We start from the raw sequence: 115,343 nt of genomic DNA on the forward strand, positions 1-115,343 counted from the left end.
ATTACCGTTAAAATTGCTGAGTTTATTGCCGCCGGCATCTGTTACCTCTCCTTTGATGATCATACGATCCAGCGCTTTCAATGTATCTGCTGTTGGCACTTGATTATTAATTGCTGTTGTGCGCACATTTAATGTTGGAAAAGCCAGGCGCACAGCAGGATCGCCCAACAGTGTAAACTTGCGGTTATTTATAATATCACCAAAGGTTTGGTACGTAAAGTTTTTGGTACGCCTAACTGCATCACCCAGCGACGGGTACAACCCATTGGCATCTTTCTGCAATGCCTGCTGAAAATAATTGTTGTTGATGATGCGGTTACTAAAGGCAAACACCACCCTCGTGGTTGTCATCAAGGCAATCGCACCTGTGCGTTCCCGCAAAAGAATGTTTTCGCCAATGGAATTAACGGAAGGATTATCGTAGGGCGCAAAATCGCAGGTAGCTGTAATAAATAAAGGCAACTTATTACTGTTGCTCCAGCTGTTTACCATATCCTGTTCAAGAATTGCTTCTTCTGCCAATCTTCTTGAGCCGCCATGTCCGCTGTAATTCCAGATCAATGTACCTGAAAAGATTTTATTGTTGATAGCCTGGTTGGCTTCGGGGTAACGGCTACCACCACTTCCACTTTGTTGCCGAAAAGCATCCAGATAAATTTTTGAAATATTAAACCGGTTATTCTGTTGCACAACACTGCTGTGAAATTCGGCATCGTCCAGATGAATATTATTGTCTTCATCATCTGCGACCATGGTCACTTCATTCCGCCACGGACCAAAACTTTCTTTTGCATAATAGCTGATGATTTTATCAACCACCGCCTTTGCTTCCTGCGCTGTTTTAGCAGGTATGCGGCCAATACCAATATCGAGCAAGTTGACTGGGAAAGAACGGTTGATGTTTTCATTATCATCTAAAAAACCGAAGAAATCATCAGAAGTGTAGGTCGATAGCGGATCAAGCGAAACATCGCTTTCATAACATGGAACAAAATTGGTATTGCCACTAATTCTGTTCAGGTAATCGTACGATGCATCGCCAAACAACAATAAATAGCGTGGCCGTTTGGTAGTATCGCTACCTGCACGGTCGTAAAACATTTTTACAAAATTGCGGATGGCTGATGGATCGGGTGAGCCGGAAGCAAATTCGTTGTACACCTGTTCGGTAGTTACGGCTAATGTAGTCAGTCCGTTATTTTGCCGGTGCCAGTTTGCCAAACGTTGTGCTTCACTTAACCAGGTTGCCGGAGCCACAATAATATAGTTAGGGAAGGATGCTGCATGCAGATCCTGACTGGCAACTTTTCCAACAGCTGTTGGCTGTAAAAAATTCTGTTGTTGAAAAGCGATGTATTCCCGTAGGCGATCGGCCGTATTTATAAAACGAAATTCAGCGCCATTTAAAGTGCCGGTTATGTTTTGCGGACGCAAAGGATCGGTAATATCCCAAACAAGGGTTGCACTTACGGCTCCCTGTAGCCGAAATTCTGCAATATTGCCGGGACCAACAGTTTCCCAATCGCTGAAGTGAAGCTGATCAACACCAACTATGCTTAACTGCCGTTGAGGAAAAACTTCGAACCAGTTGAGCCACCCCTGCGCATTTACGCTGCCGGGTTGGTAACTGTATTGCAGACTTAACGGCGATTGTGTAAGATTAAAAACGGTAGTCAATTCGTGAGCTGCAGCCACAGGATCGTACGTACCGGTGCCAACTGCGGTTACACTATGCTGCGCAATGTTGTTGTTGTTTGCTCTTATTTGAAACGAACTGCCGATGCCGTTACTTCTTGAGGCTACTGAAGAAATGAAAACAGTGTTTCCGGGCTGCAGATTTGGAATTGTAAGGTTGAAGGTTCTGTTTAAAGCACTGCCCGGTGTATTGCTGAATTGCTCGCCATACCATTCTTTACCGCTTCGCAGAAAATTGATGGTATCCAGCTCGTAAAAAAAACGGTCTCTGAAAGCTGTTACAACCTGGTTAGGAGAACCGACGATCGACCTGTTCTGTATTCGCAATCCGTTTGTACCGATATTCAAAAAGTAATACGATTCATTGCTGAATAAGTTCTTACGGTGCCGAAAGCGTTTGTTTGTAGAATCTTTCACCCACTGCTGCGGACCTGCAGCATAGAAAAGAATATAATCGCTTCCGTTAATAACACCATCGCCGCCATCAACCACTTGTATTGCATTTTCGGTTAGATCATCGACTGTAAAAGCAGCATTATCCTCCGGCAGCATTTGTCCGCCATTGCCGAACAAGCGCACACTGCCGCTGGCTAAATTGCTAACATTCACCCCCAACGATTGCAGAAAAGCCACATTGATGCGGTAAACACCCGGCTGCTTTACGGAAAGCTTATACCATTCCCCATTTGCCAATATGGAGTTGCTGCGCCAGGTCTTTTGAGACTTAGCCGAACCAACCAGAAATGCAAACAAAAACAGGAAAGCGTAACGCATAAACAGTAAACTCAAAGATACCGGATACAAGTTTGAAATATAAACGAAGAACAAACCCGCCGAATATCTTCATTGTATGAACGTAATTTCACTGTTTCCTAAGCAGAAATACTGAAATTAATTCTGTTAACTGCCTATTCCTTCAGATTTCGGAAAGATTGCTTTAAGTTTGTCACCTGTCCAATAAAAATTTTGGACTGTGAAATCCAGTACAATATTTTTGAACATTACTCGTTAACTATCAAAACGAAGGAGATGAAAAACCTTTTCTGCATTAAAAATCTGTGTATCCTGTTTGTTGGGGCTACCATTTTTACATCGTGTAACTTATTTAAGAAGAAGCCGGAGAAATCGTCTTCTACCGGTTGGACGTATAACGACAAAAACGGTAGTGGTTTCCGTGTTTCAAAAGAAAAAGAACAAAAAACAGGTCCCGGCCTTGTGTTTGTTGAGGGTGGTACCTTTACAATGGGCGCCGTGGAAGAAGACGTAATGCGTGACTGGAACAATGTTCCCCGCCGTGTTACCGTTGCTTCTTTTTATATGGATGAAACAGAAGTTGCCAACGTACATTACCGTGAATACCTCTATTGGTTAGACCGTGTGTTCATGGATACTGCTATTACCAACCGTGCTTTACCCGATACATTGGTATGGAGAAGTGAGTTAGCTTATAACGAACCCTACGTTGAATATTATTTCCGTCATCCTTCGTACAACCTCTACCCTGTAGTAGGTGTTAGCTGGAAACAAGCTTACGACTATTGCTTATGGCGTAGCGATCGTGTAAACGAAAATATCCTTTACGAAAAAGGTATTACCAATAAAAAAGCTGAACTGCAAAAACAAATGCAGGGCGGTGGTCAAGATAACTTTAACACAAAAGCTTACCTCTTGGGCGAATACCAGGCAACTCCTGGTAAGAGTCTGAAAAACTACAAAGATCCTTTAACCAAACAGGTGCCTACCAGCATCAGCTTTGAAGAAGGTATCATTCTCCCCGATTATCGTCTGCCTACAGAAGCTGAATGGGAATATGCAGCTTACGGTTTAATTGCACAAAACCCTAACCCACGCCGCAGTGAAAAACGTCGTGGTGAGGAATTAACTGCAAATAAGCAGGTTTATCCTTGGGCACAAAACGTAAATGGTTTGCGTGATGCAAAACGTAGCAGCTGGCAAGGTCAGTTCCTCGCTAACTTTAAGCGTGGATCGGGTGATAACATGGGTGTTGCCGGTGGTTTGAACGACCGTGCAGTAATTCCTGGTCCAATCAAAGCATTCTATCCAAACGGTTTCGGCTTGTATAACATGGCAGGTAACGTAAGTGAGTGGGTTGCCGATGTTTACAGACCAATGACACAAACAGATGGTGAAGACTTCAATATTTATCGTGGTAACAAGTTCCAGCGTATCGATCTCAGCACAGGAAAAGCTGAAAGAGATTCAATGGGTCGTATAAAATACCGTGATGAAACAGAAGAAGAAGTAAAAAACCGACGTAACTACCAAAAAGGTTATGTTATCGATTACCTCGATGGCGACTCTTTAAGTAATGTACAGTACGGCTATGGCCAAACAACTCTGGTTAGCGATAAGAGCCGTGTATATAAAGGTGGAAGCTGGAACGATCGTGCATACTGGCTCAGCCCTGGCACCCGCCGCTTCCTGGAAGAAGATCAAAGCAGTTCAATGATTGGTTTCCGTTGTGCAATGACACGTTATGGCAGCCAGGAAGGTAATGGCCGTAAAACGGGTAACTGGTTTGGTTCCAGAAAACAAAACAACAGAAAGCGTAATTAATCTCTTCGTTTTTATCTATAAAAGAAAGCCCTCTGTAAATGGAGGGCTTTCTTTTTATACCAGGCATTTAGATTTTTTATACAGTACAAAAGCGCAAGCGCCTATCTTTGATTTATGCATATCGAAGAGCTTTACAGGATATTTTTAGCACACCCTTCTGTACAAACCGATACCAGAAAATTAAAAGAAGGTGATCTTTTTTTTGCATTAAAAGGCGATAACTTCAACGGTAATCTTTTTGCCAAACAAGCACTGGAAAAAGGAGCTGCATACGCAATTATTGACGAGCCAATTGATCCTGCTGATTCCAGAATGATTGTTGTAGATGATGTTTTAACCACCTTACAACAACTGGCAAAGCATCATCGCCAGCAGTTCAATATTCCTTTTCTGGCAATTACCGGCAGTAATGGTAAAACAACAACCAAAGAGTTGATCCACGCTGTTTTGTCAACTACATTTAAGACCTATACAACCGAAGGCAATCTGAATAACCACATTGGTATTCCGCTTACTCTGCTTAAGGTGAAGCAAGATGCCCAAATGGCCATTGTAGAAATGGGCGCTAACCATCAAAAAGAAATTGAAGGTTATTGTAAATATGCCCTGCCAAACTACGGCCTCATCAACAACGTAGGCAAAGCCCATCTAGAAGGATTTGGGGGAATTGAAGGTGTTAAAAAAGGTAAAGGCGAGTTGTATGATTTTATCCGAGCAAGCGGAGGAACAATCTTTATCAATACCGATTTTGATTATCTGGAAGAAATGAGTGCCGGTATTTTAAACAAAATAACCTACGGTACACAGCATGCAGCCGTAACCGGAGTACTTATTAAAAGTGAACCTTTCCTTGAAGTTGAACTGACCAGCGAGCCGGAAATAGGCATTATTAAGACGCATTTAGTTGGCGATTACAATTTACCCAATGTTCTGGCTGCTGTTTGTGTTGGTCTGCATTTTGGTGTAGACCCAAAATCAATTAAAACAGCCATTGAACAATACCAACCTACCAACAGCCGCTCGCAATTGCTTGAAAAAGATACCAATAAAATTATCCTTGACGCTTATAATGCCAACCCCAGCAGTATGAAACTGGCTATTGAAAACTTCGCAAAACTCCAGGCAGATAAAAAAGTACTGATGTTGGGCGGTATGGCCGAAATGGGAGAAGCAAGCCTGGCCGAACATCAAGCCATTGTTGATTTAATTGGCCAGACCAACTGGACCAATGTTGTACTTGTTGGTGGCGATTTCGGCAAAATCAATCATCCCTATATTTATTTTAACAGCTCCCTTGAAGCAAAAGAATGGTTTAAGAATCAATCATTTAGTAATACCCATCTGCTGATTAAAGGTTCCCGGAGCATGAAAATGGAAGAAATTCTTAATTAAAATACTTGCAGAAGTCAAAACGATCCGTATTTTTACGGACTTTCATCCAATACTTATAAGAAGAATCACTTAATAATCTAACCTGTCACTCCTCCAGATTAAGTGATCCAACCCGCTGAAACGAACCGTTAACTTATTTCCGTATAAGCTTATTAATTGGGTTCGTTTATGAAAATTTTTTACTCTTTTATTATCTTTTCGTTTATTGGTCTTCAAGCAATTGCCCAACAGTATTGGCCCCATGGATCAAACCCATATCCAAGATGCTCTACAATGACTGCACCTACCTGCACAAAGGTCGCAGTTGGTGGTGATTGGGATAATGCAAACTCATGGAGTCCAGTTGGGGTTCCAACACAGGATCAGGTAGTTTGTATACCTGCTGGCGTAACGATTAATGTAAAAGGACCAATCTATACAGCCAGCACCGCTTGCCCTCCAGCAAGCACCACGGCCTCTCCCAGGTTGCAAATTTTTCTTTGTGGTACGTTAAGTTTTCAACCATCAGGAAAACTTTATCTCGCTTGCTTTAGTTTTATTCAAACATATTCTGGAGGTAAAATTACTGCAGCTAATGGCAGTAGCGATTTAATTCAAATTGGAGTAAATATCGTTTGGGGTGGACCCGGCAGTGGCACTCAACCAGATATCAATGGCCCATGGATACTTTCGTATCCTTTTACGGGTGCAGGTGTATTAACTATTGGTTTTGATTATTTTAAAGTGAAGCAACCGCAGCCCTATCAGGTACAGCTCGATTGGGCTACTACATATGAAGTAAACAGCGATGTGTTTATTGTTGAACGCAGCACTGACCAAAAAACATGGAGCAGTATTGGAACTATAAAATCTGCAGGCAATAGTTCGCAAAAACAAACATACTCTTTTACGGATAAAGCTCCTGTTGCAGGTACTGCTTATTACCGCCTCAAACAAGTAGATTTAAAGGGAGAAGTAGCTTACTCTGATGTAGTTCGCTTTAATACAACAATCACTAAAAAGTTCAGCTTATACCCTAACCCGGCAACAACTGTAACCCGTTTATTTTCAAAAGAAGGATTTACAGCCGGACAAACAATTATCATTCTGGATGCAAAAGGGACTGTAGTAAGAAAAATAAACGCTTCCGGCACAAACAGCCTTCAGCTTGATTTATCCAATCTTGCAAATGGCCTTTATCTTGTTCAGATTACAGAACGTAACCAATTAATTGAAAAGATACCTTTTGTTAAACAGTAAAACTTACAATCCACATATAAAAATAGCTGCTGCAAAGCGGCTATTTTTTTTCCTGGCACAACTCTACCAATAAGCCATTTGTTGATTTAGGATGAAGAAAACAAACGAGTTTATCATCGGCCCCATTCTTTGGAGTTTCATTTAGCAGTACAAAGCCCTCGTTTTGTAACCGCTTCATCTCTGCATAAATATCTGCTACTTCAAAGGCAATATGATGCATACCCTCACCCTTCTTTTCAATAAATTTTGCAATAACACTATCTGCCGAGGTGCTTTCCAAAAGTTCAACCTTCGTTTCACCCTGCTTAAAAAAAGCCGTTTTCACCGCCTCTGATGCTACCGCTTCGGTTTTGTAACAGGTAGTGTTCAATAGTTTTTCAAAAAGCGGAACAGATATATCCAGACTTTTTACTGCAATTCCAATGTGTTCAATATTCAGCATAACAATCAATTTTCAGCAATTTACTATCTCAACAGCACGCAAAAAAGTGAGACAGGCATGACATGCATTTTAGTTAATTTTACAGCCAATACGGCAGCTACCGGTTTACTGGCCTGTGTATTGATCATTGATTTAAAACCTGTGTTATGATTTTTGTTACAGAAAAAGCAAAAGAGAAAGTTGCCGAGCTGATGCAGAAGGCAAATGTTGGTGAAGATGCTTCCTATTTTCTCCGTGTAAGTGTTGTTGGTGGTGGATGCAGCGGATTAAGTTATAAACTCGATTTCGACAATGAAAGCAAGCCGAACGACCAGGTATTTGAAGATAAAGGCGTAAAGGTGGTTACCGATATGAAGAGCTTTCTGTATCTCTATAACACCACGCTCGACTTTAGCGATGGTTTAAACGGAAAGGGTTTCCACTTTAACAACCCCAATGCCAGTCGTACCTGCGGCTGCGGTGAAAGTTTTGCAGTTTAACCCTTTACTTTATTTACGGAATTTGATTAAAACAAAACCCCCTCTTTTGGAGGGGATTTTTTCAGCAGTTGGTTTCGGGTCTTTATTGTTTAATAAAACTAGTTGTGGTAAGCCCGTTCTTACCCATTATTTGAACATAATACATTCCCGCTTGCAAGTGAGAAATATTAACCTCGTTATTAAACTGAATAGCCGGTATGCGTTGCAACACCTGACCGGATATATTGACAATAGCAATTTCGGTTATGCTGCTTGGCTGTGAAAAAAATATGACAATTTTTTCCGTGGCCGGATTTGGACTGATCTTCACTTGCTGATTTGACCCAAACCATACTTTTATGACTGGCGATAGGGTTACCCCTCCCTGCTTATCAACAGTACGCAATCGATAGTAATTCCAGCCGTTAAACGGCTGGCCGTCAAATTCAGTATACAACTTCGTAAAGCTTCCAGATTGAGGAATTACTTTTTTAAAGAGTTGAAATGAAAAACCATTTTTACCTTTTTCAAGTTCGAAATAGGAGGGTTCAGTAGGGCTATTCATGCTCCAGTTCAAAAGAATGTCGGTTGAACGGGACCTGGCTTGAAAGTCTGACACACCTACTGGCAGTAAGTTTTCCAAAAAATCGGTACTGGCCAATGAAAACGGACTGAACGCTGAAACATTATTCCAGGTTACGGTTCCGGCCGTTACATCTCCGGTCCAACTGTCTGCACCAAATGCATCCCAGCTATTACTTGATGTATTAAAGTGCGCAATAGCCAAATCGGGCAGGCTCGACACATACGACACATTGCAATTGCTTCGGGCATTCCAGGATAAAGTAACATTTACCGATGAACTACCCGCTGTACGATCCAACTTCCAATACTCACAGCGGCTCACCCTTGTTAAACCGGCAGAAGCAGCCGCCGCACTGATAGGGCCTAATGCAGTAGCGCTTCCCACAATAAACTCAGCAGTAAATGCATCAGTTATTTGCACTGGTGCTGAAATACCCATTAACCGAAATCCTCCTCCTGCCGATCCGCTCAACTCAGGCTTGCCAACCGGAAAAACAAATGCACTGTTTCCTATTTTGGTCATGGGTCCGTTTACGAAGGAAAGTGAATTACCTCCTTCTGGACAAGTAGCGGTTGCAGATAATGTAAGCAGGTTCGCTGAAGTAGTCGTAACAAGTCCACTTGTTAACGTTAAGATTCCATTGATCATTGACGGGCCATTCAACGTTTTCTCACCACCCCCACTGATAATTACATTTTTGTAATCGGACCTCGCAGAAAAAACCTGGGCTGAAGTTCTTGCATACTCAATCGTACTACCCAGTGCAAGATGAATATTTTCAACATCAGAACGAATAGACGTGGAAGTTGTTCCTGAGCCACCACTAAACCCATCTGCATCGCCACATACAAACCGGGCACCTGTTTCTATCGTTACTGTTTGCATGCCCGTTGAACCGGTAATCGATTCGTCGTTAATTGTAAAAACAGCGCCGCTTTTTATTACAAACGAACCGCCTGCTGCGAGGTTAATGTTTCCATTTGAATTGGCAACATAAGCACTGTTTATTTCAATATTGTAATAATAAATAGACGCAGAACCACGAATAGTTTGACTGGTTGCCGGAGTACCTCCGAAAAATTCAATTACACCACCGGTTAAACTATACGTTCCCTGTATATCCGGTTTCGTTCCTGTTCCTGCCAATCGAAAACGACCTCCATCCATTGCAAGGTTCGTCGTCATATCGCCAAATGTAAAATTGAGCGTTTCCAAAATGGCATCACCTGTTATAAAAACAGTTCCTGTTGGTATACATCCGCTGCTCAACGTTTTCCTTCCGCTGCCAGAAAAAACAAGATTTTTATAATCGGAACGTGCATTAAAAACCTGGTTGCCCAACAACCCGTATTCAATAGTACAACCGGTATTAAGCACTGGCGTAATGCCGGGTATGGCTGCACCTGTGCCGGTAAAACCCTCTGCATCACGGGTAATAAATCGTCCGTCAATGACAATACTGCCGCCTGTATTTTGCAGTAGCTGACTCTCTCCTCCATTATCAACTATTGCAGTTGAACCGATTGAAAAAACACCGCTCAGGTTAATGGCGTTAATTCCATTTAACAGAACTGTTCTTGTTCCGCCAATAGTTACATTGCGTAATGCAATGTTCCCCGACTGCGGAATTGAAACCACACCTCCTGCTGTTCCGGTAACAGTAAAATCACTTGTATTTGTGCCGCTTAAAAAGCCGGCTGTGCGTACCAATGCAGCCCCATCTAATGTTAGCGAACCAGCTGCACCGATATTGAAAGTGCCGGAAGTTAACGTAAGCGTACCACTAATTGACCGGCTTAATCCTGCCATGGAAACGCCCGAAGCATTATTGATGACCACGTTATAAAAACCAGAATTCCATTCATTAGCAGTAGCTGTTTGTGCAGCAGCGGAAGCGTAAATTAAAGTAGTAGCATCGGATGAAACAGCAAGCGTATTTCCGCCAAGCGCCAAAGTAGGTGAAGGAGCAACTCCGCTCATTTCGAGTATCCCATTTGCAGGAATAGACGTTGTTCCTGCTCCTAAAGTCTTTACGCCTGAACCGCTAATTCTTAAATACGTATAGGCTGCTGCGGGAATTGTTTGTGCACCTGTATGATTATAATTTACTACCCCGCTAAAATTAACAGAAGCAGGCAATATGAAATTTGGTAACGCAATGTTCAATGTACTGGCAGCATCAACACCTAAAGAATTAGTGATTGAAATATTTCCGTTGAAATTATTCAGGTTGAGTGTGCCGTTGTTTGTTACTGCAATAGAAGAAAAATTAAATCCACCTGTTGTGTTTGATGTAGCCAAAGTCATCGAACCTCCATTAATAACTAAAGGACCAATAGGTGAACCTGCAACACCTGCAACATTAATTCTTGTAGTTCCTGCAACCTGAGTCCACGATCCGCCATTGATAGTAATAGCAGAAGTTGAAGAAACTCCCTGCATTTCGTTACCCGTTCCTACAATAAAGTCGCCTGCAGTAAGTGTAAAATTTTCAAAACGGAAATTTGTACTTGTTGTAACAGCTCCCGACGGCTTATTAATTTCAACCTGAACAAATACGCTGCCAGCCGTTAACCCGATAATCCCCTGGCTACCCGATCCCGAAAAAATCAATTTACCTCCCGCAGCCCATGGCGAAAAATAATTCGATCCGGAACTATTAAGCGTAATTGTACCTTTAACGTTTAAAGTACCCGTTGCAGCAAAGGCCAGCCTACCTGTAGTTCCTCCGTTGGAAATAGAGAGATCATTGCAAACGGCTGATGTATTGTCAACGGTAACGGTATGCCCCACCTGTACGTAAACGGCCGTTACAGCAGTTGGCAATTGTCCTGCTGTTGCAGGTTGCCAGCCTGAACCGTTATATACATTCCACGAGTTGAAATCGCTCCAATTACCAGAAGTGTTCTTGCTTTGAAAATCGCCTGCAACCTGTGCATGCGCATTAAAGACAATTATAAACGAAAGCAGTGTCGGTGTTAGGATGTTTTTCGTCATATACCTTGGTTATTTATGGTTAGCTTCTTACAGGTAGGTAATGACGGCTTTTCAAAGGAGTTACGAAAGATAATATTTCAAATCAGATCGTCATAGCAATTCCTACTTTTTTTGTCAGGTCCAAACCAACTATTGCAGGTAAAGAAATGCTGCTAAACCTGTGTATCTAAAAGGAAAGCCAAAAGCCCGGGATCTGCTCTGCTTCGTCTGCTTTATTCCGTTATTTTTGCAACTCTATGTGGGCCATTTGCAAAAAAGAATTCCGCCAGTTTTTCAGCAATCTTACGGGGTACATCACCATCATTCTGTTTTTACTGTTGAACGGTTTGTTCCTCTTTGTCTTTTCGAGCTTTAACATACTCGACTATGGTTATGCCACGCTGGAAAACTTTTTTAGCCTTGCACCTTACATCTTGCTGTTACTCATTCCTGCTGTAACCATGCGCCTGTTCCCCGACGAAAAACGGGCTGGCACCTTAGAAATACTCTTTACCAGGCCGCTTACTGCAAGACAAATTGTAATGGGCAAATTCATTGCTTCGTTGATCGTTGTACTGATTGCGTTACTGCCCACACTCACCTATCTCTTTACCATTAAAGCCATGAGTGCCGAAGGAACAGTGCTGGACATGGGCGGCATTACCGGCTCCTACATTGGTTTACTTTTTTTATCGGCAGCGTTTACAGCTATTGGTTTGTGCAGCAGCAGTTTTACCGACAACCCGGTTGTAGCCTTTTTGCTGAGTGCGTTTTTATGCTTTGCATTGTACAGCGGCTTTGGTGCATTGAGTAAGCTGGTTGGCACCGGCGCAGATTATATTGTTGAAACGATTGGTATGGAATTTCATTACCGCAGTTTATCGAAAGGTGTAATCGACAGTCGTGATTTGATTTATTTCCTCAGCATCATTTGCTTTACTTTATTCATCACCATTCAACGCATCGGCCGAAAAAACTAAGCAGTAATGAACAGACTTTTATCTTCGAAATACAGTTGGGCAATTGTACTGTTGGCGTTAATTGTTACCAACTTACTTGCTTCTTCGCTGCGTACACGTTGGGATCTTACTGCCGAACAGCGCTATTCACTTTCGCCACAAACAAAAGCGCTGCTTAAGAATATTGATACCACTATAGAAGTGGATGTTTTTCTGAAAGGCGATTTTCGTTCTTCGTTCCGTAAGCTGCGCAACAGCACCAACGATTTGCTGAATGAAATGAAAGAATTCAGTCGTGGTAAACTGCAGATCAACTATAAGTCGGTTGATGAGATGTTTAATGATGAGGCAAAGAACTTCATGTTTACAGAGGTAGTAAAAGAATTGCAGATGAACGGGGTGAATGTAGACAGTCTTATGCAAACGAAAGCAAATTTTCGTGAAGAAGTAATTCAGCAGATGATGGCCGATTCCTTGAAAGCGTTGGGTATTTTACCCTACACACTGGAAGTGCAGGAAAAAGAAGAAGCCAAAACACAACGTGTTATTTATCCATCGGCGTTGGTGCGTAAAGGAGGTCGAGTTATTTCAATAGATCTGTTGAGTGGCAAAACAGAATACAGCCGTGATCCGTTAACGGGAAGTTTGGTTACCGACGAAGCCAAAAGCATCAGCAATGCAGAAGCCTTACTGGAGTTTAAGTTTGCCGATGCCATTGAAAAAATTCAGCGTAAGCAAAAACCGTTTATCGGCTACCTTACCGGCAATGGCGAACCAATGGGCCCCGAAACATTTGACCTTGTCCAAACACTGGATGCCGATTATCAGTTCCGCATTGTTGATCCTTCTAAAACAACGGTTATACCCAAAGAATTATCTGCAATTCTTATTGTAAAACCTTCCATTGGTTTTTCTGATTCTGTAAAGATGAAGATCGATCAATACGTTATGCAGGGTGGTAAAGTATTGTGGTTTCTAGATATGTTGCATGCAGAAAAAGACAGCCTTGCATTTGTGGCACAAACCCTCGCATACGACCGTGGATTAAACCTGGATGATCTGTTATTCAAATACGGCGTACGCATTAACCGTGATCTGTTACAGGATATGCAATGCGATCTAAGCAAACTGGTGGTAGGTAACGCCGGTGGTCAGCCGCAGTTGGCCGATGTGCCGTTTAACTATTATCCGTTGCTTACCGCAACCGGCAATCATCCTATTACCAAAAACCTCGAGCCGGTATTAACACAGTTTACGAATACACTCGATACGGTTAAAGCAGATGGCATCACCAAAAGTATTTTACTAACCTCCAGCGAAAATGCAAAGTTTGTAAGTACACCCGCTATTGTAAGTTTACAGGAATTACAAACCATCGAAGATCCCAAACTGTATACAAAAAAGAATTTACCTGCAGCTGTTTTACTCGAAGGCCGTTTCAACAGCTTGTATGGCAACAGGGCATCAGCCGAAATGCGCCAGTACTTTACAACAGCTTATGGTTCGTTTAAAACACAAAGTGATGAGCCAACACAACAACTTGTTATTGGCGATGGCGATGCTGTACTAAACAGCTTTACCAAACAGGAGCCTTTTACAATGGGTTACAGCCGTGTACAGGAACGTAGTTTTGCAAACAAAGCTTTTTTACAAAACACACTGGAATACATGACAGGCAATGCGGGCATTGTTGCTTTGCGCAATAAAGATGTAGCATTGCGTTTGCTGAACCCGCAAAAAGTAAGCGAGCAACGTACAATGTGGCAACTCATAAATATTGCTGTACCTGTTTTGTTAGTTATTATCAGTGGCATTTTGTACATGCAATGGCGTAAAAAAACATACAGCAAAAAAGCATAGCAACTCTTTACATCAGAATTATATAAGAATGACTCCAACTCAAATTACGTATCTCGTTTTCGGCATTGTACTGTTGCTGGCTATTGTATTCGATCTTGGTTTATTAAGCAAAAAATCAGCAACACTTACAACAGGCCAGGCCTTAAAACAAACTATCTTCTGGGTTATTCTTGCCCTTGGCTTTGGTGCCTTTATGTGGTACGAAGACGGAAAGCAGGCCGCATTGGAATATGTGAGCGCCTACTTAATGGAGTGGAGCCTCAGTATCGATAACATTTTTGTATTCGTACTCATCTTCAGCTTCTTTAAAGTAAAAGAACAATACATCCCACGTGTACTGCTTATAGGTGTATTGATGGCTATTCTATTCCGTGTGGTGTTTATTACACTGGGTGTTGAACTGGTGAATCGTTTCCATTGGATTCTCTACATCTTTGGTGCATTCCTCGTTTATACCGGTTTTAAAATGTTTACAACCAACCAGGAAGAGGAGTTTGATCCGAAAGAGAGCAGCGTATATCTCTTCCTGAAAAAATTTCTGCCTATTACCATGGAGGATGGACATGGCAAATACCGTATTAAGCAACACGGCAAACCGGTATACACCGCTCTGTTTGTTGTAGTAGTAATGTTGGCAACAACTGATATCGTTTTTGCACTCGATTCTATACCGGCAGTAATGGGTATTGTTGATCGTAAGAGCGATCATGCTGCATTGGTAATCTATACATCCAATGTATTTGCGGTGCTGGGTTTACGTTCCTTGTTCTTCCTGTTGCGTGGTGCAGTAAGCAAATTCGATTTTCTGCAACAAGGCATTGCCATTGTACTGGTGTTCATCGGTATTAAAATGCTGGGCGAAGAATTGATTGGTACTGTTATCGACAAACCCAGCCAGGTAATTCTGTCGTTAGTAGTTATTGTTGCTTGTATCGGCGGATCAATTTTGTATTCCATCTATCATAAAAAGAAAGGTACACCGCCTAACAGACCATAACATTTATTGTGTATGCTTCATTATAACATTCAACTTGTTGCCGAAATTATGCAGGCCCGCATTGTACAGCAGGCTGCGGGTAACAGTTATGTTGAGCATTTACTCATCGATAGCCGTCGTGTTATTCATCCTACTGCTGCATTGTTCTTTGCAATAACAACCAACCGGAGAGATGGACATGATTTTATTAAAGAAGCTTACAACAAAGGTGTTCGTTGTTTTGCTATACAAAAAGAAATCGACACCAGGCTTTTTCCTGAAGCATCATTTTTACTTGTTACAGATACATTAAAAGCACTACAGCAACTGGCGGCCTATCATCGCAGAAGGTTTGCTATTCCTGTAATTGGCATTACCGGCAGTAACGGAAAAACAATTGTGAAAGAATGGCTGTATCAATTGCTGAACGAGCACTACAGCATTGTACGTAGTCCCAAAAGCTATAACTCGCAGGTAGGTGTGCCTTTAAGTGTATGGCAAATGCAACCTCAACATACATTGGCCATTTTTGAAGCGGGTATTTCGCAGAAGCATGAAATGGAAGCGCTGCAACAAATCATTGCTCCAACAATCGGCATACTAACCAATATTGGCGAAGCGCACGCAGAAGGGTTTGCTGATGCTGCAGAAAAACTCAATGAAAAACAAAAGCTTTTTTCGTCTGCAGAAACAGTTATCTTTTCAACAGAAAAACTGCAACCGCTTTCTCTTAATAATATTGCAGTTTACAGCTGGGGGTTTGCTGCAGGTAACCCGCTTGTTATACAAACAATCAACAAGCACTTATCAGAAACTACCATTACGTTCAGTGCCGGTGTAACTACAAATAGCATTACCATTCCTTTTGTTGATGATGCGTCTATTGAAAATGCGATTACCTGTTTGGCTGTTTGCATGTACTTACAAGTGCCTTTGCAACGTGTTCAGGAAAAATTTTTACAGCTGCGCCCTGTAAGTCTTCGATTGGAATTAAAAAGCGGCATTCACAATACAACCATCATCAACGACAGTTACAGTGCCGATTTGAGTTCACTCACCATTGCACTCAACATGCTGCAACAGCAAGGGCAGCACGTACAACGCACGGTCATTTTATCCGACTTTCAGTTAACAGCTGAGCAGGAAGTTGCTACTTATCGCTCCATTGCAGAGTTATTACAGCAACATCATGTACAACGTTTGCTTACAGTTGGGCCACGTACTAAAGCATTACTCGTTCCGCAACTGAGTGCTGCCATCAGCAGCATGAGTTTCGATAGCACTGCTGCGTTGGAGCAACAGATCGACAGTATTCCTTTTCAAAATGAAACCATTTTACTCAAAGGCGCACGTGTATTTGAACTGGACAGTATTGCACAACTGCTCGAACAAAAAACACATCAGACTGTACTCGAAATAAACCTGAGCGCCATTACTCGCAACATCCGTGCACACCAGCAATTGTTGAAGCCATCAACGAAAATCATGGCAATGGTGAAAGCTTTTTCCTACGGCAGCGGCAGTTACGAAATTGCGAATCTGCTGCAGTTTATGAAAGCAGACTACCTGGCTGTAGCGTTTACAGATGAAGGTGTGGCCTTGCGTAAAGCGGGCATCAGCTTACCAATTATGGTAATGAATCCAGAACCGGTTACGTTTGATGCGTTGATTGATTACAATCTTGAACCAGAATTATTTTCGTTTTCTATACTCCATGCGTTCGAAAGCTTTCTCGAAAAAGAAGGCATCAACAGCTATCCGGTACACATTAAAATCGATACCGGTATGCATCGGCTTGGCTTTATGCCGTCGGAGTTGCAAGAACTGGTTGCTGTACTAACCCGTCAACCCATTTTCAGTGTACAATCGGTGTTCAGCCATTTAGCTGCGAGTGAAGATCCTTCAGAAGATGCGTTTACTTTACAACAAGCCAGCTTGTTTGATGATGCCTGCCGTTATCTTGAAACATCGCTGGGTTATTCATTCCTGAAACATCTCGATAATTCAAGTGGCACTATCCGTCACCCGCAATTACAATACGATATGGTACGGCTGGGCATTGGCATGTATGGTATCAGTCCTGCAGCAGTTAAATTACAGCTGGAAGAAGCACTCACGCTTAAAACAACCATCGCACAAATTAAACAGCTGCAACCTGGCGAAACAGTTGGTTATAATCGTCGTGGTATTATTACAAAGCCATCTGTTATTGCAACCGTCCGCATTGGTTATGCCGACGGCTATCCACGCAACTTAGGTAACGGTATTGGGCACATGCTGGTACACGGACAAAAAGCACCTGTTATTGGAACTGTATGTATGGATATGACGATGTTGGATATAACTGACCTTACTGATGTGAAAGAAGGTGATGAAGTAATTGTGTTTGGTCCGCAGCTATCGGTTACAACGGTAGCTAAACAAAGCGGCACCATCGCTTATGAGGTGATGACGGGTATTAACCAACGGGTAAAGAGGGTTTATTTTGAAGAATAAGCCAGCTTCAGCTCCTTGTTTTCAACTCCCTATCTTTGTCAACTAAAAAATTCAAATTCGTGAGACTTCGCTACGTAATTTTTATCATTCTGATTATTCTTTTTGCAGATCAAGGTTTAAAAATCTGGATCAAAACAAACATGCTCTACCAGGATGAGAAGTTCATTCTTGGCCGCTGGTTCCGTTTATACTTTATCGAAAATGCAGGCATGGCTTATGGCTGGAAGCTGGGCAATAGCGAGTGGGCAAAAATGGCATTAACGCTTTTCCGCCTGGGTGCTGTTATTTTCGGCAGTTGGTATCTGGTAAAAATTGTAAAGCAGAACTACCACAAAGGGTTTATAATCTGTGCAGCTTTAATTTATGCAGGCGCATTGGGCAACCTCATCGACAGTTTGTTTTATGGAATGATCTTCGATAAAGGCATGGTGTATAATGCAGCGACAGACAGTTATTTTGGTTATGATGGTTTAGCCAAAGCAACAGGTAAAGGTTATTCATCTTTTCTGCACGGGCATGTAGTTGATATGCTTTATTTCCCTATCATTGAAAATAAAATTTTACCTGATTGGATTCCTGTTTGGGGCGGCAAGCCGTTTACTTTCTTTCAGGCTATTTTTAATATTGCCGATGCATCAATTTCAACCGGTGTTATTACAATCCTGTTATTTCAAAAACGTTTTTTCAAACATCGTAACGAAGAAGAAACAACTACTACCGTTGAAACTGATTCGGAAACAGGAGACGATGCACAGGTGATGTAATAATCAGCATAGCCATTAAGCTATTACCCTTTTTTTACTTGCTTATTGATTACTCCTAAACTTGTTTGCAGTCGAAGAATATAAATTCCGCTTTGCAAAACAGGCAAATTATTTAACTGTAACCGGTTTATACCTGTTGCAACGTTTTCATTTTTTGCATACACTACTTTGCCCACAGCATCAATCAACTGTATTGTTACAATTTCTTTGCCTGGCGATTGCAAATCAAACCGAAGTTGTTCTGCAAATGGATTCACCAAAGAAGTGAGCATAAATTCTTCCTGGCCTTTTTCTGTAAGTGTAACAGTGGCGCTTATTTTTTCTGCACCTGCTTCCGGTATCATTCTTATGCGGTAGTAGTTCTTGCCATTTACCGGATTGGGATCAACAAACCGATATATTTGCCAGGAACCTGCTGTACCGTTTAGCTGACCAATTGCCGTAAAATGCCTCCCATCTGTACTATGTTCAATTGTAAACTTGTAGCTCCCTCTTTCTGCAAATGCATTCCACTGCAGTACAGCTTTGTTTTGCACAAGCTGAACCTGTTCGTTTTTCATTTGCATATTCAAAATATCACAAGAGGTATTTACATCAATCGTAATAATATCTACTGCATTATAAACAGCACAACTGCCCGATGTTAAATTGGAAGAAGTGGTTGCCACACGAATTCTGTATTTATATCCATCATAAGCAGGTGTTGATATAAAAGATGGCAAGAATGCTGTATCTCTGAATTCTCCTCCGAAATTGGTAAAGCTGAATGTTTGCATGCCGGGTAACTCGGGTGCCGATGCCCAAGTGGTACCACCATTTGTACTGCGTTCCCATTGGTAGTAAAGATAATTGTCGAAGTAAGTTGATACTGCAACCGAAATATCTACCTGGTTATTGATGCAATAGGTAGGTGTATTGGTCGGACGCATGGTTAACGCTGGCAAACAGGTTGCAAATGCAATATCATCCATTGCCCAATCGTTGCCACCACCACCGGGCGCATTGTTTTTAATAGAAATGGTGAGCGATGTTTGTCCCGCTGCTGTTTTAAACACAAAACCTTTTTTTACCCACTCACCCCAAGGCGATGCATAATCGATATTACCTGTTGTATAATAATCTACTCCGTTGATCTGAAACGTAAGATTCGGTTTTACTCCTGAAGAATCACCTGCAGCTGTGGGAATATAACCGGCAGGCACGCTCGTACCTGAAGCGTTATTTCCGAGGCTGTCACTGCCGCAACGTTTGCAAACGTTTCTGAACCAAGCCGAAAATTCGTAGTAAGTCTCTTCGCATAAACCCGAAATTGTTTGGTTATTGGCAACACTTAACTGCAAGGCAGAATTTACAACCAACATGTAACCACCGGTTGCTCCTGAAGCAGCAGGTGGATTTCCGGTAACAGGATTTGCTGCATTGGTATGATCACCAATAATATCCCAAACACCAAAAACACGATTGCCGGAAGTTGTATTGGGCCTGGCCACATAAGGATCTGTCAATTGATTCGGACTTAAGTTTTTAATAACACTATAACTGCCATCGCCGGGAAAACTGGCTGTAATATTTCCAAACACATACCCCGGCACTGCAGCCCCGGGATTAGCCCCATTTTGATTAGTGCCTGAACTGAAATCGCCATTACCTGCAGAAATGGTATTAGAACCGGTAGCATTGCTGCACAACCCATAATTGGGGTACACAATAAACATTAAATTATTCGGTACTGCTGTCAATTGATCGGACCCAGCACCTGCACCAATTACTCTTCGGTATCTTACATTACCTGGGCCATAAGTAATGATTGTATTGTATGGAGTTGAGATATCAACGGTTACTCTGTACGAGATAATCAATAGCATACCATTACCGAAAGTTCCTCCGCCCGCTCTTGGCCGGTGCGTACTACGGTTAAAATATCCACCACCTTCAGTTGTATCTGTAGATGTACTATTTACATTGCCAACTGCAAAAGAATAACCACTATTTACTGTATCTCTTCCAAGATTAAAACGAATTGTTTTATTGGCGCTGTTGTACATTGCCGGATCGTCACCTGCAGCATCGGTATAAGCTTTGTATTGCTTGCCCTCGTTGGTAAGTAACTTTAATGAATTACTTACATAAGTAAGATTAGAGGGGATAGTATCGTTGTATCTTGTTCGGTAGATGTAACTGCTGCTGCCACTATAAACAAAAAAGGACAAGCGTATTTCAAGTACATCACCGGGTACAACTGTACCACCTGATGGTCTTGTAATGTTTACAAAGCTCTTTCCAACAAGAACGTTGGCTTGAGCATTTACGAATTGATTACTAAAACAGCACAGGAAGAAAAAGCTTGCCAGTAAAGGACATCTTCTCTTCATAAGAATTGGATTACGTACAGTTTACAGTTATGTGTAAACCGAAAAGCAAATTAGCAATTGCATCCAGAAAGAAGTAGTAAACCAAACTGTTTTGACGAATACTAAGTAGTAACATTTATCCCAACCAAAAACAACCCTTGTATAATAAACTAGTGAATACCTTAAATGCAAACGGGCAAGCCTGCCTTTAGCAGAATTGCCCGTTTATTAGCAACCGTTTAAAATTATTGTTTTTGAATAATTTTGTTAATTGAACCCGAAGCAGATACAATACGCAGCAAATATGATCCTTTTGCTAAGTACTGCGGTACATTAAGCGAAATAGCATTCACTCCTTTATTAACTGTTACTTTTTTGTGTGCAACCGGTTTGCCCAGCGCATCCATCAACATCAATTCTACTTCCTCGTTTCGATAAGCACTTAGCTGAAAGTTTACCTGGCTGGAAAAAGGATTAACAAGATTGCTTATCTCCAACTGGTTTGTGCGTAACAACGTAACAGAAAGTGTATTACTGTATTTATTATTGCCACTTACTTTGCCCTCCATTTTTAAACGGTAGTACATTTTACCTGAAACAGGCGTAGGGTCCATGAAAGTGTAGTTTGTTTCGTCTCCTGTAAGTGCTTTTGCCTTGACAAACCCAATCGTAGTAAAGTGTATACCATCCTTACTGCTTTCAATTTCATAACCATTGAGGTTTTCGTTCTTTACAGACCATGAGAGAAACGCAGTTTCATTTTGCAACTGCACATTAAACTTCAATAAATCGGCAGGCAACACACTACAGCTTAACGGATTTGCTACGTTAATAACGATCACATCATCACTATTAAATACTGCACAAGAATTAGACAAACCGCTTTGCGTTGTTGCAACACGAATACGGTAACGATAGCCGTTTGTTGCAGATGAGGCAATAATAGGCGGATATGCGACTGTATCTCTGTAACCATTCCCCATATTGGTGTAACTAAATGTTTGCGGACCGGTTACTTCCGGCGCTGCCCCCCAAGTATTTCCACCATCCGTACTTCGTTCCCATTCGTAATACTGGTACATGTTATAATACGATTCTACATACACACGCATATCAACCTGGTTGTTTGCACAAAATGTCTGGCTGGCATTTGGTGTCATTTGTAACGTTGGCGAACAGGTTTTAAATGAGATATCATCGATCGCCCAATCATTACCTCCACCACCCGGTGCGTTGTTACGAAGTGTGAGTGTAAAGTTTGTAGTTACAGAATCTGTTTTATAAACAAAGGCTCTGCGAACCCATCTGTTCGCTGAATCAGCCGTTGTTGAAAGTCGGGCAACGCCTGCACTTTGATAGGTTATATCTCCTGTGTTGTAATAATCGAGATTGTTTACCTTAATAGCAATATTTGGCTTTACACCCGATGTATCATTTGCAGCAGTTGGAATATAACTTGTTCCGCTCCATTGCCCCCGTCCCATCGAATCCTGACCACATTTGTAACAAACATTTTTAAACCAGGCAGCCACTTCATAATAGGTATTAGGGCAGGCATTCGCCACATTAAACTGAAATGCAGTATCGGTTTTATACGCTGCATTAAACACCATCATATAACCACAAGGATTTGTTGGACTAACCGGCTGCGATGCATCGCACGGAGGATTACCTCGTGCTTCATCTGTTGCACCGGTATGATCACCACTGATATCCCATACGCCAAACACACGACTTGTATTTGCAGTTGGAATTGGCAACTGTCTGTTTATTTCAGTTCCAACAGATGCAGTATTATTTGTTATACCATAATAGTTATCGTTAGGTGTACCCGATGTAAATGTTTTAAAAACATAATTGGTATTGGCAGAAGGTGTTCTGTTTTGCTGGTTGGTTCCTGTTGCAGTACCAAATGTACCATTATACTCATCGCCAATAACATTTGTTGCGGACACAGCGTTTGGACAAACATCCGGACTGGCATAAACAACAAGACTGTCTTTGGGAAGAGAAATAACGTTGAATGCGCCTGTTGTACGGTCCCGATAGCGGAATGAGCCTCCTCCAAAATTAATTTTGGTACCTTCTGCTCTGTTAACGACCACCCTGTAAGTAGCCATAACCAAATAATTATGGGCAGCAGTCTTAGGATATGTAGGTACAGGCGATAAATCTTGTGAAAGCGTCACTGATCCACCACTGGTAGCACTGGCACCCGTTCCAAAATTCAACCGAATAATTGTATCCGTTCCGGCACCCGCACTCACAGCAAAACCAGCATCATCGCCGGCCGCTTCAGTTCTAACTGAGCCATGTATCTTCCCTTCGTTCGTACGCATGGCTAGTGTACCTGTTTGATAAGCAAACCCGGCTCCCGCTTTTAATGTATCATGAAAACTTAAGCTGTCAACAGGGGTTGTTGCATCCGTACCAGTTATAGAAATAGTTGCCCTGATTTCAAGCACATCTCCTACGGTTATACTTCCACCTCCATTTTGCTTGCTAATGTTTACATAACTTTTGGCAGTTTCAATAGCATAGTTTGATGCAGCATCGGTAACACACAATGAAAATGTCCAGGCACTTGTTGGAGTAGTTGTTTGGTTTGAAAAAACTCGAACGTAATAAGTTGTTCCAATGGTTAATGCGGATGTAGAAATAGTAATCGTTCCTGTACCCGTACTGCAATATAAACTTGTTAAACCCGCACATGTCCCGGAAAGAACCTGTACTGCAGCTACTTTTGCACCAGGATTCCCAGTAGGGATTCCCCCGTTTGTGAATGAAACTGTGGGGTTAGTAGATTGTGCCACAAAACTGTACCAAACATCAGCTGCACCTGCTACTCCGCAACTTCCACCAAATAATGATCCGGATGATGTTGCCCCATTTAATGTGCCGGCAACAGAAGTACATGTTGTACTGCTTATCAACTGTATTGCGTTAGCACAAGCATCATTCCCCCCACTTTGCTGTACGCAAATATTAAATGCATACGCAGCTGAAGAAATACCAATTGGATTACTTGAAACAAATACACGAACATAATAGGTAGTACCCACTGTTAGTGAGCTTACAGATAAAGGCGAACTTGCTGCACTGCAACCTAACGAAGTAAGCGTGCCGCCGCATAAGCCTGTTGAGCTGCTAAACATCTGTACATAAGTACTCGCACTCGTAAGTGATGAACCAAGACTACTAAGTGTTACTCGCTGAGTCGTAGCTGTTGCAACAAATCTGAACCAAACTTCGTACACTGTTCCACTTACGCTACAGCCTGTTGGGATTGTACCTGTGCTGCTTGTAGCATAGTATAATGTCGAGGACGTATTTGTACATGCAGTTGACGATGTTAATAAGGTGGATCCGCTGCAATCATCATTTGCAGGAGGAGCAACAGGATGTGTAATACAAATATCTGCCTTGTAGTTTCCTGCACCTCCAAATGCACCATATTGTGAAATTCGTACATAGTAAGTTGCGCCAACTGTTAAACCTGTTTGTGTTAACGAAGTATGGGGTGATGATGAGCAAGCTACAGATGTTAAGGACCCGCAGCTGCCGCTATACAATTGAATTCGTGGTGCCGTAATGCGTGTGCCGAGATTACTAAGCGTAATTGTATGCGTAGTGCTTTGTGCAGTAAACGTGAACCAATAATCATTGTACGTTCCTGCTGCTGCACATCCTAAAGGAATGCCTGAGCTGGCCGTTGCACTGCTTAAATTAATATTAGTGTTATTACAGGCTGTTGATGATGTAAGAGCTATTGCAGTTGCACATTCATTTTGAGCAAATGTTTTTGCAAACGGGAGCAAAAAAAACAGCCCAAAGAGAAATACGGAGCGATACAGATTAAATAATAGCTTCATAGTGATTGTTACTTAGGATAATGGAAAACCATTACAAAGCTGCACAATTAATCTTAAAAAAAATATAGCAAATCCTCTAAACTATACCGTAAAAACACGCATCGTAAAAGTCCATATTTACATTTATTTTTTGAGCACAGGATTCATATGGCTAATAGGCTGCCTCAAACCCTTGTAAATTTTAAGGAATGAGGCAGCAAGCCAAACCATGTAGCGTTTATTTTTAACGAGACTGTTTTTTCAAGCTTATGTAATGCAATTAAATACTTGCTTCCAATGGCAAAAACATATTACGCACCATACACAGGCTTTCTTTGTTAGGTATATTTAGTAATAGATATACCCGTAAACAACAAAACATATTTACTTTTTGCAACGTGCAACATTTACTGCTTACTGATTTTTTATTACTATTTTTTGCACGGCTTTTTCGCCTACGATTACTTTAAGAACAAACACACGCCCCTGCAAATGTTCGGGCTGGCGAATAGAAATGATATTAGTTCCTGCTATTACTTGTTGCTGCTGCTCTTTTACCACTCTTCCCGCCATATCAATCAACTGCAATTGCGCCTTTTCGTTCTTGTTACTGTTTACTTCAAGCGTAATCTGGTCGTTAAAGGGGTTTGTCAGCAATCTTACCTCGAACCCGCTTTCAATTGCTTTTACAATTATTACAGCACTATATTTTATACCAACTGCTGTTTCCATTTTAATGCGGTAAAAGTATCGGCTTTGTGTCGGCACATCATCTGTCCAGCTATATTGCTGCTTCAAAGAACCATCCACACTACCCGCTTCAGAAAAAGAAAAACCATTATCACTTCTTTCTATTACATAAACAGTGTTAGGTAATTCTCCAAACACCTCCCACGAAAGCTGCGCATATCTATTACTCAGCTTGCCATTAAAGTTTTTAAATCCGGATGGCAAAACATCGCAGGTAGGATGAACTCCTACAGTAATAACATCGGTAGTATTGTAAGCAGCACAACTGTTGTTTGCCAGATTTGTAATTGTTGTACCTACTCTTATGCGGAATTTATGCCCGCTATTGGATGGATTTGCTATAAAACTTGGATATGCAACCGTATCAACATAATAAGGTGCATTATACGTGTAGCTGAATGATTGTGGATTTGGAGATTGGGGTGCATTGTTCCACGACGATCCATTATCAATACTCCGTTCCCAGCGGTAATATTGATAGTTATTGTAAAAAGATTGTACCACAACCGACATATCCACTTGTCCATTTTTACAATAAACGGGATTATTAGATGGTCGCATATCTAAACCCGGCAAACAGGTTGCAAACGATATATCGTCCATTACCCAATCGTTTCCGCCACCACCAGGTGCGTTATTTTTAATAGAGATGGTTAATGATGTTTGACCGGGAGCGGTGAGAAATACAAACCCTTTTTTAACCCATTGGCCGTAATTACCAATGTAATCCATGTCTCCCGAAGTGTAATAATCCACTCCATCGATCATAAACGTCAGGTTTGGTTTTACACCCGACGAGTCGCCTGGCGCTGTAGGTATATAACCTGCAGGTACAGATAAATTCGAAGCACCTCTTCCCAAACTATCACTTCCACAACGCTTACACACATTTCTGAACCATGCCGAAAACTCGTAGTATGTATTTTCACAAAGACCTGTAATGGTTTGGTTATTGGCAATACTTAATTGATACGCTGCATTTACAGCCAGCATGTAACCGCTGTTGACACCATTACCAGGCGGCGGATTTCCTGCCAGCGGATCTGCAGCACCTGTATGATCACCGATAATATCCCACACTCTAAAGACCCTGTCAACATTAGGGTTTTCAGGTCGTGCAACATAAGGATTGGTACTTTGGCTTGGGCTAAGATTTTTTACCACACTATACATACCATCGTTTGGCGCTCCAGTTGTTATAGAAAGGTATGTATACCCCGGAACTGCAGCTCCCGGATTGGGTCCATTATGAGCAGTTCCCGATCCAAAATCACCATTTCCTGCGCCTACATTGTTTGCACCGGTAGCATTACCGCACAACCCATAATTGGGATATATGATAAATGAGAGACTATTAGGCGCCAGCGTATAATCGATTGCACCACCTGCATTCAGCATATTACGATAACGCAATGCACCTGGTCCATAATTAATAATTGTATTGTATGGTGTAGATGCATCTACAATTACACGATAGGTTACCAATACAAGCATACCGTTACCACGAGGTGCATGTGTGTTTGAACGAACATATCCGCCACTCGTACTGTCTGTTGCCGTAGAGCTAACAATACCTCTCGGCATATTTGTAGTATCACGACCCAGATTAAAACGAATCGTTCGATCGACACCATTATACATTGCTGCATCATCGCCCCCAGCATCTGTATAAGCCGCATATTGCTTTCCTTCATTTGTCAACAACTTCAATGAGCCTGGTACGTATGTAAGATTTGTTGGCAGTGTATCATTATATCGCAAACGAAAGATATTATTTGTGCCGGCATTGGATACGTTAACAGACACTCTGATTTCGAGTTCATCGCCGGGCACAATTGTTCCCCCGCCGGGACGTGTTATATTGATAAAACTTTTACCCGTTGCCACACTTGCAGGTATTTCGTCTGCTGGAGTAGCAACACAGGTTGTGAAATTTCCCTGCCCGGAACCATTTGCATTGCTATAAACCCGATAATAATAGGTAGCCCCTACAGTAAGCTCATATAATGTGAATGACTCTGTTGCTCCTGTTGTAGTATTTGAGCAAACAATACTTGAGCCACCACATGCAGAAAAAACTTCAATAACAGGATTTGAAAGTGCCGGACTTCCAGTACCTGTGGCGGATATGGTATGAAAATTATTAGTAGCTATAAAGCTAAACCATACATCATCATCGGCGGCGCCGTTACACCCTGCAATTGACTGAGTGGCACCTGTTGTTGTTGCAGTAGTTATTGATGAACAAGTTGCCCCAGTGTTAACTGTTACAGGAGTTGCATAACTACAATTATCGTTAGATAATTCATACCAGCTTATTATACTTTTAACTGTATTTGCAGAAGATGAAGGTGATTGCTGTACATTACCAGTGGCGCCGGCAGAAGACATTATTTTGTATGCTGCTGTATGTGAAATATCAGATCCGGTTGTGTTTCTAACCTGTGTGGCGGAAGATGGAAATGTTGGTTTCGCCCAACCTGCTCCGGTTAAACTTCCCCAAGTGTGCGCCGCATCACTGCTCCAAAAAGCCATCGTAACTGTATTGGGTAAAGATGTTGTAACTCCAGCGATAGACTGCGTTGCAGAATTAGCAGTTGAATTAACCTGAGTTACATTTACACCCCATCTGCTGTTTGAAGTTGAAGGTCTGTACACATACATAACCGCAGTTAAAGGCACACCACTATTGTTTCCACTGTGTGCAACTGCCGGGTTGCCAGACCAAGTGCCATTAAAAACACACCATGCAATAAAATATGTTTGATTGGCTCCATTATTTGTTGTTCCAGCATTCCATGTTTGGCCTGCAGAAGAATTAATCGAAAAAGTACCGCTGTTATTTCTGTAATGCGCATACACAACTACAAGATCACCTGCCTGCATGGAGGCAGGCGGCACTATTGAAACTGCACCATTTCCTCCCTGCGATCCGTTATCGACGGTTGGAGCCGATGAGATTCCAATAAAAGTTTGTGCTTGTGTTTGTAGGTAAGTAGTGCATGTAAATAAGAAAAACAGAATTTTCCTTAGATTAAGATAGTTTGTCATTTGATACGGTTACTGAAAAAATGATAATGGTATACCATTACAAAGGTGGGCTATAAACATTGAGCAAACAATAGTAAATGCTCTATAAAAAACAGTAATCCTACGGTTTTTTTACTCTCATCTATTAATTAAGTGCTCAAACTATCTACTGACGTATTTATTTTTATGAGGATACTATTAAGCAGCTCTCTAACTAAATAGTTATAAACAAATCAGATCTACCGTTTTAACCGTATTCTGACTTATAGCCTCTACGTATTTTCACTTAATATTAGAGTGTAACTCCTATAGGCGGCAACATGTATCTATTCTATTTTTGTCGCATCCAAATAATCCTTTGTAAATATCATGAAACTTGTATTCGCTTTCACAATCAGTCTGTTCTTATCTTTTAGTGTATTTTCTCAAGTAGGCACTAACAATGCGTGCGCAAGTGCACTCAACATTGTGCCTGTTACCGGCTCTTGCCCTACTACAACTTATAGTTTACAAAACGCAACTGCTACAACAGGTCTGGGTACAACAAAATATGACGCTTGGTATAAATTTACAACGCCTGCCAATATTCGAAATGTGACAGTGTCAATACCAACTTCACCCGGATCAAATTTATCGTCAGCAAATTTGTTTATTGAAGCATTTCCATCAAACACATGCCCTTCCGACCTTACCAGTTCGCTAGGTCTTGCTACAGAAGGTGCTGCAGGCCTGTCACTCTCGAATCTAAGCCCAAATACTGAATATTTGTTTCGTGTATATAGTACAACTAATCCCACAGGTGGCGCAGCAAACAGTTGGAATTATACCGTTTGTGTTTCTTACACAGCTGTTCCTGCGAACGACAATTGCTCGGGGGCTATTACTTTAACCGCCGGAACAACAAATAGTGCCGGCAACTTGTCAAACGCCACAGCAAGTGGAACAGCAGTTGGTTGCGCAACAGGCACACCGGATGATGATGTGTGGTATAAGTTTACAACCGGTACCACTCAGAGATATGCCAGCATTACTGTAACTCCCGGAGCTACATTAAATGCAAATGGAGCAATGATTCAATTGTATTCAGGCAATTGTACCAGTTTAACAAGCATTGCATGTGGCCAGAATCAATTAACAATAAGTGATGGTTTATTACCTTCAACTGAATATTTTATCAGAGTATATTCTTCAGCTGCATATTCAACCGCTCCTACTGCAGGAGCTGCGAGTAATAACTTTAGCATCCTTGTTTCTTCACCCGGCAGCACAAACATCACTGCAGGAAAGATGAATGAAGTGTACAGACAAACGATCTTATCTGGAGCAAGTCTGCTAGCTGATCCATGGGAAATAACATACGGCCCTGATAATTACTTGTGGGTTACTGAAGCAAAAGGTTATAAGCTCAACAGAATCCATCCTGTTACTGGTGCAAAACAAGTTGTGTTAGATATTTCACAAAACAGCACCTTCTTTTCTTCACCAGCCGATCAGGCATTCAACTGCCAATTTAATAATGGCGCAGGTGCACAGGGAGGTTTTGCCGGCATGGCCTTACATCCAAAGTTTTTGGATCCAAGCTCTCCACAGAATTATGTGTATATATCTTATGTCCACAGCAATCCTTCTACGGCAGTATTTGTGAATCGTATTGTACGATTCTTCTATAATACTTCCACGAACAAACTGGAATCGCCTGTTTCAATATGCGATACCATTCCGGGCAGTCAGGATCATAATTCGCAACGAATGATCATTACTCCAATGACAAAAGGAGGCAATGATTACTATTTATTCTATGCTGCAGGTGATATGGGTGCAGGACAACAATACCCAACATTGAATATTGTAAGACCAATGAAGGCACAACACCTAAACGCTTATGAAGGAAAAATTTTACGTTTTGCCTTATCGGATTCCTGTTCGGGAACTGGTAATCAAAAATGGATACCCGATAGTAACCCTTACAATAATGTTGCCCCGATTGTTGGCAAAAGTGCAGTTTGGAGTATAGGTATGCGAAACAACCAAGGATTTGCATACAATCCTGAATTAAATATTTTATATGGTTCTTCTCATGGCCCATTCAGTGATGATGAAATAAATATTATTGAAGGTTTTAAAAACTATGGGCATCCATTGGTTGTGGGCTACGCAGCAGATGGTAATTATAATGGCACAACAACACCCGGCTTAAGTACCAGTATCACTGTTGGTGTTCCTTATGGCTGGACGGACGGAACATATCCCACAAAAGGCCAAGCATCCGCTGCATCAAGCGCTCCCCCTATCGGGAATGAAATGGCGAATGCAAATGCTATCAATGCCAATGCAAGTTTGTACGGCGCATACAAAGACCCAATTTTTTCGGCTTATCCCGGAACGGGTACTGGAACTGTGTCTTCAATATGGAGTGCAGCTACAACATCAAATAATGCAACTTGGCACTCAGAAGGATGGTCAGGCTTAGACCTTTACACACATACATACATTCCGGGTTGGAAAAACTCATTACTGGCTGCAGGTTTAAAATGGGGTCGTACGATACGTTTGAAACTAAATGATGCGGGTACTGCAGTTATTCCAGTTGCGGGAGCTGATACCGTTACTTATTTCCAAAGTGGCAACCGATACAGAGACATTGCATTTGCACCAAACGGAAGGGAGATTTTCCTTGCAATGGACCGTTCCCCTGCAAGCTCTGCGGCAACAGTTGGCAGTCCACCTGCCACAGTAGGAAGCTGTCTCGGTTGTGTAATTAGATATGAGTTCCTCGGATATAATCCAGCAAGTACAGCACCTTTCACAAGTACAATTCCCACCAGTATTCCTATTGATGCAGGTAACTTAAACAACTGTGCTACAGGAACTGCTGTTACAATTAATGCAGAAAATGGAAATAATAATTTATGGGTGCCTATTACAGGACCTGATGGAAATGTTGTGGCAGAAATTGATGCTAACGGGAATAACCTTGGAAATGTTACTTCTTCGTTTTATACGAAAGCAGGTGCAGCACGCCAAATAGCTGGCGGAGTAAAATACATGAACCGGAATATTACCATCAATGTACAAAACCAACCATCATCGAATGTAAGTGTGCGTTTATACATTACTGAAAACGAGTTGCAGGATATGATCACATCAACCGGTGGCAGTGTAAGTGGCATCAATGATATTGGTATTTTCAAAAACAACGATGGTTGTGGAAATGCTTTATCAGCTACCCCAACCTCACAAACAATTACCGGTCGCTATACACATGGCACTTATGGCTACGCCATTCAGTCTGATATCAGCTCTTTTTCTACTTTCTACTTTATGTCTACTTCTGCAACATTACCTGCCAATGTTATTACATTTAAAGCAACTGCAGTTGGTAATAATGCAAAACTGTTGTGGACTGTTGAAGATCAGCAAAATGTTGAACGTTATGTTATTGAAAGAAGCAGTAACAATATTAGTTTTTCAGCATTTGGATCAGTAGACGCAAGAGGTACTGCAAATGAAAAAATTGAATACCAGTTTACCGATATCAATGCTGCAGCATTTGCAAGTACTGTTTACTATCGTATTAAAATTACAGACAAAGATGGCAGTGCGAAGTACACAAATGTGGTGCCTGTATCGTTTGAAAACTTTACCAAAGCTTTTGTCACCATACAACCGAATCCTGTTGTTAATAATGCAACTGTAATGGTTTTGAGTACAACCGAAGAAATGGCTCAGTTACGAATTTCTGATAACACCGGACGTGTCGTGATGAGTAAAAACATTCGGTTAATAAAAGGCAGAAACACCCTTGAATTGAATGTAAACAGTTTGCCATCTGGCTTATACTACCTGGATGTTACAGGTAAAAATATTAACCAGAAAACAAAACTTGTAAAACAATAAACTACTGTTAAAACAAAATCCCGGGCGAACCTGCACCGGGATTTTTTCGTTTTTAACTTGAAATTTGTCTTTATGCAAAAGTTGTTTATTCCGGCTTCCTTTCTTGCAGATGTATTTTCTCCGAAAAGAAACCTGCTGCCCTGCGATAATGGATTGTATTTGTTACGGGAAGAAGTTGCAGCTAATTCATCCAGGCTGTACCAATTGTTTTTTGGCGAACAAACTTTTAATTTGAAAAAGGTAGTTACAGCTGAAGAAATCAGTTCGGAACCTGACTACTATTGCAACTACGAATAAATAAAAAAGGAGAAGCAAGCTTCTCCTTTTTTATGTTATGTACTTACAGATTAAATTTTACCTACCATGTTTGCCGGAACTACCCACTCATCAAATTGCTCTGGAGTAACATAACCAAGTTTCACTGCCATTTCTTTCAATGTAGTTCCTTGTTTATGCGCTTTCTGTGCAATTTCTGCTGCTTTGTAATAACCAATCTTCGTGTTAAGTGAAGTAACCAGCATCAAACTGTTCTCCACATGTTTTTTAATATTTGCTTCAATTGGTTCAATACCTACAGCGCATTTATCATTAAAGCTTACGCAACCGTCTCCAATTAATCTTGCACTGTGGAGGAAGTTGTAAATCATTACAGGCTTAAACACATTCAATTCAAAATGCCCCATCGATCCGCCAATGTTAATTGAAACATCGTTACCCATCACCTGCGCAGCAATCATGGTCAACGCTTCGCACTGTGTTGGGTTTACTTTACCCGGCATAATGGATGACCCCGGTTCGTTGTCAGGAATAAAAATTTCGCCGATACCGCTGCGTGGACCACTGCTCAACATACGGATATCGTTAGCGATCTTCATTAAACTTACTGCAACAGTTTTCAATGCACCATGCGCTTCCACAATAGCATCGTGTGCTGCTAATGCTTCAAATTTGTTATCTGCTGTTTTGAACGGAAGCTTGGTGAGTTTTGCTATATGCTTCGCTACATTTACATCGTAGTTGGGCGGTGTATTAATACCAGTACCAACAGCAGTACCACCTAATGCCAGTTCGCTCAGGTGAGCCAATGTATTTTTAATCGCTTTCAAGCCGTGATCGAGCTGTGAAACATAACCACTGAATTCTTGTCCCAAAGTGAGCGGAGTTGCATCCATAAAATGTGTACGGCCGATCTTCACGACTTTTTTAAATGCTTTCGCTTTTTTATCGAGCGTGTTGCGGAGCTTTTCAATACCTGGAATGGTTGTTTCAACCAGTATTTTATATGCTGCAATGTGCATGGCAGTTGGGAACGTATCATTACTGCTCTGGCTCTTGTTTACATCATCGTTCGGATGCAGGTATTTTTCTTTATCCTCCAGTTTACCGCCATTTAACACATGACCACGATACGCAATTACTTCGTTTACGTTCATGTTACTTTGTGTGCCACTTCCCGTTTGCCAAACAACCAACGGAAAAAACTCATCGAGTTTACCATCTAAAATTTCTTTACACACCTTACCAATGAGTACAGCTTTTTTCTTTGGTAACACACCAGCCTCGTTATTGGTTATAGCTGCAGCATGTTTCAGATAAGCAAATGCACGGATAATTTCTTTTGGCATGCGGTTAATGTCCTGTGCAATTTTGAAATTGTCGATACTGCGTTGGGTTTGTGCCCCGTAATAAGCGTTAACGGGAACCTTCACTTCTCCCATTGTATCCTTTTCAATTCTGAAGCTCATAGTAAATGATTTTTGTAAGTTCGGAAAGTGCGGCAAAGGTAGGTGTTAACTGAGTTGGTTTCCGTAATTTGGGTATTCAATTCATATGATAAAAATCATTTTTTCCGCAGTCGTTTGCGTTGGCCTTGCTGCCAGCAGTTTTGGTCAAAAAGCAACCCCGGTGCCCACTCCGCAACAACTGAAGTGGCATAACTCAGAATATTATCTTTTCGCACACTTTGGTCCGAATACGTTTACCGATAAGGAATGGGGACATGGTGATGAACCGGAGGATATTTTTAATCCTGCTGAACTGGATTGCCGCCAGTGGTGCCGCATCGCCAAGCAAGCGGGAGCAACCGGCATTATTATTACAGCGAAGCATCATGATGGATTTTGTTTGTGGCCCAGCAAATATTCCAAACATACCGTTCGTGAAAGCAAATGGAAAAACGGCAGGGGCGATGTGCTGAAAGAACTCTCACAGGCCTGCAAAGAATTTGGATTGAATTTCGGCGTGTACATTTCACCGTGGGATCGTAACCACCCCGACTATGGCACTGAAAAGTACAATGATGTGTTTGTAAACATGATGAAAGAACTGTTTACCAATTACGGACCGATTACCGAACTGTGGTGGGATGGTGCGAATGGCGAAGGCCCAAATGGCAAAAAACAGCTGTACGACTGGAAACGTTTCAAAGAAACAGTTCGCAAACTATCGCCCACAACGGTTGTGTTCAGCGATGTTGGTCCGGATGTTCGCTGGGTAGGAAATGAAAAAGGAATTGCAGGGATAACAAACTGGAATCTGTTAAACATTGATGGATTTACACCCGGTATTGGAGCACCACCAACTGATACACTGAACAGCGGTAACAAATATGGCACACATTGGATACCTGCAGAATGCGATGTAAGTATTCGGCCAGGTTGGTTTTATCATGCAGAAGAAGATAACAAGGTAAAATCAGCTGAAGAATTATTTCAACTGTATGTAAAATCAGTTGGACGTGGAGCCACTTTATTGTTGAATATACCGCCCGACAGAAGAGGGAAATTTCACGCAAATGATTCGGCTGCACTGGTTGGCTTTCGCAAGCTGCGTCAGCAATCGTTCAAAACTAATTTGTTGCAAAACGCAGCAACCTATTATCTACATTCCGGTATTTTGAAAAAAACTCCTGCATTAAGCGATGGTAAGTCGGCCACAACTGTTACAATGGAAGCGACCGAAATACATTCGGCCGGCGTTGAATTAAAAGAAAACAAAAAAATAAATTGTATTGTACTGAAAGAAGATTTGCGCAACGGTCAGCAATGTGCAGTCTTTAAACTGTTATTATTTGACAAAGATGACAAGTTGATAAAAGAGATAACCGGTACTACCATTGGCAGAAAACGCATCCTCACTTTTCCTGCCGTTAATATTAACACAGTTGAGTTAACCATATTGGAACAAAAAGGAACAACGAAGATTGCGGAAATAGAAGCATATTACATCAACGAACAAGACGTAGAACAGTAAATAAAAACGGGGAGCAAATGCTCCCCGTTTTATTACATTAAAATTTCGCTTTCCTCTTTTCCAAAAATGCCCCAACGCCCTCTTTCATTTCATCAGTACCAAAACATTCGCCAAATAATTTTATCTCAGCATCAAATCCATTTTGTGCAACATCATAATATGCATTCACGGCACTAATTACTTTTGCAATGGCATTGGGCCCTTTACTCATGATCGTTGCCAGCAGTTCCTTGGTTTTGGGCAATAACTCTTCAGCTGTTGTAACATAATTTACCAGGCCCAGCTGTTTTGCTTCGTTGGCGTCTATCATCGCAGCCGTCATCATTAATTCAAGACCTTTTCCTTTACCAATTAGCTGCACGAGTCGTTGTGTACCACCATAACCGGGTATTAATCCCAGATTCACTTCCGGCTGACCAAACTTAGCATTTTCACTCGCCAAACGGAAATGGCAGCTCATCGCCAATTCGCAACCACCTCCTAAAGCAAAGCCGTTAACTGCAGCCACAATTGGTTTGGGCGATTGCTCAATTTTATTGAACACCAGCTCCTGCCCTTTTCTTGCCAACGCTTCACCGGCACTTGCATCCAACGAAAGAAACTCCGAAATATCTGCTCCTGCAACAAATGCTTTTGGTCCGGCACCGGTAATGATGGCAGTTTTAATTGCAGCATTAGTATACACTTCATCAACAGCAACACTCAACTCTTCGATTACTGTTTTATTGAGTGCATTTAATTTATCGGGACGGTTGATGGTAATAATAAAAACACCATCTTCTAACGACGTCAATAATGTTTCAAAATTCATATAACAAGTTTAAAAGAGTAATCAGAAATTACGGTGTTGTGCAACCCATTGTTTAATGTAGGCTGCAATATCCTGTGTGCTGGTGCCGGGCAGAAATAATTTACCCACGCCCATACCTGTTAATGCATGTACATCTTCATCGGGAATAATGCCGCCACCTGTAAGTAACACATCATTCATTTCTTTTTCTTTCATTAGTTGTAACAGGCGAGGAAAAACAGTCATGTGGGCACCGCTTAAAATACTTACGCCAATTGCATCCACATCTTCCTGCAGGGCAGCATTCACCACCATTTCAGGCGTTTGGCGAAGCCCTGTATAAATCACTTCCATTCCTGCATCACGCAAGGCAGTGGCAATTACTTTAGCACCACGATCGTGGCCATCTAATCCAACTTTTGCAACGAGAACTCGTACGGGTCTGTTCATACAGCAATGTTATGCTGCGAATTTAGGCAATATCGACTAACGACTGTAATTATAACTTCTTCCTGCTGAACTCCTGTTTCATTTGGTTCAATCCTTCGGCTGCAAGTTTTGACGCCAGCGAATCTGCATTCTCAAAAAAGATCACCTTATCGCCCAGCTGACGGGAATGTTTGTAGGTAACCGAATCGATGATCGTTGCTTTTTGAAAATGCTGAAACACTTCATCATCTGCATCGGGCATTCGCCGGCCAACAAAGAGCAGATGTTTAAATGCAATATCGTTCGGTATCCAATGCAGGAACGAACCATTATCGCTGATCACTTTCAATTTGAATTGTTCATCTTTTCCATAATATTTCAATGCTCCGGCCAATCCGTAATGGCGGCAATAAATAATTGTACTGTCCTTTTCTTTTTGTGGTAGCGATTCATAAAATCTCTCCGTCTTTTCTGTTATTTCTTTCCAGCCCAAATAATCGGCAAAGTCCTGTGGCAGTGAGTGGTTATGTTGATCTTCCCATTTCAACATCCCCGTTCCTTCCACATCACGCTCGTTATAATATGCAGCCAGTTTATCCGGCTCCCACAAAGGCATGGCCATGGGCAAAGTAAAGCCTGCAAGAAAAAGAATAACAGCAACAGCAGCCCATCGTAGCCATTTTAATTTTACAGTCGTCCATTGCTGCAATGCCACTGATCCGGCAGCAAACAGCATGGGATACAACCCCATGGAATAATAATTTTTACCGCTGGAGATAACCAGTAAAACAATCACCGTTAAATATATCCAAGCGAGTATACGGTATTGCTTTCCTGCTGTTGTAAACAACCACAACAACCCTATTACCCAAATAAAAAATGCGGTGAAGTACATGAATATTTGTCCTGTTAAAAAATCAACCGGACTTAAAAATTGCAGCTGCGTTTCCCGCAACTCTTTCATGTGATGCAGCAATGGCCAGTTATGATTGTACTGCCACAGCAAATTGGGTAATGCAACTACAAAAGCCAACAATCCTGCGCCGTATAAATGTTTGTTCAACAGCAACGAGCGGTATTGCGTCAGTAACAACCCAACGGCAAAACCAAGAATGAAGAATGAAACTGAATTTTTACTTAGCCACGCACAGCCAAAAGCGAAACCGATCCAGTAAAGAAATTTCACTTGTTTGCTGTTTATATACCGAATAATGAAATACGCACTTACTGCCCACCAGAAGACTTCCAGAAAATTTGCCTGGAATAAAAAGTGTAAACGCAGATATGCTGTAAACAGGATGCACAAACCGGCTACAAAAACTGCAAACGATTTCCCTCCCATTTCTACCACCATGTAACAGGTTACAATAAGAGTAAACGCACCAAACAACGATGGCCAGAATTTTACCCAAAAGAAACTGCCACCAAACAAATGCGTTAAGTAAGATAACCACGACAGCATCGGCGGTACTTCCATATAACCCCACGCAAGGTGATGACCTTGTTCGAGGTACAGAAACTCATCACGGTGTAATTCGTAAACAGGATGTTGCAGAAAAAAAGGCAATGCAAATTTGATGATTGCAAGCAAGCAAATAAATGGCCAAGGCGATTTGTTTAGGTTCATACAGTTAAGATAACCGCTAATGCGTAAATTACAATATGGACTTTCGAAAACCTGACAACAAGATTAAAGAATAAATAAAACCGATTGTACAGAACAAAAACGGCTGACACAAATGTGTCAGCCGTTTTAAAATCGATGAACGTGTCATAGTAAACTCAAGGCGTACTCTACACGCTTCACGGTTTCTTCTTTACCAATGACCTCTGCTATTTGAAACACAGCCGGGCCAAACTTTCCACCCACCAACATAATGCGCATCGGCAACTGCAATTCACCGGGCTTTATATTTTTAGCTGTTGCCAGTTCTTTAAATACATTTTCAATTACGGTAAACTCCCATGTGCCAACAGTTTTTAACACATCTACATACTCATTAAAAAACAGTTTCTTTTCATCGCTCCACTTAGGCTTTACAGCATCAAGCTCCAGTATTTCGGGGGCTTTAAAGAAGAAACCACCCTGTTGTACAAAATCGGGCAACAACGTACAACGATCTTTTACCAATTCAATTACTTTATCCAGCTTTTCAATATCATCAACCGCAATACCTGCACTTAAAAAATAACCTGCTACCTGTACATGTAATTTTTCCGCCGGCATGCGTTTGATCCATTCCTGGTTAAACCATTTTGCTTTTTCGTAATCGAATTTTGCACCTGCACTGTGTACACGTTTCATATCAAAGCTAGCTATCAGTTCATCCATACTGTACAGTTCCTTTTCAGTACCATCGTTCCAGCCAAGTACTGCAAGCAGATTTACAAATGCTTCTGGTAAAAATCCCCTTTCAAAAAACCCCTCGGTTAATTCATTTGTTTTAGGGTCGGTCCAGTTCATGGCAAAAACAGGAAAGCCATATTTAGCCCCATCACGTTTGCTCAGCTTTCCACTTGGTCCAAGTATCAATGGCAAGTGCGCCCATTGCGGCATATAAGCATCCCATCCCAAATATTTCCACAACAATAAATGCACCGGTGCACTGGGCAACCACTCTTCACCACGAAAGGCGTGGGTGATCTTCATTAAATAATCATCTACCACCACTGCTAAATGATAGGTCGGCATACCATCGGCTTTCAGCAACACTTTATCATCTACCAATCCGGTTTGAAAATTCACCTCACCACGAATCATATCGGTAAAGCTTACAACATCATTCTGCGGCATTTTAATGCGGATCACATGTGGTGCGTTTGCATCGAGCAATGCTTTTACTTCAGGTTCAGTTAAGGTTAAACTGTTGCGCATTTTCATACGCACCCGATGATCGTATTGCGGCGAAGGGTTTTCTTCTGTTTTATTTTCTTCCCGCATCTGCTCCAGCTCTTCTTTGGTGTCGAAGGCATAATACGCATACCCATCTGCCACCAGCTTTTCTGCGTACTGCCGGTACATTTCTTTGCGCTCACTCTGGCGGTATGGACCATAAGGGCCGCCATGCGCAGGACTTTCATCGGGCTGCAGGCCGCACCATTTTAAACAGTTGAAAATATACTCTTCGGCACCAGGTACAAAACGTGTCTGGTCGGTATCTTCAATACGCAACACAAACTCGCCGCCATGATGCTTCGCAAATAAATAGTTATACAACACGGTGCGTACACCGCCTAAATGCAAACCGCCCGTAGGACTCGGGGCAAAACGTACTCGTACACTCATGCGGCAAAGATAAAGTGTAAAACAGCAAACCTCGAAAGCTGCTCATTTCTTTATCTTCATATTCTTAAATGATCAAACAACTAATTTTTCTTTTCTTCCTGTGCATTACAACATCGGCGCATGCACAAACCGAATTTCAGATACCACAGCTTGTTGTTGAGTACGATAGTGCGGTTATATACCGCAACTTAAAACTCATTCCCATCAAGCGATTTGAGCCTGCAACCGACAGTTTGTATAACACATCTGTTACCATAAGTCTTAAATCCGGAATGGCCAATGGTTCTGTTAAACTGAAAGAGCGTGGCGATTACATGATTGAGAACATCAATGTTCTTTTGATTGAAAATAAAAGCGGTAAAGACCTAATTATTAAAAGTGGTGAAATTGTAATGGGCGGAAGACAGGATCGTGTATTTGCAAGAGATACGGTGCTTGCTGCGGGCAAAGAACATCTTGTGCCTGTATTCTGTATTGAAGAAAGCCGCTGGAGCGAAAAAGAAAAGAAATTCATTTACCGGGGAACAACAGGCAGTGGTTTACAGGCGATTATTGATACAGCACATAACCAAACAAAAGTATGGGATGAAATTCGTCGCTTGCTGAAACAAAATAATCAAACAGCTTCTTCATCGTACGCAACATTGCTTAAGAATAAAAAGATTGCCGATACTTCAAATTACTACAGCCGCTATTTTTTACAGGAACTTCGCCGAAAAGACAGCAGCATCGTGGGTATCATTGCATCGACAGGAAATAAAATTCTTGGTGCCGATGTATTCATCAGTACATCCTTGTTCTATCAAACACTACCCGGCCTGTTAGAAAAGTATGGTACAGAAGCAATTCTTACTGGCGCTGCAGCTGCAACCAATCATAACAAAGAAGCTGCCTATGCCAACGAAATGCTGCAGTCCGAAACGCAGCCTGCTTTTCTGGCGAAGAAAGGAAAACGCTTTTTTTATAAGGGCGTTTTAATACAGGTTACAGGTTTCTCTATTGTACACTAACTTCAACCTATGCTATACATTGCAACAACTCCCTGGTGGTTACGCATGTTGTTTCCATCGAAACTTACCTGGCGTATACCAACAAAGGAAAAAATCCTTTACCTCACGTTCGATGATGGGCCTAATGCACTTGCAACGCCATTTGTTTTGGATGAATTGAAAAAGTATAACGCCAAAGCCACTTTCTTTTGCATCGGCAATAATGTACAACAGGAACCGGAGTTGTATAAAAGGATTTTCCTAGAGGGACATCGTATAGGCAATCATACACACGATCACCTCAACGGCTTTCATACTAAGGATGAAGTATGGCTTAACAATGTAAAAGAAGCGGCCAAGTGGATCGATTCGGATTTGTTCCGTCCGCCCTATGGAAAAATCAAACCCTTCCAGGCGAAAGTATTGCAAGCAGCAAATCCTCCGTTTAAAATCATTATGTGGAGTGTTTTAAGTGCCGACTTTGATACACAGATCAGCCCGCAAAAATGTTTCCGGTTTGTAAGAAAGAATGCAAAACAAGGAAGTATCGTGGTGTTTCATGATAGTGAGAAGGCTTTCCCGAATCTTCGTTATGCGTTGCCCGAAACGTTGAAATACTTTGCAGAGAGAGGCTATCGGTTTGAAGTAATTCCTTGAGAATGAGTTAAAAAAGGAGGGCCGGGGTGGAAACCCTGGCCCGTTTTTAATCCGTACCCTATGAAAACTTTTGCTAAGGTACAATTTCTTTTATCAGATGCAAGTGTTTTTTCTTACGGGAGCGTAATGATTCTCACATTTCCATTAATGGTAAGCTCCGCTTTATTGTCGCAACGGCCATCACCGAAGTTGAGTACTCCATTGATATCGTTATATCTGATGCGGAGAACGCCCTTCGAAATCCAGTTACAGGTGAATTTTTTAATGAGTGGTTCCAATGTTTCATGACTCCAGGTTTTGCCACGGCTGTTTTCGCCACGGCCACCGCCTGTGATAGAGAAAATATCATCCAAAGGCCATAATGGTGTACCGTTACCTTCAATTTGTGCTACTGTACGTACGCTGGCCCATTTAACCCAGCGACCACTGTCCCACGTGAGCTTACCCTCAATTACTTTGGTGGTAAAGATGCGGTTATTGCTGGTACTGTTATTGGTTACTTCGTGCACCCCCTGCACTTTTACACTGTCAATTTTGTGGTTTTCGAAAGTGGTTGTGGCTTTGCTGCCGGGGATGCCCATTGGGCCTGTAAACACTGTAATTATTTTTCCTCTGCGAACCCTGCCATCCTTTCCTTTACAGCCATCGCCAAAACTAATAGTTACGGTTTTAGGGAATACACCGGGCGTTAAGGGACTAACAGTTACGGTAAAACAACGTGTACTGTCTACACGACCGGAATAGCTTCCTCCTTCTATGCGGCCAAATACGCCTACGCCACCGGTAATACCTAAACTTTCACCGTTTGCTTCAGCACCAATACCCATTGTATTATTAAACACATCGTCATAAACTGCATCGGCTTCACTGTTATTTTCGGTGCTTTCTACAGTTGCCTGCTCTTCTTCGGCAGATTTACTGGCTTCCTTTTTACAGGCAGTAAACGTAAACGCACCTAACAGCAAAACTGCCAATGTGCTTTTTGTGATAAGACTTGTTTTCATGATATACGCTTTTGTTTTATTGGTTAATGTCTAAAAACTGAACACTACAAAGACCTTCCAGCGGTTCGTTGGTTTAAAGGCTGTTAAAATAATTTCAAAATGCTCTTGCTTTAACGCCTCAAAGAACAGGAAAGTACCTGAGCCGAAGGGCTTATTTTTGCATTTTATGACAATAGTTGATACCCATACCCATCTTTATCTCGAAGAGTTTAAAGTTGATATTGACGAAGTGCTGCAGAAAGCAGCGGCAGAAGGCGTAGAACAGTTTTATTTACCCAATGTTGATAGTACTTCCATCGACGATTTACTGAACCTGGCTGACCGATACCCCGGCAAATGCATACCCATGATGGGGCTTCACCCCTGCTATGTAAAAGAAAATGCAGCTGATGAGCTAAAGCTTGTGCAGGATTGGTTGCAGAAACGCTCTTTTGCCGCTGTGGGTGAAATTGGCCTGGATTATTACTGGGACAAAACATTTGTACCGCAGCAAAAAGATGCTTTTCGCCAACAGATAAGCTGGGCATTGGAGTTAAACCTGCCCATTGTTATTCACAGCCGGGATTCCATGCAGGATTGTATTGACATTGTAAAAGAATACCAGAATGGAAAGCTCCGGGGCATTTTCCATTGTTTTGGCGGGTCTGTTGAAGAAGCAAAACAAATTATAGACCTTGGTTTTTTAATGGGCATTGGCGGCGTTGTTACCTATAAAAAATCAGGACTTGCAGAAGTATTGCCTTCGATTCCATTAGAATATCTTGTTTTAGAAACCGATGCACCTTACCTATCGCCGGTACCGTTTAGAGGTAAACGTAACGAACCTTCTTATCTAAAATATGTGGTGGAGAAGATGGCCGAAATAATGCAAAGGCCGGTAGAAGAAATAGCCGCACAAACAACAATGAACGCTGAAAAATTATTCGGCAGCTCAAAGTGATAACTGTATTTTTGCTGCCCCAATAAAGAGAGGTGTCCGAGTGGTTGAAGGAGCACGCCTGGAAAGTGTGTATGCGGGAAACTGCATCGAGGGTTCGAATCCCTTCCTCTCTGCGACTAAAAAGCTCAACAAAATTTGTTGAGCTTTTTTAATCTTCCTGTTATTGATATAATCAGGCAATACCGAGTTTTTCTACGGCTGCCTGTGCTGCTATCTGGCTGGCATCTTTTTTATTAAAGGCTTTGCCTTCTGCAATTACTTCGCCATCGACTACTGCACCAATCGTAAACAAACGCCGGCCGTTTTCAAGGCGTTCATCAATGGTGTCAAACTCCAGGTTTTTACCGTTTTTATTGGCCCAGCCATAGAGTTTGTTTTTATGATTGATCTCTAACGCTTCCAGGTCTTCCATAAACAGGTATGGAACGATTACGTTCTTTACAATCCAGCGTTGTGTTTTTTTATAACCTAAATCTAGATAAATGGCACCCAGTAAAGCTTCTAATGTATTACCGAAAATCTGCGATACTTTCAATGAATTATCGCCCTTGTTGTAAAGTGTAATTTTTTTCAGTCCCATACGCACAGCAATATCGTTGAGCGTGGCACGGTTCACCATCTTGCTGCGCATTTCCGTTAAAAAACCTTCGCCTTTGTAGGGGTATTTTTTAAAAAGATAATCGGCTACTACTGCACTCAAAACAGCATCGCCTAAAAATTCAAGACGCTCGTTATTCTGATCGCTGCCTTCTTTAATGGAACGATGGCTGAGGGCGGTTTTGTAAAGCTTAACGTCGCCGGGACTGTAACCTAAAATATTGCGCAGGTTACTTTCAAACTTATTCTTAGCTGGTAATATTTGCCGGACAAAATTCCGCACCATAGACTGAAAAGTACATCATTATCCTATAACAAAACTGTTTTATGGCTGATGTTCTGACAAATCTAAGGAAATCAGGAATATTTCTTTACAATCACAGAGGCATTGTGGCCGCCAAAACCAAATGTATTACTCAACGCAGCACGAACGGTACGCTTTTGTGCTTTGTTAAACGTAAAATTAAGTTTAGGGTCCAGCTCCGGATCATCGGTAAAGTGGTTGATTGTTGGCGGAACAATATCGTGTACCACACTCATTACACAAGCAATAGCTTCCAATGCACCGGCCGCACCTAAGCAGTGGCCTGTCATTGATTTAGTAGAGCTGATGTTGAGGTTGTAAGCATGTTCGCCAAAAACACTCAGAATGGCTTTTGTTTCTGCGATATCGCCTAACGGTGTTGAAGTTCCGTGTACATTAATATAATCGATATCAGATGCCTGTAATCCTGCATCTTTCAATGCAGCTGTCATTACATTTTTAGCACCTAAACCTTCCGGGTGTGGAGCAGTGATATGATGCGCATCGGCAGTAGCACCGCCACCTGCAATTTCGCAATAGATCTTGGCGCCACGCTTCAATGCATGCTCCAGGCTCTCGAGTACCAGCATACCGGCACCTTCGCCCATTACAAAACCATCACGATCTTTATCGAACGGACGGCTTGCAGTAGCAGGATCATCATTGCGTTCGCTCAATGCTTTCATGGCATTAAAACCGCCCACACCTGCAGCACTTACAACTGCTTCACTACCGCCTGTTAGAATAATATCAGCCTTACCAAGGCGAATATTATCGTAGGCATCAATGATAGCGTTTGTTGATGAAGCGCATGCAGAAACAACAGCGAAGTTGGGACCACGGAATCCATGACGCATGGATATTTGCCCGGCGGCAATATCTAGGATCATTTTCGGAATGAAGAAAGGGTTGAAACGTGGTGTACCATCGCCGTTGGCAAAGTTCACTACTTCTTCCTGGAATGTAATAAGACCGCCGATACCGCTGGCGAAGATGACGCCAACACGATCAACATCAACATTTTCTTTGCTGATGCCTGCATCTTTTACAGCCTGATCACTTACCACCAGTGCAAACTGAGTAAAACGATCGATCTTTCTTGCTTCTTTTTTATCGAGGTAGGTTGTTGCGTCGAAATCTTTTACCTCGCAGGCAAACCTTGTTTTGAATTTAGAACAATCGAACTGCTTAATGAAATCAGCACCAGAAACACCATTAGTCAATCCCTCCCAATATTCATCAAGAGTTTTGCCTAATGGTGTAAGGGCGCCAATTCCGGTAACTACTACTCTTTTAAGATCCATAAGTAAGTTGCCTGGGGAAAAAATGAATTACACTGAAATGGTTCAGTGATGAATTACTTAGCGTGTTCTTCTAAATAAGCTACTGCCTGACCAACAGTTGTGATGGTTTCAGCTTGTTCATCGGGGATAGAGATGTTGAACTCTTTTTCAAATTCCATGATCAGCTCAACTGTGTCTAATGAATCAGCTCCGAGATCATTGGTAAAAGAAGCTTCAGGATTTACTTCTGATTCTTCAACACCTAACTTGTCAACGATGATTTTTTTTACTCTTGCTGCGATGTCTGACATTGTCGTAATAATTTGGTTACAGGTTGCAAAAATAGAGTTTTTAACCAATTCACAAGCGTTCCTTCAAAAATGTGTTAACGAAATAATAATCAACAGGTTACAAGGCTTTTTTATATTCAGGTCAAAAACGGCCATTTGAAATTGGTTCTGTTTATTTGATTCGAGTACAACTGTTTGTTTTTAGATAAAAAAATGTAACTTGTTTTCCCTGCTTAAACTTACTTATGGCATTAAAACAAATTGACTACGGAACAGCGGAACACAGGCAAATGGTGAACCTGCGGTACGAGATACTGCGGAAACCGCTTGGGCTCAATTTTACAGAGGAGGAACTGGAAAAAGAAAAGAATGATATTTTAATTGCAGCCTTTGAAGAAGAGAAAATGCTGGGCTGTTGTTTTCTTACCCATATTGATAATAATGTTGTTCGTTTACGCCAAATGGCCGTACAGAATAATTTGCAGGGTAAAGGTATTGGAGCTTCGCTCATGAATTTTGCCGAGAATATTGCACGTGACCGTGGTTATAAAACCATGATGATGCATTCAAGAAAAACAACCTGCCATTTTTTTGAAAAACAGGGTTACAAAATAGAAGGCGAAGAATTTTTGCAACTTACTATACCGCATTATAAAATGGTAAAGAAGTTGCGGTAATTCAACTCATCTGCTCTTCTTTTATATAAACAGTTACAAGCATGTTATCTTGCTTGTAACTTTTCGAGTACGGTTTGTTTGTATAGCCGGCCTATGGGAATTTCTTTTTCGGCTAACTGAACAGACAGGCCGTTGTACCCGGCTATTTTACTTAATGAAACAATGTACGAGCGGTGCACCCGCATAAATTTATGTTCCGATAACAAATTCTCCATCGCTGTAATGGATTGCTTCACCAGGAAATGCTTGCCTCCGGCAAGGAAAACCATCACATAATCTTTCCAGCTCTCGATAAACTCAATCTCGTTTACAAAAATCTTCTTCATATCCTTATCCACTTTCAGGTAAACAAAAGCAGCCGGGTTCATTGTTTCGCCGGTTACCGTTGTGGTCTCCTGCCCCGTTAAACGATTCAACTTTGTGATAGCTTTAAAAAAACGTTCGAACGAAACCGGCTTAACAAGGTAATCAACAGCATCCAGCTCAAAACCATCAACTGCATATTCACGATAGGCTGTAACAAATATTACTTTCGGCGGGTGCGCCAGATTGCGTAAAAACTCTGTACCAATGATGCGGGGCATTTTAATATCAAGAAAAATAACATCTACTGTTTTGTGTTTCAATACATCCAATGCCTCAATAGCATTTCTGCATTGCCCAACTATTTCAAGTCCGCTGATGGAGGCAATATAATTGGCTAATACTTTTAATGCAGGTGGCTCATCATCGATAAGCAGGCAACGAAGTTTCATGCTGTATTGATTGAGGGATATACAATTCAGCAGACGGTTGTACTGCCACTTCCATTTCATCCGTTAAAACCAGCATCATTGACACTACAAAAAAACTACCCTCATCGTTAATCTTTAACTCATGTTTTCCGGGATAAATCAACGACAGGCGTTTTTTCACATTATCAATTCCAATACCCTGTTTGCTTTGGGGTACATGCTCGTTTTTGCTGTTCGCAATTTTGCAACGCAGTGTTCCATGCTTTACAGATATATCTACTCCCAGCCACGGTTTTTCCAGTTGTTCCGAAACACCATGCTTAAACGCATTTTCCAAAAAGGGTAACAACAGCAAAGGAGCTATCAGTTTATCTTTTATTTCGCCTTCCACACTCCACGATATTTCAATTTTATTTCCATACCGCTCTCTTTCAAGATCAATGTAGTTTTTCATGATGTCGATTTCTTTTTCAAGACGTACTTCATCCGTTTTACAATCGTACAACATGTAACTGAGCAACGATGATAACTTTAAAATAAGACCGGGCGTCTTAGGTGAGTTATCAAGTGAAAAGGAATAAATATTATTGAGTGTGTTGAATAGAAAATGCGGATGCACCTGCGCCTTCAACAACTGCAACTCGGCTGTTGCTTTTTCCTGTTGAGCACGCACCCAATCTCTTTGTTTAGTCGTCCATAATTTGAAAAACTTGATGATCATCGGGCTTGCTGCAGAAGTAGTCATACACAAGTAGCAGAAAGCAAGTGGTCCTCTCGGCAAAATATTATCTAAGCCCATTGCCTCCTGCGCCGGAATTAATACATAGCCTCTGTACCCCGCATCAATATATAACCCAACAACTCCCCAAAACAAAACAAACAGCAAGAACTGCCACACTCTTCCTTTTAATAAAAGATGCGGAATAGCTCCATACACCAATGGATAACCAAACAAGATAAATGCAGGCACCCACATCACCATATTGATCAGCTGTCGTCCATACGAAAGCGGAACGCCCATCACTACCCAAAATGCAGCCCATATTGAAACATGAAATGTCCAATACAATAAATGCCGCCATAACCGATAGCGGGAAGAGAAAATAAAATCGTTGTAAAGGAAGTCGTTCATTTTTTGCATTACCAAGTTAAACAATTGCCTTGGTTCATAATAGTGCGTTGCCATCAATTAGACAAACAGCAGGTATTTACGACAAACAACCTATTCTTTAGCCAAAAACCATCAGCCTCATCTTTACTGCAGTATTTCTGTGTATGCGTTCGTTTAGCGATTGCAGTTTTTTTTCATGTTGGCCCAACTCTACCTTGTTTGCGTAAAAAACAGTTCTGAAAATAGCCGCATAAACAGGAAGCCGAAGAATTGACTAAAAGGAAAATTGCAGATGCAGCATCTGCCTCTGCAGCATACTTAGGTTTTACAACAATTCCAGGCTTCCTTTTAGCATTACTTACAAAGGATAAACAGTAACTAACCAAAGCACTAACATATACTCATCAACAAAACACTTCATTATGAAAAAGAACTTTGCTTTTCTCTCTGCTTTTGTTTCGCTCGCTTTTCTTTTTATTGGCTGTCAGAAAGAAATTTCTGCTACAAATGATGCATCAGCCTTAGCAATTGCTGCAAAAAACGTGCAGCTCAAGGGTCACCTTCAACAAACCAAAACCTTCTCTTCGGATGTTGCTATTCATTGGATGGATATGCAAGTAAAACAGATGCGGGCTTACCCCGGCATCATTGGTAATGTCGCTTACTCACGCCACTATGCATACAGCGGCATTGCTTTGTACGAAGCAGTTGTTCCGGGCATGCCGGCTTACCAATCCATTGCATCGCAGTTAAACGGATTGAGCGGTTTACCAAAAACAAAACCAGGCCTTGCGTATCATTGGGCGGCAAGTGCCAACGCCGCATTAGCTTTTATGAACAAAAAGCTCTTCCCTAATGCAACTGCAGAAAAAAAAGCAGAAATGGACAACCTTGAAGCAACGCTTCTTGTACACTATTCTGCTGAAGCAGATGCCGCAATCATTGAACGCTCAGTGGCATTTGGCAAAGCGGTTGCAGAAGCTGTATTTAACTGGTCGGAAACAGACGGGTATCAAAATGTAAACAACGCCTACACTTCGCCTGTTGGAAAATCGGGTGGCATTTACTGGACAGCGCCCAACCCAATGCCTGTGCACAGCCTGCCTTACATTGGAAACTTACGTCGCATGGTTGCCACAAGTGGAGAAGATGCCGCACTTCCCCCACCTCCATACGAAGAACTTGCAAGCATGACGCTCGAAGTAATTCATGCAAAACCGGCACCCGGAACAAATGAGTACAACATGGCTTTTTGGTGGAGAGATTTTCCAGGCACCAGTACACCGGGTCATTATGTAAGTATTTTAAAACAGGTTTTACAAAAAGAACAACCGAGTCTTGATGTGGCAGCACTTGCGTATGCATTAGGTGGTATTATTGATGTTGATATCACCATCAGTACATGGCAAGACAAATACAAATACTTGCTTGCACGTCCGTTCAATTATGATGATGTGATCGGTCAACCATTTACTTCTTTGCTGGGAGCTCCTCATCCTGAATATCCTGCAGGACATGCTACTTTATCTGCAGCCAATGCAGAAGCTATGACTGCTATTTTTGGCGATAATCATGCATTCACCGACAGTACATTTTACAATATGGTTCTGCCTGATGGTTCCAAGCTTCAGCCACGTCAGTTCAACTCTTTTCGTGAAGCAGGTGAAGAAGCAGGATGGTCAAGATTATATGGCGGCATTCACTACCGCATCTCCATTGAAAGAGGTTTTTGGCAGGGCAGAAAAGTTGCCAACAACATCATCTCGACTTTGAAATTTTTAAAAGACTAAACTGGCTGTTGCTAACAAACATATTCATTGTAAAACGCTGGTCCATGAAAAGTAAAAGGGAGCCAATAGGCTCCCTTTCAGTTTTATAAAGCGTTTTATTAAGCTTTGTATTGAGGAATTAATGTGTTGGCAAGTTCCACCATTTTCTTAATTCCATCTTCAGGTAAACCACCTTTCTTAAACTCAGCCAGTACTTCCGGTAGTTTGTTTTCCATTTCCAGTAAGAAATGTTCTTCAAATTCTTTCACCTTACGTACAGGAACAGTGTTCAACAAACCGTTTGTACCGAGGTAGATGATTGCAATTTGCTTTTCTACTGTATACGGAGTGTACTGCGGTTGTTTCAGAATTTCCACGTTACGTGCACCTTTATCAATTACCGCTTTAGTAGCAGCATCCATATCACCACCAAACTTAGAGAATGCTTCCAACTCACGGTAAAGAGCCTGGTCAAGTTTCAATGTACCGGCAACTTTCTTCATTGATTTGATCTGTGCGTTACCACCCACACGGCTTACAGAAATACCCACGTTAATCGCCGGACGGATACCTGCGTTGAACAAGTTTGATTCAAGGAAGATCTGACCGTCTGTGATAGAGATTACGTTTGTAGGAATGTATGCAGATACGTCACCAGCCTGAGTTTCGATGATTGGCAATGCAGTTAACGAACCACCACCTTTCACCAAATGCTTGATGCTGTCTGGTACGTCGTTCATGTTCTTCGCTACATTATCATCGTTGATCACTTTCGCAGCACGCTCGAGCAAACGGCTGTGGAGATAGAATACGTCACCAGGATAAGCTTCACGACCAGGAGGACGTTTCAACAGAAGAGATACCTCACGGTAAGCTACCGCCTGTTTTGAAAGATCATCATAAATGATCAATGCAGGACGTCCGGTATCACGGAAGTACTCACCCAATGCAGCACCCGCATAAGGAGCGTAGAACTGCTGAGGAGCAGGATCACTTGCAGAAGCTGCAACGATGGTAGTGTACTTCATAGCACCATTATCTTCCAATGTTTTCATTACACCGGCAATGGTAGAAGCTTTCTGACCGATCGCTACATAAATACAGTATACTGGTTTTCCAGCATCAAAGAATTCTTTCTGGTTAATAATGGTATCGATCGCAATAGCAGTTTTACCTGTCTGGCGGTCGCCGATGATCAACTCACGCTGACCACGACCGATAGGAATCATGGCGTCGATGGCTTTGATACCGGTTTGTAATGGTTCCTTTACCGGCTCACGGAAAATTACACCAGGAGCTTTACGCTCTAAAGGCATTTCGTACAAATCGCCGGTGATTGGACCTTTACCATCGATTGGTTCGCCCAATACGTTGATAACACGGCCGCTCATACCTTCGCCCACTTTAATAGAAGCGATTTGTGAAGTACGACGCACTTTTGAACCTTCTTTGATGTCTTTGCCTTCACCCATCAATACCACACCTACGTTGTCTTCTTCAAGGTTAAGGGCAATGGCACGTACGCCGTTTTCAAATTCAACAAGCTCACCGTAGCGAACGTTGTTCAATCCATAAACACGGGCAATACCGTCGCCCGCCTGTAATACTGTGCCTACTTCTTCCAGGTCAGCACCTATGTTGAAGTTGCTTAACTGCTGGCGAAGTATCGCCGAAATTTCATCTGGTTTAATATCTGCCATGACGCTTTATTTTAAAAAGTTTTATTATCGGATGTTTTGTACGTAAATGTTTTTTTGAAACTGCTTCTGAATATCACGCAGATCACGAGCAATACTTGCATCAATAAGGTTGCCTTTGTATTCGAGCTGGAAACCGCCGATGATACCATCGTTAACTACAGTTTCCAATTCAACATTCTGCAAGGCAGCATCTGCTTTTACTTTGCTGATGATGGCTTGCTTTAACTCTTCACTTGCAGCGGTTGCAGTTGTGAGTTTTACAAGGTGAATGTTTTTGATTTCGTTGTACTGCTCAATTACTGCAGCAGCAATTTCAGGCAGGTTGCTTTCACGTCCTTTCTGAATAAGCAGGTTGATGAATGCAGCCGATAAAGCACATACTTTATCACCCACTACTTCTTTCACAATACTGCTCTTCTTATCGCTTTTAATAACAGGGCTGCGCAACAAATTCGTTAACTCACGGCTTTGTTTGCATGCATCCTTCAGGAACTTCATGTCTGCATGTACAGCATCGAGCTGGTTTTGCTCCTGTGCGAGCACTACCAGTGACTTTGCATAGCGGGTTGCGAGACGGGGATTCTGCATAATTAATATGGTTGAAGCTATAAGGAGAAAGGTGTAAGGTCGTAAACCCTAAACCCTCTGCCTTTTACCTTTTTTCTTAGTTTAACTTAATTTCTTTTGCCAGGTTGTTGATGTATGCTTCCTGATCGCCCTTGTTGGCTAACTCACGACGCAACACCTTTTCACTTACTTCAATTACAAGGTTACCTACCTGGTTCTTCACCTCTGTAATAGCAGCCATCTTCTGTTGTGTAATCGCCAACTGTGCATCAGTAATGATTTTATTGGCTTCTACTTTCGCCTGCTCTTTCGCTTCGTTGATGATCTTATCTTTTGTTTCACGGGCTTCTTTCAGCAACTGTGCTCTTTCTTCACGGGCTTTCGCCAGTAACACTTCGTTTTCGTTTTTCAGCTGCGCCATTTCAGATTTTACTTTTTCGGCCATTGCCAGCGATTCATCAATAGAATCTTCCCTTTCACGAATTGATTTCATGATCGGTTTCCAGGCGAATTTGCTCAGAACAAATAATACAATTGAAAATGCCAATGTGCTCCATACAACAAGCCCGATATCGGGTAACACCAGCGGATTTACTTCGAGAAAAAACATATTGTGAAACGATTTAGTCAATTTAAAAATTTACAGGTCTCTCGCCCTGTGCTCAAGACCTGTAATGAATTTTGCAATTACTGAGGATTGTTACCCAGCAGAGCAACCACCACCGCAAACAGCGCTACCGCTTCTACGAACGCAGCAGCAACGATCATGTTTGCACGGATGTCGTTAGCAGCTTCTGGCTGACGAGCGATACCCTCAACAGCACCTTTACCAATTTGACCGATACCGATACCAGCACCGATAGCCGCTAAACCTGCACCAATTGCAGCAATACTTCCTACCATAGTTTGTATTTTAATTGTTACAAAAAACGTTGATTAATGATGCGCTTCGTGATGATGTTCTTCTGTAGCCATACCAATGTACAAAGCACTGAGCATGGTAAAGATGAACGCCTGTAAAAACGCTACCAGCAGTTCAATAACGTTAATAAATACCGCAAAAGGAACAGCCATTGCCGATGCCCAAACAGATTTAAAAATGAATATTAAACAGATTAAGCTGAGTACAAGAATGTGGCCCGCTGTGATGTTTGCAAACAAACGAATCATCAGTGAAATGGGCTTGGTAAATACGCCGAGTAATTCAATGGGCATCAGGAAGATTTTCATTGGAACCGGTACGCCGGGCATCCAGAAAATGTGCTTCCAGTAATCTTTGTTGCCTTTAAAGTTCACCAGAACAAACGTAAACAACGCCAATGTCATGGTAAACGCAATGTTACCGCTGAGGTTGGCACCGAAGGGGAAGAAAGGAATCAGTCCCATCATGTTGTTGATCCAGATAAAGAAAAACACCGTTAACAGGAAAGGCATGTACTTCGCATAGTGCTTGCCAATGTTTGGCTTTGCTACTTCGTCACGCACAAACAGAATCAATGGTTCAAGAAAACTCTGTAAACCTTTAGGGGCTGTTTTAACACCACGCTTTTTGTACGATGCGGCCACACTTAAGAAGATAACGAGGATCAATGTTACGCTGAGGAACATGGAAGCTACGTTCTTGGTAATGGAGAAATCCCAAACTTTAGCAGTTGCCTCTTCATTGATTGCGCCAGCCTCATCTACCACTTTAATCTTTCCTTCGAAGGTTTTGTAAGCGTAGTTGCCGTTGTAAACTGCAGGTTCGTGGTGTTCATCTACCAGGTTGGTTGATGAAAATACTTCCAACCCTTTATCAGAATAAAGAATAACAGGTAAAGGAATAGAGGTGTGGCCCCACAGGTGCCAGCTATGATCGTCACGGATATGTTCCAGGATAACCTTGGTAACATCTACGTTGGCCTCTTTGCCTTCCTCGCCATGGCCGGGTTCGCCCGCCACAACCGAAGTTGCCGTTAAAAGAAAAAATCCGCTGAAAACCGCTACCAGTAAGGATTTGAAGCTCATAAGACGCATAGCCTATCTAAAATTTGGCGCAAAGATAAGGAGTGGCGGGTGAAATTGGGGGTTCTGGTGAAAGGAATACAGAAAAAAGTTATTCAGGCTGGTCGAGGCCCATTTTGATGCGTTCAGCCTTGATTTTTTCGAGTTCCGGAATATCCAGCCTGTCTTTTGGACGAGAGACTGTTTTTTTGTTTGCTAACAATTGGTTGAGCTGTAAAAAAGGGCCCAAGATTCCATATCAGCGTCCTTTGATGTCCGAATATGTCTTTGGCTGTCCAAGACATAAGGAACTGCCATTGCAAATGAATTCGGTACCAATTGAGCGATGGTCTAAAATGGCTGGCATCCGTTTTTAACTCGCTTATCGGCCGAAAATTCCTGTTCAGTACATTTCGGTTGTTCCCTGCTCAGCAGGCATCTAGTTTTACCCTGTTCTTTCATTCATCATTCAAAAAAAATCAACGATCATGAAACAGCTCCTGCTTGCAATTCTTGTATTTCTAACCGTCAGCTCCTGTACACAAGTAAACGATCTAGTGCCTTCTACCGACGACTCTCTTTCAGCAAAAGGCGCCACAATTTCTGCAGCGAGTGTGCCTGCAACGGTAATGAATGCTTTTACAACAAAATACCCGACTGCCGGCGGCGAAATTGAGTGGCAAAAGGAAGATGGGAATACCTATAAGGTAAAATTTTGGTTGGGTGCAGAACGCTGGCAGGCTATTTTCTCCAGCACAGGCAGCTTCCTCTCAGAAAAAAGATTGAAATAAAGCACCCTTGCTCATAAGCGTTCAACCGCCGGTTCTCCGGCGGTTATTTTATACAATTGCTTTTGAGAACTGCATTTCGTGCAGTTTGGCGTAGTACCCGCCCATTTTCAACAACTCTTCATGCGTACCCATTTCTTTTATTTCACCTTTATCGAGTACGATAATTTTATCGGCCTTGCGGATGGTTGAAAGACGGTGGGCAATAACAATGGAAGTGCGTCCTTCAATAAGTTTATCAATCGCATGCTGGATCATCTGTTCGGTTTCGGTATCTACAGCCGAAGTGGCTTCATCCAAAATCAAAACAGAAGGATTGAACAAGATCGCCCTGATGAAACTGAGCAACTGCCGTTGCCCCTGGCTCATGGTCGCACCACGTTCCATTACATTAAAATCGTAATTGCCGGGCAAGCGCATAATAAAATCGTGCAGACCAATGAGCTTTGCGGCTTCCACTACTTTTTCTCTGCTGATGTTTTCGTTACGGAGCGTTACATTTTCGGTAATGGTTCCGGCAAACAAAAACACATCCTGCAACACCACGCCAATTTTGCTCCGCAAAGCATCCAGATCGTAAGTTTCAATTTCAACATCATCGAGCTGAATACTTCCTTTCTGTATATGGTAAAGTCTGTTTAATAAACTGATGATGGATGTTTTGCCACTGCCCGTATGCCCAACAATAGCAACCGTTTCGCCGGGGTTTACGTTGAAGGAAATATCTTTCAATACCCAGTTCTCATCGTTATACGCAAACCAAACGTTATCGAAGCTGAGTTTACCGGGTACGGCTCCAGCCGGTTTAAACGCATCGGGAGCAGAAGGCGCAATTTCATCGGTATTATCCAGCACTTTAAATACCCGATCGCTTGCCACCATGCCCATTTGCAGCACGTTAAACTTATCGGCAATAAAACGCAGCGGACGAAACAACATGTTCAATAGAATAATAAACGCCATGATCTCTCCCGCCATTTTCGCCGCTTGTGCACTGTCGGCCGATACTGCCTGTCTTGCGCCAAACCACACCAACAGTCCCAACGAAACTGCAAGAATAATCTCTACCACAGGAAAGAATACTGAGTATGCAAAGATGGCTTTGATGTTAGCGTTGCGGTGTTCTGTATTGATCTTATTAAACTTTTTAAACTCCTTTTGTTCTACGGCAAAGGCCTGCACCACCTGCATACCCTGAATATGTTCCTGCACAAATGCATTTAATGCAGCAATGGCATTACGCACACGATGAAAACTTTTGTTTACACTTTCTTTAAAATAAAAGGTTGCCAGTATTAAAAACGGGAAAGGAATTAAACAAACCAATGTTAACTGCCAGTTGATGTAAAACATGGTGAACAACACGGCAATGATGGTGAGGAAGTCGGCGAGGATAGGAATAAACCCTTCTGCAAAAATATCGCTGATGGTTTCAATATCGTTGATGCTGCGGGTTGTGAGTGTACCAATGGGTGTTTTATCGAACTGACGCAGGTTAAGGCCGATGATCTTTTTAAACACGTTCACCCGCAGATCACGCACCACTGTTTGCCCGAGCCATGCCGTATAGTACGAAAAGAAAAAACGCAGAACAGTTTCAATAACAATGAGCGCAACCTGGAACAACGTGATACGTATAACCATCTCTGCCATGTTGTGCTGGATATAATCGTTCACCGTTTTATTAATGAGCCATGGCCTCACCGGACCCATCACAGCCAGAACAAGTGCTAAAACAATAGAGGCGTTTAAGCGGCTTCTGTAAGGCGAGGCGTAGCGAATAACTCTTCCCAGCAATTTAAAATCGAATAACTTCTTTTTCCCTGCGTTCTGTTCCAATCCCTAAAAAATTTACGGGCAAAGTTAAACGGTTTCAATCCGTACCAAACAATGCAAAATAAAAACAGCTGCTAAAAAGGATGAATGGCAGACCTCAACGGCCTTTGTACTTGTTTGTGAAATAGCTGAAAGAAAAGTAACTGGCCGCAATGCCAATAACGGCAAACACAATGACCAATAAGGAATAAAACGAAACCCAGTTGAGTTGCAGTTTGAATAACTCTTTCGACAGCATTACCGAAATACTGCCGAGGTAGCCCCAGGCATCGGCCAGGTAAATTAAAAAGCCCACATTACCTGCAATGCTGAATGTTGCCAGCAAGCGTTCAAAAAACACACTGTTGAATAATACATAAGCAATGTATAAACCAAGCCCGGTAAACTGCATCCACAAAGCACCATCGAGCATGTTAAAATGAAACAGCAGCGAAGCTACTCCTGCCAGCAAAAAGCCCAGCATCAACAACCAATGAATAATGCGAAAGGCTTTCATATTCTTTCGTACAAACACTAAGGTGCCGATCAATGCCAGCACCGCAAGCGATGTAATGGTTTCTGTTTTTGCAAACACAGCAGCATTTTTTGCATAGCCCAGTTCGTTCCACATATTGGCCATGTAATTATCACGCAGGTCTCGCATAATGGTTAACAACAGATAGATGATTACAAAAGCAACAACTCCCCATTTGTATTTTTGTACAAACAAACGTCGTTCTTCGCTGTTCATAGGTTTGCGAACAGTGCGTTCGTTTTCATCGTCTGCATCGGGTGGTGCCGCTTTTTCCAACAGTACATAAAACACAAACAATGGAATTGCAAAAACAGTTGCAGTTGCAAATGGCATCCAGTATTCACTCATATTCCAATCAAGCAGCAGCCATTTACCCACGCTCCTGCTGAAACCTCCCGCAAAAATGAAACTCACCGCCAACACCACACCAATAAAATCGGTTGCTCTTCTTCCTTCAACATAACTAAATACCACGCCCCACATAAAGCCGAGTGTAAACCCATTCAGCAAAAAACACAACATACCAAACGGTGCAGGTACAACCGCAAACAGCAACAGGCTTATCCAGGCAGTACCAACCATCAACAAACTTGTTCGCCAGCGGCCACGCCGTTGCAATTCCGAAATAAAACGGATGCCGTATAACTTGCTGAGCATATAACCGATTACCTGGCTGATGATGAGCAATGTTTGATACGAGACTCCCCAAAACTGCAAGCCGTTAAATGTGGCAACTGTAAATGGTTTGCGGAAGGCAAAAATGGAAGCGTAGGTGCAAAAAACAACAACAGCTAAGTAAACTGCTGTTGCAATCTGCTTAGCTGAAAAAGTTGCTGTAGTATGTTGTTGCTTATTCAATGCAACTGGAAGATAACGGAATTTCCCGGGTGAACCACGAGACTCCGGTTACATCTCTCCTGTTGCTTTGCGATAAGCTTTAATAAAAATAGCGCCGAGGTTTTTGTGCGGTGGCACATAATCTTTCAACAGCTCACTTGCACGGCCATCGCTTTTAACCGAATTGGCAATCTGTTGCCACAACGGAATCCATTCAATGTTTCTTCCGTTACGGATGTCTTCATTCAGTGCACGAAGAATTGGTTCGTTCACCGAATAACTACCCACCTGCTTGGTAGAAATGATGTGTGCATCTTCGTTTACGTTGAGGATCTTCGCCAGGTTTTGATAACCACCGCAAGAGCCCAACATAACGATGCGTGATGAAGGCAGCATTTGTTGCAACGTATATTTCAAGTGATAGCTGTGTCCACGATGTACCACAAACGAAGGATTGATATTGTTTTTATTGAGGTATTCAATCAGATGTGCCTGTGCCTGAGCATCTAAATCCTGTTTGTAATCGAGCGGCAGGTTGGCATAGATTGTATAAGGCTTTCCTTTGGTGGATGTAATGGTGACCCATTCTTTACCGGTAACCACTTTCCATTCGGGTTTACCATTGAACATGCCCATGAAGTTGCGGAAAGAAGTTACACCATCCTCATCGCCATAAAAGAATACATGTTGTACAACACGGCCACTATCATCGGTAATGCTGTTGTAATCTACTTTGTACACAGGAGGAATGCCAAGTAATGCAGACAAGTTCATGGATGTATCGGCAGCCGATTTAAACAAGGTGAGCAGAATATTATAGATCACCTCTCCCCTTCTGTCTTTTACCTGCAAACTCTTTTCATAGTTTTCTTTCACCTGAAGTTTTAAGAAATTCTGCAGATCAACATTGGTAATGCTGCCATAACTGTCGGCCACATCCACCGCATCTTCTAACGATGATGTTTTTTGCAACCCCTGTACAAATGCATACATCAGTTGGTTGCTTCTGATCTCGGGCATCGACTTCAGAAAGTCATCGAGTCTGTTATAGTTCGCTGCCATTTTGATAAACTTTTTAAACTTATCAAAATGCACCGACATCAGTAACGAATCGCTTCTGCGGCCGGGGAAACGGGTCATCATACGATCGTACAGTTTTGTGTATGTACTCGTATAAATTACTTCTTCGGTTGTAACAAGCAGGTAATAAATTTCTTCCGATGTTAAGGGATCACTTACACGCATACGCACCGCATCAGGTGAATCATGCAGATCGTTCATCACATTCACAAACACATCGGTTGCTTTACGTTCCAGCATTTGAAACAACACAGGTGCAAGCACGGGTGTATCGCCTTGTGAAATACGATTATAATATTTGATCTGTGTTTTTACAATGAGCTTGTAATACGCCAGTTCATTTTCCACCACTGCTTTTATATCATCAATTGCAAGCTGGTTATTCAGCAACTCATCAAGGAACGGCAGGTACAAGGTGCCATTCATGATACTGCTGAGCTTTGCAATGGTTTGTACTTTTGGATTCTTATTTCGGCGGATAACCTGTGCAGCCGGTGTTTTAATGGCCTGCGCATACGTATACACTTCCAAAGGAATTTTATCAGCAGCTACTTCAATTAAACTATCTGCAAATGGCTGATCGGCAAATGCGGCAATGCCTGATAAAATATTTGAAGGATTGGTTTGTACCTTTTTCAAAAAGGCCATGTTTTTGATCTGCTGCGCTTCCTTTAATTGCGTAAAAATGCCCGAAAGAATTTCTGTTCCCTGGTAAGGCAGTTTTTCAAACACTGATAATACTGACTGACCACTTCCCTGTCGTTTCATCACTTCTTCATAGCTCGTAAACAACAAAGGAATCATCGGAGGAATTTCTTTTTCTTTTGCACGACCTGCAATTGCTTGCAACAGTTCACGCAACGAACGCAGCTGACCGATCTTGAAATTATTATCGCCCTCCCCTTTTTCAATGCGGATCTGCATTTCATCCACTTCACGCAAAATCACATCGGTAATTTGTATGTTCAGATCTTCATTGCTTGTCAGCTTCAGAAAATTATCAACCTTACCATCTACCTTGTCGGTACGCTTTTGTTCTTTGTCAATATTCTCGTGCCATATCACACGGCTCATCGGAATCTCCACCTTCGAAGTATCGAACGTAATACGGTTTTGGGTCTGTGCCATCAGCACAACCGTACCGTAAATCTGAAACAGAATTAAAAGGGCGTATTTTCTCATTGTATGCAAAATTAACCTCAAAATCTTAAACCTATTCAAGCACAGTTTATGCCAAGACGGAGATTTGTGCGAATAATCACATAAAACTCGTTAACAATTATATAATATTACCTTAGCTGATGCATGGATGGAGCCTTCTAAATTTGCAGCACAGTCATGGAGCCCAAAGGAAAAAAAATTCTCATTGCCGACGACGAACCGGATATTCTTGAAATACTGGAGTATAACCTTACCGTAGAAGGTTTTACTGTTATCAAGGCAAAAGATGGCGATGAAGCACTTCATTTAGCCAAGCAACAACAACCCGATTTAATTATTCTGGATGTAATGATGCCCCGTAAAACGGGCATGGAAGTTTGCCAGATCTTACGTTCGCAGCCCGATTTCGCCAATACACTCATCATCATACTTACTGCATTAAACGATGAAGCCAGTCACCTGAAAGGTTTCGAAATGGGTGCAGATGATTATGTAAGCAAACCCATCAGCCCCAAGGTGCTCATCAGCCGTGTAAATGCATTATTGCGCCGCAGTTTCCGCAGCGATGATTCCATTATCAAGATTGGCGATCTGCAGATTGATAAAGAACAGTTTTTGGTGAAGTATCACGGACAGGACATTATTCTTGCCAAAAAAGAATTTGAGCTGTTGGCCTTATTGGCCTCGAAGCCGGGCCGTGTGTTTCTGCGCCACGAAATTTTAAACCAGGTGTGGGGTGCCGATGTAATTGTGGGCGACCGTACCATTGATGTACACATCCGCAAAATCCGCCAGAAACTCAACATCGATTGTATTACCACTGTTAAAGGTGTGGGTTATAAATTTGAACTTGGCACAACTTAAGTAATGTACATTTGTTTGTGCCGCAACAAGCACAAATAACATGATCAATTCCCGACAGCTTACTCCTGTTCAGCTTTCTGCTTTTACAGCCTTTACCATTTCATTACTGGTAGGCCTGGCCAATTATTTTTTCATCCGCAGCTGGTGGATTGCCCTGCTGAGCTTTGCAGTGCTGTTCATCATCAGTTACCTGCTGATCCGTTATTTTACCGAGCGGTTTATTTATCGCCACATTAAACTCATTTACAAATTCATTTCGCAAACCAAGGCTACCAAACGGGAGGAGTTTTACAACAAATCGCTGTTACCCGAAAAAAGTTTGCAGGAGGTGAGTGCCGAAGTAGAAGCATGGGCCGAACAAAAACGGGAAGAAATTGAAGTACTGAAACAAAACGAGCAATACCGCAAAGAGTTTCTGCAAAACCTGAGCCATGAATTGAAGACACCCATTTTTGCAGTGCAGGGTTATATTGATACATTGCTCAGTGGTGCCATGCACAAAGAAGACGTTGCCAAAAAATTTTTACTCAATACTTCCCGTAACATCGATCGTTTAGTAAACCTTGTTGATGATCTGGATGAAATTTCGAAACTCGAAAGCGGACAGCAGCAATTGTACAAACAAAATTTTGTTATACAGGAACTGGTACAGGATGTGTACGAAAGCCTTTTACTGAAAGCGGCAGAGAAAAACATTAAATGCTCCATTAAAAAGAACAGCGAACTGCCGATTACAGTTTATGCCGATAAAGAAAAGATACGCATGGTGCTGATTAACCTGGTGAGTAATGCCATTAAGTACGGCAAACAAAACGGCAGTATAGTTTTCAGTGTATATAAAACACACGGCAACCTGGTGCTTGCAGAAATCAGTGATGATGGCTATGGTATTGCCGAAGAACATCTCACCCGTATTTTTGAACGCTTCTACCGTACCGATATGGCCCGCAGTCGTAAAGAAGGCGGCAGTGGTTTAGGTCTTTCTATCTGCAAACATATTATCGAAGCACATGGCCAAACCATGCATGTACGCAGCCGTCTTGATGTGGGCAGTACATTCGGCTTTACATTGGAAGGTCGCCGTACCGATGAAGATGAATAAACTCCCTTTCACAGAAATAAAAAGACCGCTCTGAAGAATCGGAGCGGTGTAGTTCCCAGTCAAGTCATGAGAAAAATGAACCCTTGATTGCCACTTGATTGCTGCTGCAAATTTGTACGTTGTGTTTTACCAAATGATTATGCAGATGTGTTGGAATTGTTATTTCGAAAGCAAGCTGTAAGCTGCCCGCCAATACAGCAAACCTTTATATGCAGTTGCTTTGCGGGTAGCGATCAGCATGCAGCAAGCAATGCTTAAAACAAAAAGCCTCCTGAGAACAGGAGGCTGAATAGAGGATACTTGCTTAAGGAAATCCTTCGTTTACCCTATTGGGAAAATTTATTTAGTAAATATTTGTTTGCGGTGTAAAGCTTGCCCAGCCTTGTGCCCAGTTGGTTGCACCAAATGCGCCAACAAATGTTCCTGCAGTATTAAAGTATGCACTCATACCACTGAAGTTTGCACCGGTTAAAGCAGGAGAACCAACTTTTGGCAAGAAGTTAGGCGCATTTAAGTTAAACGGATCTGTTAACTGTGCTGCATTTCTGTCTGCAAGCAAGGTATTACCCTGACCCAATGCTGCTGTTTGAAAATCAGCATTTGTAAGCAATGTTTGGTTATTGGTTGTAAACGCAATTGCAGGTGCGCCTACAGGAAAAGCATTGTAAGAGAATACAAGATTGTTTCTGAAGATGCTTGTACCATTCTTGTAGTCATTGATGGTATTATCGCTTTCAAGTACAATGGCATTTCCTTTTGAACCAAGGATGATCGAGTTACGGAATTCGAAACGTGCAGAACGACGCCATCTGTTACCATAACGGTGACGTGAGCCATTGTTAGCAGTTCCTGTTGTATCGTATGGTCCTATGAGTGTAAAGTTGCTGAGGATTGGACGTGTTATCGGAGTAGCAGTTGTACCTGATGCATCGTTATCGCATTCGATCTGGTTGGCATCATCATCATCAGAATATTTATCACGCAATGAAACAGCATACTGAATCTGGCCATTATAACCAAAGTCGAAATCAAAATCATCATCACCACTTGCAAAAGAAATCAGGTTCTTACAGTTTACGGTACCACCAAAAAATTCAAAGCCATCATCACCACAATATGATGTTTGTACGTTTTCAATAATTGTACCTGCACCAACACCATATAATGTAAGACCGTTTAACTCACTGTTATTCTCTGCAGTAATACCGGCAAACTCAATACGCACATAACGGAGAATACCACTGTTATCGCCTGCATCGGTACCACCATAAGGACGGTTACTACCACCTTCGGTAATAGGAGCGGGTGTTAACGGACGGTTAGTAGGCGCATATCCGCAAATTGAAATACCACCCCAATCAAATTCACGACGCTGACCTGCAGCTTTATCACTTGTAAAAACAATCGGTGCGTCTGCCTTACCATCTGCAACAATTTTACCACCTTGTTCAATAATCAATGCAGATTTTACGGATGCATCTGCAAGTATAACTGAACCAGCTGCAATTTCGAGTGTTGCACCTTTACCAACATATACAAACCCTGATAATTTATATCTGCCCTTTGGTAAAGAAAGATTGCGATCGATACGGCCGGTTAATGTAGAAGGTACTACTGTTGTATCGGAACCACCGGTACCACCAACAGTTTCATTGAAGTTAACCTTGATACACGCCGTAAATGTTAAGGCTGTAATTGCTGCAACTAATAACTTTTTCATGTGTTTATTTTTTTCGTTCGCCGCTTGGCGGCTTTTTTTATTGCCACATCGTATGCCTGTCAATCAACACTGTTTGCGGGCATTATTTGTGGGCATTTCATGTTATGTTTCTTTGTGAACTTTTAGTTTTACTTCGTCAAATCGTATGTAAAGCCAATTGTAAATGTTGTACCCGGTGTGTAGCTGTTCCATAAGCGATCAGTACCACGGGTAAACTTATTTTTAGCATCGATGTTCTCGTAGAAAAAGAAAGGCTGGTTGAAGATGTCGGATACTGCCAAACGCAACTCGCCTTTGTTCTTTAATACTTTGGTTGAAATCTGGAAGTCAACCAAATCTCTCGGGCGTTCGTAAATGTCATAGATCAACTGGTCTTTACCACCCGCCAATGCAAGACGTTGGCCGATTCTGTTATAGAGTAACGAAGCGTTTACTTTTCCTTTCTTATCGTTAAACTGCAAACCAACATTTACGAGGTAAGGCGATTGTCCCTGCAACGGACGATTGAATGATTGTGCCTGGCCATTAGCACCTACACCCGATAACTGTACTGCAGAAGAAAGTACGGTTACATTGGTAAAGATGTTGAGCACATCAAGCTTCGGTGCAATAAAACCTAAACCCTTCCGCACTTCCACTTCAAAACCATAAGTCTTTGCTTCACCTGCATTCTGGAATTGGTAACGACGTACGCTACCTGCTGCCAACGCTCTCAACTCAATAGGATCAGCAAAGTGTTTATAGAAAACTGCAACCGAAACACCTTCGCTTGCTTTTGGATACCATTCGTAACGCAGATCTGCATTCCAGATATTGCTTCTGCGTAAAGTAGTATCGCCACTCACTGCATAGTTCTGTTCGTAATCGTAGAAAGAGAACGGAGCAATTTCACGGAACTCCGGACGGGCTACGGTACGGTAACCAGCCAAGCGTATCTGCTGTTTATCTTTTAAGCTGTAGCTTACGTTAAGTGAAGGAAGGATATCCCATTTGCTGGTGTTTACAATAACACGCTTTAAATCGGAACGGACTGTGGTTAAAAACTGCTGGAAATTTTCAACACGTGCTCCCCACACCAAACGAATTTTATCGGAGAACTTATTATCGAACATCGCATAGCCATTGTTGATAATGCTTACACCAAAATATTTGTCTTCGTTTTGTGTTTCATCAGCATACACAAACTGTCCGTTACCAATGTACTGTTGCTTAAACACTTCGTTAAAGGGAAGCGTAAGCAAGCTGCTGTTGGTATTATCATCTAAACGGTAACGGAAATTTCTCGACTGGAAATCACGGATGCGGATGAGTGTACCACCACCTGCTTTAAAGGTTTGCTTTTCGTCGGCCAGGGTAAATGGCACAGTTAAAGTACCACCACCGCCGTAAGAAAAATCTTTCAGGTTGCTGAAGAAACGACCTGTTTCGTCTGTAACCAATGAAAACGGATTGTTTGTTCCTGTGCTGCGCAGGTAAGAAACGGTACGCAGGTCGGGTTGTGCTTTTATATTGTAAGAGAAGTTACCATTTAACTTCAGCTTAATTCCTGATTTAGATAATTGCTGTTCTGCCTCCAGCTGCGAAGAAAGCAATGAACGCTGATTGAGATAGCTGCTGCGGAAGTTGATATCCTGACCATCCAGCAGGTTCTTACCGCTTCTTACATAGTAATTATCATCGTACAACTGGTTGTAAAGATTTTTGAAAGCTACTTTCAGTTTGCGGCTTGTAAATGCTACGTTGGCAACAGCACCTACACTTGTTGAAAAACGGTTCTGGTGATCTGTAAAGCTGCGTTCAACAGTACCAACAAAGTCGTTGATGTTTCTGTTTACATCGTAAATGTTCTGTGCGTTACGGTAGGTAAGCCCGGTAATAAATCCAAACGAATTACCGTTGCTGAATTTGTATCCTTTACCGTAGGTAAGATTATAGCTTTGTATAGGTGCTGCTGTTATTTTACGTTCGTTAAATACATCCGAACGGAAAAGTTTTGATTGCTCAGCTTTTGCATCATCGCCGAGCTTTGCATATTGGTTGCGTGAAAGAAAACCTTCGGGTAAATTTCTTCTGCCATTATCAAAGCCAAACCAATCGCTTGTTTCACGTTGGTTGGTTACAAAATCTTTGAAGGTAGACTGTGTGTTGTAACCCAGGTTAATACCTATTGAAAGAATATCTTTTGTAGGAACATCTTTTGTCTGGATCTGCACCAAACCACCTGCAAACTCACCTGTTAAATCGGGTGTTGCTGTTTTGTTGATGATGATGTTATCGATGAGCTGCGAAGGAATTACATCGAATGAAAAAGCTTTCTTATCAGGTTCAGAAGAAGGCAGCTGTGCACCATTGATGAGTGCCTGGTTGTAACGATCGCTTAAACCACGAACAATTACAAACTTATTATCCTGGATAGAGGCACCGCTTACACGCTTTAATACTTCACCGGTGTTTTTATCGGGCGTACGGCGGATGAAATCGGCAGAAAGACCACTTGATAAAGAAGTATTGTTGCGCTGAAAACTTAATAAACCTGATGTGTTTTCTTTACGGGCTGTACTGCGGATAACGATTTCTGTACCTTCTTTCGCTGCAACAGTAAGCAAAATGGTAATTACGTTCTCTTCAATATTATTCTTTACTTCTACTTCGTCAACCATTTTGGTTTGGTAACCAACAGCAGTTACAGTAAGTGTATATTTTTTTCCCTGTTCGAGATTTACTGAAAAGCGGCCTTCAATATCTGCAGCAATTGATTTGCTTATTTCATTAACTGTAATTGAAGCTCCTGCTACAGGTTCGTTTTTCTGGTTGAGCACACGGCCATTTAACCTTGAGGTTTGAGCGGTTGCCGAAAAGGCAACAAGTACAAGTGTAAAAAGGGTAAGCAGTAATCCTTTAAAATTCCTTTGCATAGTATCTATTTGATGCTGCAAAAGAACTCCTGCTATGTTATGCCAACGTAAAGCCCATGTTAAGGAACTATTACCTGCATGTTAAGCCAATATTAACAACCCTAACAAAAAGGCGTTCTGCATGAGTTATGCAGAACGCCTTTCGATATGCGTAAGCTTGTTTTATTTAAAACCGGAACTGCAGTCTACAAGTAAGTACATTGTCTTTCAAATCGCCGGTATACCCGTTGATAGCTGTAGTCTCATTCTTTACAAATGCATAATATAAGATCAACTTTACATTTTCGGTAATATAGTTGGCATAGCCTACACCCAAGGTGTTGTATTTAATATTTGCTGCCGAAAGGTTGGCCCCTGCCGCACCAATTTGTTTACCCTTTACATCTGTATTCGGATCGTACCAATCGTACTTGAGCAGCAACTGGTGCTTATCGCTGAAGAGATGCTGCAGAAAATAAATATAGGCACCGTTGAACTTACGTACATGAAACCCATCCGTACCGGTAACCAGCGCTGCAGGAGTTTCGGAGCTGTTGGCCGAACCGGTTTGTGTACCCTGGATGTATTCGCCCCGCAGCTCAGTAAAGCCTTTCCTGTTTTTAAATTTCAGCTGTACATCGGCACCATAATAGCGGCGGGGAGAAACGGCCCCGATGTTGGTGAGCGACGAATCGACCTGCATTTTTTCAATGCCGCCGGTATTTACAACGTTGTATTTGTATTTGGTGTTTTGCAAAAGTCCGCCATGCAACAGGGATATACCGCCCGAGAGGATCATTTTTTTACCCAAGGGATAAGGCTTTAATGCCAAACGTGCTATCAGGTCCTTGCTGTTATCAAATTCGCCGGTGGCATTAATACCCTGGCCATTGAATAAACCCAGATCCATTTTCAGGTAGCGGAGCTTCGCATCTTTTTTCCGTTGCTCAAAGGTGACCATGGCACCAAGATCACGCTCGCTTTTCATTAAGGTCTGGCTCATGCGTCCACGCTCAGGTGTTTCACGATCGCTGCTGCTCAGGTTTACTTCGTACCCGAACGGGCGGGCAAACATACCTGTGGTGAAAGCAAAGGACTGGTATTTGTTTTCGAATATGCGGCCCCACACATCCCGTATGGTAAAGCCACGTTCATTTACATCGAACTGGAAAACGATTTGCACACCGGGTTTGGTTTCTTTGCCAAAATGAACATAATCAATACGTACACGGCTGCGGCGTAAGGTAAACCGGTTATTAACATTGGTACCAAAATCGGGACCTTCGAAGGTTTTAATCCCTTTACTTTCAGCAATCTGAAACTGAGGCTGGATGTAACCGGAGAAGCGGAGGTGATCGAACTTTTTGTAAATACCCAACATGCCTTTGCCGGCATCTTTGGTGGTATCAATCATGTCCATGAGAAACTGAGCCCTGGCAGCCATGGGCAACGTACATAACAGGAGCAGGAATGCCCTGTACATTGATTTAGTCATAATAATTTCCTTAAGCGCCGCAAAGGTATAAAACCGGTTACGGGCCAATGTTAAGCCTTCGTTACCCCTGTGTTAAGAAATCATTAACAAAGCCTGCCTACTGTACTGCGGCGGGCCAAAAAACTACCTTTGCGGAAATTTTAAAACATGTCAGGAATCAATTCTATTCTTAAAATTTTCCTCCCAAAAGACCGTGTATTTTACCAGTTGTTTGAAGAAGTAGCTACAACTGTTGTTGAAATGTCGCACTTGCTTAAGAAACTCGTTAAAGAACCTTCATTTGAAGAACGTGAAAAAATCATTGCACAAATTGAAGACCTCGAACACAAGAACGACGACCTTACGCATAAAATTTTTACTGAATTAAGCCGCAATTTTATTACTCCGTTCGATCGTGAGGATATTCACTACCTGGCCAATGCCATGGATGATGTAGCTGATTATATTTTCGCTTCTGCCAAGAAGATCAACTTCTACCGTGTAGATCCTTTACACGAAAGCTTCAGCAAGTTTGCAGATTTAATTGCACAGGGTTCTGAAAATATTAAGACAGCCATTTTTGAACTGAAAGACATGAAGAACATGCGCCAGATTACAGATGCGCTGGTTCGTGTAAACAGTATCGAAAACCAGGCTGACGATGTATTTGATATGAGCATTGAGCGTTTGTTTGCAACAGAATCTGATGCGAAAGAAGTGATCAAGAAGAGAGAGATTTACCAGGTAATGGAAAATGCAACCGATAAGTGCGAAGATGCTGCAAACGTGATTGAAAGCATTATCGTTAAATACGCATAACCCAATTTGAAAATTGGTTAATGTACCAATTTGAAAATGCACATCATTCAGGTGTAATCATTTTCAAATTTTCAAATTCATTCATTTTCAAATTGCATTTATGACTCTTCTTATCGTAATTATAGCGCTGGCGCTCATCTTCGATTACATCAATGGTTTTCACGATGCAGCCAATTCCATTGCCACCGTTGTATCAACAAAAGTATTAACGCCTTTCCAGGCGGTTTTATGGGCAGCATTCTTTAATGCCATGGCCTATTTTATTTTTAAAGATCATGCCGTAGCCAACTCTGTTAGTAAAACAGTACAGAAAGAGTTTATTACACTACCTGTCATTCTTGCCGGTTTAATAGCTGCTATTTTCTGGAACCTGCTTACCTGGTGGTATGGTATTCCTTCTTCATCTTCACACACCCTTATTGGTGGTATGGCCGGTTCGGCTATTACGCATGCCATTGTTACCAAAGGCTGGGGTGTTGGCTGGTCGAAAATTGTAGAAACAGATATCATTCTCGATACCGTTCTGTTCATCTTCTTTGCACCGATTATTGGTATGCTCATTTCCATATTTATCACCATTGTTACGGTGATGCGGAATCTGTGGCTGCGGCTTGCGGTTATTGCATTGGCAACCACCATTACGGTTGTGCTGTTCGATCGTTTTGAAAGTAACAAAATGGATCAGAACCTGCAGAAGTTTTTAAAAGTTGACAAGTATAAAAAAGAAGTAAAAACAGCGGAGGAAAAACTGAAGAGTAATCCAAACGACGCTGCTGCGCTTGCTGCTTATACTACCGGCAAAGAAAAACTGGATAAAGCATTACCCAACTACAACAAGATACTGGCCCTGGTACACGATTTTGATAAACTGGGTGCCAACGGTATTGCAAAAGCTGCCGCCGATTCGGGTTGGCTGAAAGATATTGAAGCGAGCCGTTTGAAGGATGATGTACGCAATGCCAACGATTACCTGATTATGGAGGCCCGTTCTACTGAAGATGCGGCTGTTAAAAAGGAATTCGACATCGCCAAAGAAAAAACAGAGCTGTATAAAGATCCTCTTAAACTGTATTTCAAAAAAGAAATCAGTGCAGACAGTGCAATTGCGCTCATGAGTGCAATCTATCCCATTAAAGATGCCAATAAAGAAAAAGTAAAGTCGAAGATTGAAAAGTTCAGTGCAGAAAAAGCGCTGGCAAAAGACATCGACAAAGCGGATAACAGCACGATTGTGTGGGGTATTATTTTCACGGCTATCTTCTTCGGCCTGGTTTACTTGTATGTGGAAAAAGTACGCACACCAACTGCCTATAAAGTTGCCAATATGTTTAAGAAGCTGCAGCTCTTCAGTTCGGCAGCCTTCAGTATTGGTCATGGCGGTAACGATGCGCAGAAAGTGATGGGTATTATTGGCGCTGCTTTAATTGCCAGCGGCAGTATTCAAAACTTCTCCGACTTACCACACTGGGTGCCTGTAGCCTGTTACTTAGCTATTGGTATTGGTACCATGAGTGGTGGCTGGAAGATTGTAAAAACCATGGGTACCAAAATCACCAAGGTTACACCGCTGGAAGGTGTGGCGGCAGAAACAGCCGGTGCGTTCACCCTTTTCTTTACAGGGCAAATGGGTATACCGGTTTCAACCACGCATACCATTACCGGCAGTATTATGGGTGTGGGTGCCACCAAACGTTTAAGTGCAGTGCGTTGGGGCGTTACCGTTAACCTGCTTTGGGCGTGGATTTTAACCATTCCTGTAAGTGCGGTGCTTGCGGCCATTGCCTACCTCATCGTTAATTTATTCCTGTAATCACAACGTCAATAAATAAAGAATCCAACCCCCAAGGTTGGATTTTTTATTTTTGGCAGGTAGTTGCATCTTTGCGGCTCAACAAACAACTCCATGAAAGGAATCATATTGGCCGGAGGTTCCGGTACAAGATTACACCCGATTACGTTTGCCATCAGCAAACAGATTATGCCGATCTATGACAAACCCATGATCTATTATCCGCTTTCTGTTTTAATGATGGCGGGTATCCGTGAAATCTTAATCATTTCCACACCACAGGATTTACCCAATTTCAAACGATTGCTCGGCGATGGTAAGAACTTAGGTATTAGTTTTACCTATGCGGAGCAGGCAGTGCCCAACGGACTGGCACAGGCCTTTGTTATTGGCGAAGAATTTATCGGCAATGATGATGTGGCACTGGTACTGGGCGATAACATTTTCTACGGTGCAGGTTTGGGCAAACTGCTGGCCAATAATACCCAACCCGATGGCGGTATCATTTATGCGTATCATGTAAGTGATCCGGAACGTTACGGAGTGGTTGATTTTGATGAAAACTTTAATGCGCTGAGTATTGAAGAAAAACCGGAGCATCCGAAAAGCAATTATGCAGTGCCCGGCTTATACTTCTATGATAACGCTGTTGTGAAGATTGCCAAGGAATTGAAGCCCAGCCCCCGTGGTGAGTACGAGATTACCGATGTAAACAAAGAATACTTACGCCGTGGTAAACTGAAAGTATCGATCCTCGATCGTGGTACTGCCTGGCTCGATACCGGTACATTTGATTCGTTGATGCAGGCATCGCAGTTTGTACAGGTTATTGAACAACGCCAAGGTATTAAAATTGCGTGTATCGAAGAAATTGCATGGCGTAAAGGATTTATCAGCACCGAGCAATTAAAAGCATTGGCACAACCGCTGCTGAAAAGCGGCTACGGTCAGTACCTCATGAACCTGATTAAAGCATAAAGAACACTTTATACAATGAAAAAAATATTAGTTACCGGTGGTTGCGGTTATATTGGAGCCCACACTATTGTTGACCTTGTTGAAAACGGCTATGATGTAGTATGTGTAGATAACAACTCACGCTCGAACCTGCGTTTACTGGAAGGTGCCGAAAAGATTCTCGGTAAAAAAATCAAGAACTACAAAGTTGATCTCTGCAATTACGATGAAACCTATGCGGTATTGCAAGAGAACCCCGATATAGATGGTGTGATTCACTTTGCTGCTTACAAAGCTGTAGGTGAAAGTGTAGAAAAGCCCTTACTCTATTTTGAGAACAACCTGGTATCGCTGATGAACCTGTTGAAATGTGTACAGGAATTCCAGATACCGCATTTCGTGTTCTCGTCAAGCTGTACGGTGTATGGCAACCCCGATAAAGTTCCGGTAACAGAAGAAACGCCACCGAAGCCGGCTGAAAGTCCGTATGGTTATACCAAGCAAATGGGTGAGCAGATCGTGAGCGAAACGGTGAAAAGTTTTTCTACCAATGCCATCCTGTTACGCTACTTTAACCCGGTAGGTGCACACCCCAGTATTTTGATTGGGGAACTGCCATTGGGCAAGCCGCAGAACTTAGTGCCGGCTATTACGCAAACCGCCATCGGCAAACTGCCGCAAATGACGGTGTTTGGTAATGATTACGATACCAGAGATGGTTCCTGTGTTCGTGACTTTATTCATGTAAGCGACCTGGCCCATGCGCATACGCTGGCCATCAACTACCTCGTTGAAGGCAAAAACGGCAGTCGTTGCGAAGTGTTTAATCTTGGTACCGGTAATGGTGTTACCGTACTGGAAGCCATTACTACGTTTGAAAAAGTAAGCGGTCAAAAACTGAATTACAAGATCGGGCCACGTCGTGCGGGCGATGTGATTGCAACCTATGCCAACAACGATAAGGCAAGAACCAAACTAGGTTGGGAACCCCAGTACAGTCTTGAAGATATGATGGATACTGCCTGGAAATGGGAGCTGAGTGTAAAGCAGGATGAAAGTCTGCACAGCAGCCAGAACAGTGTATTGAATTAATTGCAACAATTACAGAAGTTGCAGCAACAAAATCGCTGAGCGACAAGCGTTCGTTCAGCGATTTTTTGTTTCGTTTTAAACCAAAACTTTCCCTTTTCTTTGCAGCGAAATTGGGGCAGGAAGTCCACTTCTCCCTCTTGAACAAAACATCACAAACGTCTTTTTTAAATTTCTGCAAATGGCATTACAGGATATCCAGGTAAGCGGCAACAAAGATACCCGCAGCGGTTTTGGCGATGGTATTTTAGAAGCAGCCCGTAAAAACGAAAATGTAGTAGCGTTAACTGCCGACTTAGCCGGCTCGATGAAACTCCAGGGCTTCATGAAAGAATTTCCTGAGCGTTTTGTACAGGTAGGTATTGCTGAAGCCAATATGATTGGTATTGCTGCCGGTTTAACCATTGGCGGTAAAATTCCTTTCACTACCACCTTTGCCAACTTCAGCACAGGTCGTGTGTACGATCAGATCCGCCAGAGTGTTGCTTACAGCGATAAAAATGTAAAGATCTGTGCATCGCACGCCGGTTTAACACTGGGCGAAGATGGTGCCACCCACCAGATTTTAGAAGATATCGGTTTGATGAAGATGTTACCCGGCATGACAGTGATTGTGCCTTGCGATTATAATCAAACCAAACAGGCAACCATGGCTGCCGCTGAATTCCACGGACCATTGTACCTGCGTTTCGGACGCCCGGTATGGCCCATCTTTACCAAGCCTGAAGATGAGTTTGTGATTGGTAAAGCACAAAAGTTCAGCGATGGTACTGATGTTACCATTTTTGCATGCGGCCACATGGTATGGTATGCTATCCAGGCCGGCTTGCAATTACAGGAAAAAGGTATTTCGGTTGAAGTGATCAATATTCACACCATTAAGCCATTGGATGAAGAAGCGGTATTGGCTTCCATCAAAAAAACCAAATGTGCAGTTACTGCCGAAGAGCACAACATCATTGGTGGTTTGGGCGATAGTATTGCACAGGTAGCTGCGAAAAACTTCCCTATTCCGATTGAGATGGTGGGTACCAAAGATACCTTTGGCGAAAGCGGTAAGCCCGTTGAATTGTTGAAGAAGTATGGTTTGGATGTAGCAGATATTGTGGCTGCTGCAGAAAAAGTGATGAGCAGAAAATAAGAAAACTACTTGCTTAGCATAAGAAACCCCGTCAGCGATGATGGGGTTTTGTTTTTTACCGCAGAGGTGCAAAGATGCAACGCATCAGAAGGGTTACCACGCAGGCATGGAGGACAAGGAGATTGTTTATGCCGCAAGTACATGCGTTATTGATCGTGTATTTGTGCAGAGAACGGGTTTTGAGCGCTTTTACCCGGGCGTAAAGTGGCTTTATCGTGGCTTAATCCTGCTTTAGTGCCCGTGGATCTGTTGCATAAATACCCCATTCAACCGCTGTAGAAACGCCCAAATGCGGCATAAATGGTGCTGCTGCGCTAAAGCTTCGGAGGGCGAGCACAAATGAACGCAGGCAAAAGAACCAGATCGTATGACCAAGAAAGGAAGTACGAAGAGAAGTGAAACTGCCTGTTGCATTACAGAAATGGCCCTGTAAAAAGAACCTGAAAATAAAATATTACGCTTCCTCTTTTTCGTCAACCACCGAAGGCAGCGTTATTTCGAATGTACTTCCTTTTCCAAATTCGCTGTTTACTGTGATCTGCCCATACTGTGCCTCAATAAATTCTTTACTGATGCTTAAGCCTAAACCCGTGCCTTCTTTTTTTGAACCGGGTATACGGAAGTAACGGTCGAACACTTTATGAATGTATTCTGGTGCAATTCCTTGTCCACTGTCTGCTACGGAAAATTTCACGTTGTTTCCTTCAAGTGATACGTGAATTTTAACCGCTGCGCCATCATAGCTATAACGTATGGCATTTGAAATAAGATTCGTTAATACCCATGCCGTTTTATCCTTATCTGCCAATACAGGAGGAATCGTACCGGGTATTCTTGTCTCCAGTTTTATCTGTTTGTTTTCAGCAGCGGTTTTGTTTGCATTCACAGCATAGTCTACCATTTCGTTTACAGATGAAGGCAATATTGCCATTTGAATGGATCCTGTTTCTACCTGCGCCATATTCAGCAACTCACCTGTAATTTTTAACAGCCGGCCGGCATCGTCGTTTATGCTTTGCAGCAGCAGTTCCTGTTCGCTGTTTAAACTTCCCGTCTTTTTATTTTCGAGAAGCTGCAAACTCATTTTAATGGAAGCGATCGGTGTTTTCAGTTCATGTGATACAGTGGCAATAAAATTGGTTTTGGCAAAATCAAGTTCCTTGTACGGCGTTACATCCTGCAGCAGAATTACATCGCCCATACGTTTTTCATCCTTTTCGCCTGTTGGAATAATGCTGATGGGGATGATGTGTTTTTCGAAATAGCTTTCCTTATTATTTGCAAAAATTTTAATGGCAGCTGTTTTGTTTTCATGTTCACTTTCATTGCCGAAAAGTTCCTGCACCAGTGTACGCAGCAGATCATTCTTTACTGCAATATCCTGCACCGGTTTTCCAATGGTATTTTCTTTTTTTAACCCGGTAATATGTAATGCAATATTGTTCATGAAAAGAATCTTCCTATTTTCATCCAAACCAATAACCGGATCGTTGAGGTTATTGATGAGTGTATCGATCCGTTTTTTTTCAACCAGTAGTTTTTCAATACTGCTTGCCTGGTATTCTTCCAGCTTTTCGGCCATGGTATTAAAGGATGCTGCCAGTTCTCCAAATTCGTTCTGCTTTTCGAAATGGATACGTTCACTGTAGTTGCGGTTGGCAATTTCTTTGATGCTTTCTGTTAACGCTTTTACCGGGTTGGCAATATTGCCCGGCAAGTTAAACAGCAGCGTAAGGGCTATGATAAAACAAATGGTACCCAGTACAGTAATCCAGAAAATTGCAGTTTCAGAAGTATTCTCAGCAAGTTTGCTTTTGCGCTCAATGGCCAGCATATTCAGCAGCATAATATCGGTAATATCTTTACGTACCATGTGCAGCGCCGTTGAGTCGTTTGGTTGCTGCTGCAGTTTTTGAAAATTAACCTCCAGCCTGTCGGTCATTTCTTTTTCGCCCGGTTCGGTTACATTTTTTTGTTGCAATGAAAGATTGGTACGGAACAGCTGACTATTTTCAGCAAGAAGAATATTGTTGTTAAGTGCAATTTCCATTTTCCGTGCATAGTCAAGCGTATTATAGTTGGCTACAAGAATATTTCTTGTTTCGTTCCGCAGTTTGTTAATATAGAGGCCACTGAAGATGGTGATGAGCAGGATCATTGCGAAAAGCAATCCCAGTCCCAGGTATAATTTTACTTTTATTTTCATTGCTGCATCAACTAAGTATTACAAGATCAATATTGCTTTCGCTTAACTTCTTCAATAGTTCATTGAAGATACTTGTTGCTAAAATTAAACGGAATAAGTTTAAATGCGGTTTGCCAATACAGATGGTCGTAATCTTCCGTTCGTCGCACTGTTCAATAATTGCTTTTGCAATATTGCTGTTTTCCACTTTTATAATTTCTGCGCCCAGTTCGGTTGCCAGTTTGAAGTTATTGATCAGGTGCCGTTGTTTATCGAGCGGAATTTTTGTGCTGCTTTCATCAGGTGTCTGTACATACAACACATACCAGCTACTGTTATAATAGTTGGCAAGCCTAGCCGTTTTGCGGATTACTGTTTTGGCTGTATGTTCGTTAGAACTGATGCAGGCGAGGAAACGTTCGTGTTTAACAGCGTTGGTACGAGTTACTTCCGTTTCTACCTTTCGTTCAACCTGCGATGCCACTTCTTTCAGTGCCAGCTCCCGTAACTGCAGGATGTGTTCGCTTCTAAAGAAGTTCTTTAAAGCCGTTTCAATTTTTGCGGTGTCGTAAATTTTACCTTCTTTTAAACGGGTAATCAGTTCATCGGCTGTGAGATCAATATTCACCACTTCATCGGCCTGGGCCAATACACTGTCGGGGATCCTTTCTTTTACTTCCACACCGGTAATATCTTTAACTTCTTCATTCAGGCTTTCAATGTGCTGGATGTTGACTGCACTGATCACATTAATACCAGCATCGAGTATCTCAATTACATCCTGCCAGCGTTTTTCATTTTTACTTCCTTCAATATTGGTATGCGCCAGTTCATCTATAATTACTACTTCCGGTCGCAGATTAATGACTGCCTGTACATCCAGTTCGTCCAGTTCTTTTCCTTTGTAAAACAAGGTCCGTCGTGGAATAACCGGCAATCCTTCGAGCAAAGCATGTGTTTCTTTGCGGTTGTGCGTTTCAATATAACCGATCTTTACATCAATACCGTTGCGTAACAATGCATGTGCTTCCTGCAGCATACGGTAGGTTTTACCTACACCGGCACTCATGCCAATGTAGATCTTAAACTTACCTCTGCGTGATTTTTTAATGAGGTCGAGAAAATGCTGTACTGTTTGTTCTTTGTCCGGCATCAGAATGCAATTGCAAATGCTGTGGTTAAAAAGAAGTTGTTGGCAGATGGTTGCCCGTCTTTTATAAACGTTTTATCCTTTCCTGTAAAGCCCCTTGCTTCTATACGCCAAAGCAGGTTGTTGCCAATGCTGCGGTCGTAGTTGAGGGAATAGCCCCAGGTTTTAAAGCCATTCGGAGTACCTGTGCTGATAATTACTCCATTTGCATCGCTGTAATATTCAACACGTGCAGCCAAACTATTTTTTGCATCGGGACTGAGCTTTACAATGACAACAGGCGAATACCATTTGTTATAACTGCTGCTGCCTTTTGCTTTTTGTTCGGCGCCAATATCAAAACCTGCTGTAATTGCAAAGAAATCACTCAGTTGAAAAATGCCATAAAAATTATGGAAGTAACGCATTTGCTTTACACTATCAGGTTTGTCATTACCAATAAACGAACTGCTGTTAATTGTGATTTTTGAAGTTGGTTTAAATGTTAACTGATGGCCAACCGCAACCGTACTGTTTGCCGGCACACGTTGTATACGTTGCCAGCCATTTAAAACCAAACCACTGATGAACCATTTTTCATTGGCGGATGTGTACGAAATTTTTGCACCTGATTCGTAGTAAGGTGTGTTATCTGCCAAAATGCTTCTTGTAAGCGTCCAGCAATCTTTACCGATGGCACTTTCAAAACCAATATGAGATGCAAACACACCTGCATCGATCCATAGATTATTCTTCTTTGAAATTTTTACACCTGCATTGGCTTCATACATATTTTTTAACACACCCGGTTCTGCTGCAAGGTTGGCGTTCATGTAAGTGCCTGCTGCCAATGCCAGGTTTGCACGCACATTGTTTTTTTGATAAGCTGCTTTTACCAAACCAAGGTTTACGTTAAACTCGTTGTGCCTGTTGTGCGAATAAGCAAAGCCCGGTCGGTTACCGTTTGCTGGTTTTGCAAAATCGTAGCTGTAATAGGTTTCAACATACGCCGAAACAGTGAATGGATTTGCTGTACTGTCGTTCTGTGCCTTTGCTGTTAATGAACCAATTGATAACAGCAATATGAAACTCTTCTTCATTCGAATGTTTATTTTAATTGATCTAAAGCGATATTCAGTTTTACTACATTGATGCGTTCGGGGCCAAACAAACCAAGCAACGGTTTCTCTGTATAAGTTAAAATTAATTCTTCGAGGTTAGGCTCTGCAATACCTCTGATTTTTGCGATACGTTTTAACTGCACGTTGGCAGCCAGTACAGAAATGTGCGGATCCAGTCCGCTACCGCTTGCAGTAACAAGATCTACCGGTATTGCTGATTTTTTTACGCCCGGGTTGTGTACAAGAAAGGTATCAATGCGTGCCTGTACGGTTGCCAGATAATCGGGATTAGACGGGCCTTTGTTACTACCGGCCGAACCTGCTGCATTGTAATCAACTGCTGAAGGGCGGCTCCAGAAATATTTATCATCGGTAAACTTTTGTCCAATATTGGCATAGTATGTTTTACCGTTTACGGTAATTAACTCGCCCTTCCCTTTTTGCGGAGTGATTGTGGCGATGCCTGAAATGAGTAACACATACACAACGCTGCAAAGCAGCATGCTGACAACGGTTAATCTAATTGCGGAAAAAAAATGTTCTTTCATACAATGTTTTTAGAAGAATAAGGAAACAAAAAGATCAATGAGTTTAATACCGATGAACGGAATGACAATACCGCCCAATCCATAAATAAACAGATTACGACGTAACAATGCACTTGCACCAATAGGTTTATACGCCACACCTTTCAATGCCAATGGAATTAACAACGGAATAATGATGGCGTTGAAAATAACAGCTGAAAGCATAGCACTTTCGGGACTGTGCAGTTGCATAATATTTAAACCTTGCAAAGCAGGGATAGATGCAACAAAGAGGGCCGGAACAATGGCAAAATATTTTGCCACATCATTGGCAATACTGAATGTGGTGAGTGTTCCTCTTGTCATTAATAACTGCTTACCAATTTCTACTACTTCAATCAATTTGGTAGGATCATTATCCAGGTCAACCATATTACCTGCTTCTTTTGCCGCCTGTGTTCCGCTGTTCATTGCCACACCCACATCGGCTTGTGCAAGGGCCGGGGCATCGTTGGTACCATCGCCCATCATTGCCACCAGTCTTCCTTCGGCTTGTTCTTTACGGATGTAATTCATTTTATCTTCCGGTTTTGCTTCGGCAATAAAATCATCCACACCTGCTTTTTCTGCAATGTATTTTGCGGTTAACGGATTATCGCCGGTTACCATTACTGTTTTAATACCCATTTTGTGTAAGCGTTCAAAACGTTCACGAATGCCGGGTTTAATAATATCCTGCAATTCAATTACGCCAATTACTTTTTCGTTTTCAGCCACAACAAGCGGTGTACCACCATTGCTTGAAATGTGTTTAACAATTTCATTTGTTTCATCGGGCATTGGGTTACCTTTCTTTTCGCATAAATTTTTGATTGCATCTGCAGCACCTTTGCGGATACGCAGATCATCCACATCAATACCCGAGCTTCTTGTTTCTGCTGTGAATTTGATGAAGCGTGGATTGTTGAGTTTGAAATTTTTCAGATCAATACCCCCCAGTTCAATAATGGATTTGCCTTCGGGTGTATCATCAGCCATGGAGCTTAATACAACCGATTTAATGAAGTGATCTTCTTCCACACCCGGCGTCGGGTAAAAATTGGTTGCCTTACGATTACCGATCGTGATCGTTCCTGTTTTATCGAGCAGCAATACATCAATATCACCTGCTGTTTCAACAGCCTTACCGCTTTTGGTAATTACGTTGGCACGCAATGCCCGATCCATACCGGCAATACCAATGGCCGATAATAAACCGCCGATGGTTGTTGGTATCAAACAAACAAACAAGGAAATAAAAGCTGCAATGGTAATAGGTGTTTGTGCAAAATCGCCAAAAGGTTTTAGTGTAACAGTTACAATAATAAAGACCAGTGTAAAACCTGCAAGCAAAATGGTGAGTGCAATTTCGTTGGGTGTTTTCTGGCGGCTTGCGCCTTCTACCAATGCAATCATTTTATCTAAAAAACTTTCACCGGGTTCGGTGGTTACTTTTACTTTAATCTGATCGCTTAATACTTTGGTACCACCTGTTACACTGCTTTTATCGCCACCTGCTTCACGAATAACGGGAGCACTTTCGCCGGTAATAGCGCTTTCATCAATGGTGGCAAGTCCTTCAATAATTTCTCCATCAGATGGAATGATATCGCCAGCTTCACATAAAAAAATATCACCCTTCTTTAATAAGGAAGAATTGATAATTGAAAATTGATAATGATTATCCTCTTCCATTTTCAATTTTTCATCATCAATTCTTAATTTTCTAGCCGGTGTTTCTTCTCTTGTTTTGCGTAAGCTGTTGGCTTGCGCTTTACCTCTTGCTTCAGCAATGGCTTCGGCAAAATTGGCAAACAATAATGTGATGAAAAGAATGGCGGTTACAATCAGGTTATAGGTAAGATCACCCTGGCCTTTTTCGCCCGTCATCACCCAAATACAAACTCCGGCCATCACCAATGTACCTACCCATACAGTAAACATAACAGGGTTACGGAACATTTTTGCAGGAGCGAGTTTTATAAACGATTCTCTGAGTGCTTCACGAACCATTGCAGGTTCAAACAATTTCGCCACTCTTGTATGCTTTGACATAATACTTATTTTATTTCCTTATTGGAATGACTGAATGTTAATGAGTGCTTGCGTTAACGCAGGTTAAAATATTCTGCAATAGGACCTAATGCCAGTGCAGGGAAAAATGCTAATGCAGTGATGAGGACGATAACTGCAAAGATCATAATGCCGAATGTGGAGGTATCAGTCTTTAATGTACCTGCACTTGCAGGAATATATTTTTTCTGCGCCAGCAAACCCGCAATGGCAACAGGGCCAATGATGGGTAAGAAGCGGCTAAGTATCAATACAAATCCTGTACTGATGTTCCACCACAAATTGTTATCGCCCAAACCTTCAAAACCACTGCCGTTATTGGCAGCACTTGATGTGTATTCATACAACATCTCACTAAAGCCATGATGACCGGGATTGTTTAACCATGCAGCATTTGCAGGATTGTTTACTACGAGATAACTTGAAAGTGCAGTGCCGGCAAGAATGAGCAGGGGATGCAGCAATGCAATGATCATGGCGATTTTGATTTCTCTTGCTTCCACTTTCTTCCCCATAAATTCGGGTGTACGGCCCACCATTAATCCACTGATGAATACAGCAAGAATAATAAAGATGAAAAAGTTGAGTAAGCCCACACCACAACCACCGTAAAAGGCGTTAATCATCATCGCCAGCAATTCATTCATACCGCTTAAAGGCATCGTGCTATCATGCATCGCATTAACAGAGCCTGTTGAAATAACTGTTGTAACAATACTCCAGAAACCCGATGCTGCTGCACCAAACCTTACTTCTTTTCCTTCCATTGCACCAAGGCTGTTATCGATACCCATTGCAGCAATGGCGGGATTGCCTTTTACTTCCATGATGATGTTGGGGATGGCTAACAAAAGAAAACCGATTGTCATCACAGCAAAAATCATCCGGCTTAGTTTTCGTTTACGCAGGTAAAAGCCAAACGCAAAGATCATAGCGAACGGAATGATGAGCTGTGCAATCATTTCAACAATATTGGTAAAGTAGTTGGGGTTTTCGAGCGGGTGTGCGCTGTTGGCACCAAAGAAACCACCGCCGTTTGTACCTAGGTGTTTAATGGGAACGAAAGCAGCTACGGGCCCTCTTGATACCTGCACAGTATCGCCTTGCAAACTGGTGAAGCTGTCTTTTGCTTCAAAGCCCATCGGCATACCATTCAAAAGAAAAATAACAGCAATGATCATTGACAAAGGCAATAATACTCTTGTAATTGATTTTAGAAAGAAGTTATAGAAGTTCCCCAACTGTGTAGTTGTTTTTTCTTTTAATGCCACAAACAAGATTGCTGCAGCTGCCATACCTGTAGCAGCACTTACAAATTGTAAGAACATCAGAAACAGTTGCCCGAGATAGCTAAGCCCTGTTTCGCCTGAATAGTGTTGCAGGTTACAGTTCACAACAAACGAAATACTTGTGTTAAACGCCAGATCTGAAGACATGTTGGGGTTGCCATCGGGATTTAACGGTAACCAGCTTTGATTCATTAATACAAACATGCCCAGCAGGAACCAAATCATGTTGATCATGAGCATGGCAACCATGTGTTGTTTCCAGTTCATTTCTTTACCTGCATTGATGCCGCTGATGCGGAAGAACAGTTTTTCAACTGGATTCATAACAGGGTCGAGTAAGGTTTTCTCTCCTGCATACACGCGGGCAATGTATTTTCCTAACGGAATACCAATTGCCAGCGATGCGGCGAACATGAAGAGTATACCTGAAATTTCAGAGTTCATTTTTTAAAAATTAAGCAGAGATGAAGGGTTAAAATTTTTCCGGTTTAATCAGCACAAAACACATGTACAAGAAAAGGGCAATGGCGATCAGGAGCAGTAAGGGCATAGTTAAAATTTTTCGAAGTAATCAATGGCTTTGAAAAAGAGCACAAAACAGACAAGGCCTGCGGCTGTGAGTAAAATGGTTGTAAGCATAAGATCAGTCATGAATGATTCGGTAAATGATTCCTGTAAGAACAATGAGTGAAAAAAGGCCGAACAGCAAGTGCCAGGATTGCACGTGTTTAAAAAGCCAGTGTCGGAACGGTTTCATATTTTAACTGATTTGTTATGCCAGGATATTGGCAAGGCATGGACCATTTTGGGCACAAATGCTGAAACCTTTGCCTGTAAAGGATTCTAAAAAAACGGCAGATTGGCAGAAAAGATAAACCCTTTCAAAATGAAAGGGTTTATACTATTGTTTTGAAAGAGGTTAACCGATTTTATACTCCTCAATTTTTCTGTACAAGGTAGTTAATGCAATATTCAGCAGCTTGGCTGTTTCTGTTTTATTACCGTTTGTATAGTTCAACACTTTTTGAATATGCAGTTTTTCTGCACTGGCAAGATCAAATGCTGAAAGTTGTTTGTTATTGTTTCCGGTACCGGCATATTGAAAATCGGCTGGCAGCGTGGATGGAAGCAATTCGGAACCGTCTGTTAAAATTACACTGCGTTCAATTACATTTTTCAATTCACGGATGTTGCCTTTCCAATTATGCAGCTTTAATGCATCGAGGTATTCTTTTGAAAAACCTTTGATTCTTGCATTAGTTTTTGCCGCAAACTGTTTGGTGAAAAAAGCAGCCAGCTCTTCAATATCGTTGATACGTTCCCGTAACGGAGGTAATGGAATTGTAAAAACAGAGATACGGTAATACAGGTCTTCCCTGAAACGACCGGCTTCTATTTCTTTCTGCAGGTCACGATTAGTAGCTGCAACGATGCGCACATTTACTTTCGTTGATTTACTGTCGCCCACTTTTAAAAATTCACCACTTTCCAATACACGCAACAGTTTTGCCTGTAACTCCAACGGCATCTCACCAATTTCATCTAAAAAAACGGTGCCTTTATCGGCTTCTTCAAAAATACCTTTGCTGTCTTTTACTGCACCTGTAAAGGCACCTGCTTTATGGCCAAACAATTCATTTTCCAGCAACTCTTTGCTGAAAGCCGCACAGTTTACTGCAATAAACGTTTGGTTACTCCGGCTGCTGTTGGTATGAATAGCTTGTGCAAATACTTCTTTACCCGTTCCTGTTTCGCCATTGAGTAAAACAGTTGCATCGGTAGACGCTACTTTTGTTGCAGCATCAATGGCTGCCTTGATTTGTTTGGATTGACCGAGTATACTATTGAAAGAATATTTTTTTTCCAGCTGTTGTTCCAGATGCTGTAAGCGTTTGTTGAGCGTTGCTTTTTCGGCTGCCTTGTACAAAAGCGGAACAACACGGTTGTTATCATCGCCTTTGGTGAGATAGTCAAATGCTCCATTTTTAATAGCTGTAACGCCATCAGGTATATTTCCATACGCAGTAAGTAAAATAATTTCAAGAGCAGGATATTTTTCTTTGATCGTTTTTAACAGTTCAACACCACTTCCATCGGGTAGTTTTACATCGCAGATCACCACGTCGAATGCCTGCTGATCCAGTTTTTTCAAACCACTTTTACAATCTGCAGCCTGCACCACTTCAAATCCTTCAAGGCTGATGATCTTTGAAAGAAGCGTTCTGATTTTTTCTTCATCATCGATGACCAGAACTTTTGCCTGAGCTGACTTGTTGGAATACTGCAATGAAATGAATTTGTGGATAAAGATAGGCCGCTACGGGAAATATGTGTTCAAGATGGACGCAGATTGAAGAAACACGAAAACCCTCCTGCGCTGAAGCTTCGGAGGGCAAGCACGAATGGCACGAAAAGCTGAGGCCACGAACTGCACGAAAGGACACAAAAAAGTTCACAGTAATAGATCAGTATCGAGCAAAAGATTATGGAAAAACCATTTCATAAATAAAGCACTTCAGACCTCTTATCAGAGTGCTCTATTGTTTAACCGGTCTTATACCACAATAGCTTTACTCATCTCCGTCATCATCTGTTTTGGTGTACCCGGTTTCAGCCAGAAATTGAAGTACTTACTCCCGCACCCTGTTTTGTTCCTGTTGTGCGCTGTTCTGGTTATGCTTTCTTGTATCGCTGATGGTTTTTCCAAAGCGCCAGGCCAGTGAGATGGTAAATACACGGGTATCGTTTGCATTACGCCAGTTGGCCTTGGTGTTGGCGAGGTTGTTAATGATGCCACGGTTTATCTGTGTGTACAGGATATCATTTGCTGTAGCACGAACGGTGAAAGCTGCACCCAGTTTTTTCGACACACCCGCATTCAATCTTCCACGTTCCAGTAAAATAAATTGATTGGAAGTGATGTTTGTTTGATAAAACCCATCGATCTGCGCACTCCATCCGTTGGTGAATGTAAAACGGAAGTTGGGTTGTATAAACCAGTACGTGCCTTGTGTATCGAGGTAGCCGGTGTAGAAATTCGTTTGTGAATGGATATTGGTCACTTCTGTATAATAACCAAAGCTCAGCCATTTTTTAATGGGCAGATCGCCTTGCAATGATCCGCTGATGTTGGTGATCTTACCAATATTTCCAGGGCGGCTGTAGTAGGTGCCGTCTTTTATTTCAATTGTTTCGTTGGTATTGTTGAGTGTGGAACTGTAACGCAACGCCACTGTGATCTTGTTTTTATAACTGTACGACAGTTGTACGTTGTGCGTGTATGCCGGTAATAAAAACGGATTGCCCACATAGTAGGTGAACTTATCCAGTGGTGAAATAAACGGATTGAGATCCTGGTAAAACGGCCGGTTAATTCTTCTGCCATAATCGAGTGTGAGGGTGTTGTTGCCGGCGCTGTCTAATTTATAATTGAGGTAAACAGTGGGGAACAAACTTGCATAGGTGCGTTTAAACGATGAATCGGGTTTTACGGCATTACCCAACTGCCTGCCATCGGAGATGGTGTACTCGGTGCGTAGGCCTAACTGCATCGACCAACGTTTGCCTTCATGCGAGCTGTTGATATAGGCAGCATGAATATCTTCTTTGTAAATGAAATGATTTGTTTTGTCGTAGTCGGGTGTTGTTGTATTGTTCTTCGTTAAAAAATAATCGGCCACATTATCGGTTCTTATCTGGCTCGATTTTGCACCTGCATCAATTTTCCAGCCTTTCTTCAAAGGATGAGTATAGTCTGTTTTTAACGAATAGATATCAATGGCAGCAGGCAGATTACCCGTTAAACGTTCCTGTTGTGAAAGTGTATTGTTTGGGAGATAGGTGTAGTTATCAAACAGCTGTTTATTGCCGGTGCTGTACCGCAGGTAGTCGGCATCTGCTGAAAGTTCGGGGCCGTTTTTACGCATACGTCTTCTGAAATTCAGGTTCACACCTGCGTTGCTGAAGGTGTTGTCTTGTGTATTGTTGGCCACAATGGTTGAATCAAGTTGAAAAGCAGTATTGATAAAACGGCTGCTGTTATCGTTATCACGTTGTCCTTTTCTTGTAACGCCGGTGAGTACAATACCGAATGTATTTTTCTCTGTTGCATAATAATCGGCACCCACTTTACCTGAAAAAGCAAGTCCTGATGATTTGATATAAGTGTGTTGCAGGAAATCGTAATTGCGGCTGCCGTCGGGTTTTATAAAATGACGATTAATGTTGAGATCAGAAAAATTGGTTGCCTGGTTTTGTGTGAGTGTGCCGAATGTATTGATCTTACCATTGCGGTAGTTAAAGTTGAAACTGTTGTTTGATTTTGCATACCTGCCCTGTGTATAGGCATTGTTGAGTGAACCGTTGAAACCTTTTGCCTTTGTCCGTTTCAACCGGATGTTGATGACACCTGCTCCACCTGCTGCATCGTATTTTGCGGGCGGGTTGGTCATAAGTTCAATCTGGTCAACAGAAGAAGCAGGTAACGAGCGCAGGTAACTTTCCAGGTCGGCACCGCTTAAGTAAGTGGGTTTATCATCAATAAAAATCAGCACGCCATTTTTTCCCTGCAAACTGATGACGCCATTGTTATCAACAGAAACGCCGGGTGATTTTTCCAGCACTTCCAATGCTGTTGAACCGGCAGCGCTGATCATCTGGTCAACATTGACAACTGTGCGATCGATTTTTCTTTCAACCGGCGGGCGTTGAGCTGTGATGGTGATGCCCTGCAGATCTTTTGAAAGCGGGATAAGTTTGATGGTGCCCGTATTGATCGTATTTTTTTCTGTGGTAAGCGTAATGTTGCTGCTATCTTTTGCGAAGCCACTCATGCTGATGATCAATTGATAGCTGCCTTCTTTTATTTTCTCTAAGAGAAAGCTTCCGTTGTTATCGGTGAGGGCCGTTTTAACAGCAGTGTTATTTGTGGCGGAGCGTACCAAAATGGTTGCGCCTTCTAAGGGCTGTTGTAATGAGTCAACCACTTTACCTGAAATGGAGCCGGTGCCGCTTTGGGCAACTGCATGGAAACAACTGCATACAAGAAAAAGGAGGGCGAATACAGAACGTAGCATGATAAGGTTTCGTTAAGAACGAAAAATTAAAGGGAATGTGTGGATTGCATTTGCAGATAGTGATAAGTGGCGGGAGGGAGTGCTGTTTTTTACATCATTATGCTTTCTTCTATATCCAGCTGGTTGATTAATGGATTTTTGATATTACAGTTGATACTTAACTATTTTCTATCCGGATTTACTGCCTTCTAAAAACGATGCTGTTGTTCTTGCCAAACATTCAACAATACAAAACAAGAAAAGGCAGGCACTAAAACAGCTATTGGCTGATACTATTCAACAGACTCTCTATTGAACCATTTCCAACGTATACATTTTTTTTCTTTCCGCATTACTTTATTACGCAAAAATATTTATGACTTCGATCAGGTTCATTCCATTTAACCACAACTATATTTGCAGCATCAAATGTTCCGGCAGTTACTCGCTATATTATTTCTTCTTGCATTTGCAATACAAACCTTTCAGCAAAACCTGATCGTTGGCAGTTACTACTTCAACAATGCGGCGTATGCAAAGAACTGTGAGAACAAAGCCAAACCATCGTTAGGCTGTAAGGGTAAATGCCAGATGATGAAAAAATTACAGCAGGAAGAACAGCAAGAAGCCCCTGCTCCCGGTATGAAAGCCGAACAAAAAGGCGAATCCTTTTCATCGCTTGTTAACAACACAATTATCAAAACACCTGAAACTAATGCGAACCGTTGTTTTGGTTTTGCATTTACAACCGGCACTCCTGCAAACATTGCAGTAAGCATTTTTCATCCGCCTTCTATCGCTTAACATCAATCGATGCTGCAATTTCTGCAGCTCATCCTGTTGTGCTTCCAATGCACGAACAGCGAACTTTTATTTGCATTTCATTTTCTAAACTGAACTCATTACTATGTATTCGTTATACAAGGTATGTGTTGTGCTGTTGTTTGCACTCACTGCTCAGCAGCTATCTGCACAAACCATCATCAAAGGCAAACTCATCGACAGCCTCAGTAAAGAACCTGTACAGGGAGCAACCATTCGTTGTACCACTGTTAACTGTAACTGCAGCTGCAGCAGTAATGCAGCGGGTGAATTTACGATGCACTGCAAAAGCAATTGCAGCGAACTGTCTGTAACATCCATTGGTTACAGCAACCGTGTTTTCAAAACTGATCGCAACCAATTACTTCTTACCCTCGCTCCTGCTGTTTCCTTTTTACAGGATGTAGTGGTGTCGGCTAACAGAGGCGAAGCTGTTAAACGTTCGCTGGCGCCTGTTGCCATCAGCACACTCAGTAACCGTATGATTCAAGATGCAAAACCTGTTACAATTGACCAGGTATTAAACAAGATCAGCGGCGTAAACATGGTGAGTCTTGGCAATGAGCAACACCAGATGAGCATTCGTCAACCGATGACCACCAAAAGCTTGTTCCTGTATCTGGAAGATGGTATTCCTGTACGTACAACAGGCTTATTTAATCACAATGCCTTGCTGGAAATGAACATGAGTTCGGTTAAAAGCATTGAAGTGATCAAAGGACCTTCCTCTTCGTTGTATGGCAGTGAAGCCATTGGCGGCGTGGTGAACTTTATCAGTATTGCGCCAACAGCACTACCGGTTTTGAAAATATCGTTGCAGGGTAACAATATTGGTTACAAACGAAGCGATCTGATTACTTCGTTTCAACAAGGCAAATGGGGTGTTGCACTCAGCGGCTATTATGCCGATAAACAAAACGGCTACCTGGAGTATAGCGATTTTCATAAAGGCACGGCTACTGCAAGAATTGATTATCGCTTTTCTGATAAAACTATTTTGAGCAACAGTGCAACCTGGCTCAACTATTACAGCGATATGTCGGGCGGTATTGACAGTACGATGTTTGCCAATAAAACATTTAAGAACCTGCAAACATTTACTTATCGCAAGGTGAATGCATTTCGATATCACTCTACTTTAACGCACCAATGGAATGCACAAAGCAAGACCACGGTTACAGTTTTGTACAGGGAAAACAGTATTGGTCAAAACCCTGCTTACAGGGTAAAAGATGATTACCGGAAAGTGGGCGCAGTATACAAAGGACAAAAAGATCTTGCGCATGGCGAAATCAATGAAAGCCGATTTAACAGCTATTCTTTTATAGCACAGCATAAACAAAACTTCAACTGGAAGAAAGCTGTGTTGATTGCCGGTGTAAATACCGATCTCAGTCCTTCAACTTACAACGCCAACTATATCCGCATACAAAAAGATACGGTTACAAAAAAGTATGTCAGCTATCAAAGCACCGATAGTGTATTAACCAATTACGCAACCAAGCTCAACAACTATGCAGCGTTTGCCAGTTTCGAATTCAGTCCGCTGGAGAAGTTGCGCATTGTTGCTTCACTGCGTTACGATCTGTTTCAATACAAATTCAACAATCACTTAACGCCATCTGCATTCAGCGGTTCGCCCGATACGACGAATGTATTCAAGCGTTTCAGCCCGAAGATTGGTTTTACTTATAACTTTTCGAACAACATTGGTATTTATGCCAACTACAGCGAAGGTTTTGTACCGCCGCAGGTAACAGAAATGTACACCGGTGTGCAGGTGCCGAAACTTGATGCTTCTGTTTTTTATAACTATGAAGCCGGTGGATGGATCGCCTTACTGAAAAACAAACTGAGTGCTGATGTGAGCATATACAATCTTACCGGCACCAACGAAATCATTTCGGTGAAACTCGATGATGGTTCATTCGCTAATCAGAATGCAGGTAAAACACAGCATCGTGGTGTGGAGTTTGGCATCAATGCAAATCCTGTAAAGGATGTTACACTGCGTTTCAGCGGTGCGTACAGCAAACACATTTTTATTTACTACACAGAGAAAGGCATCAGCTATAGCAATAATCAGATGAACAATGCGCCTAACTGGATCTGGAATACCGAGCTCTGGTACAAGCCTTCTTTCGTAAAAGGTTTGCGTATGGGTTTGGAGTGGCAGCATGTAGGCAAGTACTTTGCTGACCCCAAAAATACAGCCACTTACAACGGTTATGATGTGTTGCATGCAAGAGCCGGATACCGCATCAGAAATTTTGAAGTGTGGGTGAATGTGATGAATGTAACCAACCGTTACTACTCCTACATCACAACCAAAAGTGCTTTCGGCTACAGTTACCAGTTAGCAGAACCAAGACATATTAACCTGGGTGTTTCATTTGATTTCGCTCAACTAAAAAAACGCAATTAACACATGAAATACATTTTTATTCTAACAATAGCTGTCGTTGTTTTTACTGCATGTAAAACAGGCAACGGCGAATTACAACTTACAACCAGTGAATCTATTTTAGTCGATACCATTCCCGGCTCCTGTCCTTACCTTACAAAGGACAGTAAGGGTAATGTGTTGCTCAGCTGGGTACGCAGCATCAATGATTCTTCTTCGATTTTTTGTTATGCTGTATCAACCGATGGGAAAACATTTTCTGCACCGGTTCGTATTCCCACCAGTACCAATATTCATCCGCATGCAGAAAACTTACCGAAGATCATTGCCAAGCCATCGGGTGAATTGATTGCTTTATGGGGTGCTGCCAATCCCAACCCAAAGAACAAATATTCCGGTTTGGTTTTTTACAGTCAATCGTTTGACAATGGAACAACATGGAGTACGGCCAAACAATTAACAACAGATACAGCCAGTTTCGATCAACGGTATTACGATGTGGCGTTGTTGCCCGATGGTGAAGCGGGCATCATCTGGCTCGACAACCGCAAGGCCACAACCAAAGAAGGTTCGGGTTTATATTTTGCACGCACTGCAGGTGCCAATGGATTCCAAAACGAGCAACGCATCAGTCAGCTTTGCTGCCAGTGTTGCCGCACACAGTTGTTTATTGATACAAAGGGTGGTATCCATGCTATTTATCGTGGCATCATCAACGACAGCATCAGGGATATGATGCATATTGTTTCAACTGATAATGGAAAAAGTTTTACCGAACCCATCCGCATCAGTAATGATAACTGGGTGCTGAAGGGTTGTCCGCATACCGGCCCATCGATGACAGAAAACAAAACAGGTTTGCATTTTGCCTGGTTTACAGGAGCCGGTAAGAAAGGTTGTTATTTCACCAGCTCATCCAACAACGGACAAAGCTTTGCAGCAGCAGACAGTGTAAGCAGCAACGGGTCGCATCCGCAGCTTACCCAACTCAGCAACGGAACGTTACTGCTTGTATGGGATGAAGCAATACAAGTAAACAGCAAAAGCTATAAACGTATTGCTGCGCAGTTACGGGACGAGCAAGGAAAAAATATAGGTAGAACGTTTCTTACGGCAGACAGCACGGTTGCCAGTTATCCTGTTCTTGTGGCTTTACCTTCTAATAAAGTGCTGCTTGCCTATACAGCGAAAAAAGCTGAAAAGAATTATATCCGTTATACCTCTATTGAGTAAGCAACTGCATTAGTTCACAACAACAAAAGCCCATCGCTTGCGATGGGCTTTTGTTTGAGCAGCTTTCCAATGTTAAGTTTTTACGCATCATTGTTTTGCTGCAAAGCATAGCGTACTTTTTAACCAAATACAAGCAGTATGAACTGGCCTGTTCTTATTATCGTTGGCATTGCATTACTTCTTCTTATTGTCTTCCTCGTTCGCCGGAATCAAAAAGATGAACAGGAGTTTGAGCAACAGCTTAACAACGATTACCACAAAACAAAAGATGAAGAAGGCGATGTGGAAACCGACAACAGCCTGCGTTAATGCACAACATTCTGTTGCTTAATTGGCAACCTGTATGGCCTGTCGTGAAAGAAACAGGTCAAGATTTTTTTCCAATACCGCCGTGGAAAGTGTAAGGTTGCAGGCGTTCGGCCCTTCAATCAACTTATTGGAATCGGGTTCGCCAAACTGGTAGTAATAATCCAGCTGCATGGCATCGGCCAGGTGCCAGAAGCATTGGTTTTGATAGATGCCATTCCTCCTGAACTCCATCAGTGCGGCACCGGGTTGCATAAAAAATGCATTGGCCAGTCCGGCTCCGTGAATGGAAGCAACAATGGAAGCCGATTGCGCCAGCTGCACCTGTTCTTTAATTGATAATTTTTCAAATCGCAGAATCTCAAAGCCGTAATCGAAAAACACAGCCTGCACTTCATGTTCATTGAGCAGCCTCCGGTGTGTTGCCTGTTCCCGGCTGATGTAAATACGTTTTGCGTTGTTTTGCGCATGCAGGGGAAAGGTTTTGTACAACTGTTTCTTCAACTGCAGCATTAACGAATCGTGTATACGACCCGATTGCACAGGCCTTTCAATAATGGTAAGACTTTTTATCCTGTGCATGGTATGCTGTTGTATCCACTCAATTGCAGGAGGCAACAGTCCCAGCATCTTCAGTATTTCAATGCCGTTTGTATGCACATACGGCGTATCGGGTAACAGAAACACATGCGTACCGAATAAGTGTTTTGCAGCATACAGCCGGGGCAGAAAATCGCAGATGAAGTTGTAATGATTACTTGCAGTGCCATCAAAACACAATGCATACGGAACATCGGGCATCTTTTTCTTCGACCAAAAAAGAATCTGTGTCAGATTTTTAAACAAGCCCTTCTGTCTTGCAGCAAACTTTGAAACAGGTAAGAGTTTTAAAGCCGCATCGAACACAAGTCCTTCATTATTTACAAGTACATTGTGGTAATGATCTGCTGTTATATAGTTGGTTTGATAGTGAAATTCATCTTTACAAAAATCAAAATCGCCCTGTTTAAAATTCACGGGCATTTTCCGGTAAACAGCTTCTGCACGGTGTAAAATAGGTAAAGATTCTGCCATAGATTAACAATCTGATACGTTGGTAAATAAATGTTCTCAGCTAAGCGCAAACAAAATAGGTGATGCAACGAGATAATATTTCAATTGATTACCAAAACTGAAATTCGATTTAACAGGCGTGAACATAAACCCATAACTGTGTTTCGGGCCGCAACAAGAAGCGGAAAAATTTTCGTGATGTTTTAAACCTTTGTCGTCTTTATCCATCTTACCAGCGGTTTTTCTACCTTTAGGGAACAGAAAAATCCAAACCAGAAAACCTCTATTCAAACAATGACCCAACCCGACGATAAGGAATTATTGCTGCAATTCCACGACCCCGCCACCAAGGAGCGGGCCTATACCCGTATCATTAAAAAATACCAGGAAAAATTATACTGGCATATCCGCCGCATGGTTGTTGAGCACGAGGATGCCAATGATGTGCTGCAGAATATGTTTATTAAAGTGTGGAACGGGCTGGAGAACTTTCGGGAAGATGCCCAGCTGTACACCTGGTTGTACCGCATTGCCACCAACGAGAGCCTTACGTTCCTGGAGCAGCGGAAAAAACGTTCGGCCGTATCCATGAACGAAGCCGAAGCGGGGTTGAGCAATACCATTAAAGCCGATAAACATTTTGATGCCAACCGGTTAGAGTGGAAATTGCAGCTGGCCATTCAGCAGCTGCCCGAAAAACAACGGGCTGTCTTTAACCTGCGGTATTACGATGAGATGCCGTATGAAGAAATGAGCAGAGTGCTGGAAACCAGCGAAGGAGCACTAAAAGCCAGCTATCATCATGCCGTTAAAAAAATTGAGGATTTTATCCTGAACCGTTAAACCATCGGCCTCTGTAAACATCTATATAAACGAAATGACACGCAGTACAGACATAGTGAAAGAATTGGAGGCATTAAGCCCTGTGGTGGCACAGATCAATGCCGTGGTTCCCTACCAGGTGCCCGAAGTGTATTTTGAAACGCTGAGCACCGTTGTGATGGCCCGTATCGCCGCAGGCGGCAACGAAGAAAACAGCCTGTTACAGATAGCAGGTAAAGTAATGCCGCAGGATGTACCTGCCGGTTATTTTAATTCGCTGGCTGATACTATTCTTACCAAACTTAAAGCGAATGGCAATAACGTTGCTGTTACCGATGAATTGCAGGAGTTATCGCCTGTATTAGCCGGCATCAGTAAAGCCAATGTATACGAAGCTCCGGCCGGTTACTTTGATACCCTTACCACTGCCGTTACCGCAAAACTGCAACCCGAAACAAAAGTTGTATCGCTTTCGGTTGCACGCAAATGGATGCGTTATGCAGCAGCTGCAGTTGTACTCAGTATGCTTGCATTTGGCATTAACTACTCTTTACAGAAAAAGAACAATGCTGTTGCGGTAGCTGCAAAAATTAAAACAGAAGCACAGTTTAATCAGCAACTGGCAAGTGTAAGTGATGATGCTATTATCAATTACCTCCAGCTTACTGCCGATACAAAAGATGTTGAATCGATTAAGCAATTAATAGATGGCAATCAATTGCCCGAAGAAGCAGATTATATTGATGAAGAGTTCCTTGATGCGTTTATGAAAGAGCTCGAAGCAAAGCAAACAAATTAAAAACACTTGAAGAAAAGGTTATGAAAAAGATAGTTACACTTATGATGGTTGTTCTGTTTAGCGCAGGCAGTGTGTTGTATGCGCAGGAGCAGCCCGATAATAAAGAGCAGGAAAAAATAAAGGCTCTGGAAATAGCATTCATCAGCCGTAAGCTGAACCTTACCGAAAATGAAGCACAACGTTTCTGGCCCATTTACAACGAGTATAAACGTGATGTACGGCAGGTAATGCTTACACAACGTAACAACCCCAAACGTGATGTTCTAAACGAAGAACAAATGATTATTGATGTACGTAAGAAATATAAAGAACGCTTTGTTGGTGTAATAGGACAGCCCAGAATGAATAAATTCTTTGAAGCTGAAAGAGAGTTTCGTGGTGTGCTGTTGAATCAGCTTAAAAACCGCCCCAATAAGCCAGTGTTGCAACGTCGAAACATAAATTAATTTGGAAAAATTATTTCTTATGCTATAAATTTGCGAATAGGTGTTTTTCATAGGTTAGCAACGGCCGACTCTTTTCAGGGTTGGCCTATTTTTTTGCCCGCAAATGCAGGCTGGCAAAGGGTTTCAGTAGTTTAACTTAAAAATAAAAAAGCATAAACCTTAGTTGTATAAAGGTTTATGCCTGTATTGTAACCGATGTATCCGAAGCCTGTTGTGCTAACTAAAAGCTGAACACCGGTGTTTTAATATCGTGATAGAAAAGAAACTTCCAGTTTTCTTTTTGTCCTTGCTCCCACCATTTCACACGTAAGTCTGCTGCAAGCTTTCCATCAAAATCGTACTTGGTTACAAACTTTGTTTTCATTTGAAACAACTGCGGTGCAACATCGCCACCAAAGAAAACGGTTTCGTTGTTTTCTTTAATCCAGAAAGCCTGGTGCCAGGGGCTGTGTCCGCCGGTCCATTCGTAAAAGATATAATCATCAATGACACCTTCGCTTTCGATGAGTTGCAGTTTATCTGTTTCTGCAAGCATACTTACATCATCAATGGCATATGACTTTGACAATTTGCTCAATGCAATTTCAAGTTCCTGTTTGTTCACTATGTATGTTGCGTTGGGGAAACTGAGAAAACGTTGTTGCAACACTGCATCTTCTTTGCTGATACCGCCTGCATGATCTCTGTGCAAATGACTCATGAGTACCTTGGTTACTTCCATTGGATTGATGCCCGCCTGCATAAGATTATGATGAATCTGTAATGTACCGTCGGGCATGGTAAAGCCGAGTCCGGTATCGAGCAGCAGAATATCTTTTTCGGTTATAACAACGAAAGGCTGTACTTCAACAAGTAAACTTCCTGCAGGACGATCTTTCAGATTATCTTTTGCCGGATCGAAAGGAACAAACTTTTTGGTGCCATCAACTGTAAAACTGCCTTCGGAAAGTGGAATTATTTTCATGTAACTATTTATCGGTTTGTTGCAGGCTAAACCTGCAAGATGTGCATGTTACAGCAACTGTTGTGTACTTGCTTCTTTAAAACAGAAACAATGCTGCAGTGCTGTGTAAAGCGCTGCAAAGATACAGGCAGGAAAATTAATCAGTTTAATACCAGCTTGGGAGCACCAATCATGGAGTCGAAGATAAACAGCTCATCTATTTCGTAACGTACAAACGGGCGGATCGGAAACTCTTCAACAATTGCAATTGCTTCTTCTTCCGAGTTGGCATTCAACACCACCCAGCCTTTGCTGCGCACTTCGTTTACAGCGTAGGTTACAATGGTTTCATCACGCATTAATTCATTCACATGCTGACGGTGGGATGGAATAATTGCCCAAAAATTTTCTTCGAGCATTGCGGGTAAATAGAAGGTGCAGAGATACTTTTTCATACAATACAAATTCACAGTTCAGGAACATCGAAAAAGAAATTGTGGCTGTTTTACCGGAGAACCATGTTTCTGTCTGCATCAAGACGAAGCATAATGAAGATAAGAATGGTGAATGTTACCAGCGACGAGCCACCATAACTCAGTAAAGGTAGTGTAATACCAATTACAGGCATCAGGCCAATTGTCATGCTGATGTTAATCATGATGTGAAACAGGAGGATGCAGGCCACGCTGTAGGCATATACACGTGAGAAGGTACTTCGCTGCCGTTCGGCTATGCTGATGATGCGGTACAACAGGAAGAAGTATAAACCAAGCAGCAACGCACTGCCCCAAAAGCCAAAACTTTCGGCAATGGCAGTGAAGATAAAGTCGGTATGCTGTTCAGGTACAAAATCGCCTTGTGTTGTTACACCTTTCAAAAATCCTTTACCGGCAAAACCGCCCGAACCAATGGCGATTTTCGATTGCTTTACGTTGTAGGTGTAATCTTTTTTCTTACCACTGGCTTGTTCCTTTTCGAACAATGCAATCCGTTCGGGACTTTTAGGAACATAGCTTTTGCCAAACATGTTCAATACACGTTCGGCCTGGTAAGGTTTCAGCACTTTATCAAACACCACATTATCTACAAACCATTTAAACCCGATCACCGCAAAATAAACCAGCAGCAGTGCCGCCAGTAAAACGAAGTTGCGTTTTATCTGTCGCCAGAAATAGTAGATCACGATCAACACGATAAAGGCTAATGCACCTGCATACACATAAAACGACAAAACAATTGAGGAGATGAACAACACTACAAATGAAAACCCTACAATGAGATAAATGGCAGGTAAGCCCTCTCTGTACATCACCAGAAAGAAAGAGAAATACACCAATGCCAACCCGGTTTCTTTTTGTGCAATGGAAAGCACTGCAGGGCCCAGCGTTAGTGCAAATGCAATTAAATGCGATCGCAAGGTTTTAAACTCTGTTTCGGGCCTGCTTAAATATTTTGCAAGCGCCAATGCGGTGAACACTTTACACAACTCAGCTGGTTGCAGGTTAAACCCGCCACCTAATGCAATCCACGATTTAGAACCACTGATGTCTTTACCAATCACAAACGTAAGCAGCATCAACAGTATACCACCCATGTACAGCAGGTTGGCAATAGCTGTAAAAAATTTGCTGTCGGTCAACAATACAAACACCGCAACAAGCGAACTGATGCCGATGAACAACACTTGCTTCGAATAGTTTTTCTTCAGCTCCAGCAGCGATTGCACAAACGAATCGCCCATGCGGAACTCAACGGAGAAAATAGCAATAAACCCTACCATCACCAATGCATAGTACAGCAGTACGGTTACTGTATCAACACCTTTTCCTATGGTTGCCTGTTTTTCCATTAAGCTGTTCGTTGCTGTGGTTGTGTGTATGTATAGAAGTTAAACCTGTCTGCCGGCAAAATTGCAAACCAGTTGACCCGTTGCGGCAGTTCTCTTTTCGGTTGTTGTGGAGGCAATGTAGTTGCCGAACGCACAAAGCCAATGGCTGTAGAGTCGAGCCGTATGCGTTTGCGCTGTACCGAATCTTTCGCCTGCCTGATGGAATCACGGCGATGCATCTCGTACCTGATCCTTGCCGGAGTGATAACCACATTGCTGATACGATCAATCTCGGCTTTACGTCTGTCGCCTGCAATAGAATCGTTCAGGAATTTTTCCATCAGCAATGATGCAATCGGCGCAGCCCATGTTGAACCAAAACCTGCATTTTCCACCACTACACAAATGGCGATCTTAGGATCGTCTTTCGGTGCAAAGGCTACAAAGAAAGAGTGGTTCTGCTGTTTCTTTCCTTTGAAATAATTTTCTACTGTTCCTGTTTTTGCACAAACCGCATATCCGTCAATAGCAGCATTACGTGCAGTACCATTGGTTACCACCATTTCCATACCATCAATTACCGCCTGGTAATAATCGTTGGGAATATGCAAAGGCGCTATCTTCTGCCGGTATTTATTGAGGATGGTATCTTCTTTGGTTTCACCTTCAATATCTTTTACAAAGTGCGGCGTGTAATACCAGCCACGGTTGGCAATTAAGCACATGGCATTGGCCATTTGCATAGGTGTGGCCTGTATTTCGCCCTGGCCAATACCCAGCGAAGCAATGGTACAGCTGCTCCAGCCACCTTTGCGGAATACCTTATTGTAGCGGGATGTATCGGGAATATAACCGGAGTATTCGCCCGGCAAATCAATACCCAGCCGGTGACCCAAACCAAAACCCGACATGTATTCTTTCCATTTCATTAACCCGCCTTCGATATTACCGTACTTTTTATTATCGAGTGCCATGCGCAATACATGTGCGTAGTACGAGTTACAAGAGTTGGCGATCGATAAACTTAAATTGGCTGCGTGTCCTGCATTGCTGTGTGTACATGCCGGTCGGCCACAAGGACCATAACGGCCAAAACAGGGATAACCAAACGAAGGTGTAATCAATCCTTCATCCAATGCCACCAATGCACCCAATGGTTTAAAGGTTGAACCGGGAGGATACACCCCCTGCATGCCACGGTTGAGTAAAGGCGATGCCGGATCAACAAACAAGCGGCTGAAATTCTTTCTTGATTCGGAGCCTGTTAATTCGTTTGGATCGTAAGTAGGGCCTGAAGTCATGGCGATGATACCGCCAGTCTTAGGTTCAATTGCCACTACGCTGCCCACTTTACCATGCATTAATTTTTCGGCCAGTTGCTGTACTTCAATGTCAATGTAGGTATTGAGATGGCGGCCTGCAACAGAAGGCGTATCAAAATCACCATTTTCATACGGACCAATCGGACGGTTGAAATTATCACGCAGGATGTACTGTATACCCCGCTGTCCCATCAATACTTTCTCATAATAGCTTTCCAACCCACTTCTTCCGGCAAAATCGCCCATCTGGTAAAAGAAGTTCGAACGTTTCAACATGCCCGAATCCACTTCGCCCACATAACCTAACAAATGCGCTGCTGCTTTAAACGGATAACTACGGATGGGACGTTCCTGTAAAAAGAAAGCGGGTTGAAAGCGGAAAAGGTTTTCGTTTATTTTAGCGTACTTGGCTGGCGAAAGCAATGCTTCAAATACCGAAGGACGGTTTCGTGAATTTTTGATGATGGCTGTTAATACACGCTGTTTAAATTCAGCGGTATCAATTTCAAGAATGCGGCAGAGCGCAAATGTATCAACTCCTTTAACCTGCGATGGTGTCACCATCAGATCGTACATGGTAACATTATCCAGAATGGCTTTGCCTTTACGGTCGAAAATAATACCACGGCTGGGGTACACAATTTTACGGAGAATGGCCTGGTCGTTGGCCAGCTTGGCATACTTCGAAGTAAACAACTGCAGCGTCATTAACCGCACAAGAATAATTGCAAATACAATTGCAATGATGAGTCGGATGGTGATTTGTCTTGACTGATTAAATTCGGCCATGGCCTGTACTGAGGTTTTTCAAAGATGAATGATCAGGTATTGGTTAAAAATTTCTGTTTGCGGATAAAGATAATTTCAATCACAATGATTAATAACAGACTCACAATAGTTGAGCCCAGTATCTTCAGCAATACATACAACATATTGCCCCATTGAAACGATTGAATAAGAAACAACCATGTATGGTGAAAGAGTGTAAGCACAGCTGCATAGGTTGCATACTGCGAAAACCCGAGACTACTTACAGATGGTTCACGGTAATTAAATTCCACGCCTTGCTGTGGCATTAACAGGTTAATGAGGAACGGACGGATATAACCGATGAGCACACAGGCAGCAGCATGCAAGCCCGGTGTTTTAGTAAAGAAATCAACACAAAGTCCTGTAATGAACGACAACAGCAGTAATCCGCTGCGGCTGATGCTGAATGGCAGCCAGAGAATGAACAGAAAATAAATATAGGGCGTGATGTACTGGTGCAGCGGCGGCACTTTGTTGAGCACAAATACCTGCAACAGCACAAACAAAATCAAACGGATGATATTGCGTAAAAGATTACTCATTTTTTCTGTTTGCTTCGTTTTTCAAGTTCCAGTTGTTCTGCCCGCTGCAGGTTGGCAACTACAAATACATTTTGCAAACGGCTGAAATCGTTCGATGGCTCAACCTGTAAGAGATAATTATTGGTACTCTGCTCAAGAATAATTTTTTGTATCCGGCCAATCATGATGCCTGCAGGAAAATCGGAATACCGGCTGGTTAACACCGTATCGCCCACTTTCAGTTTAACACTCTTTGGAATATCCCGCAACTGCACTCTCCTTGGGTTGGAACCATCCCATTCAATACGTCCGCTTTCGCCTGTTTTCTTTAAGCTTGCACTGATGCGGCTCTGCTTGTTGAGCATGCTCATTACTGTAGCAAAGTTTTCACTCACATCCATTACCACACCTGCTACACCATTGGGCGATATAACCACCATACCCGGTTCCACACCCTGCTTACTGCCCCTGTGAATGGTAAAATAGTTATTGGGTTGGATAACCGAATTGTTCACCACTTCAGCATCCATGTACAAATATTTGCGGATGGTGCCTGTGGTATCAACCGGTATCGAATCGGCCACAACCCGTTGTGTTGTATCCGGACTTTGAAAATTTTCGCTGAGCTTGTTTTGTAAGTCGTTTAACCTGCGACGGAGATCTTCGTTTTCCTTTTTCAGGTGAAAGTACCCATCCACTTTACTGTACTGAACTTCCATAGCGCCGGTTATTTCACCAGCCGTATCCATATAGGCTGCCTGGTGAAATTTGTTGTACCGGAACAGCAATGTAAAGCTCGCTGCCTGTAAAAGCAGAAAAAACAGTAAAACGGAAAAGCGCCTGATAAAAGCAAAAAGATTCCGCACAAAAAGGTGGATTTAATTCGTTCCGATGTTGGTAAACGCACTCATCAGTTGCGCATGACAAACGGATAGCGATTGTAATTTTTCAATGCAATACCAGTACCTCTTACCACGCTCTTTAACGGATCGTCGGCAATATGAACGGGTAATTTAATTTTTTGGTTGAGTCGCTTATCCAGTCCACGAAGCAATGCACCACCACCGGTGATGTAAATACCTCTGCGGTAAATATCTGCAGCCAACTCGGGAGGAGTCATTTCCAGCGCTTTCAGAATCGCTTCTTCAATTTTGAAGATGCTCTTATCGAGTGCTTCGGCTATTTCCTGGTAGCTCACCATAATTTGCTTGGGAATACCTGTTACAAGGTCACGGCCATTTACAGGAATATCATCCGGGGGATTATCCAGGTCTTTCATGGCTGCGCCAATCTGGATCTTGATTTGTTCGGCAGTACGCTCACCAATCAATAAGCTATGATAACGGCGTAAAGCCTCCATAATATCAGCTGTAAATTCATCGCCCGCAATACGGATACTCTGGTCGCACACAATACCAGCCAGCGCAATAACGGTAATACCGGTTGTACCACCACCAATATCAACGATCATGTTACCAACGGGTTCTTCCACATCAATACCAATACCCAGTGCAGCTGCCATTGGTTCGTGCAGGAGATAAACCTCTTGTGCACCAGCCTGTTCGGCACTGTCACGCACGGCTCTTTTTTCTACTTCGGTAATGCTTGATGGTATACAGATCATCATCCGCCATTTGGGGGCGAACAATGGCTTTTTAGTCAATACCAATTTGATGAGCTCACGGATCATCAACTCAGCGGCGTTAAAGTCGGCAATTACACCATCCTTTAAGGGGCGCACTGTACGGATGCTTTCATGGGTTTTTTCGTGCATCATCAATGCCTTTTTACCAACTGCCAGCACGTTCTTTGGATTGTTACGATCCAGCGCCACAATTGAAGGCTCGTTTACCACAATTTCGTCGTTATGTATAATGAGGGTATTAGCAGTACCCAGGTCCATTGCTATTTCCTGAATAAAAAAGTTGAAAAGGCCCATATTATTAAATGGAAATTATTTGTTCCGGTGATTGCAAATTTGAGAGAAAAATTTGGAATAACAACGCTAAAACCGTGCCCGTAAGTGTTTTTTCAGAAAAAAAATGAGGCGCCGTTTTTCCCTTTGTTTACGGGCATTTCAGCAACATTGAAATACCCGCAACATGCGAACAAAAATATCTTCGGCTATCCGTTTCAGTTAGTTTACACAAACTCGTAACCGATATCGGAACGGTAGTACATTTTCATGAAACGGATACCTGTAAGTAAACTCTTAGATTTAGCCACTGCATCACTTACATCTGCACCAAAGCTGGTAACAGCCAATACCCTTCCGCCATTGGAAACCACCTTCTCGTTTTCGGTTTTTGTACCTGCATGAAAGATAATAGAATCGGCGTTCGACTGATCGAGCCCTGTTATCTCGTAGCCTTTTACATAATCGCCGGGATAACCGCCGCTTACAGCCACCATGGTAACAGCAAAACGAGGATCCTGTTGAATGGTCACCTTGTCCACTTCGCCTTTGGCTGTAGCAGTGAGTAGCTCAACCAGGTCGTTCTGTAAACGGGGAATCACCACTTCTGTTTCAGGATCGCCCATACGGCAGTTGTATTCAATTACATAGGGCTCATTATCTACTTTAATTAAACCTACAAACACAAATCCTTTGTACAGCATGCCTTCGCTGTGGAAACCGTTGATGGTAGGCTTTACGATGCGCTCTTCTACCTTTTGCATAAACTCTGCATCGGCAAAAGGTACCGGGCTCACAGCACCCATTCCACCTGTATTGAGGCCTGTATCGCCTTCGCCAATACGTTTATAATCCTTTGCTTCGGGCAATATGCAATAGTTTTTACCATCTGTAAGAACGAAAAGGCTCATTTCAATACCGTTGAGAAACTGTTCGATGACCACCCGCTTGCCTGCATCACCAAATTTGTGCTGGTGGATCATCATATCAAACTCAGCTACAGCTTCGAGGTGGTTGTTGCAGATGATGACGCCTTTTCCTGCAGCCAACCCATCGGCTTTCAGCACAACGGGTAAGGCATGGTTCATTAAGTATTCCCGGCCTTCATCAAAATTGGCATCGGTAAATTCTTTGTACGAAGCAGTGGGGATATTGTGGCGTTCCATAAACGCTTTGGCGAAAGACTTACTGCCTTCAAGCTGGGCAGCATATTTCGATGGGCCGATTACACCCACCCATCCTTCGGCAAACGGATTTTTTGTATGCGTTTCTTCAAAATAATCGTACACTCCTTTTACCAATGGATCTTCGGGTCCAACAATAATCATATGTACAGCATGGTCTCTGCAAAACTGTTCCATGGCCTCAAAGTCGCCATCAATACGCATAGGAATGTTTACACCGCATTCGCTGGTGCCCGCATTACCGGGAGCGATGTACAGTTTTTCGCATAAAGGACTTTGCTTCAATTTCCAGGACAGTGCATGTTCACGACCGCCCGATCCGAGTAATAAGATGTTCATTGCGTGTTTTCTCCGGCCCGAAATTAAATGTTCGCTAAGGAACTTCCTAAAAGCATTCTGTTTTCGTCGGTATTTTCTGCAAAATTGCCGTTTCCATTATTTGCTTATTTTCGGCACTTACTACTATTCATTTAAACCAATTGTATGACTGAAACGACCGCACAAAAAGGCCACCCGAAAGGTCTTTGGGTTTTATTCGGAACTGAAATGTGGGAGCGATTTAACTACTACGGTATGCGTGCCGTACTCGTTCTCTTTATGACCAAGGCTTTGCTTTTCGACAAAGTATTCGCTTCGAACTTATATGGCAGCTATACAAGTCTGGTGTACTTAACGCCGTTGATTGGTGGTTATATTGCCGACAGGTATTGGGGTAACCAGCGTTCTATTATTGCAGGTGGTTTGGTAATGGCGATTGGTGAATTTATTCTTTTCTTTTGCGGATCTACCTATGCTTCCTCACCCGATCTTTCTACTTTGCTATTCTTTTCCGGCTTAGGCTTGATGATTGCCGGCAATGGCTTTTTTAAACCCAACATTTCTTCGCTTGTTGGGCAGCTGTATCCTAAAAACGACCGACGTATTGACCCCGCCTATACCATTTTCTATATGGGTATTAATGTGGGTGGTGCACTTGGTCCGTTCGTGTGCGGACTTGTTGGCGATACCGGCGATCCTGCAGATTTTAAATGGGCCTTTTTGGCTGGCGGCATTGCCATGTTGCTGAGTGTTGTTGTACAGTTGGTTTTCCATAAAAAATACGTTGTTGACCCGGATAATAAAGTACTCGGCTTAACACCCGAAGGTTCATCTGCTGTATGGATCAAACCCATTGCTATCATCCTTGGTTTGGCTGCGTTTTCGAGTCTTGCTATTGGTATGTTATATATTGATGCAAAAGTGGTAAGCTACTTAACCTACCTGCTTGCGGGTGCTGCCATTTTTATTTTTGCAATGGTAATGGGCGACAAAACCCTGAATAAATTTGAAAAAGAAAGAGTAATTGTACTGTTTGCAGTAGTGTTCTTTGTAATCTTTTTCTGGAGTGCATTTGAACAAGCCGGCGCATCGCTTACCTTCTTTGCAGAAGAGCAGACACAAAGAGACTTAGGCTTTTTTGTTGTACCTGCAAGCTGGTTTCAATCTTTAAACTCAGCTTTTGTGGTGTCTTTTGCACCTGTGTTTGCGTGGCTGTGGTTGAAGCTTGGTAAAAAAGATCCTTCGGCTCCTACAAAAATGGCCATAGGCTTAATGCTCTTGGCAATTGGTTATTTATGGATTGCCTTTGGTGTTAAAAATGTTGGAACGGGCATTAAAGTAAGCATGATCTGGTTAACAGGTATGTACATGCTGCACACATGGGGCGAACTTTGTTTATCGCCTATTGGTTTATCGCTTGCCAATAAACTTGCGCCTTTCAAATATGCATCGCTGTTAATGGCTGTGTGGTTTTTAGGTAATGCTTTTGCCAATAAACTGGCAGGTGTATTGAGTGCGTTGTATCCAGAGAATGGAAAAACCACACAGTTCTTAGGTTATCAAATGACGAACCTGTACGATTTCTTTATGTTGTTTGTTGCCATGGCAGGTGTTGCCTCGCTCATCCTTTTCCTGCTTACCAAAAAGCTGCAGAAGATGATGCATACCAACCAGGAATAATGGTTGATTTATTATAAAAGAAGAGGGCGGTCGCATAAGCGACCGCCCTCTTCTTTTATACCTAAAGCCGGTTACAGTTTAAAGGAGTTGAAAATTTTATTCGCTGTTGTTTCAAATGCATCCCGCTCGCCCTCTTTGCTGATGTAGGTAAGCACATAGCCTTTGCTGTTGGCAACTATAAACAATTGCTTGATCTGAATATCGTACGTAATATCACCATACTTGCCTTTGTAAACAATCTGGTAGGCACGTGATCCGTTACGGTTAAAGAACATGGATGATACTTCTTTGTATCCTTTCATCATCTCCTTCACTCCATCCACATTGATCTTTACATATTCCTCAATCGTCATAGTGCTCTTCAACTCTTCAATTTGCAGGTTGAGATTTTGTTTAAACTGGTCGTTGCTGCCTTCGGATGGTGAAGTGATTTTTACAACAGCTCCTTCTGAGGAATTGTCAAATGTCCAATCAGAAGGATAGCCAATGGAAAAGCGGCCGTTGGGATCACTGTATTTTTTCAGCTCACCACTGCTGGTAGTTGTTGTATTGTTGTTTTCGGTTTTGGGTGTTGTGTTATTGGGTTTTGTATTTGAATTGGTATTTAAGTCATTAACAGGTATACGGGCGGGCTGTGCCCAGGCAGCCAAACCGGTTAACAGGAAAGAAAGGGCTACGACTATTTTTTTCATTGCGCAGAGTTATGGAGCTAAAAGTACAAACTTGTTTTGCTTTCTCATAAAAAAACGGGTAAGCCCATTCAAAAATACCGTCTCACACGGATGCAGCCCTTTTATCCCAAAGCCACTTTCTCATTCAAGAATAAAAATTGTAAGTTTGTTCTCCTTACAGATTAGCATATGAAGTTCTAATTCGTCTTCGCTTACGAAGACAACTCTCCCGACAAGTTTTGCAGCTGAAATTTTCAGCCACTATTCCTATTTCATCATTTAACCTATTTGTTTCAATGACAACCAATCATCAACAGCCAAAAGGGCTATCCTATATCTATCAGATTATCAAACAATCGCTCAGCGGAGAAGAGCAGGATTATACGCAAGGCAGCATCCGCAAAGCAGTGGTATTGCTGGCGATACCGATGATTCTTGAATTGGGCTTTGAATCGGTATTTGCCGTTGTAGACATGTATTTCGTAAGTCATTTGCCCAACAGCAAAAACGCCATTGCCACTGTTGGACTTACCGAGTCGGTTATTTCGCTCGTGTACACTATTGCCATTGGCCTTAGCACAGCTGCCACGGCAGTTGTTGCACGACGCATCGGCGAAAAAAATGCAGAGGCAGCAACGCATGCGGGCGCACAGGCCATGCTTATCTCACTGCTTGTTGCGGTGGTGTTAAGTATAACAGGCGTTGTTTTTGCCGCCGATATTCTGCGGCTGATGGGCGCTGCACCCGCTGTAATTGCAGAAGGCACTTCGTTTACACAGATCATGATGGGTGGCTCTACTGTCATCATCCTGTTATTCCTCATCAACGGTATTTTCCGTGGTGCAGGCGATGCAGCTATGGCCATGCGCAGCTTATGGATAGCCAGCATCTTCAATATTGTTCTTTGTCCATTGTTGATTTATGGCTACGGACCATTTCCCGAACTGGGTTTAAAAGGTGCAGCGATTGCCACAACCATCGGCCGAGGTGCAGGTGTACTTTACCAATGTTATTACCTGTTTGGAGGTAAACGATCGATCAAAATGAGTCTGCCCCATTTTAAGTGGGATACACCGGTGGTTAAAACCTTGGTTGAAGTAGCATGGCCTGCAACAATGCAATTCTTTATTCAAAGCGGAAGCTGGATTGTACTGGCATGGCTGGTATCGGTAACCGGTGGTACCGAAGCAAGTGCAGGTTACCAAATCGCCATCCGCAATGTTGTTTTCTTTATACTTCCAGCATGGGGATTGAGTAATGCGGCAGCAACATTGGTAGGACAAAACCTGGGCGCTAAACAACCTTTACGTGCCGAGCAAAGCGTATTGCTTACAACCAAATACAATGCAGTATTTATGGCGTTTGTAATGCTGTTGTTTATATTCTTTGCCTCACCCATCATCAGCATTTTTACCAAAGAACCGGAAGTGCACCGCTTTGGTGCACTGTCGTTACAAATCATCGGCAGCGGTTATGTTTTTTATGGTATTGGTATGATTATGATACAGGCGTTGAATGGCGCAGGCGATACCAAAACACCCACGTGGATCAATTTTATTTGTTTCTGGCTGTTCCAGATACCATTGGGTTATTTACTGGCGAAAACATTTCACCTCGGACCATTGGGTGCGTTCCTGGCAATACCAATTGCGGAAACACTGATTGCCTTAGTTGCCTGGTATTATTTTAAGCGGGGCAAGTGGAAACTGGTGGAAGTATAAACCAAAAGCCCGAAGCAGTACTTCGGGCTTTTTCATTTGTTTTAATGATTGCTTTATGAGCAGACTTTTTCGACGATATGGTGCAATGCCTTTTCGTGCTGCAACAGTTGTTGTAATAAAACAAGCTGATTGCCTGCACGCACCAGGTTGTGCTTGGGATAACGGGCACCATAATACACATCATCGTTAATGTAATCGGTGAGGAACCGAATAGCCTGCATATAGATCATAAACTTACCGGCGTATACAAACAATTTGATCTCTTCTGCAGAAAGATCGGTTTTCATCTGTTCAAAATAGCCATGTACAATGGCTTCAAAAATATCGGTACGTATAACAATCTTACTGTAATCACTTTCTTCTTCACTAACCGGCGAAAGATAAGTCCGCATCATATCGCCCACATCGCTGATGAAATAACCGGGCATCACCGTATCTAAATCAATCACACACAAGCCTTTTCCCTGTTCATCAAATAACACATTGCTGATTTTGGTATCGTGGTGTGTAACACGGAGTTTACAACCGGGGTTGGAGCGGATGGCTTCGAACTGCTGTACAATAGATACCCTTTGTTCAACCTGCTCAATCTGCTCTTTCACTTCAGCAATTCTTGCTGTATTACCGTTTTGCAATGCCTGCAGAAACTGCCTGTACCGCAACGACAGATCGTGAAACGAAGGAATGGTGATGTACAACTGTGCTGCATCGAAGCCGCTGAGTAAATGGGTAAACTTTCCAAATTGCAATGCTGCTTCGTATGCTTCTGCTGCAGTTGCCACAACATCCTTGGTAACCGAACCTTTTATAAAGGGAAACATACGGAAACAACCTGTTTCTTCAATATTAACCAACGTTGTACCGTTTAAAGCCTCTACAGGTGCGGCAAATAAATAGCCCGGTGCATGTTGTTGCAGATACGCTGCTATCTGCTGTATATTGGCTGCAATAGAACCGGGGTCTGTAAACACCTGCATATTGAGCTTTTGCAAAATAAATTCCTCGCCGGTTACTGCTGTAATCTTCCAGGTACTGTTGATTAACCCACTGCCAAATTGTTCGATGGATAGTGCCGGCTGTTGCCAACCGAAAAGCGGCAAGACTGTTTCTGCAACAGACGGTGGGGCTGTGTAAATACTATTCGTCATGTGATTTATTAGTCAGGTAGTACAGCTGAAATATATCTGATTGTACTACCGGGTGCTTCGTCTGTTAATAATCGTCGTTTAATGCAAAAACAGGTTTGCGGTACATCCATTTTCCACCGGTAAAATCGGGGAACTCAATGGTTTCATTTCCTTTTTCAATTGATATTTCGCTCAACGGAGTAATGGCACTCCATGCAGCTGCATCATATACATCCATCGGTGTTGGCTTTTTGCGTTTCATACTTTCAACAAATGAATGAATAACGAAAAAGTCCATACCACCATGCCCTGCGCCTTCCGTTTCTTTACTCCAGCGTGTCCACAACGGATGATCGTATTTATCGAACCAATCTTTCGCAGCATCCCACTGGTGTGGTTTCGAAACGCCTTCAACATGCACGCTTTTCGCCACATCCATCCACAAACCATTTGTGCCCTGCACACGAAAGCCTAACGAATAAGGACGTGGAAGGTTCGTATCGTGTTGTAATAAAATTGTCTCACCGTTAGCACAACCAATCGATGTTGTTACCACATCGCCCAGCTTGAAGTTAACTTTTGCATTCGGATGTTCGGGTCCGCACTTCTTTACAATATGCTCGTGCAAACCTCTTGCTTTTGATGAGAAAGAAGAAATGTTGATAAAGCGGTTACCACGGTTGATGTTGATGTAATGCGCAATGGGCCCGATGCCGTGTGTGGGATACAGATCGCCGTTACGATACACCGAATGATGTGTGCGCCATCTTGCTTCGCTCCAGCCTTTATCGCCAAACTCACAACCTTTGCCATAAGCGTCGATGCCGTTGTTGAATTTTACTTCACGCAGATCGTGCTGGTAGCCGCCCTGTAAATGCACCAGTTCACCAAACACGCCCTGGCGAACCATGTTCAAAGCGGCCATTACATCTCTGCGGTAACAAACATTTTCCAGCATCATTACATGCGCATTGTATTGCTCGGCTGCTTTAACCACATCCCAATGATCTTCTAATGTAATACCCAGCATTACCTCGGTACCCACATATTTTATACCTGCCTGCAACGAACCAATAATCATTTCTTTGTGCCACTCCCATGGTGTGGCAATGACAATACCATCAATGCCTTTTAATTCCAGCATTTTTTTCCATGCATAAGGATCGCCTGTAAAGATCTGCGGCATTTTCTTTCCGCTCTTCGTAATCATTTCTTTTGAAAGCGTAAGCATGCGGTCATCAATATCGCAGATGGCCAGCAGCTCAACATCTTTCCGACGCAGCAAGAGATCGAGATGGTTCTGTCCACGCAGCCCCACTCCAATCATCACCATCTTCATCTTTTCATCGGCTGTACCGGCAAACAATCCCGATGTAGGCAGCACCGAGAGTGATGCTGCAGTAAGTCCGGTGGTTTTTATAAAGTCTTTTCTATGCATGTGCTTGTTATTTCAATTTTTAACTATCGCTGATAAGGTATAGGGTTAATCCAGTTTGGTAAAATCAATCACAGGTTGTTGTGCAGTTGCCCGTGTTACAAACTCCGAACGGAGTGTTGTGCGGTTGTTGAAGAACCCGCAGTTCTGCAAGAAAAATTTTCCGTTTTCCTGTCCGCCTGCATAATCAACTCTGTATTCTTTTTGTGCAGTGGCATCGCCGGTAAACCTTGCCTTTGTTAATTGTTTCCACTCGCCGGTACTGGTACAAACCCACTGGTTGTGATACCATGCTTTGCGGGTAAGATAACCTGTGTTGGGCTCGAAGTTTTCAAGGAAAGAATGTAAGCGTTTAAGATAGGTTGAAGTTGCTGGCCTGTTGAAGCTGGCAATCAGCAACCATTTTTTTGCATCAGCTGCATAAAAATAAGCGGTATAGTTTGTATAATTATCAGCCACCGGTTTAGCACGCAACAAAAACTTACAGGTTTCGCCTGCCTTCCAATTATATTTCAGATAACTCTGTCCGCCCGAACCTTCGTTGCCAAATTCGCCGGTGTACACATTGTTGCCTTTCTTTACCAACAGTATTTTTTTATCGGCCGGTATTTGTTTGGGATCATCGGTTGCAAACGGACTCCAGACCGAAAACAAAATCCGGCGTTCGGTTGCCGAGTTAACCTGCATACCAAAATAACCTTCGGCAAAACCATTAGCCATATAGTACGATCCAATAACATCATTGCCTGCAGGCACGGTTATTTCGTTGTAGAACCATTCAACATCGCCTTTTACTTCGCTTACATCGTAACCAAGATGTACCGATGGCCCTCTTCGTCCCCAGTAGAAATAATTGCCTTCGTTGTTCTTTACAAACAATGTTTGTGCATCAACAGCAGTACCCGAAAGTTGCAGTGCATCCATTGTTGCAAATACAGTTCCTGTTTTGCTGATGCCTTTTATTTCTATTTTCACATACCCGCTATCTGCAATTGCAAACTGTCCCAAGCTGTAACGCTTTGAAGTTCCTTCAAGTGAAGTTGTAACAGCTTTGCCATTTACCGTACATTGAATTACCGACCGGCCTTCCGGTACAGCAATAGCTGCCGCCACTTCCATGGTTCCTTTTTTGCGCACATACACATACGTGCTGTAAACAGCATCTGCATGCTGCCAGTTCATCCATCCGTTATTGGTTACCTTTTCGCTTCCGGCTTTTGCAGTAACCCAGGAATTACCGCCCAACGGCACGGTTATTTCCTGTTGCGCAAGAACGGCAACCGGCAACATGAGCATGCTTATTAACCCTAACCATCTACCTGTTTGAAATGAGCATTTGAATAGTTGCTTCATTATGCATTTATTAACGTATTTACAGTACAATGCTAATCGTAATCAATATTAAGCATGTAAAAACGGTTTTTTATGTGCAATCGGTGGCGCAAAATTGCATGCACAAAAGCTTTGAAATTAGCTGAAAGCCTTTGCAGTAAAGCATTACAGCTTGCGCAATCGGTTGAGCAGAAATGCGCATGCGATGATGTTTAACTATACAACTTTCGTAAAGTTAACTATGCTGCAACAGGCTTCATTTACCAATCAGGAAATGGCCTGCTGGTAAACCACAAGTGTTGGAGAAAGTTCTTCGGTATAAAATTCTTCTTCGCCCTTTTTTTCAGTTTGTTTTTCTGCTAAAATTTTCATCATCAGTTCCATTGCTTTTTCGCCCTGGCCGTAAGGATACTGTTCAATGGAAGCAAGCGGAGGAAATGCCGTGTAGCTGGTAATAGGCAGATTGGCATAACTGACAAACATCATACTTTTGTTTACGGCGATATTGTGGTGTTGCGCATACTGCACAGCATCCATGTGTACATAATCGTTAAAGCTGATAACTGCATGCGGTTTATTCTTTAAGCTCAACAGCTTTTTCATTGCAGCCTGTGTACTTTCTTTACTCAGATCGGTTTTTTCCACCAGCTGCATATCCACTTTCAGTTTCTGTTTGGCAATACCATCCATATAACCGTTCATGCGTTCTTTACTTGCCTGCAGTTTATCCGGACCATTGATGAATGCAATACGACGATATCCTTTATGAAATAACCAGCCGATCATTTCCATGGTGCCTTTGTACAAATTGCAATACACTTTGTGTGCATCGGCCATGTTGGGTATACGATCGAAATACACAACAGGGATATCATATTTACGCAATGCTTCCAAATGATCGTAGCGGTTGGTTCCTTTTGAAAGCGAAATGATCAATCCATCAACCCTTTGTTTTTTCATTGCTTCTACTACCTGCTTCTCTCTTTCCGGATCATCATAACTCTGCCCAAACAGGATGGTGTATTGATGTTCCATGGCAGCAGACTCAATACCACTGATGGCTTGTGAGAAAAATTCTTCCCGTATAAACGGTATAACCACACCAATTACAAATGTTTTCTTTTGTTTGAAGAAGATGGCTTGCGCATTGGGCTCGTAGCCCAACTCTTCGGCAAGCTGTTTAATCTTCAGCTTTGTTCCCAAGCCAATACGTGGATGATCGCTCAACGCTCTTGATACGGTTGATACAGATACATTCAGTCTTCTCGCAATTTCTTTTATGGTAGGTAATTTCTCCATGCTTGTTCTGTTAAATAGAAGCCATTGATGTTACTTCTTCAAATACTGCCGCTGCAAAAAAATCGGGCCGATGGAAATCAGGTGTAGCCGAGTTGATTTTATTCCAGCACATAAAATGCGGCTCCGGCAACAGATCGCCACACTTGTAAAAATTTACTTTCGCCGTTACGTTGCTCAATGAAGTTACAGTATGTTTTACAAAAACCTGTACCGGTATCTGCAACAATAACTCCCAAACATAAGCATCGTTCTCTTTACGCATCGTCGTATCGACATGAACCATACGCACCACATCTGCAGGTAATAATTCCCTGTTATTGCGACCTGTACCATAACCTATTAAAGCTGTACCAATACAGTTGAACTCACAATTATAATAGCCTTCGCCATCAAAGGCTATAAAAAACTCCACGCAACTGTCTTCCCAAACAGCACCATTGATTGCTGTAGTTACATGCCGCACATGCTTTTCTTTTACACGGTAAAGAATAAAAATCGACTCATTATTATGTACAATTGAAAAGCGTACTTCTGCATCGGTTTTGTATTGCGGCCATGGCTGCTCTTCCAAAGCGAAATCATTGGCCGCAAGCATTTGCTGTTTAGCTGCAGCAAGTTCTCCGGCAACAGCGCAATATGGTATAAGAAGCTCCTTCATGCTGGTGAAATAGATCGAGCAAGTTAAGCGGATTTCGCCCTGCACGAACCGGTTCTGTTGCACAAACGTATGCGCAAACAAGTGCACACACCAATTACAGAAACGAATAAATCTTGGTAAACACCAAGAACCGCCTGCCCTTTAGGTTTCACTTTTGTGTTACAAAAACACACAATATGAAAAAGTACAAATTACTTCGTTTCACATCGGCCGGATTAATCGGCTTTTCTGCCTTTGCTATCCTTATGGTAAGTGTAATGGCTTTTCAGAATCCTCAAAAGGTAATGGACCTAGTACAGGTTACATTACCGAATAATGATGCCTTCAGCTCTATACGGGGTGTATACGGCGGTGTTGGTTTAACCATTGCTATCAGCCTCGTTTACCTTGCTTTTAAAGATCACACCAAAGGGCTTGTCTTTGCTTCTATTCTTTGGGGTTCGTATGCTTTATCCCGGTTAATGACCATTTCTATGGAAGGACCACTCGGAGCATTTGGCACACAGTGGTTGTACATCGAAAGCTTTTTGTGCGTGGCCTCTGTAATCCTG

Annotated in this window: 86 protein-coding genes, 1 tRNA gene and 1 pseudogene (2 of these 88 cut by a window edge); 36 read left to right on the plus strand and 52 right to left on the minus strand. The window is 42.3% G+C overall.

Features of this window, described 5'->3' with window-relative positions:
* A protein-coding gene (porU, locus tag IQ13_RS11160) for a type IX secretion system sortase PorU (RefSeq protein WP_144886457.1) crosses the window boundary here: on the minus strand, window positions 1-2,484 show its 5' portion. 939 nt of this gene lie to the left of the window's left edge; the window shows 2,484 of its 3,423 coding nt (coding positions 1-2,484); it begins with the start codon at window positions 2,482-2,484; the stop codon falls past the left edge of the window.
* Window positions 2,485-2,724: 240 nt separating this feature from the next.
* On the opposite strand from porU, the gene IQ13_RS11165 reads away from it, so the two are divergent.
* The 3 genes from IQ13_RS11165 (at window position 2,725) to IQ13_RS11175 (ending at window position 6,903) form a co-directional block, all read left to right on the plus strand.
* Window positions 2,725-4,272, plus strand: a complete 1,548-nt coding sequence (locus IQ13_RS11165) for an SUMF1/EgtB/PvdO family nonheme iron enzyme (protein WP_144886458.1) — start codon at window positions 2,725-2,727, stop codon at window positions 4,270-4,272.
* Window positions 4,273-4,386: 114 nt separating this feature from the next.
* Entirely contained in the window at window positions 4,387-5,664 is a 1,278-nt protein-coding gene (locus IQ13_RS11170; protein WP_144886459.1) for a UDP-N-acetylmuramoyl-tripeptide--D-alanyl-D-alanine ligase, read from the plus strand.
* A gap of 168 nt (window positions 5,665-5,832) precedes the next feature.
* Window positions 5,833-6,903 (plus strand): T9SS type A sorting domain-containing protein, encoded by a 1,071-nt coding sequence (locus IQ13_RS11175; RefSeq protein ID WP_144886460.1) that lies wholly within the window; start codon window positions 5,833-5,835, stop codon window positions 6,901-6,903.
* 40 nt (window positions 6,904-6,943) lie between these two features.
* Here IQ13_RS11175 and mce read toward each other — a convergent pair whose 3' ends face one another.
* Entirely contained in the window at window positions 6,944-7,345 is a 402-nt protein-coding gene (gene mce, locus IQ13_RS11180) for a methylmalonyl-CoA epimerase (protein ID WP_144886461.1), read from the minus strand.
* Between the two features lie 146 nt (window positions 7,346-7,491).
* Here mce and IQ13_RS11185 point away from each other — a divergent pair, with 146 nt between their 5' ends.
* Entirely contained in the window at window positions 7,492-7,824 is a 333-nt protein-coding gene (locus IQ13_RS11185) for a HesB/IscA family protein (protein ID WP_144886462.1), read from the plus strand.
* Between the two features lie 82 nt (window positions 7,825-7,906).
* Here IQ13_RS11185 and IQ13_RS11190 read toward each other — a convergent pair whose 3' ends face one another.
* Entirely contained in the window at window positions 7,907-11,386 is a 3,480-nt protein-coding gene (locus tag IQ13_RS11190) for a T9SS type A sorting domain-containing protein (protein ID WP_144886463.1), read from the minus strand.
* Between the two features lie 236 nt (window positions 11,387-11,622).
* On the opposite strand from IQ13_RS11190, the gene gldF reads away from it, so the two are divergent.
* The 5 genes from gldF to IQ13_RS11215 are packed head-to-tail and all read left to right on the plus strand — an operon-like array spanning window position 11,623 to window position 18,420.
* The gene (gldF, locus tag IQ13_RS11195; protein WP_144886464.1) at window positions 11,623-12,345 is read left to right on the plus strand and encodes a gliding motility-associated ABC transporter permease subunit GldF; all 723 of its coding nucleotides are present in this window, start codon (window positions 11,623-11,625) and stop codon (window positions 12,343-12,345) included.
* Between the two features lie 6 nt (window positions 12,346-12,351).
* Entirely contained in the window at window positions 12,352-14,184 is a 1,833-nt protein-coding gene (gldG, locus tag IQ13_RS11200) for a gliding motility-associated ABC transporter substrate-binding protein GldG (protein WP_144886465.1), read from the plus strand.
* Window positions 14,185-14,212: 28 nt separating this feature from the next.
* Window positions 14,213-15,181 carry a TerC/Alx family metal homeostasis membrane protein gene (locus tag IQ13_RS11205; RefSeq protein ID WP_144886466.1) on the plus strand — a complete coding sequence of 323 codons (969 nt, stop codon included), beginning with the start codon at window positions 14,213-14,215 and terminating at the stop codon, window positions 15,179-15,181.
* A 12-nt stretch (window positions 15,182-15,193) separates the two neighbouring features.
* Complete coding sequence (locus IQ13_RS11210) at window positions 15,194-17,656, plus strand: bifunctional UDP-N-acetylmuramoyl-tripeptide:D-alanyl-D-alanine ligase/alanine racemase (RefSeq protein WP_144886467.1); 2,463 nt, start codon at window positions 15,194-15,196, stop codon at window positions 17,654-17,656.
* A gap of 59 nt (window positions 17,657-17,715) precedes the next feature.
* On the plus strand, window positions 17,716-18,420 hold the full coding sequence (locus IQ13_RS11215; protein ID WP_144886468.1) for a lipoprotein signal peptidase: 705 nt from the start codon (window positions 17,716-17,718) through the stop codon (window positions 18,418-18,420).
* 23 nt (window positions 18,421-18,443) lie between these two features.
* Here the strand turns inward: IQ13_RS11215 and IQ13_RS11220 are convergent, their stop codons facing one another.
* The 3 genes from IQ13_RS11220 to IQ13_RS11230 form a co-directional block, all read right to left on the minus strand.
* Window positions 18,444-20,792 carry a T9SS type A sorting domain-containing protein gene (locus tag IQ13_RS11220; protein ID WP_144886469.1) on the minus strand — a complete coding sequence of 783 codons (2,349 nt, stop codon included), beginning with the start codon at window positions 20,790-20,792 and terminating at the stop codon, window positions 18,444-18,446.
* A gap of 224 nt (window positions 20,793-21,016) precedes the next feature.
* Entirely contained in the window at window positions 21,017-24,643 is a 3,627-nt protein-coding gene (locus tag IQ13_RS11225) for a T9SS type A sorting domain-containing protein (protein ID WP_144886470.1), read from the minus strand.
* 393 nt (window positions 24,644-25,036) lie between these two features.
* Complete coding sequence (locus tag IQ13_RS11230) at window positions 25,037-28,423, minus strand: T9SS type A sorting domain-containing protein (RefSeq protein ID WP_144886471.1); 3,387 nt, start codon at window positions 28,421-28,423, stop codon at window positions 25,037-25,039.
* Window positions 28,424-29,167: 744 nt separating this feature from the next.
* On the opposite strand from IQ13_RS11230, the gene IQ13_RS11235 reads away from it, so the two are divergent.
* Together IQ13_RS11235 and IQ13_RS11240 are read left to right on the plus strand one after the other, a co-directional pair.
* Window positions 29,168-32,299 carry a PQQ-dependent sugar dehydrogenase gene (locus tag IQ13_RS11235; RefSeq protein ID WP_158637376.1) on the plus strand — a complete coding sequence of 1,044 codons (3,132 nt, stop codon included), beginning with the start codon at window positions 29,168-29,170 and terminating at the stop codon, window positions 32,297-32,299.
* A 72-nt stretch (window positions 32,300-32,371) separates the two neighbouring features.
* Window positions 32,372-32,596, plus strand: coding sequence for a hypothetical protein (locus IQ13_RS11240; protein WP_144886473.1), 225 nt, complete (start codon window positions 32,372-32,374; stop codon window positions 32,594-32,596).
* A gap of 50 nt (window positions 32,597-32,646) precedes the next feature.
* Here the strand turns inward: IQ13_RS11240 and fumC are convergent, their stop codons facing one another.
* Window positions 32,647-34,044: a class II fumarate hydratase gene (fumC, locus tag IQ13_RS11245; protein ID WP_144886474.1), complete on the minus strand. Its 1,398-nt coding sequence runs from the start codon at window positions 34,042-34,044 to the stop codon at window positions 32,647-32,649.
* Between the two features lie 85 nt (window positions 34,045-34,129).
* Here fumC and IQ13_RS11250 point away from each other — a divergent pair, with 85 nt between their 5' ends.
* Entirely contained in the window at window positions 34,130-35,551 is a 1,422-nt protein-coding gene (locus tag IQ13_RS11250) for an alpha-L-fucosidase (RefSeq protein ID WP_144886475.1), read from the plus strand.
* A gap of 37 nt (window positions 35,552-35,588) precedes the next feature.
* Here the strand turns inward: IQ13_RS11250 and IQ13_RS11255 are convergent, their stop codons facing one another.
* From IQ13_RS11255 to gltX, 4 genes are all read right to left on the minus strand, one after another.
* A complete protein-coding gene (locus IQ13_RS11255) occupies window positions 35,589-36,362 on the minus strand; it encodes an enoyl-CoA hydratase/isomerase family protein (RefSeq protein WP_144886476.1) in 774 nt (257 codons plus the stop codon).
* 21 nt (window positions 36,363-36,383) lie between these two features.
* Window positions 36,384-36,791, minus strand: coding sequence for a cobalamin B12-binding domain-containing protein (locus IQ13_RS11260; protein ID WP_144886477.1), 408 nt, complete (start codon window positions 36,789-36,791; stop codon window positions 36,384-36,386).
* Window positions 36,792-36,840: 49 nt separating this feature from the next.
* Entirely contained in the window at window positions 36,841-38,397 is a 1,557-nt protein-coding gene (locus tag IQ13_RS11265) for an ArnT family glycosyltransferase (protein WP_144886478.1), read from the minus strand.
* 144 nt (window positions 38,398-38,541) lie between these two features.
* Window positions 38,542-40,056: a glutamate--tRNA ligase gene (gene gltX / locus IQ13_RS11270; protein WP_144886479.1), complete on the minus strand. Its 1,515-nt coding sequence runs from the start codon at window positions 40,054-40,056 to the stop codon at window positions 38,542-38,544.
* Between the two features lie 68 nt (window positions 40,057-40,124).
* On the opposite strand from gltX, the gene IQ13_RS11275 reads away from it, so the two are divergent.
* Window positions 40,125-41,066, plus strand: coding sequence for an ARPP-1 family domain-containing protein (locus tag IQ13_RS11275; RefSeq protein WP_144886480.1), 942 nt, complete (start codon window positions 40,125-40,127; stop codon window positions 41,064-41,066).
* A 9-nt stretch (window positions 41,067-41,075) separates the two neighbouring features.
* Entirely contained in the window at window positions 41,076-41,702 is a 627-nt protein-coding gene (locus IQ13_RS11280; RefSeq protein ID WP_144886481.1) for a polysaccharide deacetylase family protein, read from the plus strand.
* A 113-nt stretch (window positions 41,703-41,815) separates the two neighbouring features.
* Here IQ13_RS11280 and IQ13_RS11285 read toward each other — a convergent pair whose 3' ends face one another.
* Entirely contained in the window at window positions 41,816-42,706 is an 891-nt protein-coding gene (locus IQ13_RS11285) for a hypothetical protein (RefSeq protein ID WP_144886482.1), read from the minus strand.
* A 166-nt stretch (window positions 42,707-42,872) separates the two neighbouring features.
* On the opposite strand from IQ13_RS11285, the gene IQ13_RS11290 reads away from it, so the two are divergent.
* Window positions 42,873-43,646 carry a TatD family hydrolase gene (locus tag IQ13_RS11290; RefSeq protein ID WP_144886483.1) on the plus strand — a complete coding sequence of 258 codons (774 nt, stop codon included), beginning with the start codon at window positions 42,873-42,875 and terminating at the stop codon, window positions 43,644-43,646.
* A 26-nt stretch (window positions 43,647-43,672) separates the two neighbouring features.
* Window positions 43,673-43,759 (plus strand) — tRNA-Ser (locus tag IQ13_RS11295).
* 59 nt (window positions 43,760-43,818) lie between these two features.
* On the opposite strand, the gene rnc is transcribed toward IQ13_RS11295, so the two are convergent.
* The 3 genes from rnc to IQ13_RS11310 form a co-directional block, all read right to left on the minus strand.
* Window positions 43,819-44,529: a ribonuclease III gene (gene rnc, locus IQ13_RS11300; RefSeq protein WP_144886484.1), complete on the minus strand. Its 711-nt coding sequence runs from the start codon at window positions 44,527-44,529 to the stop codon at window positions 43,819-43,821.
* 71 nt (window positions 44,530-44,600) lie between these two features.
* Window positions 44,601-45,851, minus strand: coding sequence for a beta-ketoacyl-ACP synthase II (fabF, locus tag IQ13_RS11305; protein WP_144886485.1), 1,251 nt, complete (start codon window positions 45,849-45,851; stop codon window positions 44,601-44,603).
* Window positions 45,852-45,904: 53 nt separating this feature from the next.
* Window positions 45,905-46,141 carry an acyl carrier protein gene (locus IQ13_RS11310; RefSeq protein WP_144886486.1) on the minus strand — a complete coding sequence of 79 codons (237 nt, stop codon included), beginning with the start codon at window positions 46,139-46,141 and terminating at the stop codon, window positions 45,905-45,907.
* Between the two features lie 224 nt (window positions 46,142-46,365).
* On the opposite strand from IQ13_RS11310, the gene IQ13_RS11315 reads away from it, so the two are divergent.
* Complete coding sequence (locus IQ13_RS11315; protein ID WP_144886487.1) at window positions 46,366-46,797, plus strand: GNAT family N-acetyltransferase; 432 nt, start codon at window positions 46,366-46,368, stop codon at window positions 46,795-46,797.
* A gap of 44 nt (window positions 46,798-46,841) precedes the next feature.
* On the opposite strand, the gene IQ13_RS11320 is transcribed toward IQ13_RS11315, so the two are convergent.
* Together IQ13_RS11320 and IQ13_RS11325 are read right to left on the minus strand one after the other, a co-directional pair.
* Window positions 46,842-47,552, minus strand: coding sequence for a LytR/AlgR family response regulator transcription factor (locus IQ13_RS11320; RefSeq protein WP_144886488.1), 711 nt, complete (start codon window positions 47,550-47,552; stop codon window positions 46,842-46,844).
* The gene (locus IQ13_RS11325; RefSeq protein ID WP_158637377.1) at window positions 47,524-48,663 is read right to left on the minus strand and encodes a sensor histidine kinase; all 1,140 of its coding nucleotides are present in this window, start codon (window positions 48,661-48,663) and stop codon (window positions 47,524-47,526) included. Before IQ13_RS11325 ends, IQ13_RS11320 begins: the two co-directional genes overlap by 29 nt.
* A gap of 401 nt (window positions 48,664-49,064) precedes the next feature.
* On the opposite strand from IQ13_RS11325, the gene IQ13_RS11330 reads away from it, so the two are divergent.
* On the plus strand, window positions 49,065-50,432 hold the full coding sequence (locus IQ13_RS11330) for a vanadium-dependent haloperoxidase (RefSeq protein ID WP_144886490.1): 1,368 nt from the start codon (window positions 49,065-49,067) through the stop codon (window positions 50,430-50,432).
* A 98-nt stretch (window positions 50,433-50,530) separates the two neighbouring features.
* Here the strand turns inward: IQ13_RS11330 and atpA are convergent, their stop codons facing one another.
* From atpA to atpB, 5 genes are all read right to left on the minus strand, one after another.
* Window positions 50,531-52,111, minus strand: coding sequence for a F0F1 ATP synthase subunit alpha (gene atpA / locus IQ13_RS11335; RefSeq protein WP_144886491.1), 1,581 nt, complete (start codon window positions 52,109-52,111; stop codon window positions 50,531-50,533).
* 24 nt (window positions 52,112-52,135) lie between these two features.
* Window positions 52,136-52,699: an ATP synthase F1 subunit delta gene (gene atpH / locus IQ13_RS11340; protein ID WP_144886492.1), complete on the minus strand. Its 564-nt coding sequence runs from the start codon at window positions 52,697-52,699 to the stop codon at window positions 52,136-52,138.
* Window positions 52,700-52,775: 76 nt separating this feature from the next.
* Complete coding sequence (atpF, locus tag IQ13_RS11345; RefSeq protein WP_144886493.1) at window positions 52,776-53,288, minus strand: F0F1 ATP synthase subunit B; 513 nt, start codon at window positions 53,286-53,288, stop codon at window positions 52,776-52,778.
* A 77-nt stretch (window positions 53,289-53,365) separates the two neighbouring features.
* A complete protein-coding gene (gene atpE, locus IQ13_RS11350) occupies window positions 53,366-53,581 on the minus strand; it encodes an ATP synthase F0 subunit C (RefSeq protein ID WP_144886494.1) in 216 nt (71 codons plus the stop codon).
* Between the two features lie 33 nt (window positions 53,582-53,614).
* Entirely contained in the window at window positions 53,615-54,694 is a 1,080-nt protein-coding gene (gene atpB / locus IQ13_RS11355) for a F0F1 ATP synthase subunit A (RefSeq protein ID WP_144886495.1), read from the minus strand.
* A 455-nt stretch (window positions 54,695-55,149) separates the two neighbouring features.
* Here atpB and IQ13_RS11360 point away from each other — a divergent pair, with 455 nt between their 5' ends.
* Window positions 55,150-55,452 (plus strand): hypothetical protein, encoded by a 303-nt coding sequence (locus IQ13_RS11360; RefSeq protein WP_144886496.1) that lies wholly within the window; start codon window positions 55,150-55,152, stop codon window positions 55,450-55,452.
* Window positions 55,453-55,500: 48 nt separating this feature from the next.
* On the opposite strand, the gene IQ13_RS11365 is transcribed toward IQ13_RS11360, so the two are convergent.
* From IQ13_RS11365 to IQ13_RS11375, 3 genes are all read right to left on the minus strand, one after another.
* Complete coding sequence (locus tag IQ13_RS11365; RefSeq protein ID WP_144886497.1) at window positions 55,501-57,288, minus strand: ABC transporter ATP-binding protein; 1,788 nt, start codon at window positions 57,286-57,288, stop codon at window positions 55,501-55,503.
* Between the two features lie 94 nt (window positions 57,289-57,382).
* Window positions 57,383-58,657: a DUF5690 family protein gene (locus IQ13_RS11370; RefSeq protein WP_144886498.1), complete on the minus strand. Its 1,275-nt coding sequence runs from the start codon at window positions 58,655-58,657 to the stop codon at window positions 57,383-57,385.
* A 48-nt stretch (window positions 58,658-58,705) separates the two neighbouring features.
* The gene (locus IQ13_RS11375; protein WP_144886499.1) at window positions 58,706-60,898 is read right to left on the minus strand and encodes a hypothetical protein; all 2,193 of its coding nucleotides are present in this window, start codon (window positions 60,896-60,898) and stop codon (window positions 58,706-58,708) included.
* 156 nt (window positions 60,899-61,054) lie between these two features.
* Here IQ13_RS11375 and IQ13_RS11380 point away from each other — a divergent pair, with 156 nt between their 5' ends.
* The gene (locus tag IQ13_RS11380; RefSeq protein ID WP_144886500.1) at window positions 61,055-61,741 is read left to right on the plus strand and encodes a response regulator; all 687 of its coding nucleotides are present in this window, start codon (window positions 61,055-61,057) and stop codon (window positions 61,739-61,741) included.
* A 40-nt stretch (window positions 61,742-61,781) separates the two neighbouring features.
* On the plus strand, window positions 61,782-62,843 hold the full coding sequence (locus IQ13_RS11385; protein ID WP_144886501.1) for a sensor histidine kinase: 1,062 nt from the start codon (window positions 61,782-61,784) through the stop codon (window positions 62,841-62,843).
* Window positions 62,844-63,186: 343 nt separating this feature from the next.
* Here the strand turns inward: IQ13_RS11385 and IQ13_RS11390 are convergent, their stop codons facing one another.
* The 3 genes from IQ13_RS11390 to IQ13_RS11400 all read right to left on the minus strand — a co-directional run bounded on the left by IQ13_RS11390 (window position 63,187) and on the right by IQ13_RS11400 (window position 68,952).
* Complete coding sequence (locus IQ13_RS11390; RefSeq protein ID WP_144886502.1) at window positions 63,187-64,563, minus strand: beta-helix domain-containing protein; 1,377 nt, start codon at window positions 64,561-64,563, stop codon at window positions 63,187-63,189.
* A gap of 128 nt (window positions 64,564-64,691) precedes the next feature.
* Window positions 64,692-67,478, minus strand: coding sequence for an outer membrane beta-barrel protein (locus IQ13_RS11395; RefSeq protein ID WP_144886503.1), 2,787 nt, complete (start codon window positions 67,476-67,478; stop codon window positions 64,692-64,694).
* A gap of 166 nt (window positions 67,479-67,644) precedes the next feature.
* Window positions 67,645-68,952, minus strand: coding sequence for a putative porin (locus IQ13_RS11400; RefSeq protein ID WP_199758242.1), 1,308 nt, complete (start codon window positions 68,950-68,952; stop codon window positions 67,645-67,647).
* A 147-nt stretch (window positions 68,953-69,099) separates the two neighbouring features.
* On the opposite strand from IQ13_RS11400, the gene IQ13_RS11405 reads away from it, so the two are divergent.
* The 5 genes from IQ13_RS11405 to IQ13_RS11425 all read left to right on the plus strand — a co-directional run bounded on the left by IQ13_RS11405 (window position 69,100) and on the right by IQ13_RS11425 (window position 74,726).
* Window positions 69,100-69,750, plus strand: a complete 651-nt coding sequence (locus IQ13_RS11405) for a DUF47 domain-containing protein (protein ID WP_144886504.1) — start codon at window positions 69,100-69,102, stop codon at window positions 69,748-69,750.
* Window positions 69,751-69,850: 100 nt separating this feature from the next.
* Window positions 69,851-71,560 carry an inorganic phosphate transporter gene (locus IQ13_RS11410; RefSeq protein ID WP_144886505.1) on the plus strand — a complete coding sequence of 570 codons (1,710 nt, stop codon included), beginning with the start codon at window positions 69,851-69,853 and terminating at the stop codon, window positions 71,558-71,560.
* Between the two features lie 93 nt (window positions 71,561-71,653).
* A complete protein-coding gene (gene rfbA, locus IQ13_RS11415) occupies window positions 71,654-72,517 on the plus strand; it encodes a glucose-1-phosphate thymidylyltransferase RfbA (RefSeq protein WP_144886506.1) in 864 nt (287 codons plus the stop codon).
* Window positions 72,518-72,532: 15 nt separating this feature from the next.
* On the plus strand, window positions 72,533-73,588 hold the full coding sequence (gene galE / locus IQ13_RS11420; RefSeq protein WP_144886507.1) for a UDP-glucose 4-epimerase GalE: 1,056 nt from the start codon (window positions 72,533-72,535) through the stop codon (window positions 73,586-73,588).
* Window positions 73,589-73,766: 178 nt separating this feature from the next.
* A complete protein-coding gene (locus IQ13_RS11425; RefSeq protein WP_144886508.1) occupies window positions 73,767-74,726 on the plus strand; it encodes a transketolase family protein in 960 nt (319 codons plus the stop codon).
* 454 nt (window positions 74,727-75,180) lie between these two features.
* Here the strand turns inward: IQ13_RS11425 and IQ13_RS11430 are convergent, their stop codons facing one another.
* From IQ13_RS11430 to IQ13_RS11470, 9 genes are all read right to left on the minus strand, one after another.
* Window positions 75,181-76,932 (minus strand): HAMP domain-containing sensor histidine kinase, encoded by a 1,752-nt coding sequence (locus IQ13_RS11430; protein WP_144886509.1) that lies wholly within the window; start codon window positions 76,930-76,932, stop codon window positions 75,181-75,183.
* Between the two features lie 7 nt (window positions 76,933-76,939).
* Window positions 76,940-78,064: a sensor protein KdpD gene (locus IQ13_RS11435; protein WP_144886510.1), complete on the minus strand. Its 1,125-nt coding sequence runs from the start codon at window positions 78,062-78,064 to the stop codon at window positions 76,940-76,942.
* Complete coding sequence (locus IQ13_RS11440) at window positions 78,064-79,140, minus strand: porin (protein ID WP_144886511.1); 1,077 nt, start codon at window positions 79,138-79,140, stop codon at window positions 78,064-78,066. The genes IQ13_RS11435 and IQ13_RS11440 overlap by 1 nt, the downstream gene beginning before the upstream one ends.
* Window positions 79,141-79,148: 8 nt before the next feature.
* Window positions 79,149-79,709, minus strand: a complete 561-nt coding sequence (locus IQ13_RS11445; protein WP_144886512.1) for a K(+)-transporting ATPase subunit C — start codon at window positions 79,707-79,709, stop codon at window positions 79,149-79,151.
* 9 nt (window positions 79,710-79,718) lie between these two features.
* A complete protein-coding gene (kdpB, locus tag IQ13_RS11450) occupies window positions 79,719-81,782 on the minus strand; it encodes a potassium-transporting ATPase subunit KdpB (RefSeq protein ID WP_144886513.1) in 2,064 nt (687 codons plus the stop codon).
* A 53-nt stretch (window positions 81,783-81,835) separates the two neighbouring features.
* The gene (kdpA, locus tag IQ13_RS11455; protein ID WP_144886514.1) at window positions 81,836-83,533 is read right to left on the minus strand and encodes a potassium-transporting ATPase subunit KdpA; all 1,698 of its coding nucleotides are present in this window, start codon (window positions 83,531-83,533) and stop codon (window positions 81,836-81,838) included.
* A 28-nt stretch (window positions 83,534-83,561) separates the two neighbouring features.
* Entirely contained in the window at window positions 83,562-83,639 is a 78-nt protein-coding gene (gene kdpF, locus IQ13_RS21725; protein ID WP_144886944.1) for a K(+)-transporting ATPase subunit F, read from the minus strand.
* A 369-nt stretch (window positions 83,640-84,008) separates the two neighbouring features.
* Window positions 84,009-85,376 carry a sigma-54-dependent transcriptional regulator gene (locus IQ13_RS11465; protein ID WP_199758243.1) on the minus strand — a complete coding sequence of 456 codons (1,368 nt, stop codon included), beginning with the start codon at window positions 85,374-85,376 and terminating at the stop codon, window positions 84,009-84,011.
* 343 nt (window positions 85,377-85,719) lie between these two features.
* Complete coding sequence (locus tag IQ13_RS11470; RefSeq protein WP_144886516.1) at window positions 85,720-88,164, minus strand: TonB-dependent receptor; 2,445 nt, start codon at window positions 88,162-88,164, stop codon at window positions 85,720-85,722.
* Between the two features lie 396 nt (window positions 88,165-88,560).
* Here IQ13_RS11470 and IQ13_RS11475 point away from each other — a divergent pair, with 396 nt between their 5' ends.
* From IQ13_RS11475 to IQ13_RS21495, 4 genes and pseudogenes are all read left to right on the plus strand, one after another.
* Complete coding sequence (locus IQ13_RS11475) at window positions 88,561-88,947, plus strand: hypothetical protein (RefSeq protein ID WP_144886517.1); 387 nt, start codon at window positions 88,561-88,563, stop codon at window positions 88,945-88,947.
* A gap of 103 nt (window positions 88,948-89,050) precedes the next feature.
* Window positions 89,051-91,390, plus strand: coding sequence for a TonB-dependent receptor (locus tag IQ13_RS21645; RefSeq protein WP_144886518.1), 2,340 nt, complete (start codon window positions 89,051-89,053; stop codon window positions 91,388-91,390).
* A gap of 3 nt (window positions 91,391-91,393) precedes the next feature.
* Window positions 91,394-92,602, plus strand: coding sequence for a sialidase family protein (locus tag IQ13_RS11485; RefSeq protein WP_144886519.1), 1,209 nt, complete (start codon window positions 91,394-91,396; stop codon window positions 92,600-92,602).
* Between the two features lie 135 nt (window positions 92,603-92,737).
* Window positions 92,738-92,911: pseudogene (locus tag IQ13_RS21495) on the plus strand (LPXTG cell wall anchor domain-containing protein); the annotation flags it as partial.
* 18 nt (window positions 92,912-92,929) lie between these two features.
* On the opposite strand, the gene IQ13_RS11495 reads toward IQ13_RS21495, so the two are convergent.
* On the minus strand, window positions 92,930-93,982 hold the full coding sequence (locus IQ13_RS11495) for a glycosyltransferase family 61 protein (RefSeq protein WP_144886521.1): 1,053 nt from the start codon (window positions 93,980-93,982) through the stop codon (window positions 92,930-92,932).
* 273 nt (window positions 93,983-94,255) lie between these two features.
* Here IQ13_RS11495 and IQ13_RS11500 point away from each other — a divergent pair, with 273 nt between their 5' ends.
* Genes IQ13_RS11500 through IQ13_RS11510 form a run of 3 tightly spaced genes read left to right on the plus strand, consistent with a single transcriptional unit; the run spans window position 94,256 to window position 96,028 of the window.
* A complete protein-coding gene (locus tag IQ13_RS11500) occupies window positions 94,256-94,804 on the plus strand; it encodes an RNA polymerase sigma factor (RefSeq protein ID WP_144886522.1) in 549 nt (182 codons plus the stop codon).
* 34 nt (window positions 94,805-94,838) lie between these two features.
* Complete coding sequence (locus tag IQ13_RS11505) at window positions 94,839-95,582, plus strand: hypothetical protein (RefSeq protein WP_144886523.1); 744 nt, start codon at window positions 94,839-94,841, stop codon at window positions 95,580-95,582.
* 20 nt (window positions 95,583-95,602) lie between these two features.
* On the plus strand, window positions 95,603-96,028 hold the full coding sequence (locus IQ13_RS11510; protein WP_144886524.1) for a hypothetical protein: 426 nt from the start codon (window positions 95,603-95,605) through the stop codon (window positions 96,026-96,028).
* A 220-nt stretch (window positions 96,029-96,248) separates the two neighbouring features.
* Here IQ13_RS11510 and IQ13_RS11515 read toward each other — a convergent pair whose 3' ends face one another.
* The 8 genes from IQ13_RS11515 to purD all read right to left on the minus strand — a co-directional run bounded on the left by IQ13_RS11515 (window position 96,249) and on the right by purD (window position 104,890).
* Entirely contained in the window at window positions 96,249-96,992 is a 744-nt protein-coding gene (locus IQ13_RS11515) for an MBL fold metallo-hydrolase (protein ID WP_144886525.1), read from the minus strand.
* 140 nt (window positions 96,993-97,132) lie between these two features.
* Window positions 97,133-97,426 (minus strand): hypothetical protein, encoded by a 294-nt coding sequence (locus tag IQ13_RS11520; RefSeq protein ID WP_144886526.1) that lies wholly within the window; start codon window positions 97,424-97,426, stop codon window positions 97,133-97,135.
* Between the two features lie 50 nt (window positions 97,427-97,476).
* On the minus strand, window positions 97,477-98,820 hold the full coding sequence (rodA, locus tag IQ13_RS11525) for a rod shape-determining protein RodA (protein ID WP_144886527.1): 1,344 nt from the start codon (window positions 98,818-98,820) through the stop codon (window positions 97,477-97,479).
* Window positions 98,820-100,910, minus strand: a complete 2,091-nt coding sequence (gene mrdA, locus IQ13_RS11530; RefSeq protein WP_144886528.1) for a penicillin-binding protein 2 — start codon at window positions 100,908-100,910, stop codon at window positions 98,820-98,822. Before mrdA ends, rodA begins: the two co-directional genes overlap by 1 nt.
* Window positions 100,911-100,942: 32 nt before the next feature.
* A complete protein-coding gene (locus tag IQ13_RS11535) occupies window positions 100,943-101,473 on the minus strand; it encodes a rod shape-determining protein MreD (protein WP_144886529.1) in 531 nt (176 codons plus the stop codon).
* Complete coding sequence (mreC, locus tag IQ13_RS11540) at window positions 101,470-102,318, minus strand: rod shape-determining protein MreC (protein WP_144886530.1); 849 nt, start codon at window positions 102,316-102,318, stop codon at window positions 101,470-101,472. Before mreC ends, IQ13_RS11535 begins: the two co-directional genes overlap by 4 nt.
* A gap of 44 nt (window positions 102,319-102,362) precedes the next feature.
* Window positions 102,363-103,391: a rod shape-determining protein gene (locus IQ13_RS11545; RefSeq protein WP_144886531.1), complete on the minus strand. Its 1,029-nt coding sequence runs from the start codon at window positions 103,389-103,391 to the stop codon at window positions 102,363-102,365.
* 203 nt (window positions 103,392-103,594) lie between these two features.
* Entirely contained in the window at window positions 103,595-104,890 is a 1,296-nt protein-coding gene (gene purD, locus IQ13_RS11550) for a phosphoribosylamine--glycine ligase (RefSeq protein WP_144886532.1), read from the minus strand.
* 144 nt (window positions 104,891-105,034) lie between these two features.
* Between purD and IQ13_RS11555 the strand changes: the two genes are divergently transcribed.
* Complete coding sequence (locus tag IQ13_RS11555; protein ID WP_144886533.1) at window positions 105,035-106,549, plus strand: peptide MFS transporter; 1,515 nt, start codon at window positions 105,035-105,037, stop codon at window positions 106,547-106,549.
* A gap of 71 nt (window positions 106,550-106,620) precedes the next feature.
* Here IQ13_RS11555 and IQ13_RS11560 read toward each other — a convergent pair whose 3' ends face one another.
* A complete protein-coding gene (locus tag IQ13_RS11560; RefSeq protein ID WP_144886534.1) occupies window positions 106,621-107,241 on the minus strand; it encodes a PsbP-related protein in 621 nt (206 codons plus the stop codon).
* 275 nt (window positions 107,242-107,516) lie between these two features.
* On the opposite strand from IQ13_RS11560, the gene IQ13_RS11565 reads away from it, so the two are divergent.
* Window positions 107,517-108,941, plus strand: coding sequence for an MATE family efflux transporter (locus IQ13_RS11565; protein WP_144886535.1), 1,425 nt, complete (start codon window positions 107,517-107,519; stop codon window positions 108,939-108,941).
* A gap of 53 nt (window positions 108,942-108,994) precedes the next feature.
* Here the strand turns inward: IQ13_RS11565 and IQ13_RS11570 are convergent, their stop codons facing one another.
* The 5 genes from IQ13_RS11570 to IQ13_RS11590 form a co-directional block, all read right to left on the minus strand.
* Window positions 108,995-110,089, minus strand: coding sequence for a phosphotransferase enzyme family protein (locus IQ13_RS11570; protein WP_144886536.1), 1,095 nt, complete (start codon window positions 110,087-110,089; stop codon window positions 108,995-108,997).
* Between the two features lie 64 nt (window positions 110,090-110,153).
* Window positions 110,154-111,506: a Gfo/Idh/MocA family protein gene (locus tag IQ13_RS11575; protein ID WP_144886537.1), complete on the minus strand. Its 1,353-nt coding sequence runs from the start codon at window positions 111,504-111,506 to the stop codon at window positions 110,154-110,156.
* 45 nt (window positions 111,507-111,551) lie between these two features.
* A complete protein-coding gene (locus tag IQ13_RS11580; RefSeq protein ID WP_144886538.1) occupies window positions 111,552-112,856 on the minus strand; it encodes a DUF3472 domain-containing protein in 1,305 nt (434 codons plus the stop codon).
* Between the two features lie 246 nt (window positions 112,857-113,102).
* The gene (locus tag IQ13_RS11585; RefSeq protein ID WP_144886539.1) at window positions 113,103-114,134 is read right to left on the minus strand and encodes a LacI family DNA-binding transcriptional regulator; all 1,032 of its coding nucleotides are present in this window, start codon (window positions 114,132-114,134) and stop codon (window positions 113,103-113,105) included.
* 10 nt (window positions 114,135-114,144) lie between these two features.
* Window positions 114,145-114,792, minus strand: coding sequence for a carbohydrate-binding family 9-like protein (locus tag IQ13_RS11590; protein WP_144886540.1), 648 nt, complete (start codon window positions 114,790-114,792; stop codon window positions 114,145-114,147).
* Window positions 114,793-114,968: 176 nt separating this feature from the next.
* Here IQ13_RS11590 and IQ13_RS11595 point away from each other — a divergent pair, with 176 nt between their 5' ends.
* On the plus strand, window positions 114,969-115,343 hold the 5' portion of the coding sequence (locus IQ13_RS11595) for a DUF4345 domain-containing protein (protein WP_144886541.1). 54 nt of this gene lie beyond the right edge of the window; 375 of the gene's 429 nt are visible here — the first part of the coding sequence; the start codon lies at window positions 114,969-114,971; its stop codon lies beyond the right edge, outside the window.

Source organism: Lacibacter cauensis (assembly GCF_007830055.1).
Classification (GTDB): Bacteria; Bacteroidota; Bacteroidia; order Chitinophagales; family Chitinophagaceae; genus Lacibacter; species Lacibacter cauensis.

What these genes read in the sequence shown, in the direction of transcription:
- IQ13_RS11220 (WP_144886469.1), bottom strand. Translation starts at nt 20,792, where the DNA reads ATGAAGAGAAGATGTCCTTTACTGGCAAGCTTTTTCTTCCTGTGCTGT.
- IQ13_RS11190 (WP_144886463.1), bottom strand. Translation starts at nt 11,386, where the DNA reads ATGACGAAAAACATCCTAACACCGACACTGCTTTCGTTTATAATTGTC.
- kdpA (WP_144886514.1), bottom strand. Translation starts at nt 83,533, where the DNA reads ATGAACTCTGAAATTTCAGGTATACTCTTCATGTTCGCCGCATCGCTG.
- IQ13_RS11470 (WP_144886516.1), bottom strand. Translation starts at nt 88,164, where the DNA reads ATGCTACGTTCTGTATTCGCCCTCCTTTTTCTTGTATGCAGTTGTTTC.
- rnc (WP_144886484.1), bottom strand. Translation starts at nt 44,529, where the DNA reads ATGGTGCGGAATTTTGTCCGGCAAATATTACCAGCTAAGAATAAGTTT.
- IQ13_RS11520 (WP_144886526.1), bottom strand. Translation starts at nt 97,426, where the DNA reads ATGAAAAAGTATCTCTGCACCTTCTATTTACCCGCAATGCTCGAAGAA.
- IQ13_RS11255 (WP_144886476.1), bottom strand. Translation starts at nt 36,362, where the DNA reads ATGAATTTTGAAACATTATTGACGTCGTTAGAAGATGGTGTTTTTATT.
- fumC (WP_144886474.1), bottom strand. Translation starts at nt 34,044, where the DNA reads ATGAGCTTCAGAATTGAAAAGGATACAATGGGAGAAGTGAAGGTTCCC.
- IQ13_RS11445 (WP_144886512.1), bottom strand. Translation starts at nt 79,709, where the DNA reads ATGAAAGAACATTTTTTTTCCGCAATTAGATTAACCGTTGTCAGCATG.
- IQ13_RS11330 (WP_144886490.1), top strand. Translation starts at nt 49,065, where the DNA reads ATGAAAAAGAACTTTGCTTTTCTCTCTGCTTTTGTTTCGCTCGCTTTT.
- IQ13_RS11240 (WP_144886473.1), top strand. Translation starts at nt 32,372, where the DNA reads ATGCAAAAGTTGTTTATTCCGGCTTCCTTTCTTGCAGATGTATTTTCT.
- galE (WP_144886507.1), top strand. Translation starts at nt 72,533, where the DNA reads ATGAAAAAAATATTAGTTACCGGTGGTTGCGGTTATATTGGAGCCCAC.
- IQ13_RS11285 (WP_144886482.1), bottom strand. Translation starts at nt 42,706, where the DNA reads ATGAAAACAAGTCTTATCACAAAAAGCACATTGGCAGTTTTGCTGTTA.
- kdpF (WP_144886944.1), bottom strand. Translation starts at nt 83,639, where the DNA reads ATGCCCTTACTGCTCCTGATCGCCATTGCCCTTTTCTTGTACATGTGT.
- IQ13_RS11430 (WP_144886509.1), bottom strand. Translation starts at nt 76,932, where the DNA reads ATGAAAATAAAAGTAAAATTATACCTGGGACTGGGATTGCTTTTCGCA.
- IQ13_RS11380 (WP_144886500.1), top strand. Translation starts at nt 61,055, where the DNA reads ATGGAGCCCAAAGGAAAAAAAATTCTCATTGCCGACGACGAACCGGAT.
- IQ13_RS11500 (WP_144886522.1), top strand. Translation starts at nt 94,256, where the DNA reads ATGACCCAACCCGACGATAAGGAATTATTGCTGCAATTCCACGACCCC.
- IQ13_RS11260 (WP_144886477.1), bottom strand. Translation starts at nt 36,791, where the DNA reads ATGAACAGACCCGTACGAGTTCTCGTTGCAAAAGTTGGATTAGATGGC.
- gldG (WP_144886465.1), top strand. Translation starts at nt 12,352, where the DNA reads ATGAACAGACTTTTATCTTCGAAATACAGTTGGGCAATTGTACTGTTG.
- IQ13_RS11410 (WP_144886505.1), top strand. Translation starts at nt 69,851, where the DNA reads ATGACTCTTCTTATCGTAATTATAGCGCTGGCGCTCATCTTCGATTAC.
- IQ13_RS11435 (WP_144886510.1), bottom strand. Translation starts at nt 78,064, where the DNA reads ATGCCGGACAAAGAACAAACAGTACAGCATTTTCTCGACCTCATTAAA.
- IQ13_RS11315 (WP_144886487.1), top strand. Translation starts at nt 46,366, where the DNA reads ATGGCATTAAAACAAATTGACTACGGAACAGCGGAACACAGGCAAATG.
- IQ13_RS11495 (WP_144886521.1), bottom strand. Translation starts at nt 93,982, where the DNA reads ATGGCAGAATCTTTACCTATTTTACACCGTGCAGAAGCTGTTTACCGG.
- purD (WP_144886532.1), bottom strand. Translation starts at nt 104,890, where the DNA reads ATGAACATCTTATTACTCGGATCGGGCGGTCGTGAACATGCACTGTCC.
- IQ13_RS11280 (WP_144886481.1), top strand. Translation starts at nt 41,076, where the DNA reads ATGCTATACATTGCAACAACTCCCTGGTGGTTACGCATGTTGTTTCCA.
- IQ13_RS11390 (WP_144886502.1), bottom strand. Translation starts at nt 64,563, where the DNA reads ATGAAAAAGTTATTAGTTGCAGCAATTACAGCCTTAACATTTACGGCG.
- IQ13_RS11505 (WP_144886523.1), top strand. Translation starts at nt 94,839, where the DNA reads ATGACACGCAGTACAGACATAGTGAAAGAATTGGAGGCATTAAGCCCT.
- mce (WP_144886461.1), bottom strand. Translation starts at nt 7,345, where the DNA reads ATGCTGAATATTGAACACATTGGAATTGCAGTAAAAAGTCTGGATATA.
- fabF (WP_144886485.1), bottom strand. Translation starts at nt 45,851, where the DNA reads ATGGATCTTAAAAGAGTAGTAGTTACCGGAATTGGCGCCCTTACACCA.
- IQ13_RS11395 (WP_144886503.1), bottom strand. Translation starts at nt 67,478, where the DNA reads ATGCAAAGGAATTTTAAAGGATTACTGCTTACCCTTTTTACACTTGTA.
- atpE (WP_144886494.1), bottom strand. Translation starts at nt 53,581, where the DNA reads ATGGTAGGAAGTATTGCTGCAATTGGTGCAGGTTTAGCGGCTATCGGT.
- atpF (WP_144886493.1), bottom strand. Translation starts at nt 53,288, where the DNA reads ATGTTTTTTCTCGAAGTAAATCCGCTGGTGTTACCCGATATCGGGCTT.
- IQ13_RS11555 (WP_144886533.1), top strand. Translation starts at nt 105,035, where the DNA reads ATGACTGAAACGACCGCACAAAAAGGCCACCCGAAAGGTCTTTGGGTT.
- IQ13_RS11565 (WP_144886535.1), top strand. Translation starts at nt 107,517, where the DNA reads ATGACAACCAATCATCAACAGCCAAAAGGGCTATCCTATATCTATCAG.
- IQ13_RS11170 (WP_144886459.1), top strand. Translation starts at nt 4,387, where the DNA reads ATGCATATCGAAGAGCTTTACAGGATATTTTTAGCACACCCTTCTGTA.
- IQ13_RS11175 (WP_144886460.1), top strand. Translation starts at nt 5,833, where the DNA reads ATGAAAATTTTTTACTCTTTTATTATCTTTTCGTTTATTGGTCTTCAA.
- IQ13_RS11230 (WP_144886471.1), bottom strand. Translation starts at nt 28,423, where the DNA reads ATGACAAACTATCTTAATCTAAGGAAAATTCTGTTTTTCTTATTTACA.
- IQ13_RS11560 (WP_144886534.1), bottom strand. Translation starts at nt 107,241, where the DNA reads ATGAAAAAAATAGTCGTAGCCCTTTCTTTCCTGTTAACCGGTTTGGCT.
- gltX (WP_144886479.1), bottom strand. Translation starts at nt 40,056, where the DNA reads ATGAGTGTACGAGTACGTTTTGCCCCGAGTCCTACGGGCGGTTTGCAT.
- IQ13_RS11225 (WP_144886470.1), bottom strand. Translation starts at nt 24,643, where the DNA reads ATGAAGCTATTATTTAATCTGTATCGCTCCGTATTTCTCTTTGGGCTG.
- atpB (WP_144886495.1), bottom strand. Translation starts at nt 54,694, where the DNA reads ATGCGTCTTATGAGCTTCAAATCCTTACTGGTAGCGGTTTTCAGCGGA.
- IQ13_RS11400 (WP_199758242.1), bottom strand. Translation starts at nt 68,952, where the DNA reads ATGACTAAATCAATGTACAGGGCATTCCTGCTCCTGTTATGTACGTTG.
- IQ13_RS11585 (WP_144886539.1), bottom strand. Translation starts at nt 114,134, where the DNA reads ATGGAGAAATTACCTACCATAAAAGAAATTGCGAGAAGACTGAATGTA.
- IQ13_RS11265 (WP_144886478.1), bottom strand. Translation starts at nt 38,397, where the DNA reads ATGAACCTAAACAAATCGCCTTGGCCATTTATTTGCTTGCTTGCAATC.
- IQ13_RS11250 (WP_144886475.1), top strand. Translation starts at nt 34,130, where the DNA reads ATGATAAAAATCATTTTTTCCGCAGTCGTTTGCGTTGGCCTTGCTGCC.
- IQ13_RS11515 (WP_144886525.1), bottom strand. Translation starts at nt 96,992, where the DNA reads ATGAAAATAATTCCACTTTCCGAAGGCAGTTTTACAGTTGATGGCACC.
- kdpB (WP_144886513.1), bottom strand. Translation starts at nt 81,782, where the DNA reads ATGTCAAAGCATACAAGAGTGGCGAAATTGTTTGAACCTGCAATGGTT.
- IQ13_RS11385 (WP_144886501.1), top strand. Translation starts at nt 61,782, where the DNA reads ATGATCAATTCCCGACAGCTTACTCCTGTTCAGCTTTCTGCTTTTACA.
- IQ13_RS11590 (WP_144886540.1), bottom strand. Translation starts at nt 114,792, where the DNA reads ATGAAGGAGCTTCTTATACCATATTGCGCTGTTGCCGGAGAACTTGCT.
- IQ13_RS11575 (WP_144886537.1), bottom strand. Translation starts at nt 111,506, where the DNA reads ATGCATAGAAAAGACTTTATAAAAACCACCGGACTTACTGCAGCATCA.
- IQ13_RS11375 (WP_144886499.1), bottom strand. Translation starts at nt 60,898, where the DNA reads ATGAGAAAATACGCCCTTTTAATTCTGTTTCAGATTTACGGTACGGTT.
- IQ13_RS11485 (WP_144886519.1), top strand. Translation starts at nt 91,394, where the DNA reads ATGAAATACATTTTTATTCTAACAATAGCTGTCGTTGTTTTTACTGCA.
- IQ13_RS11440 (WP_144886511.1), bottom strand. Translation starts at nt 79,140, where the DNA reads ATGAAGAAGAGTTTCATATTGCTGTTATCAATTGGTTCATTAACAGCA.
- atpA (WP_144886491.1), bottom strand. Translation starts at nt 52,111, where the DNA reads ATGGCAGATATTAAACCAGATGAAATTTCGGCGATACTTCGCCAGCAG.
- IQ13_RS11290 (WP_144886483.1), top strand. Translation starts at nt 42,873, where the DNA reads ATGACAATAGTTGATACCCATACCCATCTTTATCTCGAAGAGTTTAAA.
- IQ13_RS11545 (WP_144886531.1), bottom strand. Translation starts at nt 103,391, where the DNA reads ATGGGCCTTTTCAACTTTTTTATTCAGGAAATAGCAATGGACCTGGGT.
- IQ13_RS11210 (WP_144886467.1), top strand. Translation starts at nt 15,194, where the DNA reads ATGCTTCATTATAACATTCAACTTGTTGCCGAAATTATGCAGGCCCGC.
- IQ13_RS11510 (WP_144886524.1), top strand. Translation starts at nt 95,603, where the DNA reads ATGAAAAAGATAGTTACACTTATGATGGTTGTTCTGTTTAGCGCAGGC.
- atpH (WP_144886492.1), bottom strand. Translation starts at nt 52,699, where the DNA reads ATGCAGAATCCCCGTCTCGCAACCCGCTATGCAAAGTCACTGGTAGTG.
- IQ13_RS11360 (WP_144886496.1), top strand. Translation starts at nt 55,150, where the DNA reads ATGAAACAGCTCCTGCTTGCAATTCTTGTATTTCTAACCGTCAGCTCC.
- IQ13_RS11185 (WP_144886462.1), top strand. Translation starts at nt 7,492, where the DNA reads ATGATTTTTGTTACAGAAAAAGCAAAAGAGAAAGTTGCCGAGCTGATG.
- IQ13_RS11325 (WP_158637377.1), bottom strand. Translation starts at nt 48,663, where the DNA reads ATGAACGACTTCCTTTACAACGATTTTATTTTCTCTTCCCGCTATCGG.
- IQ13_RS11165 (WP_144886458.1), top strand. Translation starts at nt 2,725, where the DNA reads ATGAAAAACCTTTTCTGCATTAAAAATCTGTGTATCCTGTTTGTTGGG.
- IQ13_RS11405 (WP_144886504.1), top strand. Translation starts at nt 69,100, where the DNA reads ATGTCAGGAATCAATTCTATTCTTAAAATTTTCCTCCCAAAAGACCGT.
- gldF (WP_144886464.1), top strand. Translation starts at nt 11,623, where the DNA reads ATGTGGGCCATTTGCAAAAAAGAATTCCGCCAGTTTTTCAGCAATCTT.
- IQ13_RS11580 (WP_144886538.1), bottom strand. Translation starts at nt 112,856, where the DNA reads ATGAAGCAACTATTCAAATGCTCATTTCAAACAGGTAGATGGTTAGGG.
- IQ13_RS21645 (WP_144886518.1), top strand. Translation starts at nt 89,051, where the DNA reads ATGTATTCGTTATACAAGGTATGTGTTGTGCTGTTGTTTGCACTCACT.
- mrdA (WP_144886528.1), bottom strand. Translation starts at nt 100,910, where the DNA reads ATGGCCGAATTTAATCAGTCAAGACAAATCACCATCCGACTCATCATT.
- IQ13_RS11570 (WP_144886536.1), bottom strand. Translation starts at nt 110,089, where the DNA reads ATGACGAATAGTATTTACACAGCCCCACCGTCTGTTGCAGAAACAGTC.
- IQ13_RS11535 (WP_144886529.1), bottom strand. Translation starts at nt 101,473, where the DNA reads ATGAGTAATCTTTTACGCAATATCATCCGTTTGATTTTGTTTGTGCTG.
- rfbA (WP_144886506.1), top strand. Translation starts at nt 71,654, where the DNA reads ATGAAAGGAATCATATTGGCCGGAGGTTCCGGTACAAGATTACACCCG.
- IQ13_RS11310 (WP_144886486.1), bottom strand. Translation starts at nt 46,141, where the DNA reads ATGTCAGACATCGCAGCAAGAGTAAAAAAAATCATCGTTGACAAGTTA.
- IQ13_RS11320 (WP_144886488.1), bottom strand. Translation starts at nt 47,552, where the DNA reads ATGAAACTTCGTTGCCTGCTTATCGATGATGAGCCACCTGCATTAAAA.
- IQ13_RS11275 (WP_144886480.1), top strand. Translation starts at nt 40,125, where the DNA reads ATGATCAAACAACTAATTTTTCTTTTCTTCCTGTGCATTACAACATCG.
- IQ13_RS11425 (WP_144886508.1), top strand. Translation starts at nt 73,767, where the DNA reads ATGGCATTACAGGATATCCAGGTAAGCGGCAACAAAGATACCCGCAGC.
- rodA (WP_144886527.1), bottom strand. Translation starts at nt 98,820, where the DNA reads ATGGAAAAACAGGCAACCATAGGAAAAGGTGTTGATACAGTAACCGTA.
- IQ13_RS11205 (WP_144886466.1), top strand. Translation starts at nt 14,213, where the DNA reads ATGACTCCAACTCAAATTACGTATCTCGTTTTCGGCATTGTACTGTTG.